This is a genomic window from Microbacterium sp. CR_7 (genome assembly GCF_041954755.1).
Taxonomy (GTDB): Bacteria; Actinomycetota; Actinomycetes; order Actinomycetales; family Microbacteriaceae; genus Microbacterium.
Window position 1 is genome coordinate 226,794 of the sequence record NZ_JAVAYF010000001.1, and the last position, 111,013, is coordinate 337,806.

Consider the following 111,013-nt stretch of genomic DNA (forward strand, 5'->3'; position numbering starts at 1 on the left):
CGCCTGGAAGACCGAGTGGAACACCGCCTGGCTCACGAGGACGGTCGCCGTGAGCCGTGTCAGCGACGGACGGATGCCCACCAGCAATGCGGCCGGGGGCATCAGCAGGGCGGCGACGGCGAGGATCAGCAGCGGATGCGGTGCCGCGCCGCCGGCCACGGTGTGCGAGACGGCCGCCAGGAGCGTCGCGACCGAGGTCGCGGAGGCAGCGCGCAGGAGTCGCAGCTGCCGGGTGGTCACGGAACAACCCTAGCCGGATACCGCGCCTTCGCTGTCGGCACGGTCGGAAGGTATGTGGGCGGATTCCTAGGCGGGCGGCAGTAGCGTGGGGGAGTGGAAGCACTGCTCTATCTGGCCGGCATCGTGTTCATGCTGATCGGCCTCGGGCTGTCGATCGGCCTGCACGAGATCGGACACCTCGTTCCGGCGAAGCTGTTCGGTGTGCGCGTCGGCCAGTACATGATCGGCTTCGGCCCGCGGCTGTGGTCCAAGCGGATCGGCGAGACCGAGTACGGCTTCAAGCTGCTGCCGCTCGGCGGGTTCATCTCGATGTCGGGCATGTATCCGGCATCCAGCACCGCCGGTCCGGCCAGGGGCGTCTTCCGCGCGCTCGTGCAGGACGCCCGCTCGGCCAACGACGAGACCATTGCCGAGGGCGCGGAGGACCGCGTGTTCTACCGGCTGCCGGTGTGGAAGCGCGTGATCGTCATGCTCGGCGGTCCGCTCATGAACCTCCTGCTCGCGGTCGTCATCTTCACGGTCCTCGTCGCCGGCATCGGCGTGCAGCAGGGCACGACGACCATCGCCTCGGTCAACGAGTGCGTCCTCCCCGCGGGATCCACCGCGACGGAGTGCGCGCCCGATGACCCGGCGACCCCGGCAGCCGAGGCGGGCATCAAGCCGGGTGATGTGCTCGTCTCCATCGACGGCCGGCCCGTCTCGACGTTCGCCGAGGCGACCGCGATCGTGCAGGCGGCTCCGGGTAAGACCCTCGAGCTCGTCGTGCGCCGCGGCGGCGCGGACAAGACGCTCAGCATCACGCCCGTCGAAGCGGAGCGCACGCTCACCGACGCGAGTGGGCAGCCTCTGCTCGACGACGACGGGCAGCCGGTGATCAAGGAGGTCGGCTACGTCGGCATGGCCGCGCAGATGGGGTTCGTGCAGCAGCCGCTCCTCGCCGGTCCCGAGATGGCGGGCGACACCGTCGCGCGCGTCGGGTCGATGATCCTCACCCTGCCCGTCAGGCTGTGGGACGTCGGCGTCTCGCTGGTCACCGGTGGCGAACGCGATCCCAACGGCCCTCTCAGCGTCGTCGGGGTGGGCCGTATCGCCGGCGAGGTGGCGGCGACGGACGCACCGGTCCTGAACCGCTTCTCGGTGCTGCTCGGTCTGCTGGGCTCGCTGAACGTGGCGCTGTTCGTCTTCAACCTGATCCCGCTGCTCCCGCTCGACGGCGGTCACATCGTCGTCGCGCTGTGGGACGGCATCCGTCGGGCCTGGGCCCGCCTCTTCCGCCGACCCCCGCCGGCCCCCGTGGACGCGACACGCCTCGTGCCACTCACGGTGGTCGTGGCGACGCTGCTGATCGCGATGGGTGCGCTGCTGCTCGTGGCCGATCTGTTCAACCCGGTGAAACTGCTCGGCGGCTGAGCACAGACCGACGGTCGTCAGGCGATGGCGTGCTCGACCAGACGGTGCAGCGTGCGGATGCCGTCACGCGACAGGATCGACTCGAGGTGACCCTGCACCGAGGCGAAGCCGTCGCCGCGCAGCGCGTAGACGTCGCCGCTCTGCGGATCGGCGGAGACCTCGGCATCCGCCACGGTCGTCGTGCCGGGCTGCACGCGCGCCGTGAAGGTGTTGTAGAACCCGATCGACGCATCCTCCCCGAAGACGGGGACGGACTTCTGCAGTCCCTGATGCGGCGCGGCGAGCGGGGCGAGGTCGATGCCCAGCCGATCGGCGAGGATCTGGTGGCTCAGGCACACCGCCAGCAGCGGACGGCGCGCGTCGAGTCGACGCGCGACGACCTCACGCATCCGGGCGATGCGCGGGCTGTCGCCGTCGCGGGGGTCGCCCGGTCCCGGACCGGCGACGACGAGGTCGGCGGCGTCGACGGCAGCATCCTCGACCGAACTCCACGACGCGATCGACACCTCCAGCCCGAGGTGCCGCAGCTGGTGGGCGAGCATGGTCGTGAACCGGTCCTCGGCATCGACGACCAGCGCGCTGCGTCCGCTGAACGGACCGGTGAAGTCCTCGCCCTGCGGATTCATCCAGAAGTCCGCAAGCCGCGCGTTTCGAGACGACAGCAGGGCGGCGATCGTCGGGTCGTCGGCGAGTGCACGTCTCTCGCCCGGTTCGTCGGCGTCCTCGCGGGCCTCGGCGGCTGTGTCGCGGTCGATCGCCCCGATCGCGCCGAGCACGCCCGCGGCCTTCCCGTGCGTCTCCGAGACCTCGCCGTGCGGGTCGGAGTGGCGCACCAGCGTCGCGCCGACCGGCACGCTGAGCGCGCCGTCCTGCACGTACACGGTCCGGATCAGGATGGGCGCGTCGAGGTCGTGGCCGCCGTCGGCGTTCGGGGTGAAGAGAGCTGCGACGCCCGAGTAGTAGCCGCGCGGCTTGGTCTCGTGCCGACGGATCACGGCGCAGGCGTTCTGCATCGGCGAACCGGTGACCGTGGGCGCGAACATCGTCTCGCGCAGGATGTCGCGGGGATCGAGGCGGCTGCGCCCGCGCAGCATGTACTCGGTGTGCGTGAGCCGCGACATCTCCTTGAGGTGCGGGCCGGTGATGCGGCCGCCGTCGGAGCAGACCGCGCTCATCATCTTGAGCTCTTCGTCGACCACCATGAACAGCTCCTCCGTCTCCTTCGTCGACGAGAGGAAGTCGGTGAGCGTCTCGCGGGTGGCGCCACCGGCGGGGTGGCGGAACGTGCCCGAGATCGGATTCATGGTGACGATGCCCTCGCGGGCGACCACGTGCGCCTCGGGGCTGGCCCCGACCGCGATGCGGCCGGGTGTCACGACGGCGAACGTCCAGTAGGCGCCGCGCTCGTGGGCGAGAAGGGCGCGGAACCATGTGAGCGCAGCGGTGCGGTCGTCGACGTCGATCTCGGCGGTGTAGTCACGGCGGATGACGAAGTTCGCGCCCTCGCCGCGGCCGATCTCCTCGGCGATCACCGTCTTCACGATTTCGGCGTAGCGCTCGTCGCTGATGTCGAAGCCGCCGTCGCGCAGGGGTACGGCCTCGTCCGGCAGGGCCGACAGCACCTCTGCCGTGGGCAGGTGCACGTGCTCGTCGACGACGATGCAGCGCAGCGGGGCTCCGTCGTCCTGTGCCACGAAGCCGCGCTCCCGCACCTGTCGGTAGGGAACGAGGGAGAAGATCTCGCGGGGGACGCCGTCGATCGTGAGCGGGATGTCGGCCAGCAGGTCGACGTCGACGACCTGGCCGGTGAGCAGCTCGACGGTCTCGGCGCCGTCGCGCGCGATCAGCACGAACGACGCCTCCGGGTCGGCGGTGAGCTCGGAGAGGCGGGTGAGGGTCATCGGGGTCTCCTGTGCGTGGCTCCGGCTCGGCTCAACGAAAAGACCGCCCCGGAGGCGGTCTGGATTCGTGGGAACGCGAACACACCGCCTAGGAGGCGGGCCACCAGGTGATGTTCGCGAGCATAGGGGCGAAACTACCACACCGGTGGGTTCGAGATCGGGCGCATGACGTGCGTGCGGCATCCAGCCCGCGTGCATCCAGGCGGCGTAGGCTGGGAGCGTGCCAGCAGTCAATCTCGGGATGCCGAAGGTCCCTGAAGTCCTCGCCCCTCGTCGCAAGTCGCGCCAGATCAAGGTGGGCAAGGTGCTCGTCGGCGGCGACGCCCCCGTGAGCGTCCAGTCGATGACCACGACGAAGACCACGGACATCAACGGGACGCTGCAGCAGATCGCCGAGCTCACCGCATCCGGCTGCGAGATCGTGCGCGTGGCCGTGCCGTCGCAGGACGACGCAGACGTGCTGCACATCATCGCCAAGAAGAGCCAGATCCCCGTCATCGCCGACATCCACTTCCAGCCGAAGTACGTGTTCCAGGCGATCGACGCCGGGTGTGCGGCGGTGCGCGTGAACCCCGGCAACATCCGCAAGTTCGACGACCAGGTCGGTGAGATCGCCAAGGCTGCGAAGGATGCCGGCGTCTCGCTGCGCATCGGGGTCAATGCCGGATCGCTCGACCGCCGCCTGCTCGAGAAGTACGGCAAGGCCACCCCCGAGGCGCTCGTCGAGAGCGCCGTCTGGGAGGCGTCGCTCTTCGAGGAGCACGACTTCCACGACTTCAAGATCTCGGTCAAGCACAACGACCCGATCGTCATGGTGAAGGCCTACCGCCAGCTCGCCGAACGGGGCGACTGGCCGCTCCACCTCGGCGTCACCGAGGCGGGGCCCGCGTTCCAGGGCACGATCAAGAGCGCCACGGCCTTCGGCATCCTGCTGGGCGAAGGCATCGGCGACACGATCCGCGTCTCCCTGTCGGCCCCGCCGGCCGAAGAGGTCAAGGTCGGGCACCAGATCCTGCAGTCCCTGAACCTGCGCGAGCGCAAGCTCGAGATCGTGTCGTGCCCCTCCTGCGGTCGTGCCCAGGTCGACGTGTACACGCTCGCCGAAGACGTGACGGAGGGTCTCAAGGAGATGACCGTGCCGCTGCGCGTCGCCGTGATGGGCTGCGTCGTGAACGGACCGGGCGAAGCGCGCGAGGCCGACCTCGGCGTCGCATCGGGCAACGGCAAGGGGCAGATCTTCGTCAAGGGCGAGGTCATCAAGACCGTCCCGGAGGCCGACATCGTCGCGACCCTCATCGAGGAGGCGAACCGCATCGCCGCCGAGATGGGTCCCGACGCACCGCTCGGCACGGCGCAGGTCGTGACCGCGTGACAGCTGCCGTAGCCGCCACGCGAGTCACCTTCGCGGGCGGTGCGGTCGAGGGTGCCGGAACGGTCCAGCGCATCGAAGCCTCATCCGGCGGCGCTGTGGTGGTCGTCGATGAGACGCCGTTCCACCCGGTCGACCACACGTGGCCCGATCAGCCCGGAGACAGCGGCGAGATCAGGCTCGACGGCCGCGGCGTGCGCGTCGTCGAGGCGGTCATGGCGGCCCTGTCCGCCGACGGCGAGTTCGCCGTCGGCGCCGACATCCCGGTGAAGCGCGGCGGTGAGGGCTGGACGTGGCTCGTCGGGCACCGCCTCGAGGGCGACGCCCCTGAGTGGCTCGTCGAGGGAGCGCGCGTCGAGCTCGCCGTCGATGAGGCTCGCCGCGCAAGGTTGAGCCGCGGTCACACCGCCTGCCATCTCGCGTCGCTCGCCCTCGATCTCGCGCTCGCCGATCTCTGGCGGAAGGAGCCGGGGACGGATGCTCTCGGCAACCCCGATTTCGAGGGCAGGGCCAACCAGACGAGCCGCATCGGAGAAGACGGCGCGGTCGACGAGTACCGACTCGGCAAGAGCCTGCGCCGCGCAGGCTTCGACACCGAGACGTTCTCCGCGACGCTCGGCGACCGGGAGGCCGCGATCAACGCTCGCCTCGCCCAGTGGGTCGCGTCGGGCGCTGTGAGCCGTGTCGTCCCCGAGGGTCCGACCATCGTCGATCGGCGCACCTGGCACAGCGAGCTGCCCGAGGGCACGGCCGACATCCTCTGCGGAGGCACGCACGCAGGATCGCTCGACGAGTTCGCGAGCATCTCGGTCTCACTCGACCTGTCCGACCCGCAGCTCCTCGTGATGACGACCACCGCCGTCGCCGCCTGAGCCTCAGCGCACGAAGCCGTCCTGCACGCGTCGCCTCGATGGTCGCGACGTCAGAGCGCGAACTCGACCGAGCCGGTCGCGATGTCGGCGCTGACCACGCGGAGCCGAACACCGGCGCCGGCCACCGTGCCGGGTGGGATCGGGGCGGATGCCGTGACAGCCGGGGCCGCGATCTGCACCGTGCCGCGCTCGCCGCGCGCCTCGATCACGGTCGCATCTACGGTCGTGCCGACGAGCGGTGTCAGCAGCGCCGCCTCGACGCAGTTCACAGTCTGGGAGTCGAGCGTCGACGCCCGCTGCCCCGATTCCTGCATCAGGTCCGGGATCTCGGGCAAAGACTCTCTGACCCACGCGGGCACCTCCGCGCCCTCCGAGATCGCCAGACAGGTGACGAGCGACCAGCGGTCGACGAGCCGACGCAGGGGAGCGGTGGCATGCGCGTAGGGGGCGGCGATCGCGGCCTGCTCTGTCTGGGCGGGCACCGCGCCGTCGAATGTCACGTAGTCCGCACCGCGGAACAGCGTCGCCGCCGCCTGGAGGACGGGCAGCGTGAGGGGGTCGGCACGATCCAGTTCGCGCAGGTAGTCGCCGTAGCGACCGGTCGTCCACGGTCGCCCGAGTGCCTCCGTCTGCAGGCGGAACGTCGCGAACGCCTGTTCGTCTGGCTGCGGCATCGTGCGCAGGATGCCGATCTTCGCGTCGAGCATGAGGGATGCCGCGGCCATGCCTGTCATGAGTGAGAGCTGCGCGTTCCACTCCTCGACGGCGAGCGGATGTCGGCGCTCGATCGCGTAGCCGCCGTCGGGTGTGCGGACGACCTCCTCGTCGGGGAGGTTGAGGCTCGCGCCCCCGCGCAGCCGCTCCTGCTCGCTCCGCAGCGCGCCGATCTCAGGCAGGAGCTCGGCGGGCCCGCCCTCGCCGCGGTCGATCGCGGCCTCGGTCGTGACGTAGTCGAGCTGCACGCGGGAGCGGATCAGCGCGCGCTCCAGTCGGAAGCGCTCGACGAGCCCCGCCGAATCGAGGTCGAAGGTCCACACGAGTGCGGGTCTGTCCACGCCGGGGAGGAGTGACGCGCGGTCCTCGCTCAGCACCCGCGGATGCAGCGGGATCGATCCGTCCGCCGCGTACAGCGTCTGACCGCGGCGCCGTGCCTCCGCGTCCACCGCGCCGCCCGGCTTCACGAAACCCGGGACATCGGCGATCGCGTATCGCACCGCGTAGCCGGAGCCGCGACGCTCGAGATGGAACGCCTGATCCAGGTCGCGGGAACCCTCGGGGTCGAGCGTCGCGAAGGGGACGTCACGCAGATCGAGTGCGGGCGTCGGCGCGCTCGCCGCTTCCGCCTCGGCGAGGACCTCGTCGGGGAACTCCGCGGGAGCGTCGAGCGATTCGCGCAGGGCCGCCAGCGCCGATGCGAGCTCGGTCTGCGCGGCGGACGGGGCGACATGAGAGCGGCGCTGAGGCATGCCCCCACCCTAGGCGGAGGAGGTGATGCGGGCCTCTCGACTGTGCCGAAGCAGCGCGGTCAGAACGGCGGGTCGGCGTCCCTCGGAACCGGTGCCGCGTTCGTCTCCGGGGGAGCATCGACGTACACGCGCCCGGCGGGGCTCGTCCACGCATGGAAGCCACCGCCCAGATTCTCCACGTGCCACGGGCTGTGATGCTTCAGCACGTGGTGGCGTCGGCACAGCGCCGACAGATTGTCGGACGAGGTATCCCCGCCCAGCGCATGGTCCCGGATGTGATCGAGATCGCAGTCTCGGGCGGGGAAGCCGCAGCAGGGGAAACGGCATCGCTGATCTCGAGCGCGCACGAGGCGCTTCAGGTCGGCTGAGGGACGGTAGTGATCGACGGCCACCACGGCGTCCGTCACGAGGTGCGTGAGCACGCGATCCCACCCGGGTGCGGAGCCCGCGAGCTGCCGGGCGGTGCGCGTCGATCGGAGCGTGACCGTCGATCTCGGCGGGGGTCGTGGTGACGCCCATCAGCGTCAGGACCGGCACGGTGATGGACACGGATCCCCTGATCGCGGCCACGGCGCCGTCGGGGTCGCCGTGTCCGGACGGCGCTCCAGAAAGAAGAAGGTCCAGCGCCAGATCGCATCGGGCCTGCGCGAGCGTCCTCGTATCGGGAGTGACCTCGGGGATCCGTTCCTCCGAGGCGCCAGCCGCGCTCGGAACCGCCTCATGCTCGCCCGTGACCGGGATCCCATCGCGCACGGTCTTCGTGATGCTCGTGAGCCGATCGAACGCTCCGTGCACCAGCGCCGCCGGTCCGTGGAGCCCGAGTTCCGCCATCCCATCGCCGAGATCCTTCACCCATACGGCCCGGTCGGCGCGCGCTGCGCGGTGTCGCTCGTCGATCGTGCGCCGCTGATGGCGCTCCGCGATCCGTCGTGCGTGGCGTCGCACCCGGTTGGGTGATTCCTCTGCCGCGTACTCCAGGATCTCGGCCGTGTACGCGTCTCGTTCCGCATCCCCTTCCAGGTGCATCCCGGCGTCGACGATCGCGCGGGCGTGCGCGGGGGAGATGTCGCCCGCTCCCTGCGCTCGCCACACAGCGGGGAAGAGGGTGACGAGGAGGTCTGCATCCGCCATGCGCCGCTGCACCGTGCGATCGCTCACGCGCAACGCTGCGCCGAACTCCGCCGCCACTGCGCGCACCGCGAGGTCCGCACCGTCGTGGCCGAGGTAGGGCGAACCGTCATCGGTCCGCGCTGCCGCCGCGGTCTCGAGAGCGATCCGGTTGCCCAGCGCGAGCAATCCGTCACGGGCGGCGAGCAGCGAGGAGATCGTCCGCTCGACCGAGACGAGCGTGTCGGTGACGGCGCCGAGCGCGTCGATCTGCTCGCGGGTCGCGTCGAGGAGGGCTGCCATGAGTCGATCCCATCATGCGCCACCGACATTCGAGGCCCAGATCACACCGAAAATCTCGGCGCCGGGAGTCGTCTATCGGAGTATCGGTATCCACCGATCACAGCGCCTGTTCGAGGCGCCTGCGACCGCGCATCGCGCCCCGCACCGCCGGAGCACCGTTAGCGTGGAGGCATGACCACTGCTGACAAGGCCAGAACCCTCATCGGACTCTACGAAGCCCCCGAGATCCTCCGCGTCGTGAATGTGTGGGACGTGGTGTCGGCGCGCGCCGTCGCCGCTCTGCCCGAGACGAAGGCGATCGCGACCGCCGGTCACGGGATCGCCGCGTCCTTCGGCTACGAAGACGGCACCACGCCGCGCGACGTCATGATCGACATGGTCGGGCGCATCGCGGCATCCGTCTCCGTCCCCGTCACAGCCGACCTGGACGACGGATACGAGGACGCGGGGGAGACCACCCGACTCGCGATCCAGGCGGGCGTCGTCGGCGCGAACGTCGAGGACCGTCTCAAGCCGTTCGACGAGTCCGTCGCGGTCGTCGAGTCGATCGTCAAGGCGGCGGAGGCCGAGGGCGTGCCGTTCGCTCTCAACGCCCGCACCGACGCCTTCGTGCGTGCAGGGCACCGTCCGGTCGCGGAGAGCGTGGCCGACGCCATCCAGCGCGGACGCGCGTTCATCGACGCGGGTGCGACCGCGGTGTTCGTCCCCGGGATGCTCGACGCGGCGGTCACCCGTCAGCTCGTCGAGGGCATCGGCGAGGGCAAGGTGAGCGTGATCGGCCTTCCCGGAGCGCTCGCCGCGTCGGAGTACGAGAAGCTCGGGGTCGCCCGTATCTCCTACGGACCCCTGCCGCAGCGCGTCGCACTGACCGCCGTGCAGGAGCTGGCCGCGAGCCTCTATGCGGGCGGTGTGATCCCGCAGGGCCTTCCCGCCCTCAACTGACGCTCGGGAGGACGGGTGGCCACCGGTCACTAGACTTGGCCCGTGGTCACTCGTCTCTCGAATTTCTTCCTCCGTACGCTCCGTGAAGACCCTGCCGGTGCAGAGGTCGCGAGCCACAAGCTCCTGATCCGCGCCGGGTACATCCGCCCGCAGGCGGCGGGCATCTTCGCGTGGCTGCCGCTCGGCCTCCGGGTGAAGGCCCGGATCGAGAAGGTCGTCCGCGAGGAGATGGCCGCGGCCGGTGCGCAGGAGGTCCACTTCCCGGCGCTCATGCCGCGCGAGGCCTACGAGGCGACCGGTCGCTGGGAGGAGTACGGGGATCTGCTCTTCCGTCTCCAGGACCGCAAGGGCGGCGACTACCTGCTCGCACCCACGCACGAGGAGGCCTTCACCCTTCTGGTGAAGGACCTGTACTCGTCGTACAAGGACCTGCCGCTCACGATCTACCAGATCCAGGACAAGTACCGCGACGAGGCGCGCCCCCGCGCGGGACTGCTGCGCGGACGCGAGTTCACGATGAAGGACGCCTACTCCTTCGACTCCTCGGATGCCGGGCTCGACGCGAGCTACCAGGCGCAGCGCGACGCCTACGAGCGCATCTTCCAGCGCCTCGGTCTCGAGTACGCCATCGTGCAGGCGGATGCCGGAGCCATGGGCGGGTCGCGCAGCGAGGAGTTCCTGCACCCGACGCCGGTGGGCGAGGACACATTCGTGCGCAGCGCCGGCGGGTACGCCGCCAACGTCGAGGCGTTCACGACGCCCGTCCCCGAAGCCGTCCCGTTCGACGCCGATGCGGCGCCGGTGATCTTCGACTCGCCCGACACGCCGACGATCGAGACCCTCGTCGCCCATGCGAACGCCCATCTCGACGGCGAGTACACCGCGGCCGACACGCTCAAGAACGTCGTGCTCGCGCTCGCCCACCTCGACGGCACCCGCGAGCTCGTCGTCGTCGGCATCCCCGGCGACCGGGAGGTCGACGAGAAGCGCGCCGAGGTGGCGTTCGCTCCGGCGGAGGTCGAGACGGCGACGGCGGACGACTTCGAGAACAACCCGCTGCTCGTCAAGGGGTACATCGGACCCTGGTCCGAGACCGGTGCCGTGCTCGGCGAGGAATCCGCCACCGGCATCCGCTACCTCGTCGACCCGCGCGTGAGCGAGGGCACCAGCTGGATCACCGGTGCGAACATCGACCAGAAGCACGCGCACTCCGTCGTCGCCGGCCGCGACTTCGAGGCCGACGGCATCGTCGAGATCGCGAACGTGCGCGCCGGGGACCCCGCGCCCGACGGGTCGGGTCCTGTCGAACTCGCGCGCGGCATGGAGATCGGACACGTGTTCCAGCTCGGCCGCAAGTACGCCGAGGCGCTGGGCCTCAAGGTGCTCGACGAGAACGGCAAACTCGTGACGGTCACGATGGGGTCGTACGGCATCGGCGTCACCCGCATCCTCGCGATCCTCGCCGAGCTGAACAACGACGACAAGGGCCTCATCTGGCCTGCTTCCGTCGCGCCGTTCGACGTGCAGGTCGTCGCCGCGGGCCGGGACCAGGTCGCGTTCGACGTCGCCGCCGACATCTCGGCCCAGCTCGAGTCCGCGGGCCTCGACGTGCTCTACGACGACCGCCCCAAGGTGTCGCCCGGCGTGAAGTTCGGCGATGCCGAGCTCGTCGGCGTCCCCAAGATCGTGATCGTCGGACGCGGTGCAGCCGACGGCCAGGTCGAGCTCTGGGACCGCCGTTCGGGCGAGCGTGACTCCGTCTCGGTCGCCGAGGCACTCGCCCGGTTGACCACCGTCTGACAGCCGATGCCATGACCGACGACCAGCTGCCCGACGCGCTGAGCGCCGAGATCAACGCGGTGCTCGATGATGCGGGCGTGCTCACCGACCGTCGGCTCGTGATGCGGATGCTGCGCACGGCCATCCAGCTGGGCGAGGACGACACCGAGCGACTGGACCTCAAGATCGCGTCCGCGGCACTCGCGGAGATGCGCGACGCGTTCCGTCTGTTCGCCCCGTTCCGGGGGGTGCCGAAGGTCACCGTGTTCGGGTCGGCGCGCACACGGCACGACGACCCGCTGTACGTGCAGGCCCGTGACGTCGCGGCCGCTCTGGCGGCGGACGGCTGGATGGTCGTCACCGGCGCGGGGCCCGGCATCATGCAGGCGGCAGCGGAGGGCGCGGGCCCCGCGCTCTCGCTGGGGGTGTCGATCCGGCTGCCCTTCGAAGAGAAGGCGAACAGCCTCGTGGCCGGGAGCGACCACGTCGTGGCCATGAAGTACTTCTTCACGCGCAAGCTCATGCTCATCAAGGAGTCCAGCGGGTTCATCTGCCTGCCCGGCGGTTTCGGCACGCTGGACGAGATGTTCGAGCTCCTGACCCTGCAGCAGACCGGGAAGGCGGAGCCGACCCCGATCGTGCTGCTCGACGAGAAGGGCGGCACGTTCTGGGACGGCCTGCGCCGTTTCATCGACGACACCCTGGAGCCGACCGGGGTCATCTCGGAGGGCGACTTCGACCGGGTCGTCGTCACCGACTCCGTCGATGCCGCCGTCGCCGAGATCGCCGGGTTCTGGCGCAACTACGACTCGCTGCGGTGGATCGGCGACACTCTCGTGCTGAGACTCCGCGCCGAACCGACGGATGCCGAGATCGACGACCTCAACGATCGCTTCGGAGGGATGCTGTCGCGCGGGCGCATCGAACGGACGTCACCGCGCTCGCCGGAGGTCAGCGACGACGATGTGCTGCAGCTGCCGCGACTCGCCCTGCACCTCGATCAGCGCCAGGTCGGCAACCTGTTCCGCCTGATCGGGGCGATCAACTCGCTGTCGACCGCTCCCGCGCTCTGATCCGCTCGGCGAAGTCAGCGAGGTCGACCGCTGTTCCCAGGATCCGCTCGGCTGCGCGGTGCCCGGAGTAGAACGCAGCGCCGACGGTCGCCGGCTCGTCCCCCCAGGTCGCCTCGCCGGCGAAGTGCAGCACGCCGTCCACCGGACCGGCGAGTCGGTCGTGGTCGTGGTGAGACGACCCCACTGCGAGGTGCGAGTACGACCCGACCGAGTAGGCATCCTGACCCCACCGGGTGATCCACTGCGCGGTGGGCTCCGCGGCGTCCGGGTACAGGCGTCGCAGGGCGCCGAGGGCGTCGGCCGCGATCTCGTCGTCGGAGAGGTCCTGCATGCGCCTGCCGAACGGCCCCGCCGCGAACGTGAGCAGAGTCGGGATGCCGCTCACGGCCGAGACGTCGTACCAGGAGTGCCAGTGCTCACCGGCTTCGCCGAGAGCCCGCAGCGCGTAGCTGTCCTCGCCCCAGAACCTCTCGGGGAACTGCAGGAAGATCTTGTTGAACACGCCCATGCCGAGGCGGTCGATCGGTCCGGCGATCTCGTCGGGGAGGGCAGGGACGAACTCGATCGCGCCCGCCTTGAGCACGCCGAGAGGAACGGTCACGACCACCGAGTCTGCGTCGTACTCCTCGCCGTCCGCGGTCGTCACCACGGCCCGGTCGGGTGTACGGGAGACGCGCGTCACCGCGGTGTCGAGCCGCACGTCGAGCCCGGCGGCGACGCGGCGGGGGAGCTCGTCGTACCCGCGAGGGAAGATGACCTCGTCGCCGTCGATCGCGTCTTCGTCGAGACCGTGCGCGTCGAGATCGCCGATCCAGGCGCCGCACTGCTCCTCGACGCGGTGCCGGAAGAACTCGCGCACCTCGTCGATGCGCTGCGGGGTGAAGCCCGAGCGATCCAGCGCCCGCTCCGTGACGTCGAGGTAGGTGTCGCCCGGGGAAGAGGCCGAGATCTCCTGGACGAGAAGCCGGTCTGCCTCTTCGACGTCGGCGATCCACTGCGCGGTCGCCGCAGCATCCATCGGCGCGCCGTCATCGGCGAAGTTCTCGATCGGCCGCCCGCCGACCTGGAAGCTTCCCACGGTGTACTCGATGGTGGGGATGCCGAGGGCCTCGACCAGGTCCCAGAGAGGCGAGTCGTCGATGCCGTGGATCCAGGAGGCGCCGAGGTCGACGGGGAAGCCCGCGGATCGATCGGTGTTCATCCGCCCGCCGATGCGGTCCCGTGCCTCGAGCACGAGCACCCGCCGCCCCTCGTCGGCGAGCATGCGCGCGGCCGTCACGCCGGACATCCCGGCCCCGATCACGATGGTGTCGTACGTGCTCACTGATCCTCCTGCGCATCGTGCACCGCGCCGGCGCGGTCGCCGCCGTGGCATGGGGCGGTGGGGTCAGGGTATCGTGGTACGGATGTCGCGCGTGTGAACCGGCGCGACGAGAGCTGAATAGGGAGTCGTCATGGATATCGAACTGAGCCTGCTGCGTGGGATCGAGAAGGAGAAGGCGATCCCCTTCGACGAACTCGTCGCGATCATCGAACAGGCCATCCTGACCGCCTACGCCAAGCATGTCTCCGCTGACGGGGCGACGCCCGAGGGCGTGCGGGTCGAACTCGACCGCCGCACGGGCCACGTCGCCGTGCTGCAGGTCGTCAAGGACGACGAGGGAGCGGTCATCGGCGAGGAGGACGCAACTCCGGACGACTTCGGCCGCATCGCCGCCTTCGCCGCCAAGCAGGTCATCAGCCAGCGCCTCCGCGACATCGCCGACGACGCCGTCCTCGGCGAGTTCCGCGGCAAGGAGGGCGACATCGTCGCCGGCGTCATCCAGCAGGGGCCGAACCCCCGTATGATCCACGTCGACCTCGGCTCGGTCGAGGCCATCCTTCCGCCCGAGGAGCAGGTGCCCGGCGAGGAGTACACGCACGGTTCGCGTCTGCGCGTCTACGTCACCAGCGTCGCGAAGGGCCTCAAGGGGCCGCAGATCACGGTCTCGCGCACCCACCCGGGTCTCGTCCGCAAGCTCTTCGCGCTCGAGGTTCCGGAGATCGCCGCAGGCCTCGTCGAGATCGTCTCGCTCGCCCGTGAAGCGGGCCACCGCACGAAGATCGCCGTCAAGGCGAACGACCCGTCCATCAACGCGAAGGGCGCCTGCATCGGCGAGCTCGGACGCCGCGTCCGCGCCGTCACGGAGGAGCTGGCGGGGGAGAAGATCGACATCGTCGACTACAACCCCGAGCTCGCCGCCTTCGTCGCGAACGCGCTGTCGCCGGCCAAGGTGACGAGCTCGTTCATCCTCGACGCGGGGACGAAGGCCGTCCGCGCACTCGTGCCCGACTACCAGCTGTCGCTCGCGATCGGCAAGGAGGGGCAGAACGCCCGACTCGCCGCCAAGCTGACCGGTGCGAAGATCGACATCCAGCCGGACAGCGTCCTGGATTGACCCCGGCCGCACGCCCGACTCGCGCCTCCGGCGCGATCAGGGCGGGAACTCAGGTGTAAGATGGAACCCGTACGAACGTGCGTCGGTTGCCGCACGCGTGCTCCCCGCTCCGCCCTTCTCAGGGTGGTGTCCCAGAACGACACCCTCGTCATCGATGAGCGTGCTGTGCTGCCGGGGCGAGGCGCGTGGGTGCATCCGACGCAGGAATGCATGGATGCCGCACTGCGGCGACGTGCTTTCGGACGAGCACTGCGCGTGTCCGGCCATCTGGACACGCAGACCATCGAGAAACAAAGGCTGAACAGCTATGGAAACAAAGTGAACGGCTCGAAATGAGACCCGTCCGCGACTAGTGGTCTGCCCTGTCTGGGCAGACCGACCCCAGACAGGAGAATTGTGGCTGGTAAACCACGCGTACATGAGATCGCCGCTGAGTTCGGCGTCGACAGCAAGGTCGCACTTGCGAAGCTCAAGGAACTCGGGGAGTTCGTCAAGAGCCCCTCTTCGACCATCGAACCGCCGGTGGCGCGCAAGCTGCGCGCGGCGATCGAGGCCGACCCCTCGCTGAAGCCCTCGGCCGAGGCGGCGCCCGCCGCCAAGCCTGCGGCGAAGCCGGCTGCGGCGAAGTCCGCCGCGCCGACCCCCGGCCCGAAGCCCGGTCCCAAGCCGGCTCCGGCCCCTGAGGCTCCGGCCGCTGCGGCACCCCCCGCACCGGCCGACGCTCCCGCGGCGACCCCGGCCCCGGCTGCCAAGCCGGGCCCTGCCGCGCCGAAGCCGTCCGACGGAGCGCCCAAGCCGGGCGCACCCCGCCCCGGCAACAACCCGTTCTCGTCCGCGCAGGGCATGGGCCAGCGTCCCGCCGGCCCCCGCCCCGGCAACAACCCCTTCGCCTCGGCGCAGGGCATGGGCCAGCGCCCGACGCCCGGAAACATCCCGCGTCCGCAGGCCCCGCGCCCCGGGGCACCCCGTCCCGGCGCCCCGCGTCCCGGTTCGCCGCGTCCCGGCGCTCCCCGCGGCGGTCAGGGCGGTCGTCCCGGCGCTCCGTTCCAGCAGCGTCCGGGCGGTCCCGGTCGTCCCGGCGGTGCCGGCGGCCCCGGTGGTCCCGGCGCACGTCCCGGTGGCGGCGGTTTCGCCGGTCGTCCCGGTGGTGGCGGTCGCGGCCGTGGCCCCGGCGGTGGCACGGCCGGTGCCTTCGGCAAGGGCGGCGGCAAGAGCAAGCAGCGCAAGTCGCGGCGGGCGAAGCGGCAGGAATTCGAGATGCGGAGCGCTCCGGTCGTCGGTGGCGTCAACGTCACCCGCGGCAACGGGGAGACCATCCGCATGCGTCGCGGCGCGTCCATCGCGGACTTCGCCGACAAGATCGAGACGCTGACCGGCTACACGGTGCAGCCCGGCACGCTCGTGACGATCCTCTTCAACCTCGGCGAGATGGCCACGGCCACCGAGTCGCTGGACGAGGCGACGTTCGAGGTGCTCGGCGAGGAGCTCGGCTACAAGATCCAGATGGTCTCTCCTGAGGACGAGGACAAGGAGCTCCTCGAGGGCTTCGGTCTCGACCTGGAGGCCGAGCTGGAGGCGGAGAGCGAGGACGACCTCGAGATCCGTCCCCCGGTCGTCACCGTCATGGGTCACGTCGACCACGGTAAGACCCGACTGCTCGATGCCATCCGTCAGACCAACGTCATCGAGGGCGAGGCCGGCGGCATCACGCAGCACATCGGTGCGTACCAGGTGTGGACCGAGCACGAGGGCATCGAGCGTGCGATCACCTTCATCGACACCCCGGGTCACGAGGCGTTCACCGCCATGCGTGCCCGCGGTGCGCAGGTGACCGACCTCGCGATCCTCGTGGTCGCCGCCGACGACGGCATCATGCCGCAGACGGTGGAGGCCCTGAACCACGCCCAGGCGGCGAACGTGCCGATCGTGGTCGCGGTGAACAAGGTCGACAAGCCCGAAGCCAACCCGGCCAAGGTGCGCCAGCAGCTCACCGAGTACGGCCTGGTCGCCGAGGAGTACGGCGGCGACGTCATGTTCGTCGACGTCTCGGCCCGCGCCGGCACCGGCATCCAGGAGCTCCTGGACGCCGTGCTGCTCACGGCCGATGCCGGTCTCGACCTGACCGCCAACCCGAACAAGGCCGCTCGCGGTGTCGCCATCGAGGCGAAGCTCGACAAGGGCCGTGGCTCGGTCGCGACCGTGCTCATCCAGTCCGGAACGCTCCGCGTCGGTGACGCGATCGTCGCCGGCACCGCGTACGGACGTGTGCGGGCGATGGCCGACGAGAACGGCGAGCAGGTCCTCGAGGCCTACCCGTCGCGTCCGGTGCAGGTGCAGGGTCTGAACTCCGTGCCTCGCGCCGGCGACGTCTTCATCGTCACCGAGGAGGACCGCACGGCTCGCCAGATCGCCGAGAAGCGTGAGGCCGTCGAGCGCAACGCCCAGCTGGCCAAGGCTCGCAAGCGCATCTCGCTCGAGGACTTCACCCGCGCGCTCGAAGAGGGCAAGGTCGAGTCGCTCAACCTCATCATCAAGGGCGACGTGTCCGGTGCCGTCGAGGCGCTGGAGGAGTCGCTCCTCAAGATCGAGGTCGACGACTCCGTGCAGCTGCGGATCATCCACCGCGGCGTCGGCGCCATCACCGAGTCGGATGTGAACCTCGCGACGATCGACAACGCGATCATCGTGGGCTTCAACGTCCGCCCCGACACGAAGGCGCGCGAGCGCGCTCAGCGCGAGGGTGTGGACATCCGCTTCTACTCGGTGATCTACAACGCGATCGACGAGATCGAGAGCTCCCTCAAGGGCATGCTCAAGCCGGAGTACGAAGAGGTCCAGTCGGGCGTCGCCGAGATCCGTGAGGTGTTCCGCTCCTCGAAGTTCGGCAACATCGCCGGTGTCATCGTGCGGTCGGGAACGATCACGCGCAACGCCAAGGCGCGCGTCATCCGCGACGGCGTCGTCATCGCCGATGGTCTCGCCATCGAGTCGCTGCGTCGCTTCAAGGACGACGTCACCGAGGTGCGTACCGACTACGAGGCCGGTATCGGCCTCGGCAAGTACAACGACATCCAGATCGGCGACGAGATCGAGACCACGGAGATGGTCGAGAAGCCTCGCGGCTGATCGGGTTCGATATCTTCGGGCGAGGGTGCGCACGCATCCTCGCCCGAAGACTTCCCAGGAGGAGAAGGAACACATGGCTGGTGAACGACAGGCCCGACTCGCGGATCGCATCCGCGTCATCCTCGCCGAGCGTCTGGAGAAGGGGCTGCGCGACCCGCGCCTCGGATTCGTCACGATCACCGACGTGCGTGTGAGCGGCGATCTGCAGCACGCGTCGGTGTTCTACACGGTGCTCGGCACCGAGGAGGAGCGCGTCGCGAGCGGCGCCGCCCTCACGTCGGCGACCGGGATGCTGCGCAGTGAGGTCGGACGGCAGCTCAGCACCCGGTTGGTGCCGACCCTCGAGTTCATCCCGGATGCCCTGCCGGAGAGCGCGGATCACATCTCCGCACTCCTCCGTGAGGCTCAGGAGCGTGACGCCGAGGTGGCGAAGCTCGCCTCGTCCGCGTCGCATGCGGGCGACGCGGACCCCTACGTGCGTGAGGACGACGACACGCGGTCGTGATGTATCAGCATCTCGCTTGAGACCGGAAAACCGGTTGCTACCGTCGGCTTGACGAGCGCGAGCTCGTCCGGACCGGGGGGACGAAGAGCGGTGCACAGTGCGCGTGGCAGGGCGGAGTCACAGGTCTCCGACGTGATCCCCGTCCTCGAGCGCTTGCTCGCACTCGACCTCGGATGCGCCCCTCACGTCGTGGCGGCCCTCCTCCGACGACTCGACGGCGATCGGGAGTCCGTCGAGCAGGTGGCGGGTGCTCTCGACGCCGCTCAACGCCGCGGTCTCCGGCCCCTGCCGTCGCCACTGCCGCTGGTCCCTGCGATCGAAACGGTCTTCGCCGGCTTCGCACCGTCGCGGGAGGAGAAGCACGCTCTCCTCGAGCAGGCACTCGGCGCGGAATCACCGTTGCCCTCCCATCCTTGCGACGCCCCGGCACTGCGCGAGGGAGCCCCGCAGCGCATGGTGGTGTGGGTTGTCGGCACGAGCACGGCCGATGAGATCCGCGACGCGCACCAGAAGCTCGTCCGGCGATGCGCAGAACGCCGGGATGCGACAGCCTCGGCGTGGCATGAGGCATCCGGGGCGGCGCCTCCCGAGGGGGCAGCCGCCGCCGAACTGCTTCGTGCTGCGGTCCGGTCGCGCGAGGAGGGCGACTCGGAGCGCTCCATGCGACTCGCCGCCCTCGCAGCGCAGCGCTCGAGCGGAGCGATTCGCGATCAAGCCCTCCTCACCGCCGGCGTCGCGGCGATGGCATGCGGGTACGCCGCAGAAGCCGCCGCCTGGCTGACGGAGCCGTTCCGTCACGGTTCGGATCATTCGGCGCTGTTCGGTGCGGCGGCGCTGCTGGCCGCCGAGTCCCATCTGCGCGGCGTGGTGCCTGCTCTCGACCCCGCCTCTCTTCGTTCCAGAGTGACACGGGCGGAGGACGGGTACGCCTATGCCAGGGCTGCCGCCTTCGCAGCCGCTCTGTGCGCAGAGCGGGGTGATCGTGCACGGGCTCGCGTGTGGCTCGACGCCCTGCGCACCGCGACCTCCGCGGCGGGTGCCGAGCGGGAGCTTCGTGATCCGGTGGTCTCCATGACGTGGTTGCTCCTCGGCGAGGGCCACGCCGACGACGCCGGGGGATCGGGCCCACTCACCGGATTGGTCTACGGCGCCCTGCGCGAGGCCGCCGGGGGCGATGTCGAGGCGGGGCTGCGCATGCTCGCCGCCGGCGATTATCGGGGGGTCGACGAACGCGATCCGTTCATCGCGGGGTTCGAGCGAAGCCCGCTCGTCGAGGCGTATCGAGCTGTCGCCGAGGTCCTTCTGCTCACCTGGCGCGGCGATATCCTCACCGCCAGAGAACGCCTCGCTGTGGCGGCGGCGAAGCTTCCGGTCTCCATACCGTTCGCCGGGCTCGGCGTGGTCCTCGCCCGGCGTCTCGACCTCGCTGTGACCGGCGGACTCGGTCCTGTCGCACTCTCGCTGACGGCCGCACTTCCGTCCCCCGCGCGAATCGATCATCTCGTCGATCGTGCCGTACAGGCACACCTCGTTGGCCGGACCGATGAGGCGATGGCGTTCCTGCGTCTGTGGGTAGATCGAGGCGCTCCGCAGCCCGTGCTCGCCGTGCCTGGGATCGACGAGGTCGCTCCGGTCGGTTTCGACCTGGAGGCGATCCCGAGACATCGTGTCGAGCTCCCGGAGATGACGCTCGCGCGGCTTCTGCGGCTTCGGGCGTCGACGGTCCCTCAGACGGCGTGGGCGTCCGAGGCGCCGCAGCTGGAGGAGGAGGCCCGCGGCATCCGCTCGCCCTTCGAGCGCGCACGGGTGTCGGCCGCGTTCGGGCTCCGAGCCGTGATCCACGACGACGCCCGTGGAGGCAGACGTCACCTGCGAGCCGCGCTGGCGTTGTTCGAGGAGTCGGGCGCTCTGGCGTGGGCGAAGCTCGTCGCGGAGAGGCTGCGAATGCTCGATCAGTCCGTGGAGCGCGGAGACGAGCTCGGTGACGCGGTCGCCGCGATCCGCCGGCGATGGGAGCCCATGCTCACCCGGCGCGAACTCGAGCTCGCCTTGGCGGTGGTGGGCGGAGCCTCCAACCGAGAGATCGCCTCGTCGTTCTCCGTCTCCGTGCGAACGGTCGAGGTGCACCTGGGACGGATCTTCGCGAAGCTCGGTGTGCGCACCCGCGTGGAGCTCATGCTGCTCGCTCTGCGCAGCGCCCGTCACGGCTGAGGGTCAACGGGGGAGGCAGAGCACCTCGCCGTCGGCCTCGGCCAGACCGTCGGCGATGAGAGAGTCGATCGCACGGTCCCGCTGCTGCGCGTCCGGCCAGTCGATCAGGAGAGCTGCGAGGGGCACGCCGCGCGGTGCGGCGTCGCGCAGTGCGCGCAGGACCTTCCCGCGTGCCTGCCGGTCGGACCCCTCGAAGGCCGCCTGACGCCGCCTCGTGTCGCCCGTGTCCGGGCGCCCCGCGGCGACCCAGGCGCAGGAGCCCAGCAGGGGGCAGAGCTCGCATCGAGGGCTCCGAGCGACGCACACGGTCGCGCCGAGTTCCATGGCTGCGGCGTTAAACACGGCGGCGTCCGCGTCCGATCGGGGTAGCAGCGCCTCCATGGCCTCCAGATCGCGCCGGGAAGGGGGCCCGGGTTGCGCCTGCCCCCGCACCGCGCGGGCGATCACGCGACGCGTGTTCGTGTCGACCACCGGGTGGCGGTCGCCGTAGGAGAAGACTGCGACGGCGCGAGCCGTGTAGTCGCCGATGCCCGAAAGGGCGAGCAGCGCCTCGATGTCGCGGGGCACGACCCCGTCGTGTCGCTCCGTGATCTCGATGGCGGCGCGATGCAGCCAGAGCGCTCGACGCGGATAGCCGAGGTTCGACCACTGCTGCAGCACCTCCGCAGGGGTCGCCGCAGCGAGGGCACGGGGGGTGGGCCATTTCGCCAGCCACGCGTCCAGGTGCGGGATCACTCTGGTCACGGGCGTCTGTTGGAGCATGAACTCGCTCACGAGCGTGCCCCAGGCGCCGAAACCGTCGTGGAAGGCCGCGCGTCGCCACGGCAGGTCGCGCGCCGACTCTCGATACCATTCGATCAACCGCTGCGTCTCCATGGGGGTGGAGCGCGGAGTCGAGGACACCTCGACAGCCTATGCGACCACGCGCTCCGAGCCGTCCTACGAGGTGTGCGGCTGACGACAGCGCGCATCGTAGGCTGGGGGGATGGTCTCGCCCGGCATCCTTCTCGTCGACAAGCCCTCCGGGCTGACCAGTCACGACGTGGTCGCGCGCGTCCGCCGCGCTTTCGGCACCCGCAAGGTGGGCCACGCCGGGACGCTCGACCCGATGGCGACCGGACTGCTCGTGATCGGCGTCGAAGGGGCGACCCGTCTGCTCACCTACATCGTCGGGGCCGACAAGACGTACGAGGCGACGATCCGGCTGGGCTCGACGACGACGACGGACGACGCGGAGGGCGACGTGCTCACCGAGGCGGGTGCCGCCGCCGTGAGTGCGCTGACGGATTCGCGGCTCGCAGACGGCATCGCCGCTCTGACGGGCACGATCTCGCAGGTGCCCAGTTCGGTGTCGGCTATCAAGGTCGACGGACGCCGTGCGTACGACCGCGTCCGCGCGGGAGAGGACGTGGTCCTGGCAGCCCGCGAGGTGACCGTGTCGCGGTTCGACGAGATCGGCCGCCGTGCGGGCGAGGGATTCCTCGAGCTCGACGTGGTCGTCGACTGCTCCTCCGGCACGTACATCCGCTCGCTCGCCCGCGACCTCGGCGCGGCGCTGGGCGTCGGCGGCCACCTCACGGCTCTGCGACGCACCAGGGTCGGCGACTTCGACGTGCGGGATGCCGTGAACATCGACGAGCTCGCCGACGCCGTGCCGCTGACGCCGGCCGCGGCGGCCGCACGCGTGGTGACTCCGCTCGCGGTCTCTGCCGACGAAGCTCGCGACCTCCGCCATGGCAAGCGACTCGTCGGGCAGGCGTCGCGCCTGACCGCCTCCATCGCCGCCGCCATCGATGCGGAGGGCGTGCTCGTCGGCATCGTGAGCGCGCGCGGGGCGGACCTCAAGAGCGAGATGAACATGCCCGAGGTGACCCGATGACCCTGTGGCTGACCATCGTCCAGATCGTGGCGGCCGCCGCAGCCGGCGTCTTCTGCGTCGCGCTCGGTCTCGCCGGTCGACGGCCCAGCGACTACTCCGTCGGCAGCCTCGCGCTCGTCGAGCTGCTGCTCCTCGTGCAGGTGGTCGTCGCGATCGTGGCGCCGTTCGTCGGCAACCCTCCGACCGGGGACCTGCTCGAGTACTGGGTATACCTCGTGTCCGCCGTGCTGCTCCCGATCGGCGCGGTGCTGTGGGCGCTGATGGAGCGCAGTCGGTGGAGCACCGTCATCCTCGGTGTGGCCGGGATCGCCGTCGCGATCATGGTCTGGCGCATGTACGCGATCTGGACCATTCAAGTGGCCTGAGCGCGCGTACGGGCGACATCCGGGGTCGGACGACCGCGCCTAGAATGGAGGAAGCTATGAGCACCTCCGTCCCCTCCACTCGCATGACCGGCATCGGCCGTGTCCTCGTGATCGTCTACGCCGTGATGGCGCTGGCCGCGACCGGTCGCAGCTTCGTGCAGATCGTCCGGCAGTTCGACGACGCCCCCCTGGCGTACTCGCTCTCGGCTCTGGCCGCGGTGGTCTACGTCCTCGCGACGCTCGCCCTCGTCTTCGCCCGTCGGCCCGGCTGGTACACGGTGGCGTGGGTGGCGATCGTGTTCGAGCTGACCGGGGTGCTGGTGGTCGGGGCGCTCAGCGTCTTCCTGCCCGATCTGTTCCCGCACGACACCGTGTGGTCGATGTTCGGACGCGGCTACCTGTTCATCCCGCTGGTGCTTCCGGTCTTCGGCATCTGGTGGTTGCGCACCCACCGCCCCGCGCCGGTCGTGACGGAGCCCGCGTCGACCGGGGCCGTCGCGTGATCGTCTTCCGTGATCCTCGCGACGTGCCGCGGGGATTCGGTCCGTCGGCGGTCGCGATCGGCAAGTTCGACGGCGTGCACGCCGGTCATCGCGCGGTCATCCGTCGGCTGAAGGAGGTCGCCGGGGCATCCGGCGCGGACGCCGTGGCCGTGACCTTCGATCGCAACCCCCTGGCTGTCCTGCGTCCGGATCGCTGCCCTGAGAACGTCGTCACGGTGGAGCGCAAGCTCGAACTGCTCGCGGAACTCGATCTCGACGCGACGCTCGTCCTGACGTTCGACGAGGAGCTCGCCGCGCGCACGGCCGAGGAGTTCGTCGCCGACATCCTCGTCGGAGCGCTGCACGTCTCGACCGTGCTGGTCGGCGAGGACTTCCGCTTCGGGCGCGGTGGAGCGGGCACCCCGGCTCTGCTGCGACAGCTCGCGCCGCAGTACGGATTCAGTGTCGAGGTGGTCGACGATGTCTACCTGGACGGATCGGAGCGGCGGGTGTCGTCGACCTGGATCCGCGAGCTGCTGATCGCGGGCGATGTCTCGACCGCGGCCCGCGTGCTCGATCGCAACGTCGACGTCCGTGGCGAGGTCGTGCACGGGCTGAAGCGGGGTCGCGAACTGGGCTATCCCACGGCGAACCTGTCGGCGACGGTCGATTCGTTCGTCCCGGCGGATGGCGTGTACGCAGGTTGGCTCATCGACCACGACACCGGGATCCGCCACCGTGCCGCGATCTCGGTCGGCACCAACCCCACCTTCGACGACGTCCTGCAGCGTCAGGTCGAGGCGCACGTGATCGGCGAGACCGACCTCGACCTCTACGGCCATGACGTCACGGTCGAGTTCGTGGAGCGACTGCGCGGGATGGTCGCGTTCGAGGGAATCGAGAAGCTCAAGGAGCAGATGGCCGGCGACGTCGTCGAGGCCGAGCGGGTTCTCGGCCCGGGACGCGACTGACCCGCCGGGCCGGTCCGCGTGGCGCGCACTGCGCCGAGGCAGTCGGATGGCATAGACTGATCGCAGTCGTCACCGATCCTCGCGCGGCATTCGCGCATCGGTCTCGATCGGAAACACTGTTCGTACGGTCCTGGCTCACGCCACACGCGGACATCGAGAACGGCCGTCGCATCACGAGGATGCAGCGGCCTTCACGCTCAGGAGGAGCATGCCGACCACGGCAACCGCCGCCCCGCGGCGCAAGAAGACATCCCGACGCGATGATGAGGCGCCCCTCATCCCGATCCTGGCGCGCAAGGTGCGCGAGATCGAGGCGAAGTCGCAGCGAGGGAAGCTCGGTCCGACGAATCGGGTGAAGTTCCAGGTCATCGCGTTCCTGGTGCGCGAGGAACGCGCCCGCGTCAAGGCCGACGGCGAGATCACCGACGCGACGCGCGCCGAACTGCTGAAGCGCCTCGACGGCGTCGCGACGATCCTCGCCAAGACCGCGGCGCGGGACACCTCGCTCATCCAGCTGCTCGAGGCGGATCAGGCCACGTCGCCCGTCGCCAAACGCATGCGTCGCGACTGGCTGCTGGAGTCGGGCGCCGAGCTCGCTCCCGAGGAGCTGATCATCGCCGACATCGCGCCCGTGCAGATGCCGGTCGTTCCCGCGGCGATCGCCGAGCGCCAGGTCACACCGCCGTCGGTCGAGGCCCGCCAGCTCGCCAACCCGTTCCTCGCCCCCGACCTCACGCCTCGTGCGACCACGACCCCTCGACGGCGTCTGGACGGCTGGGAGCTGATGGGCCCGCTCTACAAGGCCTTCGAGACGGGGGCCGGCGGCTCCGCCGCCAGCATGGACCTGCCGCCCGCGCCGGAGTTCGATCACATCTCGCCCAAGGGACTCGAGGTGATGGTGCACCAGTCGCGCTTCCTCGAAGCCGTGCGGGCCGGCCACCGCAGCTTCCTGCTCGCCGACGAGCCGGGCCTCGGCAAGACCGCGCAGTCGGTGCTCGCAGCATCCGTGGCGAATGCGTACCCCCTGCTCGTCGTCGTCCCGAACGTCGTGAAGATGAACTGGGCCCGGGAGGTCGAGCGGTGGACGCCGCAGCGCCGTGCCACCGTGATCCAGGGCGACGGCGACGACATCGACGCCTTCGCCGACGTGTTCATCGTCAACTACGAGATCCTCGACCGGCACATGTCGTGGCTGGCGTCGATCGGTCTGCGCGGCATGGTGGTCGACGAGGCGCACTTCATCAAGAACCTCTCCTCGCAGCGGTCGCAGAACGTGCTGTCGCTCGCGTCGAGAGTGCGGGAGCGGACTCCCGGCGGAAAGCCCCTGCTGCTCGCGCTCACCGGTACCCCGCTCATCAACGACGTCGAGGACTTCGACGCGATCTGGCGGTTCCTGGGCTGGACCACGGGCGAGAAGCCCGGACCTGAGCTGATGGAGAAACTCGACGCCACCGGGTTCACGCCCGCCGACAAGGCGTTCTATCCGGAGGCGCGGGATGCCGTGATCTCGATGGGGATCGTGCGCCGCAAGAAGAAGGACGTCGCGGCCGACCTCCCCGACAAGCTGATCGCCGATCTGCCGGTGCAGCTCGACGACGAGTTCGGACGCAGCATCCGCCAGGCCGAGCGCGAGCTGGGGGAGCGGCTCGCCGCTCGCTACCGCCGCATCATCGAGGCTCGCGGCGACCGCGGCCTCGCGCCGGGAGAGATCGACGACGACATCGTGCGCCTGGTCGCGCAGAACGAGCTCGAGGAGTCGAAGGCGGCAGGCACGGGCGGAGACAACGTCTTCACCATGGTGCGGCGCATCGGTCAGGCCAAGGCGCAGCTCGCCGCCGACTACGCCGCCCAGCTGCAGCGCTCGGTCGGCAAGGTCGTCTTCTTCGCCAAGCACATCGACGTCATGGATCAGGCGGAGGCGCACTTCGCCGCTGCCGGCATCCGCTCGGTGTCGATCCGCGGCGATCAGACCACGACGACCCGCCAGCAGGCGATCGACGACTTCAACGGCGACCCCGAGGTCGGCATCGCCGTCTGCTCGCTCACCGCGGCCGGTGTGGGTCTGAACCTGCAGGCGGCATCCAACGTCGTGCTCGCCGAACTGTCGTGGACGGCGGCAGAGCAGACGCAGGCGATCGACCGCGTCCACCGCATCGGTCAGGGCGAGCCGGTCACGGCATGGCGCATCATCGCGGCGCACACCGTCGACACGAAGATCGCCGAGCTCATCGACCAGAAGCAGGGGCTCGCGGCGCGGGCGCTCGACGGCGAGGCGACCGATGAGGCCGCAGCGGAGCCCGTGCAGCTCGGGGCCCTCATGCACCTCCTGCGTCAGGCGCTCGGCGGAGCCTGACGACATCTCGGGATCGGCGTCAAGAATCATGATTCTTGACGCCGATTTCTCGTCTGTGGAGGGTGATCGGCGAATATCTCGCGAATCGTCTCGATTCGGCGGCAAGATCGCCGGTTTTCGGCGGTCGGAATGGCGCGCGGTCGCCCCGTGCCGCTAGTGTCGATCGCAGGCAGCGTCGCCTTTCCCCCTTTCCCGAACCCGTCTGAGGCAAGCATGAAGATCGGCATCCTGACGAGCGGCGGCGACTGCCCCGGACTCAACGCGGTCATCCGCGGCATCGTGCTCAAGGGCACCACCACCTACGACCTCGAGTTCGTCGGCATCCGCGACGGGTGGCGCGGCGTGGTCGACGGGGACTTCTTCCCGCTCACCCGTCACGAGGTGAAGGGTCTGTCGAAGGTCGGCGGCACGATCCTCGGCACGAGCCGCACCAACCCCTACGAGGGCGAGCGCGGGGGCGCCGAGAACATCGCCAAGACGCTCTACGGCCACAAGATCGACGGCATCATCGCGATCGGCGGCGAAGGGACCCTCGCCGCGGCCGACCGTCTCGCGAAGGACGGCATCAACGTCATCGGCGTGCCGAAGACGATCGACAACGACCTGCGAGCCACCGACTACTCGTTCGGCTTCGACACCGCCGTCAACATCGCCACGGATGCGATGGACCGCCTCCGCACGACCGGCGACTCGCATCAGCGCTGCATGGTCGCCGAGGTCATGGGGCGGCACGTCGGGTGGATCGCCCTGCACGCCGGCATGGCGGCGGGTGCGCACGCGATCCTCATCCCGGAGGTGCCGCAGACGCTCGAGGAGATCACGGCCCTCGTCACGAGCGCCCACGACCGTGGACGCGCTCCGCTCGTCGTCGTCTCCGAGGGATTCAAGCTGCAGGGCATGGACGAGGCCTACAGCGACAAGGGCCTCGACGCCTTCAACCGCCCTCGCCTCGGCGGCATCGGCGATCAGCTCGCCCCGGAGATCGAGCGCATCACCGGCATCGAGACACGAGCTACGATCCTCGGCCACATCCAGCGCGGCGGTTCGCCGTCGGCCTTCGACCGCGTACTCGCGACTCGCCTCGGTCTGCATGCCGCCGACGCGATCGTCGACGGCGCCTGGGGGCAGATGGTCGCCATGCAGGGCACCGACATCGTGCGCGTCCCCTTCGCGGAGGCGCTCGGCGAGCTCAACACGGTCCCGCGCAGCCGCTACGACGAGGCCGCAGCGCTCTTCGGCTGAGCCGTCGTTCCGAGATCAGGAGGATCGCCCGAGATCAGGACGGTGCCGGTGAGTCGCTCCTGATCTGTGGTGAACCTCCTGATCTCAGGCAGGCTGCGCGGCGCCATGCAGGCCCTGGGCCATCGCCATGAGAACGACGTCGGCGACCTCTCCCGGGTGGAACAGTATCTGCACGTAGTCGAACCGCAGCACGGTGTAGCCGCGCAGTCGCAAGCGTGCGTCCGCCTCGATGTCGCGGCGTCGATCGACCGCTGAGCTGTGGTGGGCGAAGCCGTCGAGCTGCACGATGAGGCACTCGCCGATCAGACCGTCGACGCGACGACCGTCGATCACGACCTGCTGCCGCACGCGGACGCCGTGGCCGCGCATGAGGTCGACGAAGTGCGTCTCGAGTCCCGAATCCGACAGACTCGAAGAGACCGACGCCAGCTCCGTGGCGGGGGTGCTCCGCCAACGCACACGCGCGAGTTCTGCGGAATCGGCGAGGCCTTTCCTGATGGCGGACTCCCAGATCGCCAGAGCGTCGACCCTCTCCTGGCAGTGCGCCACGTGCCTCAGTACGGTCACGAGAGGATCGACGAGCGCGCGCGGGGACGTCGGCACCGGACCGCGCGTCCAGTGCACCCGAAGGCCGGAGGCGTCGAACCGCGCCGCGGTCGGTGACACGGCGATGTGCACCGCGCCGTCGGACGGCGGCACCCAGAGCCCCATGTGGCGTGCGGCGCTCACGCACGTCAGTCTGCCGCCTGCGCTGATTGCGGCCAGGACGGCGGGATCCGCGTCGGGCAAGGCGATCCAGGAGCGGCGCCGGCGCAGCATCCGTCCCGATCGCACCGCCTCGGCGATCGCCTTCTTGCCGAATCCGGCGGCATAGAGCTCGGAGGTGTGGGCGGCGCCGCCATGTGCACGGAGCCAGGTCGCCAGTGTCATCCGTCCACCCTGGAGCACGGGTGAGACCAGTGGATGCCGGAGACGCACGTCCTGTGAGCAGAGCGTCCGAACGGCCGTCCGTGCAGAAGGGGTGGACTGCGACCGAGATCAGGACGTCCGCTCGAGTTCAGGAGCTTGCGAGCGCGAGGTTCCTGTTCTCGGGGGAGTCTCCTGATCTCAGGCAGGACCGGGCGGAGACGCAGTCGCTACGCGAGGCCCACCGTATCGAGGATCCATGCGAGCTCGAAGGCGCGCTCCTTCCAGGAGTTGTAGCGTCCGCTGACTCCGCCGTGCCCGGCGACCATCTCGCACTTGAGCAGCACATCGCGGGCGCCTGCTGCGCGCAGCGCGGCGACCCACTTGGCGGGCTCGACGTACGCCACGCGGGAGTCGTTGAGCGAAGTGACGGCCAGGATGCGGGGGTAGGTCGATCCGTCGCCGATGTTCTCGTAGGGCGTGTACGACTTCATGTACGCGTAGACGTCGGCATCGTGCAGCGGGTCGCCCCATTCGTCCCACTCGATGACCGTGAGGGGGAGCGACGGGTCGAGGATGGTCGTCAGCGCGTCCACGAACGGCACCGCCGCGAGGACGCCAGCGAACAGTTCCGGCGCGAGATTGGTGATCGCGCCCATGAGCAGACCGCCCGCGCTGCCGCCCTCCGCGACGAGGAGCTCCGGGGTGGTGACGCCGTCGGCCACGAGCTGCTCGGCGCACGTGACGAAGTCCGTGAACGTGTTCCGCTTCTGCAGCAGCTTGCCGTCTTCGTACCACTGCCGGCCCATCTCGCCGCCCCCGCGCACGTGCGCGACCGCGAACACGATGCCGCGGTCGAGTTCCGAGAGCCGCGCGACCGAGAAACCGGGGTCGATCGAGTGCTCGTACGACCCGTATCCGTACAGGTGCACCGGGCGGGGAGCATCGCCCGGCTCGCCGAACGAGCGTTTCCAGACGAGGGAGATCGGCACTCGGGTGCCGTCGGATGCCGTCGCCCAGGCGCGGCGCTGATCGTAGTCCTGCGGGTCGTACCCGCCCAGCACCGCGACCTGCTTGCGCAGCACCAGCTCGCGTGTCACCAGGTCCAGCTCGTAGACCGTCCCCGGCGTGACGAACGAGGTGTATCCCAGTCGCAGGAAGGGCGAGTGCCACTCCGGGTTCCCGCTCACGCCCGCCGAGTACAGCGGCTCGTCGAAGGTCACGTCCTCGATCGCGTCGGTGGCGTAGTCGAGCAGCCCGACGCGCTCGAGCCCCTCGCTGCGGTACTCGACCGTGGCGAAGTCGCGGAAGGCGTCCATGCCGAGCAGCCGCCGACCGGGCTCGTGCGGCACGACCACGCGTCGCTCGCCCTGCGGGTCGGCAGCGTCGACGGAGACGAGCTCGAAGTCCAGCGCGCCGTCGTTGTGCAGGATGTACAGCCGGTCCTCGCCGTCGACGACGGCGTGCTCGAGCGAGTACTCGACGCCCTCCTGCCGCGGCCACACCAGCTGCGGGGCCGCCGTGAGATCGCCCGTGAGGTCGACGAGGCGCTCCTCGCTGGTGATGCTCGACCCCACGGCGATCACGAGGTAGCGGCGGCTGCGGGTGATGCCCGCACCGAGCCAGAACTTCTCGTCGGGCTCGTGGAAGAGCTGCACGTCGTCTGCGAGCGGGGTGCCGAGGCGGTGCAGCCACAGGGTGTCGGGCCGCCACGCGTCGTCGCGCGTCGTGTAGACGACACCGGTGCCGTCGGGGGTGAAGAACGCGCTGCCGGTGTTCGGGATCTCGTCCGGCAGCGCCTCGCCGGTCCGGAGGTCGCGGACGTGCACCGTGTACAGCTCGTCGCCCTCGAAGTCGGTCGACCAGAGCAGCAGCGTCGCATCGTCCGAGGTGTCGAACGCGCCGAGCGAGAAGAACTCGTGCCCCTCGGCCTCGACGTTGCCGTCGAGCAGCACGACTTCACCGGGCACGGGGACGCCGGGCTCGAGCACCGGGGGAGTCCAGTCGCCCGCGACGGCGGCGGTGCGGCAGTGGATGCCGTACTGGGCGCCCTCCTCACTGCGGCTGTAGTACCACCAGTCGCCGCGGCGGGTCGGTACGGAGAGGTCGGTCTCCTGCACACGCCCCTTGATCTCCTGGAACAGCGTCTCGCGGAGGTCGGCGAGGTGCGTCAGCTGCTCCTGCGTGTACTTGTTCTCGCTCTCCAGATGCGCGATCACCTCGGGGGAATCCTTGTCGCGCAGCCACTCGTACGGATCGTCGAACGTGTCGCCGTGATGCGTGCGGAGGGTGGAACGGCGGGCGGCGATCGGAGCGTCAGTCACCCTCTCCACGCTAGTCCAGGTCGAGTTGACCGGCACCCGAGTGGGTGGGAGGATCTACCGGGGCCGGTTAACGGAAGTCAAACCCACGGTGAACTCTTCGTTCATCACGTCGATCCCGTCGACACTCCCTCTTCCCGACGACCGAAAGAGAACGGTGGAAACCGCAGTCCTCATCGTCGTGCTGGTGATCGCGCTGGCACTCTTCTTCGACTTCACCAACGGCTTCCACGACACCGCGAACGCGATGGCAACGCCGATCGCCACGGGTGCTCTGAAGCCCAAGACCGCCGTGCTGCTCGCCGCGGTACTGAACCTCGTCGGCGCGTTCCTGTCGACCGAGGTGTCCAAGACCGTGTCGCACGGGATCATCCGCGAAGACAGCATGCAGGGCGAGCTGTTCCTGCCGATGATCTTCGCCGGGTTGATCGGCGCCATCACCTGGAACATGCTGACCTGGCTGCTCGGCCTTCCCTCCAGCTCGTCGCACGCCCTGTTCGGCGGACTGATCGGTGCGACGCTCGTCGGTGTCGGCGTCGCCGGCATCGACTTCGGCATGGTCCTGTCGAAGATCATCCTGCCCGCCCTGATCGCGCCGCTCACCGCGGGCATCATCGCGTTCGCCGCGACGAAGATCGCCTATTCGATCACCCGCCGGTACGACGGCAAGCCCGACGGACGCGACGGATTCCGCTGGGGTCAGATCTTCACGTCGTCGCTCGTCGCACTCGCACACGGGACGAACGACGCGCAGAAGACGATGGGTGTCATCACGCTGGCCCTCATCGCCGTCGGGTGGCAGAACAGCGAGCAGGCCGACCCGTATCTCTGGGTCATCATCGCCTGCGCCGTGACGATCGCCCTCGGAACCTACCTCGGCGGATGGCGCATCATCCGCACGCTCGGAAAGGGCCTCACCGAGGTCAAGCCGGCGCAGGGATTCTCCGCCGAGAGCTCGACCGCCGCGACCATCCTCGCCTCGAGCGCCTTCGGCTTCGCGCTGTCGACCACGCAGGTCGCCTCCGGGTCGGTGATCGGCTCGGGGCTTGGTCGCCGCGGCTCCACCGTGCGCTGGAGGACAGCCGGACGCATCGCCATCGGCTGGCTGCTCACGCTCCCGGCGGCGGGCGCCGTCGGCGCCGTCGCCGCGTTGCTCGTGAACTGGCTCGGCACCTGGGGCATCGCGATCGACGCCGTACTCGCACTCGCCGTCATCGTCGGTCTCTTCCTGCGCTCGCGTCGCGACGCGGTGACCTCTGCGAACGCGATGAGCGACGTCGCCGAGTCGGGCCTCGCGGTCGAGCTCCCCGACACGCCGCCGCCCACCCGCAGGCAGCAGCGCATCGCCCAGGCGAAGGCCGAGGCCAAGGCCCGCGCGGATGCCCGCGAGAAGGCGAAGGCGAAGTCCAAGGCGGATGCCAAGGCGAAGGCGGATGCGAAGGCAGGCGCCAAGAGCAAGCGCAGTGCGGGGGAGACCTCTGAGAAGGCGCCGGTGATCGCCGAGCGAGCGGATGACACGACCGGGGAGGAGTCGCGATGAGCGTCGACATCGACTGGAGCGCGTTCCTGCAGGTCTTCGCCGCCGCGCTCCTGGGTGCGTGCGCCGTCGTCACGTTCTACGCGCTCGGCCTCCGCCTGCTGGTGCGCAGCGGTCATGCCCCCGTGGTGAGTCCCGCCGAGTTCACCGACGCGATCACCGTCGTCACCGAGAAGGAGCTCAAGCGCGCGGCGAAGCAGGCGGCGAAGGCTGCGCGGAAGAGCCCCCTCACGGACGGGCAGAAGCGGGTCTCCCTGGTCGGCGCCTACGCCTGCTTCGCGCTGTGCGCGGCGGCGGTCGTCGTCGGCATCCTCATCATCGTCGTCGGTCACTGACGCCGTCCCGGCAGCCGTCCGCCGCGATCAGCGCAGCAGCCCGGTGACGAGGTCGTCGATGATGTCGTCGGTCGAGGTGTCGGGATCGATGGGGGTCGTGAGGCGATCGAGCAGCAGTCCGTCGATCGCGTAGTGGAACAGGGCGATCTCGCGGCGGCCACCCGGCAACCCCGCAGCGCTGTTGAACGCGACATCGCCGTCGAACCCGGCCCGCTGCCATGCCGCGAGCACGGCTGCGAGCTCGGGGCGACGGCTGCTCTCGAGCCGCAGCTCGAACAGGGCCAGAGTGACCTCGCGGTCGTCGCTCAGGCGGCGGACGATGTCTCGCAGATAGTCAGCGAAGAGCGCGGGGCTCGGGCTGCCGGCGGCGCGGCGCGCGAGATCGTCATCGGCCGGAGCCAGCCGTTCGCCGATGCGCTCGACCAGACCCTCGATCAGCGACTCGCGGTTGCGGAAGTAGTTCGACGTCGTCCCGACCGGGATGCCCGCCTCCTGGTCGACCGCGCGGTGCGTGAGGCCGCGCGAGCCCTGCGCCGCGAGTATGCGCAGTCCGGCATCCGCGATCGCCCGACGTCTGGTCTCGTTCTTCGCCATGACAGCACTCTACCGAGATCACTACAGCTGACGTGGTGTGGGCACTGTCCTCGCGTCGTGGGCTCCGCCTAGGCTGGACGCATGTCAGCGCCCTCCGCGAGCGAATACGTCTTCGGCAGGCACCGCCCCGCCTCCCACGTGATCGTCCACGTCAGTGACCCGCACTTCCTTGCGGGCGGACGGCGATTGGGCGGACGGTACGACGTCGAGGCCTCGTTCGCGCGCACGCTCGAGGCGATCAAGGCCGTGCACCCGCATCCCTCCGCGATCGTGGTCACGGGTGACCTCGCAGACCTGGGGGAGCCGGACGCCTACCGCCGGCTGCGCGCCGCGGTCGAGCCGGTCGCGGCGGAACTCGAAACGGTCGTCGTCTGGGTCGCGGGCAACCACGACGAGCGTCCCGCCCTCCGCGAGGGACTGCTCGACCTGCCGCCGACTCAGGAGCCGGTGACCGGAGTCTGGGACCTCGACGGTCTTCGGCTCGTGGCCCTCGACTCGACCGTTCCAGGCTGGCACCATGGCGATCTCGACGACGCGCAGCTGGAGTGGCTGGCGGACGTCCTCCGTGAACCGGCACCGCACGGCACCCTGCTCGCTATGCACCATCCGCCGCTTCCCAGCCACCTGCCCCTCTTCGACATCCTGGAGCTGCGCCGCCAGGACGAACTCGCCGAGGTGGTCCGCGGCACGGACGTGCGCGGCATCCTCGCCGGCCACCTGCACTATTCGTCGCACGGGATGTTCGCGGGGGTGCCGGTGAGCGTGTCGTCGGCCACCTGCTACACCATGAACGTCGCGAAGCCCGCCCCCGACGTGAACGGAATGGATGCCGCGCAGGCGTTCCAGCTGGTCCACGTCCGTCCCGAGACGATCACCCATACGGTGGTGCCGGTGACGGATGCCGCGACCGGCGACTACTTCTCGGAGGCGTGGCTGGAGGAGATGGCGGCGCTGACCCCGGAGCAGCGTCTCGAGGCGTTCTCGCGCAAGCGCTGACGCGCCGTCGTATCCCTGGCGGCGCATGCGCGCGGGCGTAGACTTGGGGCATCCCCCGCTTCCACACTCGCCACTACCCACAAGGATGTGACATGGCTTCTGCCGCGCCCGCTCTGACCCGCACCGAGACCGATTCTCTGGGAAGCATGGAGATCCCCGTCGACGCGTACTGGGGGATCCACACGGCCCGCGCCGACGCGAACTTCCCGATCACCAAGCGCCCGATCTCGGTGTACCCCGACCTCGTCGTCGCTCTCGCGATGGTGAAGCAGGCGAGCGCCAGGGCGAACCGTGAGATCGGGGTCCTCGACGCCGAGCGCGCCGATCTGATCGACCGGGCGGCGCAGCGGGTGATCGACGGCGAGTTCCACGACCAGTTCACGGTCGGCGTCATCCAGGGCGGCGCCGGCACCTCGACGAACATGAACGCGAACGAGGTCATCACCAACATCGCGCTCGAGATGGCCGGTCGCGAGAAGGGCGACTACTCGTACCTCTCGCCGATCGACCACACCAACCGCAGCCAGTCGACCAACGACGTGTACCCGACCGCGGTGAAGATCGGCCTGTCGCTCACCCTCCGCTCCCTCCTCGAGGAACTCGACCTGCTGCGGGTGTCGTTCCTGCACAAGTCGCAGGAGTTCCACGACGTGCTCAAGGTGGGCCGCACCCAGCTGCAGGATGCCGTGCCGATGACGCTCGGCCAGGAGTTCCACGGCTTCGCCAGCACCCTCGGGTACGACCACACACGCCTGACCGAGAACGCCTCGCTCATGTTCGAGATCAACATGGGTGCCACGGCGATCGGCACCGGCATCACGACCCACGTCGACTACGCGCCAGCCGTGCTCAAGCACCTGCGCGAGATCACCGAGCTCGACCTCGTGACCGCCGGCGACCTCGTCGAGGCCACGAGCGACACGGGCTCGTTCATGTCGTTCTCGTCGACGCTCAAGCGCAACGCGATGAAGCTGTCGAAGATCTGCAACGACCTCCGTCTGCTCTCGTCTGGCCCGCAGGCGGGGCTGGGCGAGATCAACCTCCCCGCGATGCAGGCGGGTTCCAGCATCATGCCCGGCAAGGTCAACCCCGTCATCCCCGAAGTCGTGAACCAGGTCGCGTTCGCGGTCGCCGGCGCCGACATGACGGTCACGATGGCGGCGGAGGCCGGACAGCTGCAGCTGAACGCCTTCGAGCCCGTGATCGCGCACTCGATCTTCCAGTCCATCACCTGGATGCGCCAGGCCATGTGGACCCTGCGGGTGAACTGCGTCGACGGCATCACCGCCAACCGCGACCGCCTGGGCGCGATGGTCGGCGCGTCGGTGGGGGTCATCACGGCTCTCACGCCGTTCATCGGCTACGCGGCGGCCGCGGCGCTCGCGAAGACGGCTCTGCTGACCAACCGCAACGTCGCGGACCTCGTGGTCGAGGCCGGGCTGATGTCGCGCGACGAGGTGACGAAGCAGCTGTCACCCGCGCGCCTCTCGGGGCTGGAAGCCGTGACCGCCGCGATCCCCGTGATCACGCCCGACGACCTCGTCGAGATCTGACCCGACACAGACGACGGCCCCGGCGTTCGCGCCGGGGCCGTCGTCGGTGTCGTCGGGCGCGGGTCAGTCGATCACGCGGCAGTGCGTCGTGAGCTCGCCGAGTCCGTCGATGCCGACCGTCACCGTGGAGCGGTCGCGCAGGAAGATCTGCGGGTCGCGCGAGTATCCCGCTCCGCCAGGGCTGCCGGTCGAGATGAGCGTGCCGGGCAGCAGGGTGAGCGACTGCGAGAGGTGGGCGATCAGCTTCGCGACCGAACGGACCATCTGTCCCGTGCTCGCGTCCTGCACCGTCTCGCCGTCGACGACCGCCCAGATGTGGAGGTCCTGCGGGTCGGTGACCTCGTCCGCCGTCACGGCGAAGGGGCCGGTGGGCGTGAATCCGTCGAAGGACTTGCAGCGCGACCACTGCGCCTCGGAGAACTGGATGTTCCGCGCGGTGATGTCGTTGACGACGGTGTACCCCCACACGTGCGAGAGCGCCTCCGCTTCGGAGACGTCCTTGGCGGGCGTGGCGATCAGCACGCCGAGCTCGGCCTCGTAGTCGACGGCCTCGCTGAGCGAGCGCGGCCAGGACGTGGTCTGCCCGTGACCCGTCAGCGAGTTCGGCCAGAGGGTGAACACCGTCGGCGCCGTGTCGGTCTTGAGACCGAGCTCGCTCGAGTGGGCGGCGTAGTTGAGACCCACGGCGAGAACCGCGGGGGGCGCGATGACTGCGGACGCGAACTCCCAGTCGCCGAGCGGATGCCGCGGGGCGGCGCCGTCCGCGAGGGCCGATCCGAGCGCGTCGAGCAGGGCGGTTCCGCCCTCGATCAGCTGCTGCAGGGTCGCCGGTGCATCGGCGAGGAGGTCGGAGACGAGGATGGCGTCGGTGCCGTCGACCACCGCGAGATTCGCGGTGGGGGAGTCGGCACGGCGCAGATGAGCGAACCGCATGCCTCTACGGTATCCGGTGACGCCCGTCGGTCGCTGGAGGAAGTCGCCAGACCGGACCGCGGTTGCTTGTTGCCAATATGCTGTGGGCATGAGTTCCGGAGGACCCTCTCAGCCGTCGCCGTACACGCCGCCGCCCGCGCAGGGGTATCCGCAGCAGCAGCCGCCGGCTCCCCAGGGGTATCCCCAGCAGTACGGCGCTCAGCAGTACGCCCAGTCGAACTACGCGCCGCCCGCGTTCGGTCAGCGTCCCGTTTACGCCTCCGTGCTCGCTCAGCCGACGCCCTACTCGCCGCCCGCTCCCGTCGCGCCGTCGCCCGCTCAGGGGCTGCCCGCACTGCCGGGCCGACGTCGCGCCAGCGGGGTGGCCCTCGGCATCCTCTTCGGGTTCCTCGGTCTGCTGCTGCTCGGACTCATCGCGTACTTCGGTCTGTTCCTCGGTCCGCTCGCCTCCGTGGTCGGGCTGGTGCTCGCCCTGGTGCCGCTGGCGGTGGTGTTCTTCGTCGTGCGGATGATCGACCGGTGGGAGCCGGAGCCCAAGACGCTCGTCTTCCTCGCGGTCGCGTGGGGGGCTGTCGCGGCGGTCGGTCTGACGCTCCTCGTCGACCTCGGGCTCTCGGTCGTGCTCGGACCGCGCGGCGAGGTGGCGAGCGCGGTGATCCAGGCGCCGATCGTCGAGGAGCTGTGGAAGGGCGTCGGGGTCTTCCTCATCTTCCTCATCGCGCGCCGGTCGTTCGACGGCCCTGTGGACGGGGTCGTCTACGGCGCGCTCGTCGGCGCCGGGTTCGCGTTCACCGAGAACATCCAGTACTTCGCCATCAGCCTCATCGAAGGCGGCAGCGGTCAGCTGACGGTCACCTTCATCATGCGCGCGATCATGTCGCCGTTCGCCCACGCCATGTTCACCTCGCTCACCGGCCTCGCGATCGGCCTCGCGGCGCGACGGCACGCGTCGGCCGGTGCCGCGGTGGGCTTCGGTCTGCTCGGGATGCTCGGGGCGATCTTCCTCCACGGCCTCTGGAACGGCTCGTCGTTCGCCAACTTCTTCCTGCTGTACTTCGTGCTGCAGGTGCCGCTGTTCGTCGGCTTCATCCTTGGCATCGTCGCTCTGCGCCGAGAGGAGGCGCGTCTGACCAAGGCGCGTCTGAGCGACTACGCGGCGGCGGGATGGTTCACGCCGGAGGAGGTCACGATGCTGGCGACCCCCGCGGGTCGCAAGACCGGACTCCGCTGGGCGGCGCAACTGCGCGGCGACCGTCGACCGCTCATGCGCGAGTTCATCAAGGATGCGACGATGCTGGCCGCCGTGCGCCAGCGGGCGATCACCGGTCGCGATCCGATGGCTCCCGCCGATGAGCAGGCGCTGCTGGTGCGCACCCGCGCGGCGAGGGCAGCGCTGCTGGCCTACTGACCGGAGAGGGAGCCATGACCCGATTCGTCCTGCTGCACGGCGGGGGAGACGTGGGTTGGTCGTGGCATCTCGTCGCTGCGCAACTGCGGAGGGCCGGGCACGAGGTCTTCGCTCCGGACCTTCCCGCCGACGACGAGTCGGCCACTCTCGACGACTATGCCGACGCGGTGGTGACCGAGCTCGACGGACCCGGCGGCGTGGTCGTCGGTCACTCGTTCGGCGCCTTCACCGCGCCGCTCGTCGCCGACCGCATACGCGCCGACGTGCTCGTGCTGCTGGCCGGCATGATCCCGGCACCGGGCGAACCGCCGGAGCAGTGGTGGGAGGCGACCGGCTACGTCGACGCGGTCGCCGCGCAGGCGGCGATCGACGGAGGTCTGACCGGAAACGACGACCCGTACGTGAGCTTCTATCACGATGTGCCGCGCGAGCTCGCGGCCGACGCGATCGCCCGGGAGCGCGCGCACCCGTCCGCCGCCGCGATGGAGGAGCCCTGGCCGCTCGCCGCCTGGCCCGACGTGCGCACGGAGTTCATCGTGTGCACCGAGGACCGCTTCTTCCCGCCGGCGTTCCTCCGAGCCCTCGCGGCGGAGAGGTTGGGCGTCGTCGCCGACGAGATCGCCGGCAGCCACTGCGTGGCATTGAGCCGTCCGGCGGAACTGGCCGGGATGCTGGTGGACTATTCGACCGGCGACCGCCGCGCGAGCGGTTGACCCGGTCCCCGGACAGACTCAACGCCCGGTGCTGCGGCGATGCCTGCATGTCTCCCGGGCGTTGAGTTGGTCTACAAACAGGGTGCACCCGGCGTCCGCGGCTGTCAAGAGCTTCCGCCGAGTCGATTCGTGACGTGTTCGCTGTGAGCAGGTGTGTGCTCGTTGACCCCCGCGCGAGAGCTCGGGTTGGATGGAGGCATGACTGATCGCACAAAGCCTGAGTTCGACGCCCCGACCGGACCCGCCCCGTCCGAGCTCGTCGTCCGCGACCTCATCGAGGGCGACGGAGCCGAGGCCAAGCCCGGCGACACCGTGACCGTCCACTACGCCGGCGTGGAGTTCGAGTCCGGCGAGGAGTTCGACTCCTCCTGGGGTCGCGGCGAGACCATCCAGTTCCCGCTGCGTGGGCTCATCCAGGGCTGGCAGGACGGCATCCCCGGCATGAAGGTCGGTGGCCGACGCGAGCTCGTCATCCCGCCGCACCTCGCCTACGGCCCTGCGGGCGGCGGGCACTTCCTGTCCGGCAAGACCCTGATCTTCATCATCGATCTCGTCGCCGTCGGCTGATCCGACCCGCGAGTGCGGAAGGCGTCGTCCCCACCCGGGGGCGGCGCCTTCCGTCGTTCCGGAGAATCTTCGTCATTCGGGGAATACATGCAACTGCATGTAAGTTGTGACACGTGATGCCGCGCGAGCGGTCCACGATCACGGTCGCAGATGCGGCTGACGTCTTCAGAGGAGCACCACATGACCATCGACATCCCCGGATACCGTCCCGGCACCTACGTCCTCGACCCCGCTCACAGCGAGGTCACGTTCAGCGTCCGCCACATGATGATCTCGAAGGTGCGCGGCACCTTCGGTGTGAAGAGCGCCACGCTCGTCGCACCCGAGAACCCCCTCGAGACCACCGTGCAGGCGAGCGTCGACGTCACGTCCGTCGACACCAAGGACGAGGGTCGTGACCAGCACCTCCGCTCGGCCGACTTCTTCGACACCGAGAACTTCCCGACCATGGACTTCGTCTCGACCGGCGCCCGCGCCGAGAACGGCGACCTTTTCGTCGACGGCGACCTCACGATCCGCGGCATCACCAAGCCCGTCACCTTCGAGGTCGACTTCGGCGGCTTCGGCTCCGACCCGTGGGGCAACTACAAGGCCGGCGCGTCGGCCAAGGCCGTCATCAACCGCGAGGACTTCGGCCTGACGTGGAACGCCGCTCTCGAGACCGGCGGCGTGCTCGTCGGCAAGGACGTCACCATCAACCTCGACCTGCAGGCCGCTCTGCAGCAGGACTGATCGCAGCTCCCGAGAGCCCCGCATCCTTCAGGGTGCGGGGCTCTCCGCGTCGTAGGCGTGGAATCGCCGATTGCGTCCGGCGAGGATCGCGACGAGTGCGATGACGAGGAAGCCGCCCAGCAGCGGCGGGAACCAGAGCGTGGTCAGCGAGGCAAGCACGCCCGCGTAGAGGGCCCCGAGCCGGGGGCCGCCGGCGACCACGACGATGAAGACGCCCTGCAGGCGTCCGCGCATGGTGTCGGGGACGGCGGCCTGCATCATCGTGTTGCGGTAGATCGAGCTCACGTTGTCAGAGGCTCCCGAGAGGGCCAGGGCCGCGCAGGCCGCCACGATCAGGGCGATCGCGGGCGTGCTCTCGGTCGCGCTGCCCGAGAGGGCGCCGATCAGCAGCACGACTCCGAAGAGGAGTATCGCCGCGCCGTACACCTCGACGGCCCTCGTGATGCCGCGACCGTGCCACCGGTACTGCACGACCCGGCCCGAGAACAGACTCGACGCGAAGGTGCCGACCGCCACGGACGCGGTCAGGATGCCGGTGGTCACCGCTCCGCCGCCGAGGATGACCGTGCCGAGAGCCGGGAACAGCGCCAGCGGCTGACCGAACGTCATGGCGATGATGTCGACGATGTACTGCATGCGGATGTTGCCGGCGCGGCGCAGGAAGCGCCATCCGTCGACGAGCGAGGCGAGCCCGGGGCGCAGGACCTCGCCCTCGGGGCGCAGTGCGGGGAGAGTCCACAGGCCGAGGAACATCGAGAGCATCAGCACGACGTCGATCGTGTACGTCCACCCGTAGCCGGTGAGGGCGACGAGCAGTCCGGCGAGGGCGGGACCGGCCATGACCGTCAGGCCGAAGGCCACGCCGTTGAGGGCGGATGCCGCGGCCAGCGACTCCCGGGGGATGAGGCGCGGCACGATGGCCGTGCGCGTCGCCATGCCGACCGAGTTCGCGGCCGAGTTGACGATGCTGAGCACGTACAGCCACCAGATGGTCTCCGCGCCCGTCCAGGTGAGGGCCGCCAGGAGTGCCGTGGAGAGGAAGGTCACGGTCGCCGCGATCAGCGCGACCCTGCGCCGATCGAAGGCATCGGCGAGCATTCCGCCGTACAGGCCGGCGAGCACCATCGGCACGAGGCCGGCGACGGCGATCATCGACACTGCGAACGTGCTCTCGGTCAGCGCGAACACGTGCAGCATGACCGTGACGATCGTGAGCTGCCCGCCGATGCCCGCGAGCGAGGAGCCGATCCACATGCGGGCGAACGCCGGGCTCGCCTTCAGCGGGCTGAGGTCGATCAGATGGCTGCGAGCCCCGCTCACGCCGCGTGCCTGTCATGCATCCTTCGAGCGTATCCGCTCGGCGTGACGACGGACGGGCGCATGGTCACCTCGCGGCTGCGCGCCTGGTAGACTCGTCAGGTTGCCGTTCGATCGGCCGCGGATAAAGAGAGCTCGCGCATCAGGCGTCGGGCGCCGCGCAACAAGCAGAGAGGGGATCGAATCTATGGCACTGGAAGCAGACGTCAAGAAGGCGATCATCGAAGAGTACGCGACGCACCCCGGTGACACCGGATCCCCCGAGGTGCAGGCCGCGATGCTGACACAGCGCATCAAGGACCTCACCGAGCACCTGAAGGAGCACAAGCACGACCACCACTCGCGTCGTGGTCTGTTCCTGCTCGTGGGTCAGCGCCGTCGTCTGCTCGGCTACCTCCAGAGCGTCGACATCGAGCGTTACCGCTCGCTGATCGCACGCCTTGGTCTTCGCCGATAAGGCACCACGGACCCAGCGTTCAATCGCGCAGAACATTCTTGAGAAGGCCGCCCCACGGTGTGGGGCGGCCTTCGTCATGTCGGGAGCGTTTCGCACCCCTCGACTTTCCTTCAGGAAAGTCTTACGCTTTCCATAAGGAAAGCGAGGACGCTATGTCGAGCATCCCCCAGAGGCCAGTCGACGGTCACACGCCGTTGAGCCCTCCCGACGCCGCCACGGCGCAGCGTTATCTCGACCACATGGGCGAGGTCACGGCGCGCCGCGACGGTGCGATCGACCGTCGCGCCCAGGCCTGGCTGCAGATCGCCAACGCCGTCGCGACGGCGGCATACCTCCTCGTGTTCTCGGTCGTCCTGCGCACAGATGCGAACGTCGAGATCCAGGCCCTGGTGTTCCTCTTCCTCGTCTGGACGCAGATCGCGACGGGGATCACTCAACGGCACGGAATGCAGCGCAGGCTCGGACGCGCGCAGTGGCCGCTCATCGCGGGGGTGATCGTGCTGATGGTCGCGACGATCGCGTTCCTGCTCCTGGCCGGGTTCACGCCGGGGTTCCCGGTCATCGGCATGTTCGTGCCATCCGCGATCGCTCTTCTCGCCTTCGGCGGATACGGAGTGTGGCTGCTGCGGCGCGCCTCGGGCGACCCGCGGCCGACGCGGGCGCTTCGCGCTCCTCTCGACCGCGTCGCCCGCGCCGCGACCATCCTGATCGGCACCGGCATCGGCGCGATCACCGCTCTCATGGGGGCGCCTTCGGGGGCGCTGCGCTCGATCCTGCTGCTGATGGTCGTGCTGGGAGCCGTCGTGTGGATGTGCGCGATGAACTCCGCGTTCGGTCTGCCTGCGATCGGAGAGGCCTGGAGATGGCCGCACCTCGTGGCATTCGCCTTCGGAGGGATCGCGCTCGCCAGCGTGATCCTCCCCGGCTCTCCGCTCACGGAGTCATCGTTCGGACCCGCGCTGCTCGGACTCGGTGTCCTCGTGGCCTTCATCGGCGCCTCTTTCGTGCCGGGATACGCTCGCCGTGGCTGAGTCGCCGCGCTCACCGCATCCGCGAATCCGTCTCGACGACAACTTCGCGTCGCCGATCCGGTTCTCGCTGCTCGCCTCGCTGGGTGAGGGAATCGAGCTCGATTTCGCCACGCTGCGTGACGTCCTGCAGTGCGGGGACTCGGCACTGAGCAAGGCCATCGCCCACCTGCAGGCCGCTGGCTACGTCGCGGCCCGGCGCGGCGTCGTCGGAGGGCGGCAGCGGACCTGGGTGAGATCCACCGCCGCCGGGAGGGACGCCTTCGCCGCCCATCTCAACGCTCTCCGCGAGATCGTCGCCCTCGGCAGGGGAGGCGAACCGCTCTGACGCGAATTCGTCAGGCCTGCGCCTGCACGAGGTCGGGGTGGTGGATCGCCGCCACGGCGGGGTGTGCTCGCAGCCGCGACTTCATCGCGTTCTCGCCGTAGGTCGCATGGATCGGGTTGCTCGGGTCCTCGGTGATGCCGGTCGCCTCGGCGGCGAGGTCGGCGGGCAGCTCGAGGAGCGGCAGCTGCTGGTCCAGGGCCGGGTTGAAGAAGAACGGGATCGAGATGCGCTCCTCGGGCGCCCTGGGCGAGATCACGCGGTGGTTGGTGGCCTTGAGGTATCCGCCGGTCGCGTACTCCAGCAGCTCGCCGATGTTGACGACGAAGGCGCCGGGCACGGGCGGCGCCGACACCCACTCGCCGTCGCGCTCGACCTGGAGCCCGCCCTTGCCCGGTTCGACCCAGAGCAGCGTGAGCACGCCGGAGTCCTTGTGCGCGCCGACGCCCTGCTGGGGCTCCGGCTCGTTCGTGCCCGGGTACCGGACGATCTTGATCAGGGTCGACGGGTCGCGGAACGACTCGTCGAAGTACGTCTCCTCGGCGCCGAGGGTGAGCGCCCACGCGCGCAGGAGCTTGCGGGCGATCTCCGTCAGGGTGTCGTGCCACTCCGTGACGACCTCCTTCAGCTCCGGCTGCGCTGCCGGCCAGAGGTTCGGACCCGTGAGGCGGTTGAACGCCGGGCCGCCCTCGACGGGCTCGCGCTCGGGGCCGATGTCGATCTGCTCGCGCCAGTCGACCTTGCCCTGTGTGCGCTCACCGCCGATGCGCGTGTAGCCGCGGAAGTGCGGGCTCTTGACGTTCTCGATCGCGAGCTTGTCTTCCTCGGGCAGGGCGAAGAAGTCGAGCGCGGCCTTGTGCAGGCGCGCCTCGAGCTCGGGGGAGATGCCCGTTCCCGTCAGGTAGAAGAACCCGACGTCGTGGGTGGCGGCGCGCAGCTCGTCGCGGAACCGCGCCGCGGCCTCGGGGCCGGCGTCGAGCTGGGAGAGATCGAGGATGGGGAGCGAGAGATCAGCCATTCCCCGAGCGTAAGTCGCTGTGGCGGGGTGCGGACGAGTGTTGCGTCGCGTTACCCGGCGCCCGCCGATCAGCGGCTCGTCGAAACAATCGCCGACGTGGTGCTACGGTCTCCTTCGGGGTAAGGGATGCCTTACCTTTGTTTCGTCAGAGAGTTCCCGTACCGTGCTCGCCACCTTCCTCATCGGCCTCCGCGAAGGCCTCGAGGCCGCGCTCGTCGTCGGCATCCTCGTCGCCTACCTCCGCAGGCTCGGTCGCACGGACGCCCTGCCGCGGATGTGGGCGGGCATCGGCCTCGCGATCGCCCTCGCTCTCGGGATCGGCGCCATCCTCACCTTCGGCGCGTACTCGTTGACGTTCGAGGCCCAGGAGCTCATCGGCGGTCTCATGTCGCTGCTCGCCGTGGGCATGGTCACCTGGATGATCTTCTGGATGCAGAAGGCCGGGCGCACGATGAAGGCCACCCTCGAAGGCGGGCTCGACCGGGCGCTCACCCAGGGCGGTGTCTGGGCTCTCGTCGCGATCGGCTTCGTCTCCGTCGCCCGTGAGGGTATCGAGACGACGCTGCTGCTCTGGTCGATGGTGCAGTCCTTCGGCGATGCTCCCACCGCTCTGCTCGGTGCCGTGCTCGGGCTCGCGGCCGCCGTGGTGATCGGCTGGCTGCTGGCTCGCGGCGCCGTGCGTCTCGACCTGCGCCGGTTCTTCACCTGGACGAGCGGCTTCCTCGTGATCGTCGCCGCCGGCGTGCTGGCCTACGCGATCATGGACCTGCAGGAGGCCGGAGCGCTGCCGGGCCCCTTCACGGCGCTGGCGCCCGTCGACACGGTCACCGGTGCTGTCGCGACCGGCTGGGCGGCGTTCCCCTTCGGATGGGCCTTCGACGTGAGCGCAGCCATCGCGCCCGGCGGCACGCTCGCCACGATCCTCCAGGCCACGGTCGGGTTCATGCCGCGTATGACCTGGCTCCAGGTCGCGGCGTGGGTCGTCTACCTCGCCGTCGTCGGCTTCCTCTTCGTCCGCGGGCTGCGCTCCCGCCGGTCCTCCACCCCTCGTTCGACGCCGTCGTCCGCCGCCGCGGACGCACCGGTCGAGTCCCTCACCGATCAAGGAGCAGTATGACCACCTCCCGCCGAGTCCTGGCATCCGTCGCGGCCGCCGGTGCGGCCGTCCTCGTGCTGAGCGGATGCGTCGCGAAGAGCGACGCCGCCGCCGGAGCCGCGTTCGACGTCGCGTCGACCGACTCCGGATGCGCCGTGTCCGGCTCGACTGCGAAGAGCGGAACACTCACGTTCGACGTCAAGAACGACAGCGGGCAGACGTCCGAGTTCTACCTGCTCGCCGAGGACGGCCTGCGCATCGTCGGCGAGGTCGAGAACATCGCCCCCGCCGCGTCCCGTACCCTGACCGTGGTCGCCCAGCCGGGAAAGTACTACACGCTCTGCAAGCCCGGCATGATCGGCGACGGCGTCGGGAAGGCCGAGTTCACGGTCACGGGAGACCGGGTGGCAGTCGCCGGCGAGGACTCCGAGCAGAAGCAGCAGGCCGTCGACCTGTACGCCGCGTTCGTGAAGGATCAGGTCGGCCAGCTCGTGCCCGCCGTCGAGGAGCTCGTCGCCGCCTACGAGTCGGGCGACGACGAGACGGCCCGCACCGAGTTCCCGCAGACGCGCGCCTTCTACGAGCGCATCGAGCCGGTTGCCGAGGCGCTCGGCACGCTCGACCCCCGCATCGACTACCGAGAGGTGGATGCCGTCGCCGAGGGCCTCGACTGGACGGGCTTCCACCGCATCGAAAAGGACCTCTGGGTCCCGGCGCAGGACGCGCTGAACGCCGACGGCGAGACGCCGGCCTGGCAGGACTGGGCGCCGTCGACCCCGGAGGAGCGCGCCGGCTACGGCGACCAGCTTCTCGCCGACGTGCAGGAGCTGTACGACTACGTCCACTCCGACGACTTCACGACCGCTCTCGAGGACCAGGGCATCGGCGGCATCTCGAACGGGGCGATCGCGCTGCTCGACGAGGTGGCGACCGGCAAGATCTCCGGCGAGGAGGACTGGTGGTCGGGGACCGATCTCTACGACTTCGCCGCCAACGTCGAGGGGTCGAAGATGGCGTTCTCGCTCGTGCAGGACTTCGCCGCGGCGCAGGGTGACGAGGGCGAAGCTCTCGTCGGCGAGATCGAAGACGGCTACGCCGCTCTCGAGGCATCGCTCGCCGCGCACGGGTCGCTCGCCGACGGCTTCGTCGGATACTCCGAGCTCACCGACGACGACAAGCGCGAGTTCACCGACCTGATCAACGCCCTGGCCGAGCCGCTCTCGCAGCTCACCGGCACGGTCCTCGACTGACCGACCGGTACGATCACGCAGGTGGACGACAGCACTGACGAGGTCGCCGCGGACGCCGGGAACGCGTCTGCGGCGGCATCCGTCCCCGCGGGGCTGAGCCGCCGGGGACTCCTCGGACTCGCACTCGGCGGAGGGGCCGCGTCGCTCGCGGTCGGACTCGGCGCCGGCCTCGCAGGCGGCGTGGGTCTCGGGCGCGCCCGGGCCGCGGAGGACGCCGAGCACGCCTACTCGTTCTTCGGCGCGCATCAGGCCGGCATCACGACGCCGGTGCAGGAGCACCTGCACTTCGCGGCGTTCGACATGATGCCGCGCACCGACCGCGACGACCTCGTGACGCTGCTGCAGGACTGGAGCTATGCGGCGTCGCGCCTGACGCAGGGCCTCGAGGTGAGCGCGACGGGGGCGGTCGGCGGCGACGCCGAGGTGCCGCCGGACGACACGGGGGAGGCGCTCGGGCTCCCTGCTGCCGGTCTGACGATCACGATCGGCTTCGGGCCCAGCCTGTTCGAGAACGAGGACGGCGACCGCTACGGCATCGCCGCACAGCGTCCCGCCTCGCTGGAACGGCTTCCCGCGTTCCTGGGTGACGACCTCGTGCCGCAGCTGTCGAACGGTGATCTCTGCATCCAGGCGTGCGCCGACGACCCGCAGGTCGCGGTGCACGCGATCCGCAACCTGAGCCGCATCGCGTTCGGCCGGGCGAAGCTGCGGTGGTCGCAACTGGGCTTCGGCAAGACGTCGCGCACGACGGCCGACCAGGCGACGCCGCGCAACCTCTTCGGCTTCAAAGACGGCACCGCGAACATCCTCGCCGACGATGAGAAGGCGCTTGCGAAGAGCGTCTGGGTCGCGGCATCCGACGAGCCGGCATGGATGGCCGGCGGGTCCTACCTCGTGGCCAGGAAGATCGCGATGCTCATCGAGACCTGGGATCGGGTGCGCCTGTCGGAGCAGGACACGATCATCGGGCGTGACAAGGGACGCGGCGCGCCGCTGTCCGGCGGCGACGAGTTCTCCGCCCCCGACTTCTCCTCGGCGCGCATCGACGCGAACGCGCACGTCCGGCTCGCGCATCCGCAGCAGAACGACGGGATCCGCATCCTCCGACGCGGCTTCAACTACGTCGACGGCAACAACGATCTCGGACGCCTCGACGCCGGCCTCTTCTTCCTGTCGTATCAGCGCGACCCTGCGCAGTTCATCGCTCTGCAGCGCTCACTGTCGACAGACCGCATGAACGAGTACATCCGACACGTCGGTTCCGGGATCTGGGCGATCCCGGCGGGCGCGGAGCAGGGATCCTACGTCGGAGCGCCGCTGTTCGCCTGACGGCGGGAATCAGCCCTCGACGAGGCGCACGGCGGCCGCGGCGAAGGCGTCGGCGCCGAAGTGGTCATCGGCCGAGACCGTGACGACCGTGTCTTCGAGGACGATCACGAGCTGGCCGTAGGCGCCGTGCAGCCGCCACGCAGCGCCGGGGCCGTCCCACGCTCCGAGGCCGTAGCGCTCGTACCCCTCGTTCGTGCCGGCAGGTACCCAGTCCGAGTGCATGGCGTCGACGACGGTTGCCGGCACGATGCGCTCCCCGTTCCAGACGCCCCGATCGAGGAGCAGGCGGCCGATGCGCGACATCTCCTCGGTGCGGAGCGCGAGGCCCTCGCCGGCGAGCACGTGCCCGAGCGGGCATCGCCGCCAGGCGACGTCGTCGAGCCCGAGCGGTGCGAGGAGTCGAGGCCGCACGTACTCCTCGACGTCGCCGACGACGCGCTCGAGCAGGCGCATCGCGGTATACGTGCTGGCATTGGAGTACTGGAACAGGCGGCCGCGCGAGTCGCGGCTCAGGAACTCGGTGGCGAGATCGGGCCAATCCGTCATCAGGGTCGGCGACCAGGGGAGGTCGATGCCGCTCGACATCGAGAGCAGGCGGCGGAGCGTGAGACGGGCGACGTCGCGTCCGAGCGTCCTTTCGCCTGCCAATCGGGAGATCGGCTCGTCGAGGGAGAGCAGACCCTCGGCATCCGCCATTCCCGCCGCGAGCACGCTCACGCCCTTCGCGACCGAGTGGATCTCCTCGCGCACGTCGGCAGTCCAGCGGTGCTCCGCTGCGCTCTCGCCGACGCGCACGTGAAGACCGTGGGCTCCGAATCCGCTCGCCTCGACCTCGTCGACGAGGCGGTCCCTCAGCGACGCCGCGCGGCTCACCGGGGAGCGCCGGAGATCGGACGCGGTCGTCGCGAACCCGTGGGATCGCTCCGGTGTCCCTGCCTGCCGGCGAGTTCCGGATCGGCGAACAGCCACTTCGGTCGGGGCTCGACGAGCGGGCGGAACAGCCACCGCACCGGCTTCGTCGCGAGCGCGAGAGCGAGTGCGACCGACAGAAGGGTGACCAGGGGCAGCCAGAGCCAGGTCGGGTCGAGGTCGCGCAGCACGCCGGTCTCACGGAAGGGGTACAGCGCGAACGAGTGCAGCAGATAGACGTACATCGTGTACTGCCCGAAGGGGGTCCACCAGTAGGTGCCCCGCGGGACCAGCACGAAGAACGCGGCGCTGAGCACGAGCGCAAGGATCATGAGGGCGAGGCGGACACCGCCGGCCCACCACTGTTCGCCACCGAGGTCGGCGTAGGCGTCCTCGTAGAACAGCCAGTGCCGCAGGTCGATCTTCTCCCAGAGATCGACCCAGTGCCAAGCGGTGAATCCTGCGGCGACGAGCACTCCGACGGCGCCGACGCGGAGCCACCACGGGCGCGCATCCAGCAACCGAAGCCGGGCGACGACGTCGCGTTCGCGCAACCACCACCCGAGCGTGAAGAACGGCAGCAGCCCGAGCGTCCGCGACAGCGAGAACGTGCTGTCGACGTTGGGAAGATAGCCGACGCCCAGGGATATCACGACGGTCCACGCGAGCGGCCACCGGAGGAGCGCGAGGTAGGGCAGCACGAGGCGGAAGATGCCGAGCGCGAGGAGGAACCAGAGCGTCCACGACGGCTTGGTGAAGTTCGGCTCCGCCTGGCCCTCTACGAGCCATTTCGTCAGCGTCCAGAGCAGCTCGAAGATCACGTACGGCACGAGGATGTCGGTGATCACCCGAGCCATCTGCACCCTCGTGGGCGAGCCCGATTTCGAGAAGTAGCCGGAGATGATCGCGAACGCGGGCATGTGGAAGGCGTACAGCGCGAGGTAGGCGGCCAGCGCGATGTCGGAGTCGTAGGTGAGGCGCTGCACGGCATGCCCGAGCACGACCAGCACGATGCACGCGTAGCGCGCATTGTCCCAGAACGGGACGCGACGGCGGGGCTTCGGTGCGGTCGAGGTGACGGGGTTCGGGTGGGCTCCGGCACTGTTCATGCTCCGAGGCTACCGCCGGGAATAAAGTTGGTCCGATCGCGTTGTCTCAGATACATTCAAATGAATAGAACCGGATGCAGGGCACCCGATTCGGAGAAGACGGAGCAATCATGAGCGAGCAGACAGGCACGCAGATGCAGTTCGGCATCATGTCGGTCAGCGACATCACCCGCGACCCGACGACCGGCGTCACGCCCAGCGAGCAGGAGCGCATCAAGGCGACCCTCGCGATCGCCAAGCACAGCGAAGAGGTCGGCCTCGACGTCTTCGCCATCGGCGAGCACCACAACCCGCCGTTCTGGTCCTCGAGCCCGACCACGTTCCTCGCGGCGCTCGCCGCGCAGACCGAGCGACTGATCGTGTCGACCTCGACGACGCTGATCACCACGAACGACCCCGTGCGCATCGCCGAGGAGTACGCGATGCTGCAGCACGTCTCCGACGGACGCATGGATCTCATGCTCGGCCGCGGCAACACCGGTCCGGTGTACCCCTGGTTCGGCAAGGACATCCGCCAGGGGCTGCCCCTGGCGATCGAGAACTACGCGCTGCTGCACAAGCTGTGGCGAGAGGACGTGGTGGACTGGGAGGGCAAGTTCCGCACCCCGCTGCAGGGCTTCACCTCGACGCCGCGCCCGCTCGACGGCATCGCCCCGTTCGTGTGGCACGGCTCGATCCGCACGCCCGAGATCGCCGAGCAGGCCGCCTACTACGGCGACGGCTTCTTCGCGAACAACATCTTCTGGCCGAAGGAGCACTACCAGCGCCTCATCGAGCTCTACCGTCAGCGCTACGCCCACTACGGGCACGGCACTCCCGAGCAGGCGATCGTCGGACTCGGCGGGCAGGTGTTCATGGCCGCGAAGTCGCAGGATGCGGTGTCTCAGTTCCGCCCGTACTTCGACAACGCCCCGGTCTACGGTCACGGCCCGAGCATGGAGGACTTCACCGAGATGACCCCGCTGACCGTGGGGTCGCCGCAGCAGGTGATCGACCGCTACGCCGGCATGCGCGAGCACTTCGGCGACTACCAGCGCCAGCTGTTCCTCATCGATCACGCTGGTCTGCCGCTGAAGACGGTTCTCGAGCAGCTCGACATTCTCGGCTCGGAGGTCGTGCCGGTGCTCCGCAAGGAGCTCGCGAAGGATCGCCCGGAGACGGTTCCCGACGCCCCGACCCACGCCGCACGCGTGAAGGCCGTATACGGCGACGGTCCGACCCGTCAGGCGCGCCCCGGCGCGAACCGCGGCGACAACCTGACCGGCGACTCGCCCTACGAGGACACTCCGGCGCCCGCCGGCTCCGCGTTCGGCCTGACCCGCAAGGGGGCCTGACATGACCACTCGCCGCATCGCCGTGGTCTCGGCGGGGCTGTCGAACCCGTCGTCGACGCGCATGCTCGCCGACCGTCTGGCCGCCGAGACGGTCAAGGCGCTCGCCGCGCGCGACATCGCCGCCACGGTCGACGTGATCGAACTGCGCGACTACGCCCACGACATCACGAACAACCTGCTGACGGGCTTCGCCCCGCCCGCGCTCGAGACGGCGATCAACACGGTCGTCTCTGCCGACGCGCTCATCGCGGTCACGCCGATCTTCTCGACGAGCTACTCGGGGCTGTTCAAGTCGTTCATCGACGTGCTCGATCCTGATTCGCTCACCGGGAAGCCCGTGCTGATCGGTGCGAACGCCGGGACGGCCCGTCACTCGCTCGCGATCGACTACGCGATCCGCCCGCTCTTCGCCTACCTGCACGCGGATGCCGTATCGACCGGCGTCTTCGCGGCATCGAGCGACTGGGGAGGGGCCGGAGACGACGTCGCCCCGCTCGCGCGCCGCGTGGAGAAGGGCGCGAAGGAGCTCGCCGATGCGATCGCACAGCGCGACGCGGCCACGGTCGCCGACCCCTTCGACCCGGCGACCTACCTCGGCGAGGGGCGTTCGTTCGGGCACATGCTCGGCGGCCTCGCGGGGGAGTGAATCGGAGACGTCGACAGGACGTCAGGCAGAGGGCCATGAGGCCATCGACAATGTCCGAGGGGCATCGTACGGTGACCCCATGGCCCTTTCCTCTGCATGGGAATCCGCGCGCGTATCACTGCGCGGACAGCTGATCCTGCCCGACGACGACGCGTACGCATCGGCGCGACTGCCGTGGAACCTCGCGGTCGAGCAGCGTCCCGCCGCGGTCGCGATCCCCGACGACGTCGACGACCTCCGGCGGCTCGTCGCTCTCGCGCGCGACACCGGGTCGCCCCTCGCCGTGCAGCCCAGCGGTCACGGAGCATCGGGCGATCTCGCCGGCGCCGTCATCGTGCGGATGTCCGCATTCGACTCGCTCGCCGTCGACCTCGACGCGGGCATCGTGCGGGTCGGCAGCGGTGTGCGCTGGGGAGCGGTCGTCGCTGCCCTCGAGGGCACGGGGTGGGCGGCTCCCGCCGGTACGAGCCCGGTGGTCAGCGTCGCGGGCTACACGCTGGGCGGAGGTCACTCATGGTTCAGCCGTACCGCCGGGCTCGGGTCCGACAACCTCCGCGCCGCGTGGATCCTGCGGACCGACGGCACCCACGAACGCGTCGACGATGAATCGGATGCCGAGACGATGTGGGCTCTGCGTGGCGCGGGCGGCATCGCCGGGATCGTCACCGATCTCGAGATCGACCTCGTGCGCACGCCGGCGATCTGGGGAGCGGGGCTCACGTTCGACGCCTCCGACGCCGCAGCGGTTCTGCGTGCCGTGCGCGACCTGTCAGCCGCCGCGCCGCCGTCGCTGAACGTCTTCGTCGATTCGATGCGAATGCCCGACGCGCCGCAGCTCCCGGAGGCGATCCGCGGGCGCAGCTTCGTGACAGTGCAGGCGCTCTCCGCCGACGGGGCAGCGGATGACCTGCTCGACGGTGTGCGCCGTGCCGGGAAGGTTCGTCAGGACATCACCGGCCCGACATCCCCGGCCACCCTCGCGGCCTCCTCGGGCGAACCGACCGATCCGACGCCGGGGCGCGGCGCCTCGGCAGCTCTGCGCTCGCTCGACGACGCCCTGATCGACGAGCTCATCCGCTTCCGGGATCTGCCGGAGAGCTGGCCGGTCGTCGGGATCGGCGCGCGCATGCTCGGCGGAGCCCTGGATGCGCCGCGTCGGGATGGATTCGCCTCGCTGCAGGGCGCCGCGTGGCTGCTGCACGCGCTGATCCCGGTGTTCCCGGGCGCACCGCGCGGACCGGGCGATGCGAGCATCGCGGGGATCGAGCAGGTGCTCGCGCCGGCGCTCGCTCCGCAGACGGTCCCGACGTTCCTCGGACCCGGCCAGACGCTCGACCTCTGCGGACCTCACGCGGCGGTCGATCGGCTCCGAGCCGTTCGGACGCGCCTCGATCCCGGTGGCGTGCTGCATGAGGGGCGTCTGCCGCGCTGACAGGAGCGCTGTGCCGAAGAGACAGGGCTCATCGGCCCGGGCTCGGGCGCTGCCAGGAGTACTCGGTCTCGGGTCTGCCGCGCGTACCGTAACGGGCTGCTCTCATGACGACGCCCTCCGTGGCCAGATGCTCGAGGTAGCGGCGTACAGACACGCGTGACATGCCCAACCGGTCGGCTGCCTCGCTGGCCGAGAGCGGTCCTGCCGCGCGCACCTCGTGCGTGACGGCCTCCAGGGTCGCGGCCGACAGCCCCTTCGGCAGGGAGATAGTTCCGGTCGCTCGTCCGAGCAGCGCGTCGATCTCGGCCTGCGTGGTCTCCCCGTCGGTCTCGGCCGCTCGCGCCCGATGCTCCCGGTAGGCCGTGAGGCGTTCGCGGAAGACCGCGAACGGGAACGGCTTGACGAGGTACTGGTACACGCCGAGGGCGGCCATCTGCCGCACGGTCTCGGCGTCGCGCACACCGGTGATCGCGATGACGTCGATCGCGGCGGCCCGGGCGCGCAGGGTGCGGAGCACGTCGATGCCGGATCCATCGGGCATGGTCACATCGAGCAGCACGAGGTCGAAGCGCTCGGATCCCTCGCCCCCGAGGACGGCGGTCAGGGCCGCTCGCGCCCCCGTGCATTCGGCGCCCACCACGAAGCCGTCGAGGCGCTCGAGGTACGTGCGGTGCAGCTCGAGCGTCAGGGCGTCGTCGTCGACGATCAGGGTGCGGATCACCGGGTCCTCCGTCTCTTCGGCGGCAGGGTGACGCGGAACGTGGTCGGGTCGGGTCGCAGCTCGACGGTGCCGCCGGCGTCGACGACCACGGCTCGCACCAGCGCGAGTCCGACGCCGCGTCCCTCGGCGCCGGCCGGCTTGGTGGAGAACCCCTGGTCGAAGACACGGTCGCGGAGATCGTCGGGGACCCCGGGGCCGCTGTCCGACACCTCCAGCACGATCCCGCCGTCCTCGGAGGGCTGCAGCACCACCTCGACCCAGCGCTCCTCGGCGTCGGCCACGGCATCCATCGCGTTGTCGACGAGGTTGCCGAGTACGGCGACGCTGTCGACGGCCGAGAGCGGAGACGCCGGGGTGTCCGGTTCGATGCGGATCCGCCAGTCGATTCCCCGCTCTTTCGCCTGCGACGCCTTACCCAGCAGCAGGGCGCCGACGGCCGGGTCGCCGGCGCGGCGTGCGGTGACCTGGTCGACGAGCGACTGGCTCTGGCGGGAGGTCTCCGTGAGGATCTCGATCGCCTCGTCGCTGCGCCCGAGTTCGAGGAGTGCGACCGCGGTGTGCATGCGGTTGCCGTGCTCGTGGGTCTGCGCGCGGAGCGCGTCTCCGAGCGTCCGCAGCGACTCGTACGACGAGACCGCGTCACGCAGCTGCCCCGGAGGGAGGTCGCCGGCGATGCGCCGTGTCGTCCTCCGAGCGATCCAGGCGCCCAGGGCCCCCAGCGCGACAAGCCCGATCGTGATGACGAGGGAGAGCGGGAGCCGCCGGAGGAGGGTGTCGGAGATCGACTCGATCGTCACACCGGCCGACACCCAGCCGATGAGCTCGTCGTCGGCGGAGAGAACGGGCACGATCGTGCGAACCGACGGACCGAGCGTGCCCGTGAACACCTCGGTCAACTGCGAGGGGGCGGCGGGGATGGTGCCGAGGTAGCGCTCGCCGAGCTGGTCGACGTCGGGGTGGGTCACCCGCACGCCGTCCGGCGTCATGATCGTCACGAAGTCGAGGTCCGCCGCGGCGATCACGTCGAGTGCGTACGGCTCGAGGGCGCGTGTCGCGGCATCCGTGTCGCCCGTCGCGAGTGCTTCGGCGACGACGGGCGACGTCGCGAGGGTCACCGCGGTCGCCGCCGTCACCCGGTCTGCCTCGGCATGCGTGGCGCGCTGCGCCTCGACCACGAGGAACACGGCGACGAGGGCGCCGATCACCACGGCCGCCGCGAGGACGACGAGGAACACCGCCGAGGCGGTGCTGCGGCTGCCGCGGGCGTGTCGCATCTGGTCCTTCCGATCGTCGGCGATCGCGGTGACGGGATCAGTCGTGACCAATACGACCACAAATATCCGTGGCGCGCGAAGTCGGGGGAGTGTGAACACACCGCGGGCGATGACGCCGGCGCAGACGGACGACGACGTTCATGATCAAGGAGGATGCCATGGCCATCACGACGGGATTCACCCTTCCCGGATTCCATTGGCGGCGAGGCAAGCAGTCGTGGGACAGGCACACCTGGCTGTACGTGTCGGTGATCATCGCCGTCGTGCTCGGAGCCGCGGTCGGCCTCATCTGGCCCGAGGTCGGTCAGAGCCTCGAGCCGATCGGCAAGGGCTTCGTGTCGCTGATCAAGATGATGATCGCGCCGATCATCTTCTGCACGATCGTGGTCGGCGTCGGATCCATCGCGAAGGCGGCGACCGTCGGCAAGATCGGCGGCCTCGCGCTGCTGTACTTCATGGTGATGTCCACCTTCGCCCTCGCGATCGGGCTGGTCGTCGGCAACATCATCCACCCGGGTGCGGGCCTCGACATGGCGTCGGCGACCTACGACGCGACCGAGACCGAGGCGAAGACGACCACGGAGTTCGTGCTCGGCATCATCCCGGCCACCTTCTTCTCCGCGTTCACCGGGGAGAGCGTGCTGCAGGTCCTGTTCATCGCGCTCCTCGTCGGGTTCGCCCTGCAGGGACTGGGGGAGAAGGGCGCCCCGATCATGGACGCCGTCAAGAACCTGCAGAAGCTCGTCTTCCGCATCCTCGGCATGATCCTGTGGCTCGCGCCGCTCGGCGCGTTCGGAGCCATCGCCGCCGTCGTGGGCAAGACCGGCATCGCGGCCATCTGGAGCCTCGGGGTGCTCATGATCGCCTTCTACATCACCTGCGTCGTGTTTATCGTCGTGGTGCTGGGCGTGCTGCTGTTCGCGGTGACGCGGGTCAACATCTTCAGTCTCATCAAGTACCTGGCCCGCGAGTACCTGCTGATCGTCGGGACGTCATCGTCGGAGTCGGCGCTGCCTCGACTGATCGCCAAGATGGAGCACGTCGGCGTCTCGAAGCCGGTCGTCGGCATCACGGTCCCGACCGGGTACTCGTTCAACCTGGACGGCACCGCGATCTACCTGACCATGGCGTCGCTCTTCATCGCGACCGGGATGGGGCAGCCGATGTCGATCGGCGAGCAGATCGGTCTGCTGGTCTTCATGATCATCGCCAGCAAGGGAGCCGCCGGGGTCACGGGTGCCGGACTCGCGACGCTCGCGGGCGGTCTGCAGGCCTACCGCCCCGATCTCGTCGACGGAGTCGGCGTGATCGTCGGCATCGACCGGTTCATGTCCGAGGGACGTGCGCTGACGAACTTCACCGGCAACGCCGTCGCGACGCTGCTCATCGGCACGTGGACCCGCGAGATCGACCGAGAGCGTGTGCGCCGGGTCCTCAGTGGCGAGCTGCCGTTCGACGAGTCGGTTCTCGACGGCGTGGACGACCACGGCATGGCCGACGAGCGCACCGCCGTCGACGCACAGGGACTCAAGGACTCCGCACTCGACGAGATGTCGGCGAAGCAGGAGCGCGCACGCGCCAGGGCCACGCAGAACTGACGCCAGGACCCGAAGGGGATGCGGGAGTCGACGTCAGTCGGCTCCCGCGTCCGTGCGATCAGCCGCTCTTGCGTCGGAACTCGCGCCGAGTCTGCGGGGCGTGCGTGCCGTGGACGGCGGAGTCGCCGTCCAGATGCGCCTGGCCCTCGCGGTGGTGCGCGTTCTTCTTCTCGAGCGCTTCCTTGAACTTGCGCTTCATGTCCTCGGTCGAGGACGCGCCTTCTTCGGTGCTCATGCCCGCCAGCCTAGGGCACGGCTCATCCACCCGGTCCGTCACCTGCGGACCCGCGTCGTGACGACGTCGATCACGGCACCCAACGCCAGGGCCACCGCGACCGAGACGATCACGCCCACGACCGGACCCCCGGGTACGAGGAGTGCGACGATCGCCCCGACCGACGCCTGGTAGGCGCCCCAGCCGAGCGCCGCGAGCGCCGCCAGGCACAGATACCGCAGGGGATGGATCCGCGACGCCCCGGCGACGAGGTTGACGGCGAGTCGCGCGAACGGCACGAATCGTGCGGTGAACAGCACGCTCGCCGTCCCGGAGTCGAGCCGGCGACGCGCCCAGGCGAGCGCCCGCTGCACCCGGGGTCCCCGCATCCACCGCCATCGTTGCGTCCCCGCCGTGCGACCGACCAGGTAGCAGGCCGCATCGCCGAGGAACGCCGCCGCGCCCGCGCAGACGATCACGGACCACAGCGCCGGCGACCCTGCCGTCGATGCGATGGCACCGAGGGCGGTGACCGCGATCTCGCCGGGGATCACCACGAAGAAGGAGTCGCCGAGCACGAGCAGACTCATGATCGCGAGAGCCCAGGGGCCGGTGAGCAGGTCGGTCGGCACGGCTCCACCCTGCGCGGCGGAGGTGAACGGGAACCAAAGCGCGGATAGCCGGTGACCAGCGATCCAGCATCCGGTGAACTTCTGGTGCCCGGCGTCGGATCGGGGTTCAGGCAGGCCCCCGCGGCGGCATCCTGAGGATGTGAGAGTCGCGATCGTGACAGAGTCCTTCCTTCCGCACATGAACGGTGTCACCGGGTCCGTGCTGCAGATCCTGAAGCACCTCGAGCGCACGGGGCACGAGGCACGCGTCCTCGCACCGGATGCCATCGGCATCCCCACCGAGATCTCCGGCGCCCCGGTGCAGGCCATCCCCAGCCTCCCGCTCCCCGGCTACCGCAACGTGCGGGTGGGAACCTCGTCGGCGCACCGTGTCGCGGCATCCCTGCGACGCTTCCAGCCCGACGTCGTGCACCTCGCCTCGCCGTTCGCGCTCGGATGGCGGGGAGCGCTCGCCGCAGAGCGCCTCGACATCGCAGCGGTCGCTGCATATCAGACCGACGTCGCGGCCTACACCGAGCGCTACGGCATCCCCGCGACGACGGGGATCGTGCAGACGCACATCGCCCGACTGCACCGCAGGGCGACGCTCACGCTCGCGCCGTCGGCGGATTCCGCCAGGCAGTTGGCCGACCTCGGCATCGACAGGGTGCGGCGGTGGGGTCGCGGTGTCGATGCGGAGCGCTTCCACCCGTTGCGGCGGTCCGAGCACCTGCGCGCCACCTGGGGAGCGGACGTCGTGATCGGCTACGTCGGCCGACTCGCGCCCGAGAAGCAGGTCGAAGACCTGGCCGTGCTCGACGGCATCCCCGGCACCAGGGTCGTCATCGTCGGCGACGGCCCGAGCCGCGCGAGGCTCGAAGCTCTGATGCCGCGAGCGCTCTTCCTCGGCCACCTGAGCGGCGACGCGCTCGCCGCAGCGATGGCCTCGTTCGACGTCTTCGTCCACCCGGGTGAGAGCGAGACCTTCGGCCAGACCCTCCAGGAGGCGCACGCGAGCGGAGTGCCCGTCGTCGCCACCGGACGCGGAGGCCCGCTCGACCTCGTGCGCATGGGCATCGACGGGTGGCTCTACCGCCCGGGAGACCTCGACGACCTCACCATGCGCGTGCAGGATCTCGTCGGTGATCAGCGCAAGCGTCGCGCGCTCGGCGAGGCCGGATGGCAGGCGGTGCAGGCGCGCAGCTGGGGGAGTGTCTGCGACCAGCTGCTGGGGCACTTCGACGATGCGATCGGTCTGCGGACGGTCGACACCGCCCTGCGCGCTCGCCGCGTCTCCCGTCCCGAACCGTCGGTCGCCGTCCCGAGCAAGCGCTGGAACCGCTACGTGGCACTGGGGGATTCGCTGACCGAGGGGCTGTGCGATCCCGCCCCTGACGGCTCCCTCCGCGGCTGGGCCGACCGACTCGCCCTCCTGCTGGCGGCTCGGGGAGGCCTCCACTACGCCAACCTCGCCATCCGGTCGAAGCGCGTGCACGACGTCTGCGGCGCGCAGCTCGATCGGGCACTGGCGCTGCGTCCCGACCTGGTGTCGATCCTCGTCGGGGCGAACGATCTCGTCGGTCGCACCGTCGACGTGCCGCGGATCGCCGCCCAGCTCGAACAGGCCGTGGTGCGAGTGCGCGACAGCGGGGCGGATGTGCTCCTCGTCACTCCGTTCCTCCCGCGTCGGCGGGCCGCACAGATCTACGCCAGACGGTTCTCGGCCTTCGCCACGGCGCTCGCGGGGATCGCCGCGCGCACCGGAGCGATCCTCATCGACACCGACATGCACCCGACGCTGCCCGATCGACCGAACTGGGGCGAGGACCTCGTGCATCTCAGCAGCCGAGGGCATCGCTTCCTCGCGTACCGGGCCGGCGAGGTGCTCGGCGTCCCGCACGCGGACGCGCTCGGCGCTCTCGACGCGTCGCTCCACGAGAACGAGTCGATCGGCGCCGGTCTGTGGTGGCGCAGGCACGCGCTGCCCTGGGTCTGGCGCCGCCTGCACGGGCGCGCGGCAGGGGACGGCCGCGTCGCGAAGCACGACGACTACGTGTACCTCGGCCGCTCCGCCGCGCAGCGCGGTGTCCCGATCGTCTGACCGCCCGGCGGAGTGGCCGGGTCAGCGGCGGCCCATGCCGTGGTGCACCCAGCCCGCTGCCCGCCAGGCCGCGGCATCCAGGCAGTTGCGACCGTCGACGATCACGCGACCCGCGACGAGCGAGCCCGCGTGCTCCGGCGTGAGCTCGCGGCGGCGGAGGTCCCATTCCGTGACGACGACGACCGCGTCAGCGTCGCGGAGCGCGTCGTCGCGCTCCGCCGCATATCCGAGCTGCGGGTGCGCGGCCGCGGCGTTGTCGAGCGCGGCGGGGCTTGGAGGCTGCGCCGAGCACGGCGATGCGGCGTCCGAACACGAGACCGCCGAGGGCGTCGACCACCATCCGCACGGCGCGGTCCCTCCGCCGCATGTTGATGCCGTCCACCTCGCGGAGGAATCCCGCGGCTTCGCCTCGGCCTGATGCGCTTCCCTGCTGCAGCAGCTCGTCGAGCTGCGGCTCGAAGAACGGCGCCGATCCGCGGCGCAGTGCATCGATCTTTCCCTCATCGACGTCGATGCCGATCACGTCGTGTCCGATCGAGGCCATGGCTGCGGCGTGCACGGCACCGAGGTACCCGCAACCGATGACTGACATGCGCATCCACACACCACAGCCCACGCGCCCCACGGCCCGGCGTCCGGTGCGTGAACAGGGGATGACCGGCGGGTGGCCGGTCGACGGCGGGCGCACGGTGGGTCGTTGTTCGCAGGCGATCACGGGGTGCGCTGATAGGCTGTGAGAGGTCGACGTCTATCGTCGGCACAATTTCATATCGACTCATGGAGCGATCGGCGGAGAAGCTGGTCCCCTGTGGTGGGTTCCTCGGCGGGCGTCGTCGGGTGGCTTTCTACTGGTGGCCAGCGCAGGCGATGTTCGCGGGAGTGCCCGCGCGCCCGAACCCCGACGATTCCGCTCCTTCATGAACACGCTCGCGCATCACACGGGTCCGCGAGTCTAAACAAAGAAGGAGAGACCTCTTGGAAGGTCCTGAAATCACCGCCACCGAGGCCGTTCTCGACAACGGCCGCTTCGGCACCCGCACCGTCCGCTTCGAGACCGGCCGCCTCGCGCAGCAGGCGCAGGGCGCTGTCGCCGCCTACCTCGACGGCGAGACCATGCTCCTCTCGGCCACCAGCGCCGGCAAGCACCCGCGTGAAGGCTTCGACTTCTTCCCGCTGACCGTCGACGTCGAGGAGCGCTCCTACGCCGCAGGCAAGATCCCCGGCTCGTTCTTCCGCCGTGAGGGCCGTCCCTCCACCGAGGCGATCCTCGTCTGCCGTCTGATCGACCGTCCGCTGCGTCCGTCGTTCGTCGACGGCCTGCGCAACGAGGTCCAGATCGTCATCACCGTGCTCTCGATCGCACCGGGCGAGTTCTACGACGCCCTCGCGATCAACGCGGCCTCCGCGTCGACCCAGATCTCCGGCCTGCCGTTCTCCGGCCCGGTCGCCGGTGTCCGCCTCGCGTTCATCCCCGGTCACGGCGAGCACGCCGACCAGTGGGTCGCGTTCCCGACCGCCGCGCAGGTCGACGAGGCCGTGTTCGACCTCGTCGTCGCGGGTCGCGTCGTCACGAAGGCCGACGGCACCGAAGACGTCGCGATCATGATGGTCGAGGCCGAGGCCACCGAGAACAGCTGGAACCTCATCAAGGCCGGCGCCACCAAGCCGAGCGAGGACGTCGTCGCCGAGGGCCTCGAGGCCGCGAAGCCGTTCATCGCGCAGCTGGTCAAGGCTCAGGCCGAGCTCGCCGCCACGGCGTCGAAGGAGCCGGGCGTCTACCCGGTCTTCCCGGCCTACAGCCAGGAGGTCTACGACTTCGTCGCCGGCCGTTCGTACGACGAGCTGGTCGGTGTGTACCAGATCGCCGACAAGACCGAGCGCCAGACCGCCGACGACGCTATCAAGGATCGGGTCAAGGCCGAGCTCATCGAGGCGACCGAGGCCGGCGACCTGCCTGCCGCTGCTCCGCTCGAGTTCTCCGCTGCGTACAAGTCCGTCACCAAGAAGATCGTGCGCGGCCGCATCCTCACCGAGGGTTCGCGCATCGACGGTCGCGGCCTCGCCGACATCCGTCCGCTCGACGCCGAGGTGCAGGTCATCCCGCGCGTCCACGGTTCGGCGATCTTCCAGCGCGGAGAGACCCAGATCCTGGGCATCACCACGCTGAACATGCTCAAGATGGAGCAGCAGATCGACTCGCTGTCGCCCACGACGAGCAAGCGGTACATGCACCACTACAACTTCCCGCCCTACTCGACCGGTGAGACCGGCCGCGTCGGTTCGCCGAAGCGTCGCGAGATCGGCCACGGCTTCCTGGCCGAGCGCGCGCTCGTGCCGGTGCTGCCGAGCCGCGAGGAGTTCCCGTACGCGATCCGTCAGGTGTCCGAGGCGCTGAGCTCGAACGGCTCCACGTCGATGGGCTCGGTCTGCGCGTCGACCCTGTCGCTGCTGAACGCGGGTGTGCCGCTGCGCGCTCCCGTCGCCGGTATCGCGATGGGTCTCGTGTCCGACGAGGTCGACGGTGAGACCCGCTACGCGGCGCTCACCGACATCCTGGGTGCGGAGGACGCGCTCGGCGACATGGACTTCAAGGTCGCCGGTACCAGCGAGTTCGTCACGGCCATCCAGCTCGACACGAAGCTCGACGGCATCCCGTCGTCGGTGCTCGCCGGCGCGCTGACCCAGGCCCGCGACGCACGTCTGACGATCCTCAACGTCCTGAACGCCGCGATCGACGCCCCCGACGAGATGGCGCCCACCGCGCCTCGCGTCATCAGCGTGCAGATTCCGGTCGACAAGATCGGTGAGCTGATCGGCCCGAAGGGCAAGACGATCAACGCCATCCAGGACGAGACCGGCGCGCAGATCTCCATCGAGGAGGACGGCACCGTCTACATCGGCGCGACCGACGGCCCTTCGGCCGAGGCCGCCCGTGCCCAGGTCAACGCGATCGCCAACCCGACCAACCCCGAGGTCGGCGAGCAGTTCCTCGGAACCGTCGTGAAGATCGCCACGTTCGGCGCCTTCGTCTCGCTGCTTCCCGGCAAGGACGGCCTGCTGCACGTCACCGAGGTGCGCAAGCTCGCCGGTGGCAAGCGTGTCGAGAACGTCGAGGACGTCCTCTCCGTCGGCCAGAAGATCCTCGTGAAGATCACGAAGATCGACGACCGCGGCAAGCTCTCGCTCGAGCCCGTGCTCGACGACGCCCCTGCCGAGGGTGCAGCTCCCGCCGAGGAGGCCGCGGCCGAGTAAGCATCGCCGCTGCGACATCGAACCCGGGTCCGTCTTGATGACGGGCCCGGGTTCCGTCGTGCAGAGGCGTGACCAAACCGTTATGGGAAGTTCCCTCGCCGTTCCCCGTATTGGCCGGCGGGGTCGCGGTCATCGCATACCCTCGAAGTACGCACCGGGGGGTGCAGACCAGGCAGTGACGGAGATCGGAAGCTTCGATCGACGCGGGGGTGAGGAAGATGCGGTTGTTCAGCGTAGGCGCAGGCGCCTCCGCAGAGCGCGCCCCGCACGACGCGGAACATCCCTCCGCTCCCATCCCGATCGTGGGCCCCGGAATCGGCGAGTCGATCCGGGTGCCGCTCGGTGAGACCGGTTTCGACACCTTCCCGCTGATGCTCGGCGCGGCGGAGTTCGGCTGGAACGTCGACCTCGAGACCAGCCATGGCATCCTCGACCGCTACGTGGAGTTCGGCGGCAACGCCATACACACCGCCGACGGGTTCTCCGGCGGGCGCAGCGAGCACATCATCGGACAGTGGCTGCGTTCGCGCGGCCGCCGCGACCGCACTCTGCTCAGCGTGCGGATCGGTGCGCACGCCGACAACCCGGGGCTCGGGTCGGTCAATCTGGTCCGCGCCGTCGAGGGGTCGCTCACACGACTGGGCGTCGAGCGCATCGACGTGCTCTACCTCGATGCGACGCTCGACCGCACGACCAACCTCGAAGACACGCTCGCCACGGTGGAGTGGCTGACCGAGGCGGGCAAGATCGGTGCGCTCGGTGCCTTCGGACTCGCACCGGAGCGTCTCGTCGAGGCGCGCATCCTCGCCTCAGCGGGCTACCCCCGAATTCAGGTCATCGACTCGCCGTACAACCTCGTGCGTCGCCAGCCGTTCGAGGGCGACCTGCGACTCGTGGCCGGCGCCCAGAACCTCGCCGTCACGCCCTCGCACGCGCTCGAGCACGGTTTCCTCTCCGGTCGTCACCGCAGCAAGGCGCTGACCTCGAGGGGCGTGCGCGGCGAGCAGCTGCGCGGGCACCTTAACCGCCGCGGCACCAAGATCCTCAAGGCCCTCGACCAGGTCGCCGCTGAGCTCGACGTGCCGGTCGCCGCCGTGTCCGTCGCCTGGCTGCTCGCGCAGCGCACTGTCGCCGCTCCCATCGTCAACACGTTCGCGACCGAGCACGTCGATGAGCTCATGCAGGGTGCCGGTGTGAGTCTGTCTCGCGTGCAGGTCGCCGACCTGACTCGCGCGGGCAACTGAGCGTCCTCCCGCCTCTCTCACAGACCTGACATAGGCTGGGGGAGATCCCGACGGATGCTGTCGATGAAGCGAGCGAGTTTGTGACGCACTACATTTACCTGGTCAGGCACGGCGAACATCAGGATGCCGAGCACGGTCTCGCCGACGGTCCGCTCTCTCCGCGCGGAGCCCGTCAGGCCGAGCTCATCGCCGACCGCCTGTCGGGTCTTCCGCTCGACGCCGTGTGGCATTCACCGCTGCTGCGGGCCAACGAGACGGCGCGGGCCATCGCCGCCCGTCTCCCGTCGGTCGACCCGGAGCCGACCGCCCTGCTCTTCGACTGCGTGCCGACCGGGATGACGGAAGAGACCCCTGCGGTCTTCGAGCCGTTCTTCGGCTCGATCACGGATGCCGAGATCGAGGCCGGCCGCGCGCAGATGGCGGATGCCGTCAACGAATTCCTCGTGCGCAAACCCGGTGACGTGCACGAGGTCTTGATCACTCACAACTTCGTGATCTCCTGGTTCGTCAGGGAGGTGCTCGGGGCTCCCGAGTGGCGGTGGATGACGCTGAACCAATCGCACTGCGGCCTGACCGTGATCGCGCAGAAGCAGGGACGCCCCTGGACGCTGCTCACCCACAACGACACGGGGCATCTTCCGGTCGAGCTGCGCACCGGCATCCCCGACACGATGCCGGTCTGATACGACGTTGCACGGCCAGCCGCCGGGCAGGCGTCCGCCCGCGAAATAGACTCGACCCATGACCACGCAGGTAGCTCTCGTCGGCGGAACCGGGAAGCTGGGTTCGATCATCCACGCGGTGATCGACGGGCTGGAGGGATTCGAGGTGAGCCGCGTGCTCACGTCGTCGAGCGACCTCGCCGAGATCGACGGTGCGGACCTCGTCGTCGACGCGACGACCCCGCAGGTGAGCATCGATGTCGTGCGGGCGGCGGTCGAGCGCGGCATCAACGTGCTGGTCGCGACGTCGGGGTGGTCGGCCGAGCGGATCGCGCTGGTGCGTCCGCTCGTGGACGACGCCGGGAACGGCGTCGTGTTCATCCCGAACTTCTCGCTCGGCTCGGTCCTCGGTTCGGCTCTCGCGGCGGCAGCGGCTCCGTTCTTCCCTTCGGCCGAGATCGTCGAGGCGCATCACGAGCGCAAGGTCGATTCGCCCAGCGGCACCGCCGTGCGCACGGCCGAACTCATCGCTGCGGCGCGCGCCGACAGAGGACCTGTCAGCGCCCCGCACGCCGACCAGCGAGCGCGTGGCCAGCAGGTCGCGACGGTCCCCGTGCATTCGCTGCGACGACCCGGGGTGATCGCCAAGCAGGAGGTCGTCCTGTCGGGCCCGGGGGAGTCGCTCTCGTTCGTGCACGACACCGTCGAGCCCGCTCTGGCCTACGCGCCGGGCATCCGCCTCGCTGTGCCGTACGCGGCGCAGGCCACCGGCGTGGTGATCGGACTCGAGAGCATGATCGACATCGGCATCCGCTCGTGATGTCGCGCATCGGAGTCGGCCTCATGGCCGCATCGCTGCTGGTCTATCTCGCCGTGTCCGTGTGGCTCGCAGTCATGTTCTTCGCCGTCGGCACCGGCGTGTCGATCGGCATGGGGATCGCGCTGCTCGTGCTCGCACCGCTCGGCGCCTGGGCGCTCGTGCGCGAGATGCAGTTCGGCTTTGCGGCGGACCGTCTCGGGCGGACGCTGGACGCTGAGGGAGGGATGCCGGAGGCCGAGACCGAGCTGACTCCGAGCGGCCGGCTCCGCGCCGAGGATGCCGCTCCGCTGATCGCCCGCTACGAGGCGGAGGCGGATGCCGCGCCCGACGACTGGCGGGCACGGTACCGGCTCGGCGTCGTGCAGGACGCGTCGGGGCACCGGAAGGATGCGCGCGCGAGCATCCGGTCGGCGATCAGGCTCGCCCGCCGCTGAGACCCGGGGTCAGGCCAGCGTCGCCTCGAGGGTGATGTCGATGCCGGCGAGAGCCTGTGAGACCGGGCAGCCGGTCTTCGCCCCCTCCGCGATCTCCTGGAAGGCCTCTGGAGACAGTCCGGGCACGACGGCATTGACGTTGAGGTGACTGCCGGTGATGCCGACGCCGGGCTTGAAGGTCACGGATGCGCTCGTGTTCACGCGCTCGGGCGGGGTGCCGTTCTCCGAGAGGGCGTGCGAGAGAGCCATGCTGAAGCACGAGGCGTGAGCGGCGGCGATGAGCTCCTCGGGCGTGGTGGTCGTGTCGCTGCCCTCGCTGCGGGCCTTCCAGTCGATGGGGAAGGTGCCGAGGTTCGACGACGAGAAGGCGACGGTGCCCGAGCCCTCCGCGAGGGATCCGGTCCAGGTGGTGGTGGCTTCGCTGGTGACGGGCATGATTCCTCCGGTTCTCGCGATGCGCGGTGTGCGGGTCGCGTGTCCGGTCAGCCTACCGAGCGGGCAGGCGGGAGGGAACCGGCTCAGGCTGTGGTCGCCGAGCGTCCGAGGAGACCGGCTCGCTGGAGCAGCAGGTAGAGCTGGCAGCCGAGGCACAGTGAGAAGACGGCGTTGAGGAACGCGGCGATGAAGGCCGCCGCCGTGGCGATGGGCAGGGCCCATGCGACCCCGAGCAGGTGGAGGACGAGGCCGACCGTGACCACGAACAGGCCGACGCCCTGGGCGAAGCGCGGAGGCCGAGGGTCCTCGAGCTCCGACGGCGGGCTCAGTCGCGGCCTCACGAATCGGCGGAAGATCGCGCCCCAGGGGGCGGTCGAGGGCGAGACGACGCTCCACAGGAACAGCGCGGCGATGACGACCGTCAGCAGGAAGGCGGGGTCGAGGGCGCGCTGCCCCAGCGTCGACGCAGCGGCGTCGGGCGAGGTGCCGACGAGGCCGAGGAAGGTCGCCACGAGCAGCAGCGCGGTCGTGATGGTGGCGGCGAAGCGCGGTCCGCGGGGGTCGATGCCGGCGGGAGTGCTCATCTCTGCTCCTGTCTGCCGCGTCAGAGGGCGGCGAGTGCCTCGGTCAGGGCCGCGGGGCGCGGCACGCCGTGGAACCGGGCGCGGACGGCGCCCGATCGGTCGACGACGAAGGTCGTGGGGGTCTGCAGGACCCGGTATCGCGTTGACAGGTCCGGGCGATGCGTCAGGTCGACCTCGACGTGGACGACGGAGTCGTCCTGATCGGCGTAGGAGGTCAGCAGACGCCGCACCTGCGGGCAGCGGGTGCAGAACTCGGTGCTGAACTGCACGAGCGTGGCACGCTCCGCGAGCGGGGTGCCTCCGTCGGAGGGGTTGAACCGGAGGCCGCCGGCTGCGCTGCGGCGGCCGTCTCGCGCACGGACCACCAACCCCGCGACGATCGCGAGGATGACGAGTGCTCCCGCGATGGCGAGCGCGAGTCCGGGTGACATGGGTCGAGCGTAAACCCGCTGCGGGCGGGGCGGACGCGATGTTTCCGACCGTGACGGACGGGTCCGATGTCGCCCGCGGCGGGTAGTCTGACTGTCATGAGCGCAGCCGTCCCGACGCCGTATGAAGACCTGCTCCGCGACGTGCTGGAGCACGGCACGCACAAGTCCGATCGCACGGGGACGGGCACCACGAGCGTCTTCGGTCGACAGATCCGCTTCGACCTCTCTCAGGGGTTCCCGCTCATCACCACGAAGCGCGTGCACTTCAAGTCCATCGCGTACGAGCTGCTGTGGTTCCTCCGCGGTGACTCGAACGTGCGGTGGCTGCAGGAGCACGGCGTGACCATCTGGGACGAATGGGCAGATGCCGAGGGTGACCTCGGGCCTGTCTACGGCGTGCAGTGGCGCTCGTGGCCCACGCCCGACGGCGAGAGCATCGATCAGCTGTCCCAGGTGATCGAGCAGATCCGTCAGACGCCAGACTCCCGCCGTCTGATCGTGTCGGCCTGGAATCCGGCCGACATCCCCGACATGGCGCTGGCGCCGTGCCATGCGCTGTTCCAGTTCTACGTGGCCGACGGACGCCTGTCCTGCCAGTTGTACCAGCGCAGCGCCGACCTGTTCCTCGGCGTTCCGTTCAACATCGCCTCCTACGCGCTGCTGACGATGATGATCGCGCAGCAGGTCGGTCTCGAGCCGGGGGACTTCGTCTGGACCGGCGGCGACTGCCACATCTACGACAACCACCTCGAGCAGGTGCGCGAGCAGTTGACCCGCGAGCCCTTCCCGTATCCGACGCTGCGGTTCGCGCGCACTCCGGACTCGGTGCTCGAGTACGAGTACGACGACTTCGTCGTCGAGGACTACCAGCACCACGCTCCGATCCGCGCGGCGGTGGCGGTATGACCTGGGTCGGGCTGGTCTGGGCGCAGGCGGCGGGCGGTGTCATCGGCGCCGAGGGCGGCATGCCGTGGAACGTCCCCGAGGATCTCGCTCACTTCAAGGATGTGACGATGGGCGCCCCGGTGATCATGGGGCGCAAGACGTGGGACTCGCTTCCTGAGCGCTTCCGCCCTCTGCCGGGCCGCGAGAACGTCGTCATCACCCGCCAGCAGGACTGGTCGGCAGAGGGTGCGCATCGCGCGGCGACGGTGACGGATGCCGTGCGCGGCCACGACCGCGTCTGGATCATCGGAGGTGCCGAGATCTTCCGCCAGGTGATCGGCGACGCCGACCGCCTCGAGGTGACGGAGCTCGATCTCGAGGTCGACGGCGACGCGTTCGCGCCGTCGACCGCGGGCTGGCGCGTCGTCGACGAAGGGGAGTGGCAGACCTCCCGCACCGGTATCCGCTACCGCTTCCTGGGGTACGAGCGCTGATGCCCACCGCGCTGATCACCGGTGCCAGTGCCGGCCTGGGCCAGGAGTTCGCCCGTCAGCTCGCGCGTCGCCGTGCCGATCTCGTGCTCGTGGCGCGCTCGGCCGACGCTCTCGAGGAACTCGCGGCCGATCTGCGCAGCGAGCACGGCGTCGCGGTCGAGGTGCTCGTCGCCGATCTGGCGGATGAGGCGGGGGTCGAGAGCGTCGCGGCGCGACTGCGCGATGCCGACGACCCGGTCGACCTGCTCGTGAACAACGCCGGATTCGGCTTGCCTCTGCAGTTCGCCGAGAACGACATCGACGACGAGGTGCGGCATCTGCGAGTCCACGTCGAGGCGTCGATGCGACTCATGCATGCCGCCCTCCAGACGATGCGGGGCCGCGGCGGACGCATCGTCAACGTCGCCTCCGTGGCCGGATTCATCTCCCGCTCCACGTACTCCGCATGCAAGAGCTGGCTCATCGGCTTCAGCCGCTGGGCGAACACCGAGTACGCCGCCGACGGCGTGAGTGTGACCGCAGTGTGCCCGGGGTTCACGCACACCTCTTTCCACGAGCGCATGGGGCTTCCCCCGGGGCAGGAGGGCGTGCCGGCGTTCATGTGGCTCGACGCGCGGAACGTCGTGCGCGAGGGTCTTCGCGACGCGGCACGAGGGAGGGCGGTGTCGATCCCGTCGTTGCGCTACAAGGCGCTGGTCGCGTTGACGCGCGTGCTGCCGAGTTCCCTCACGTCCCGCATCGCCCGGCGAGGACGCGTCTGACGTCCGGCCCGGCTCAGCGGAATCGACCGAGCCGGATTCCGGCCATGGCGATCGCGGCGACGGTCTCGCCGTCCGTGATGCGCCCGTCGGCGATCATGGCCAGCACGTCCGCGAACGGGACCCAGGCGACCGCGTCGATTCCCTCCTCGTCCTGCGCGCGGGCGTCGGCGCCCGTGATCGGGCGAAGATCGCGGGCGAGGAAGACGTGCTCCGGGGCGTCCGCGATGCCGTTGAGGGCGTTCATCGCGCCGATCCGCGTCCAGTCGGCCGCCTCGAAACCGGTCTCCTCCGCCAACTCCCGCTGCGCGGCGACGAGCGGCTCCTCGCCGTCGCTGCCGCCGGCCGGTACCTCGATCGACCGCCCCGTCGTGTAGCGCTCGAGCGTGACGAGGCACACGCGGTCCTGGTCATCGACCGCGACGACGAACACCGCCGGATTGCGCATCGTCACGACGCCGTAGATCCCCTCTCCGGCCGGCCCCGTCACGCGATCCTCGCGTACCGAGATCCAGGCGTTCTCGTACACCGTCGACGAATCGTGCGTGATCCAGCTCATGAGTCAGAGCCTATGCGTCTCCGTAGGATCGGAGTCATGGGATGGCTGTTCGGCAGGAAACGCGAGGCGCAGGACGCGAACGAGATGCTGCGGCACTACAACGAGGCGGAGGCTGCGCGTCTCGCAGCGATGACGGCCGACGGAGCCGCCGTGCGCCCCGCCGGCGACCTCTCGACGGCCGTGAGCGCCACGGAGTTCGAGGTGGAGGATGTGTTCACCATCACGGGGCGTGGTCGGATCGCGACGGGAAAGGTGCGCAGCGGCATCCTCCGGGTCGACGACGTCATCGACGTCGTGCGTGAGGGAGCGGTCGCGGGAACGACGAGCATCAAGGGCATCGAGATGTTCCGGAAGCGCGCGAGCGAGGCCACGGTAGGCGAACTCGCCGGCATCCTGCTGAGCGATCCGCTCGACGTGCGTCGAGGCGACGTCATCCGACCCGCAGCGTCGGCGTGAACCCCGGCCGACCGATACGCTGGGATCATGACGCACTCGGGCAACCCCTTCGGACAGGTTCTCGTCGCGCTGGTCACCCCCATGACCGCCGACGGCGAAGTCGACTGGCCCGCCGTCGAGAAGCACATCGATGACGTGATCACCGCTGGGGCGGACGGCATCGTGGTGACCGGAACGACCGGCGAGACCTCGACCCTGACGGACCCCGAGAAGCTCAAGCTCGTCGAGGTCGGCAAGTCCGTCTCGGCCGGTCGCGCGAAGATCATCACCGGTGGCGGCTCGAACGAGACCGCCCATGCGATCGAGCTCTACAAGGCGAGCGAGAAGGCCGGCGCCGACGGCATCATGATCGTCACGCCCTACTACAACAAGCCGACCCAGGCCGGCATCCTCACGCACTTCCGGCTCGTCGCAGACGCCACCGATCTCCCGGTGATCCTGTACGACATCCCCGGCCGCACGGGCGTGCCCATCAAGTACGAGACGATCCTGCGTCTCGCGAAGCACCCGAACATCCTCGCGGTGAAGGACGCCAAGGGCGACTTCTCCGAGGTGAGCCGCGTGCTCAACCAGACCGACCTCATGTACTTCTCCGGCGACGACGCGAACGTGCTGCCGCACCTCGCGATCGGCGCGACGGGCATGATCGGCGTCACCGCGAACATCGCCGCGACGCCCTACCGGACCATCGTGGATGCCGTGAACCGCGGCGACCTCGCGGCCGCGACCGCCGAGCACAAGCGCCTCGAGCCGCTCGTCCGCGCGGTCATGACCCACGTACCGGGCACGGTCGCGGCGAAGTACATCCTGCACGGGCTCGGTCGCATCTCGAGCCCGCGCGTGCGTCTGCCGCTCGTCGGGCCGGAGGAGTGGGAGGCCGCCCTGATCGAGGACGAGCTCGACCTCGTCAAGGACGTCCCCGGTGCAGACTTCTCGAACTTCCGCCCCGACCGCAACGCGGCTGCGGGCGGCGCCCTGCCGAAGGTGCACGGCACGACACGCTGACATCGGTCGCGGTGCGCCGCGACACCATGAACGACCGGACGTGGGAAGCGTCCGACTGAGGAGAGCGCATGTCCATCCCGATCGCAGATCCCACCGACCTCGAACGGGGTACGCTGCGCGTCACCCCGCTCGGCGGACTCGGCGAGGTCGGCCGCAACATGACCATCTTCGAGTTCGACGGCAAGATCCTGATCGTCGACTGCGGAGTGCTGTTCCCCGAGGAGCACCAGCCGGGCGTCGACCTGATCCTGCCCGACTTCGAGCCGATCAAGGACAGGCTCGACGACATCGTCGGCGTCGTGCTCACGCACGGTCATGAAGACCACATCGGCGCCGTGCCGTACCTCCTGCGTCTCAAGAGCGACATCCCGCTGATCGGGTCCGGCCTCACCCTGGCGCTGGTCGAGGCGAAGCTCAAGGAGCACCGCATCAAGGCCTTCACGCTCACGGTCACCGAGGGCCAGCGCGAGCAGGTCGGTCCGTTCGACCTCGAGTTCGTCGCCGTGAACCACTCGATCCCGGATGCTCTCGCGGTCGCGATCCGCACGCCGGCCGGCATGGTGCTCGCCACCGGCGACTTCAAGATGGACCAGCTGCCTCTCGACGGTCGCATCACGGACCTCCGTGCGTTCTCGCGCCTCGGGGAGGAGGGCGTCGACCTGTTCCTCGTCGACTCCACGAACGCCGACGTGCCCGGCTTCACCCCGACCGAGCGGTCGATCGGCCCGGTGCTCGACCAGGTGATCGCGAAGGCGCCTCGTCGCGTGATCGTCGCGAGCTTCTCCAGCCACGTGCACCGTGTGCAGCAGGTCATCGACGCGGCTCACGCCCACGGCCGCCGCGTCGCGTTCCTCGGACGCAGCATGGTGCGGAACATGACGATCGCCGAACAGCTCGGATACCTCAAGGTGCCGGACGGCGTGCTCATCGACTTCAAGAAGGCGCGCGATCTTCCGGACGACCGCATCGTCTACATGTCTACCGGGTCGCAGGGCGAGCCGATGGCCGTGCTCAGCCGCATGGCGAACCTCGACCACGCGATCGAGATCAGCGAGGGCGACACCGTCATCCTCGCCTCCAGCCTCATCCCGGGCAACGAGAACGCCGTGTACCGCGTGATCGACGGACTCACGAAGCTCGGCGCGAACGTCGTGCACAAGGCCAACGCCCGCGTGCACGTGTCCGGCCACGCGGCCGCCGGCGAACTCCTCTACTGCTACAACATCCTGAAGCCCAGGAACGTCCTCCCCGTGCACGGCGAGTACCGGCACCTCATGGCGAACGCGAAGCTCGCGCAGGACACCGGGATCCCCGGCGAGCGGACGATCATCGCGTCGAACGGCACGGTGATCGACCTGAAGGACGGCGACGCGCGCGTCGCGGGACAGCTCGACCTCGGCTTCGTCTACGTCGACGGCTCGACCGTGGGCGAGATCACAGACGCCGACCTCAAGGACCGCCGCATCCTCGGCGAGGAGGGCTTCGTCTCGGTCATCGTCGTCGTGGATGCCGCGACCGGGCGCATCATCTCCGGGCCGGAGATCCACGCGCGAGGCATCGCCGAGGACGACTCGGTCTTCGAGGACGTCTCGCCGAAGATCGTCGCCGCTCTCAAGGAGGCATCGGGCAACGGCGTCCGCGACACGCACGCGTTGTCGCAGGTGGTGCGTCGCACGATCGGCCGGTGGGTCAACCAGAAGCTGCGCCGTCGTCCGATGATCGTACCGCTCGTCATCGAGGCGTGACGGCGGTCCGCTCGCACTCACGGGTCGCCGACATCCCGGCGTAACACGCGCGCCCTATGCTCCGGACATGTACAGGGCCTTCACGTCCCGCAGAGCCGTCCAGACGGATGCGAAGTTCCTCGGCGACATGCTCGTCGAGGCCGCGAACTGGCGCGCGGGCGGGCTGCGGCCTCGACACGAGGTGCTCGCCTCCGCTGAGCATCGTCGCTACCTGGCCGGCTGGAAGCGGACGGCCGACGACGGGCTCGTGGCGATCGATCCCGACGACGTGCCGATCGGAGCCGCCTGGTACCGCATGCTCCCGCAGAACGAGCCGGGGCTCGGTTTCGTCGGCGTCGCAGTGCCGGAGCTCATCATCGGCGTGCACCCGCTCTGGCGGGCGCGCGGGGTGGGCCGGTCCCTGCTGCGCGGAGTCGTGGAGCTCGCGGGATCACAGGGGCATGCGCGGATCTGAGCGTGGAACGCGACAACTTCGCCCGCAACCTCTACCGCGCCGAGGGGTTCTCCGTCGTCGGGTCGACCGGATCCCGCGAGACGATGGTCAGGGCGACGGTCTGACGGGTGCGTCGCGGATGCCGCGAGTGCCGCGTCATTACGCGGCATCGTCGGAGGTTGGTCGTACCGTGGAAGCATGGCCAGGAGTACCACCAAGACTGAGCGCGCTTCGAGCGGCGCGTCGTCGCGCCCGAAGCGCCAGGCCGCTCCGAAGGCTCAGGCCGCACCGAAGAAGTACATCGACGACATGGACAAGCCTCCGGTGATCGTGCGTGCGTGGGGCGGTCTCGCCCACGGCGTCGGCGGTCTCTTCCGCGCTTTCGGACCCGAGACCCTCGAGAAGGACGACCGCCGCGACGGCTTCCCGTTCCTGCTCGTGCTGCTCGCGATCGCCGGCGCGGTGAACGAGTGGTTCTTCATCGGCAACGAGGTCGCCGCGAACATCAGCGCGTACTCCGTCGGCCTGTTCGTCGGGCGGGTGGCATTCATCATGCCGGTTCTGCTCCTGCTGCTGGCCGGATGGCTCTTCCGGCATCCTTCCTCGGTGCACGACAACGGACGCATCGGCATCGGCTTCGGGATGTTCGTGCTCGCGCTGTCCGGCATCTTCCACGTGGCGGGTCCTCGACCGCATCCGAACCAGGGCATGCCGGCTCTCAGCGAGTCCGGCGGCCTGCTCGGGTGGCTGGTCGGGCAGCCCCTGACGTACCTGACCGACATCCCGGCGTACCTCGTGCTGTCGCTCCTCGTGGTGCTCAGCATCCTGATCCTCACGAAGACGCCGCCGAACCGCATCGGACAGCGCCTCGGCGATCTCTACGCCTGGATGTTCGACGCCGAGCGCACCGAGAAGCCGGTGAAGGATGCCGCAGCGATCGACGACGCCGACAAGGTCGACGACCCCGACGTGTTGCCGTGGTGGCGGCGCAACAAGACCGGTCGCGAGGAGGATCCCGATGAAGGGACCCTGGGCTCCGACGACATCACGGCGCTCCTCGGAACCCAGGAGGCCACTCCCGCCTACGACCAGGCCGTGACGGTCGCGAACCCCTACGATGCGGCGACGGAGGTCCTGTCCGACGTGCGCTCGGTGACCGACGCCCTCGCGGAGCAGCAGACCACGGCGCTCCTCGACGACGAGTCGGACACCGGCGAGATGCCCGAGCTCCCCGGTCTCGACGGGTTCGGCACCGACGGCCCGGGCGATGGCGGACCGCAGGCTCCGGTCGCGCCGTACATCCTCCCGTCGCCCGGCGTGCTCGCGGAGGGTCCGCCCTCGGTCGCCCGTTCTGAGGCGAACGACCGTATCGTCGAGCAGATCACGAGCGTGCTCTCGCAGTTCAACGTGGATGCCAAGGTCACGGGCTTCTCGAGGGGTCCGACGGTCACCCAGTACGAGGTCGAGGTCGGGCACGGCGTCAAAGTCGAGAAGATCCTGCAGCTCAGCAACAACTTCGCGTACGCCGTGGCATCCAACGACGTGCGCATCCTCTCGCCGATCCCGGGCAAGAGCGCCATCGGGATCGAGATCCCCAACACCGACCGTGAGACGGTCGCGCTGGGAGACGTGCTCCGCTCGCAGGCAGCACACAAGAGCACGCACCCGTTGACGATCGGCGTCGGCAAAGACGTCGGCGGCAACTTCGTGGTCGCGAACCTCGCGAAGATGCCGCACCTCCTCGTCGCCGGTTCGACCGGTTCCGGTAAGTCCAGCTTCGTGAACTCGATGATCACGAGCCTGCTCATGCGCGCGCGTCCCTCGGACGTGCGAATGGTCCTGATCGACCCGAAGCGCGTCGAGCTCACCAGCTACGCAGGCGTTCCGCACCTCATCACGCCGATCATCACGAACCCGAAGAAGGCCGCCGAGGCGCTGCAGTGGGTCGTGAAGGAGATGGACATGCGGTACGACGATCTCGCGTCGTTCGGGTTCCGCCACATCGACGACTTCAATAGGGCCGTCCGCGCCGGGGAGGTCGAGGTGCCGGTCGGCAGCGAACGCGTGCTCAAGCCGTACCCGTACCTGCTGGTGGTCGTCGACGAGCTGGCCGACCTCATGATGGTCGCTCCGCGTGACGTCGAGGACTCGATCGTCCGCATCACCCAACTCGCCCGTGCGTCAGGTATCCACCTGGTCCTCGCCACGCAGCGCCCGAGCGTCGACGTCGTGACGGGTCTGATCAAGGCCAACGTCCCATCCCGTCTCGCCTTCGCCGTCACCAGCGTCACCGACAGCCGCGTGATCCTCGACAGCCCCGGCGCCGACAAGCTCATCGGTCAGGGTGACGCCCTGTTCTCGCCCATGGGGTCGTCCAAGCCCTTCCGCCTGCAGGGTGCGTGGGTCGACGAGAAGGAGATCGACGCGGTCGTCAAGCACGTCACGCGGCAGGCTCGTCCCGAGTACCGGCCGGACGTGCAGGAGGCCATGGAGCCGAGCAAGAAGAAGGAGGTCGACGAGGACATCGGAGACGACCTCGAACTCCTCCTCGCCGCGGCCGAGCTCATCGTGTCGTCGCAGTTCGGTTCCACGTCGATGCTGCAGCGCAAGCTGCGCGTCGGCTTCGCCAAGGCAGGACGCCTGATGGATCTGCTCGAATCGAGGGAGATCGTCGGCCCGTCGGAGGGATCGAAGGCTCGGGATGTGCTCGCGACCCCTGAGCAGCTTCCGCAGGTCATGGCGAAGCTCCGCGGCGAAGACGTGCCGGCGCCCTCTGGCGCGGCCCCTGCAGCGCCGGCCGCTGCGGGAACCGCTGCGGGAACCTCTGTCCAGCGCGACCCCGTGGAGGCGCAGTTCGAAGGACTGCCCGTCGTCGAGGCCGAGGGGGACGAAGACGCCTGGGGCTTGACGGGACGCGACTGATGGCGATTCCTCGGCAGCTGCCCAACGCGATCACGGTCGCCCGCATCCCGCTCGCGATCCTGTTCTTCGTTCTGCTCCTGCTCGGCGGCACGTACGGCCTGGCCGATCTGACCGTGCGCTGGATCGCGGCGATCCTCTTCATCGTGGCCATCTCCACCGACTGGGTCGACGGCTACCTGGCCCGGCGCTACGACATCGTCAGCGACTTCGGCAAGCTCTGGGATCCGATCGCCGACAAGCTCCTCACGGGGGCCGGCTTCATCGGCCTGGCGATCCTCGCCGAACTCAACTGGTGGGTCGTGGTCGTCATCCTCGTGCGTGAGTGGGGGATCACCATCCACCGCCTGATGGTCGCGAGGGAGCACGTGGTCGCAGCGGCGTGGATGGGCAAGCTCAAAACTGCCGTGCAGGGTGTCGCTCTCGGGTGGGCGCTGCTGCCCTTGCACGTGGTGGTCGGCCTCTGGCCATGGGTGCTCGTCACGGCCGTGCTCATGATCATCGTTCTGATCCTCACGGTTGCGAGCGGGATCGACTACATCGTCGCCCAGGTCAGAGGGTCCAGGCGGTCGGCGTGACGATCGCCTCCGACGTCGTCGAGGCCCTCTCCGCCCGCGGATGGACGCTGGGCGTGGCCGAGTCGTTGACGGGCGGCGCCGTCGCGGCGGAGCTCGTGAGTGTCCCCGGCGCCTCGGCAGCGCTCTGGGGGGCCGTCGTGGCCTACGCGACTCCGGTCAAGCACTCTCTGCTCGGAGTCGACGAGGCGCTGCTGGCGGCGCACGGGCCCGTTCACCCGCGCGTGGCGCTGCAGATGGCCGATGGTGTGCGGCACGCCGTCGGCGTCGGGCGACCAGCCGATGTCGGGATCGCGACGACCGGCATCGCCGGACCGGGCTCGCCCGACGGTCAGCCCGTCGGCACCGTGCACGTCGCGGTCGTGACCCCGGAGAGCTCGGCGAGCGAGTCGTTCCGATTCGACGGCGACCGCGCGAGGATCCGCGCCGAATCGGTGGATGCCGTGCTCTCGCTGCTCCGACGGATGACGCGGGAATAGCGAGACGGACGTGCCCGTTGTCATAAATGTGCTCACACCGAAAGCACAGCGTGCAAGGGTAGATTCTGTGACAGTCGATACGACTAGACTGACGATTCCATCGGGGGAGACCTCGAGTTGGCGATCTGGGAGGAGGTTCCGATGATTCTCGTACGGCAGGAAATCGGCGATGTTCTGAGGGACTTCCGTCTTCAGAAGGGGCGGACGCTCCGACAGGTCGCGAGCAAGGCGTCCGTCGCCCTCGGATACCTCAGCGAGGTCGAGCGCGGTCAGAAGGAGGCGTCCAGCGAGATCCTCGCATCGGTCGCGGACGCCCTCGATGTGCCCATCTCGACGATCATGCGCGAGGTCGGCGACCGCATCTCGGTTCTCGAGGGCATCCAGGTGTTCCCCGACGTCGTCCCCGACGACCTTGTGGCCGCCGTCGAACCCGAGCTCTCGCTCCACTGACGCCGGGTTCTTCGACCCTCCATGCGTCGCAGTGAGTTCCTCCGCGCTGTGGAGGCAGAATTCGGTGGGCGTGCGTCGTCACTGGTGAGTGATCTCGTGCTGACGCAGCTGTCCGGTCGCACGGCCGAGGATGCTTTGGACGCGGGGATTCCTCCGCGCGACATCTGGCTCGCGCTGTGCGCCGAGACGGATGTGCCTCTCGAGCGCCGCCACGGCGCCGGCCGGCTCGAGCCGCGCAAGCGCTGAGCCGCGACGGCGGAACGGAGCGGCTTCGAGATTCGCGACGTCTTCATCGGCGTGTCGTCGAAGATGTGTTCGATATGGGCGTAACGTTCTGCACAAGTGGTTCGGAGATCTCGTTCTCCCCGTTCACTGGCCCACGCGATGCAATGTCGGTGGCCCCTCGTACGGTGAGAACAGGCCGAAGAGCCATACGCCTTGTCGGAGAGTTCGTCCCGATCCCGGGACGACCGCGACAGCCTACAGGCGGCACCACGCGAGCATAAGGAGCACGTCATGCCATCACCCGCAGACCGCGAGAAGTCCCTCGAGACCGCACTCGCTCAGATCGACCGGCAGTTCGGAAAGGGCTCGGTCATGCGGCTCGGCAGTGACGAGCGCGCACCCGTCGCCGTGATTCCGACCGGATCGATCGCTCTCGACGTCGCTCTCGGCGTCGGCGGACTCCCGCGCGGCCGCATCGTGGAGATCTACGGACCCGAGTCCTCGGGTAAGACCACGCTCACGCTGCACGCGATCGCCAACGCCCAGCGCTCCGGCGGCATCGCGGCATTCATCGACGCGGAGCACGCGCTCGACCCCGACTACGCCGCCAAGCTCGGCGTCGACATCGACGCGCTGCTCGTCTCGCAGCCCGACACAGGTGAGCAGGCGCTCGAGATCGCCGACATGCTCGTGCGCTCCGGCGCGATCGACCTGATCGTGATCGACTCCGTCGCGGCCCTCGTGCCCCGCGCCGAGATCGAGGGCGAGATGGGAGACTCGCACGTCGGTCTCCAGGCCCGCCTGATGTCGCAGGCGCTCCGCAAGCTGACCGGTGGTCTCAACCAGACCAACACGACGATGATCTTCATCAACCAGCTGCGCGAGAAGATCGGTGTGTTCTTCGGATCGCCGGAGACCACCGCCGGTGGAAAGGCGCTGAAGTTCTACGCGTCTGTGCGCATGGACATCCGGCGCATCGAGACCCTCAAGGACGGCACCGACGCTGTCGGAAACCGCACCAGGGTCAAGGTCGTCAAGAACAAGATGGCCCCTCCCTTCAAGCAGGCGGAGTTCGACATCCTCTACGGCGTCGGCATCTCCCGCGAGGGCAGTCTCATCGACTTCGGCGTCGACCACGGGATCGTGAAGAAGTCGGGATCGTGGTACACCTACGACGGCGATCAGCTCGGACAGGGCAAGGAGAACGCCCGCACGTTCCTGATCAAGAACCCCGACATCGCTCTCACGATCGAGACGCAGATCAAGCAGAAGCTCGGGATCGGCGGACCGGCTGCTGCCGCTCCCGGCGACGAGCTCGCTGAGCGCCGCCCCGCGTAATAGCCATGCGGAGGCAGTTCGACGGCCGAGGAACCGAGGGCTCTGATGAGAACCGAGTGCTCTGATGACCGGAGTGGGCGATGACTGACCATGGGGGCGAGTCCGAGCGGCTCGCTCCCGTGACCCCGCTTTTCGGCGGCCGGCGCGGGACTTCGGGCTCGGATTCAGCGGGCGACCAGAACCACCGCACGGACGATCACAGGCCGTCTCGAAGCACTACGGCCACCGACCGTTCCGATGAGAAGCGGCGCGCAGCGGAATCCGTCGTGCCCCGGCGCACGGGGGACGCGGGACTCTGGCGGTCGACGTGGGATGGCAACGATCGCACGCACTCCGCGGGTGAAGAGGAATCAGGTGGCTCTCCGAGCGACCGTCATCCTGCGCGGGGTGCGGCAGGACGGACTCCCCGTCTGCGTCCGCTCAACGCCGTGCTCGATTTTTCGAGCGACGCATCCGAAGCGGGTGCAGCGGGTGCCCGGTCTCATCAGAGCGATGAGGAGACGCGCGCGGCAGCGGAGGAGCTGCTCGTGCGCAAGCTGCGATCACGATCACTGTCGGTATCCGAAGCTCGTCTCGTGCTGCGCGGTTTCGAGAGCGACGGACGACGTCTCGACGCGCATCAGATCGACGATGTCGTCTCGGAGTTCGAGCGACGCGGCTACCTCGACGATGCGCTTCTCGCCGAGCAACTCGTCACCGGGGGAGTGCAACGCAAGGGGCAGGGGCGCGTGGCTCTCACTCGCGCGCTCGCGCAGCGCGGGATCCCCCGCGAGGTCATCGACGCCGCTCTGGAAGAGCTGCCGGATGACGACGCGGAGCGCGCCCTCGAGTTCGCGCGGACCAAGGCGAGATCCCTGGCCAGGCTCGATGCCGACACGGCGCTCCGCCGACTCGTCGGGCAGCTTGCGCGACGCGGCTACAGCGGCGGGGTCGCCATGGTTGCGGCGAAGACCGCGCTGACGGAGGTCTCTGGTCGCGGCTCCGGCGGTGTGCGTTTCGTCGACTCGGACTGACTCACCGCGATCACGTGCTCGATGTCCGCGCGCGCTCACTCGAGCGCCGCGTGGTTCCTCTCGACACGCTCGTAGAATGGGTTCATCATGACTATCCCGCGCAGCGAGCCGACGATCATCTCCTCGTCGTCGGCGGCGATCGACCACGACGGCAGGCAGCGCTCCTACGAGGTGCGCACCTTCGGCTGTCAGATGAACGTGCACGACTCGGAGCGTCTCTCCGGTTCGCTCGAGAGCGCCGGTTATGTCCGGGCAGAGGCCGGCGGCGAAGCCGACGTCGTCATCATCAACACCTGCGCGGTGCGCGACAACGCAGCGGGCAAGCTGTACGGCACACTCGGACAGCTCGCTGCCGTGAAGCGGCGCAAGGAAGGCATGCAGATCGCCGTCGGCGGATGCCTCGCCCAGATGGACAAGCAGGCCGTGCTCGACAAGGCCCCCTGGGTCGACGTCGTCTTCGGCACGCACAACATGGGCTCGCTCCCCGGACTGCTGGAACGCGCGCGTCACAACGGAGAGGCGGAGCTGGAGATCCTCGAGTCACTCGAGATCTTCCCGTCCACGCTCCCGACCAAGCGCGACTCCGCGCACAGCGGGTGGGTGTCGATCTCCGTCGGCTGCAACAACACCTGCACGTTCTGCATCGTGCCCAGCCTGCGCGGCAAGGAGAAGGACCGCCGCCCCGGCGACATCCTGAACGAGATCCGACTGCTCGTCGAAGACGGCGCGATCGAGGTCACGCTGCTCGGACAGAACGTGAACTCCTACGGTGTCGAGTTCGGAGATCGACAGGCCTTCGGCAAACTGCTCCGTGCGACGGGCGAGATCGAGGGGCTCGAGCGCGTGCGCTTCACGAGCCCCCACCCCGCGGCCTTCACCGACGACGTGATCGACGCCATGGCGGAGACCCCGAACGTGATGCCCCAACTGCACATGCCCCTGCAGTCAGGCAGCGACCGCATCCTCAAGGCCATGCGGCGGTCCTACCGGAGCGAGAAGTTCCTCGGGATCCTCGAGCGCGTTCGCAACAGGATTCCGCACGCGGCGATCACCACCGACATCATCGTCGGATTCCCGGGCGAGACCGACGAGGACTTCGAAGACACCATGCGGGTGGTGGAGCAGTCGCGCTTCGCGAGTGCCTTCACCTTCCAGTACTCGATCCGCGAGGGCACCCCGGCCGCCACGATGGAAGACCAGGTTCCCAAGGCCGTCGTCCAGGAGCGCTACAACCGCCTGATCGCGCTGCAGGAGCGCATCTCCCTCGAGGAGAATCAGAAGCAGGTCGGCCGAGAGGTCGAGGTGCTGGTCTCGACGGGCGAGGGCAAGAAGGATGCCGAGACCCACCGCCTCACCGGTCGCGGGCAGGACAACCGCCTCGTGCACTTCGAGGTGACCCCCGGCTCCGATCTGCCGCGTCCGGGTGACGTCGTGACCGTGACCATCAGCCACGCCGCGCCGTTCCACCTGCTCGCCGACGATCCGACCGGCGCGCCCCTGCGCATCCGCCGAACGCGCGGAGGTGACGCGTGGGATCGCGCCCAGGCGGAGTCCTGCGCCGTACCGGCTCCGGCGGCGTCCGGCGGAGCACGAGCGGTATCGCTCGGCTTCCCCACGCTTCGCGTCGGCGTGTGACCCAAGACAACGACACCACGAGCCCGGGTGCTCCGAAGCTGTGGGCAATCGTCGGCGCGACAGGCACGGGGAAGAGCGATCTCGCCCTCGACCTCGCCGAGACTCTGCGTGCGCGAGGTAACCACGCGGAGATCATCAACGCCGATGCGATGCAGCTCTACCGAGGAATGGACATCGGCACGGCGAAGCTGACGGTCGACGAGCGTCGCGGCATCCCGCACCATCTCCTCGACGTGTGCGACGTTGACGAGGAAGCAGCCGTGGCCCGGTACCAGCCGCTGGCACGCGCTGCGGCGGTTGACATCCACTCCCGTGGCGGCGACGCGATCCTCGTCGGTGGATCCGGTCTGTACGTCTCGAGCGTCGTCTTCGACTTCGCGTTCCCGCCCCGTGACACCGCGGTCCGCGAGCGACTCCAACGAGAACTCGACGACAGCGGACTCGACGCGCTGCTCGCTCGGCTGCGGCGACTCGACCCCGCCACGGCGGATCGCATCGACGCCAAGAACGCGCGACGAGTGATGCGAGCCCTCGAGGTGCTCGAGCAGGGGAGTGAGACCCATGGGGCCGCACTCCCGTCGGAGCCTGCGCTCTGGCATCCCGACACCCGTATCGTCGGCTTGCACGTCGACAGGTCGCGCCTGGTCGAGCGCCTCGACGAGCGCGTGGAGCGGATGTGGCGAGCGGGTCTCGTCGAGGAAGTCGCCGGCCTCCGCTCGCGCGGGCTGGAGCGCGGCGTGACCGCTCGCCGAGCGATCGGGTATGCCCAAGCCCTCGCGCAACTCGACGGGCAGCTCTCCGAACGCGAGGCGATCGAGCAGACACAGGCGCTCACGCGTCGATACGCACGTCGACAGGTCTCCTGGTTCAAGCGGTACGCCGATCTCGAATGGCACCATGCGCCCATCGAGGCGCGATCGCTCCTCTCGGACTGACGGTGCCTGGCCTCGGAAGACGAATGTCCGACGCCCATGCGATCCTGTCGCTATGACCACCCACTTCTACACCGCGTCGAGCCTCGACGGCTTCATCGCGACCGACGATCACTCCCTCGACTGGCTGCTCTCGCAGGACATCGACCAGGACGGCCCGATGGCGTACCAGGAGTTCGAGCGGGGGATGGGCGCTCTCGCGATGGGCGCGTCGACCTATGAATGGGTGATGCGGCATGAGCAGGGCACGTGGGGGTATGCACAGCCGACGTGGGTGTTCACGCACCGCGACCTCGACCGGCCGGAGCAGGGCGACATCCGCTTCACTCAGGGCGACGTCGCGGCCGCGCACGCGGAGATGGTCGAGGCCGCCGGCGGGAAGGACGTCTGGGTGGTCGGCGGGGGAGACCTCGCGGGGCAGTTCGCCGACGCCGGGCTCCTCGACGAGGTGTGGGTGCAGTACGCCCCGGTGACACTCGGATCGGGCGCTCCGCTGCTTCCCCGTGCGCTCACCCTCGAGCTGATGGAGGTCGCCCGCAACCGCGCCTTCCTGTGCGGTCGCTACCGCGTGGTCAAGAACTGAGATCGCGCGATCCTAGACTCGGAGCATGGGCTGGAGCATCCGCGCGTTCGACCACCGAGACACCGAAGCGGTCGTCGCGCTCTGGGAGGAGGCCGGCCTCACCAGGCCCTGGAACGACCCGCGCCGAGACATCCAACGGAAGCTCCAGGTGCAGCCCGAGCTCTTCCTCGTCGCCGTCGACGACAGCGACAGCACTGATGGCACCGAGCCGCGCATCGTCGGCACGGTGATGGCGGGATACGACGGACACCGCGGATGGCTGTACTACCTCGCGACGGCGCTGAGCCACCGCAAGCGCGGCGTCGCCCGCGCCGTCGTCGATGAAGCCGAGCGGCTGCTCCTCGCCATGGGGTGCCCGAAGATCCAGCTCATGGTCCGCGAGGGCAACGAGTCTGTGCTGGCCTTCTACGACAGCCTCGGATACGAACGGTTCTCGGTGAGCACCACCGGCAAACGACTGATCGTCGACGCATAGGCGCGCTCCTTAGACTGGTGGCATGGTCGCATTCACCAAGGGGCACGGCACGGGCAACGACTTCGTCATCATCGCCGACCCCGACGGCACGCTCGATCTGAGCGCCGAGCAGGTCGCCGCGCTCTGCGACCGTCACTTCGGCATCGGTGCGGACGGCATCCTTCGCGTCGTGCGCACAGCGGCGATCCCGGAGGGGCGTGCCTCCCTCGACGAGGAACCGGCCGCCGAGTGGTTCATGGACTACCGCAACGCCGATGGCTCCCTCGCGGAGATGTGCGGGAACGGCATCCGCGTCTTCGCCCACTACCTGCTGCGGTCCGGCCTCGCGTCGCTCGAGCCCGGATCGACCCTTCCGATCGGCACCCGTGCGGGAGTCCGTGACATCACCCGCAGTGACACCGGATACCAGGTCGACCTGGGCGCGTGGCGACTCTCGGGCGACGACCCGCTCGTGAAAGCCGACGGCCTCGCCGTGACGCGTCCGGGACTCGGCATCGACGTCGGCAACCCTCATGTCGTCGTCGCTCTGGCGGAAGACGCCGAGCTCGCCTCCCTCGAACTTCACCGCGCGCCCGAACTCGACCCCGCGCCGCCGCACGGTGCGAACGTCGAGTTCGTCGTCCCCGCCGAGCCACTCGTGCGCGACGGGGTGGGTCACGTACGAATGCGCGTATCGGAGCGCGGTGTCGGCGAGACGCTGAGCTGCGGCACGGGGGTCGCGGCGACCGCGCTGGCGGTCCGGCATTGGGCAGGCGCACAGGCGCCGGATCACTGGCGGGTCGAGGTGCCCGGTGGCGTCCTGGGGGTGCGGATGTTCCCCGCCGAAGACGGCGAGCACGTCGGTCTGTCCGGACCGGCGCAGCTCGTGTTCAGCGGCGAGGTCGAGCTGATCTGACCCGCCGCGTGCGTCGTGGGCGGATCAGTCCTCGGCGAGGGGTAGGGCGATGGGCTCCGTGGGCGGAGTCCCGTGCTTGCGCACCTTGAGCACTCGATACCCCTTCGCCGTGGCGGTGCGGTACACACTGAACCCGGGGTAGAAGGTGGCCCCGATCCAGCGCTGGAGCGAGTCCGCGCCCAGGTTGCGCTGCACGACGAGCCACGCGTCGCTGCGCTCGTCGAGGCGTGGGATCCACTTCTCCAGCAGCCCGTGCAGCTCGTTCTTCCCCACGCGGATCGGCGGGTTCGACCGGATGGAGCGGAACATCACGTCGCCGGGAACATCTTCAGGGCGGCGGGCGTTGACATTGGTGAGGCCGAGAGCCGCTGCGTTGCGGCGGACCAGGTCGAGGGCACGTTCGTTGACGTCGACCGCCCAGACGGTCGCGTGAGGCGAGGCGAGCGCCATCGACAGGGAGATCGGACCCCAGCCGCTGCCGAGGTCGAGAAGGTGACCTCCCGGCGGCACCGGGGGCATGTTGGCGAGCAGGACCGCAGTTCCGGCGTCCAGCCGATCCGGGCTGAAGACGCCACCCGCTGTGGTGACGTCCAGCTCGCGGCCTGCGAGCGATACACGGATCGTGCGCAGGTTCTCGGGACTCGCCGGGGCCGCAGTGAAGTAATGGTCGGACCCCATACCGTGAGCGTAGCGGACAGCGCGGGCTAAGGTTAAGGCTCGCAATCAAACCCAGAGAACAGGGACGGATGACGGATACCACGACACACTCGACCGGCGACGACGCGCTCGACCGCGTGCTCACGAACGCCGAACGGCGTACTGAGCCGCGGGTCTTCGGAGCAGCGCAGGCGCTGCAGGACCGTGAGACGGCCGCGCACGCGACGTCGGACGGCGATCAGTGGGATCTCGAGGACCGCCACGCGCTTCGTCGCGTCGCCGGACTCTCCACGGAGCTCGAGGACGTCACCGAGGTCGAGTACCGTCAGCTCCGGCTCGAGAACGTCGTCCTCGCAGGCGTGTACCCGCAGGGCGCACAGGAGGATGCCGAGAACTCGCTGCGCGAACTCGCGGCACTCGCAGAGACCGCCGGCGCCGTCGTGCTCGACGGTGTGCTGCAGCGTCGCCCGCATCCCGACGCCGCCACCTATCTCGGGCGTGGCAAGGCACAGGAGCTCAAGGACATCGTCGCCGCGGTCGGCGCCGACACCGTCATCGCCGACACGGAACTCGCGCCCAGCCAGCGTCGCGCGCTCGAGGACGTCGTGAAGGTCAAGGTCATCGACCGCACGACCGTCATTCTCGACATCTTCAGCCAGCACGCGAAGAGCCGCGAGGGCAAGGCTCAGGTCGAGCTCGCCCAGCTCGAGTACCTGCTCCCGCGGCTCCGCGGATGGGGTGAGTCCATGAGCCGTCAGGCCGGTGGACAGGTCGGCGCCGGCGGCGCGGGCATGGGCTCCCGCGGACCGGGTGAGACGAAGATCGAGCTCGACCGCCGCCGCATCCGCACCAAGATGGCTCTGCTGCGCCGCCAGATCCGCGACTTCGGTCCCGCTCGTGAGGCCAAGCGCGCCGAGCGCAAGCGCAACACGATCCCGTCCGTCGCGATCGCCGGGTACACGAACGCCGGCAAGTCGAGCCTCCTGAACGCGCTCACGAGCGCGGGCGTGCTCGTCGAGAATGCACTGTTCGCGACCCTCGACGCGACGGTGCGCCGGTCCGAGACGTCCGACGGTCGCGTGTACACGCTGACCGACACCGTCGGCTTCGTGCGCAACCTGCCGCACCAGCTGGTCGAGGCCTTCCGGTCGACGCTGGAGGAGGTGGGCGACGCCGACGTCGTGCTGCACGTGGTCGACGGTTCGCACCCCGATCCCGCGGGTCAGCTGCAGACGGTGCGAGACGTGATGGGCGATGTCGGGGTCAGGGACCTGCCCGAGCTGGTCGTCTTCAACAAGGCGGACCTCATCGCGCCGGACGAGCGCCTCGTGCTGCGGGGACTCGAGCCGAAGGCGCACTTCGTGTCGTCGCGGTCGGGCGAGGGCATCGACGAACTGCGCGCGGCCATCGAAGAGGCTCTGCCGAAGCCCGCGGTCGAGGTGCACGCGGTCGTCCCGTACGACCGCGGTGACCTCGTCGCTGCGATCCACGAGACGGGAATGCTGCTCTCGGTCGAGCACCGAGAGGACGGAACCCTCGTGCACGCGCGGGTGTCGGAGCGGCTCGCGGCCGACCTGGAGCCCTTCGCGGTCGACGTCTGACCATCAGGCAGGCCAGGGCAGAGGGTCAGCGTGCCAGGAATCGCGCCTCGACCGTCGCCGAGATGACGATGTCCTCGGGCTCGTACTCCATCGTCGGCGTGGCGTCGGCGGCGAAGGCGGCGCCTCGGGCAGCTTTCATCATCATCGGGGGCGTCGGCGAGGCCTGCCCGCTCGAGATGAGGCCGACGTCGGCGATCTCACGGGGCGTGACCTCGACCAGCCCCAGTGCGCCGGCGTAGGCCTCCGCGCGCGTCACAGCGACGCTGACGGCCTCGGCGGCAACGGTGCGCTCAGTCTCCGCGCGGGTCCCGGGCGTGAGGTGCCAGTCCACCCAACCGAGCTCGACACCGTCCCAGGGTGAGACCTCGGAGACCCATTCCGACAGGTCAGACGCCTCTGTGAACGTGGCGGTGAGGTCGACGCTCGCGTAGTACACCGGAGCGAGGCGCTTGCCCTCCGTGTTCCAGGGGCGCTCGGCCCGCACGGAGAGCCGCTTGCTCGTCCAGTCGACCACCGCTCCGGCATCCGCCCGGCTCGTGATCGAGTCGCGCACGGGGTCGGTGAGCCGCATCACACGGTCGACGACGGCTGCGCGATCCGGGCCATCTGCGCGCACGCTGACCTGGATGGTCGCTCGTTCGGGTGCGATGCGCGTCTCGTGTTCTCCGCGGACCGTGATGGTGACTTCGCTCATGACCGCGACTCTACGCCAGCGGTCGGAGAGGGGTGGAATGGCAGAGACCGCTTCGACGTTGTAGTCTGTGATGCTAGGGGACTTCGCTTCCCGAGATGAAAAATCCACAGAGTGACAGCGGCTCCTTCGAGAGAAGGACCACGGGGCTGATCGGTTTCGACAGCGCCTGTGAATCCACGAGAAGCGGGCCGAGGATGCAGAGTTATCTCGTAAACGCTCTCTGCAAAACAATAGTTGCCGAAACCAAGCGCAACGACTTCGCCCTCGCTGCCTAAGCGAGCCCGATAGTCCGTCAGACCATGTGTGATTCCGGCATGGATTCTGGCGTCATCTAGGAATCTTGCTGCGTGACGGCGTCTGGACGTCACGTGGGACTCTTCCCAGGCTGGGCTCGTCGACTTGGGTGTCTGTGACAAAGGTCGGAGCCGAGCAGAACGCTTCCACAGACTGCGCCCGGAGAAGGCGTGGAGACTCAGCGTTGGACGGGGGTTCGATTCCCCCCAGCTCCACCAGGTCGCTGTCACAGACGAAGCCCCGTCACCGCATCCGCGGCGGCGGGGCTTCGTCGTATCCGGAGGCTGCGCAGCGTGCCCCGGGGTCAGCGGGAGCCGTCGAGGGCGTCGAGAGCGCTGCGCGCCGCTACGACGGCATCCTCGGCCCGGTCCGCGGCCTGCGACGCCTCTGCGCGCCGCTCGCTCGCGTCTGCGGCATCAGTCTCGGCGTGTTTCGCCTCCCTGCGGGCGCGGTCGAGTTCTTTCTCGACCTCGGCCACTCGCGAGATGAGGTCGTCGAGTCGGCCAGCGGCTTCCTCCGCGACGCGTTCGGCCTTGGCGGCATCGCGCGCAGCCCGCTCGTGGGCCTGCTCCGCCTCGCGCAGCGCGCGCTCAGCGTCACGCCGTGCGCGGCGGGCTTTCAACTCGTCGGGCGGCGCCGGCGGTTCGACCGGCGCGGATGGGGCGCTGCCGCCGACGATCGTGTCCATGGCGTCGGCGAACGTCCCGGTGGGCTCGAGCTCCCGCACCAGCCGCCCCGACGCCACAGCGGCCGCGGCATCCGGGTCGAAGAACGCCGCGGAGATCGTCTGCTGCACGGCATCCCTCGTCGACGGCGTGACCCGCTCGCCTCTCGACTCCGCGAGATCCGCCGCGGCCGCGGCCAGCCGAGCGGTGAGCGCGCGGCGATCGCGTCCGAGCTGTGCGAGCGCTTTCGCGTCGAGGTCCTCCTGCGCCTCGCGCAGCTCCGCCGCGAGCTGCAGGGCTTCGCCGAGCTGGGACGCGCGCTCGCGCGCGAAGACGTTGACGACCCAGGCCGCGACCGACGGCTTTCGCAGCGCGCGGATGCCGGCCGCCAGCGCCTTGTCCGACGTATCGGCGGCTCGGGCGTTGCGTGCGGCGATGAAGTCGCCGAGCGGCCGGGTGTAGAGCTCGGCGGCGATCTCGGAGAGGGAGGATGCCGCGCTCATGCGAGCGAGGTTACACCGCAGCGCCCGCCGCGGACTCGCCCACCTTCTCGATGGCCGCGGTCTCGGCCGGCTCGGGAACGAGGTACATCCCGGTCGGAGTGTTCGCCGTGTAGGCGAGAGCCTCTACCCAGGCACGGTTCACGGCGGGGGACCGGCTGCCGAAGTACTTGAAGACGATCGAGCTGCCGGAGTGGATCCAGACCGTCGTTCGGCCGCCGCCGACGCTGGAGTCCTCCCGCCACGAGAAGGGGAACGGCTCGCCACGGCGGAGCTTCGCGGTCATCACCAGCTGGATGTGGGTGAGGGCGCGATCCTCGATCTCGACCTTCGGGCCGCCTTCGTAGATGAACTTGCCCATCGCCGCTCCTTCTGCTCGGTCACCACGGGAGCCCGCGTCACAAGGCGCGATCGGGTGATCGCTGAGTGGAGATGCTCTCACTCTCACACGCCGAGGAGCCGCTGGTATACCCGCGGCGGGGAAGGCGCGCTTCCTCTTCGCCCGGTGTAATCACCGGTGCGCGGAATGTGCTCTTCAGCCGGCCCAGTCGATGAGGATGAGTCCCTGGCGGGTATCGGCGAACTTCACCCATCCGTCACCGAACAGGTACGTCATGCCGTAGCCGTCTTCGTCCGTGCCCATCGAGAACTGCGGGTTCTCGGTCAGATAGATGCCGTCCGCGCCGTCTTCTCGGGTCCACCCCTCACCGAGCAGCGCGGTCTGCGCGCGCGACGCATCGTCGGGAGTGATCTCGGACCATCCGTACAGCTGGCCGTGGTCGGATGCGACGCTGTAGTCCGCCCAGAAGCACAGCAGACCGTCGGGGAGCGGCACGTCGCCGATCACGAACTCCTTCTCCTCGAACGTCCACCCCTGCGAGGTGAGGGCGTCGACGGTGCCCGGCGAGATGATCGTGTCGCAGGCCGGTTCCGCAGCGTCAGCGGTCGGGGTCGGCGACGACGCGGGCTCGGGCGTCGCACTCGGCGTCGGCTTCGGCGCGTCGGGCGTCGGTGAGGCCTGCGAGTCGGGCGTCGCTCCGCAAGCAGTGAGGGCGAGGGCGAGGACGAGAGTGCCGAACGCGGCGGCGGGGGTGCGGGGCTTCATCGCTGGCTTCCGGATCAGTCGTGAAAGAGCTCGAGGAACGCGTCGTGGAGGACGCCGTTGGTGGCGAGTGTCGACAGGTCCGAGATCGTCTCCGCGCCGTCGAAGCCGGTCATGCGTCCGCCGGCTTCGCGCACGATCGGCACGGCCGCCGCGATGTCGTACTCCTTCACGTCGAACTCGGCGACCATGTCGATGCGGCCCTCGGCGAGGAGCATGTAGGCGTAGATGTCGCCGTAAGCGCGGTCGCGCCACACACGGTCGGCGAGGCGGAGGAGCTGGTCACGGTGGCCCGAGCGCGTCCACTGGGCGATGCTCTGGAAGCTCACGCTCGCGTCATCGAGCGAGTCGACCGTCGACACCTCGATGCGCCGGGGGTCGTGATCGGTCGCGGTCCACGCGCCGAGGCCCGCAGCGCCCCACCAGCGTCGTCCGAGTGCCGGCATGCTCACCACTCCGACCTGCGGCACGCCGTCGATCGCGAGGGCGATCATGGTGCCCCAGAGCGGGACGCCCCGGAGGAAGTTCGCGGTGCCGTCGATCGGGTCGATGATCCACTGGCGGTGGGTGTCGCCCTCGGCGCCGAACTCCTCGCCGAAGACCCCGTCGTCCGGACGCTCGGCGGAGAGGACGTCGCGGATGGCCCGCTCGGTGGCGAGATCGGCATCCGTCACGTGCGAGCTGTCCGCCTTCCTCGACACCTGCAGGTCGGCGGAGTCGAAGCGGGGCAAGGACTGCGCGTCGGCGGCGTCGGCCAACCGGAGTGCGAGCTCGAGGTCGCGGGACAGGTCGGCGGCAGCGGGGGAGGCGGTCACGCCTCAAGGATAACCGGCGACGTTTCCGGGCGAGCGGCAGCGCCGACATGCGGCGACACGCGCGGGGTCGATGCGCCCCGGCTTCGATTTCGCCCAGCGCTCGTCGGCTGGTAATGTAATTCCTCGGCCGGGGAATCACCCGGGCCACGCACCTCTAGCTCAATCGGCAGAGCAACTGACTCTTAATCAGTGGGTTCAGGGTTCAAGTCCCTGGGGGTGCACCATTCCAGCCCCTCGATCATCCGGTCGAGGGGCTGTTTCGTTGCTGCAGCCCAGAGCGCGAACTGCGTCACGCTCGGCTCGCCCTCGCCGTTCTCCCAGCGCGAGATGGTCGCGGAGCCGACTCCGATCATCGGCGCGATCGCGCGGACGCTGAGCCCCGCCATGCGTCGCGTCTCGATGAGGCGTCCCCGGACTGTGGTCGTGTTCGACTGCAGCATTGTCATGTTTGCACTATACCGGCGCGTGCGACCCGAATTCGAGACACGCCGGTAGGAATGCGGATCATCTGCCTCGCTGCCCCCTTGCATGGGTGTCGTGTCCCGAATACGGGACGAATGACCCGAATCAAGGAGCAGGGCAATGGCTGGCAGCTGGCACCAGATGGTACTCGATGAGGCGAAGCGGGAGGCACAGGCGCTCGCTGACCAGGCGCGTCGCGCTGTGGCAGAGCATCGGGAGAACGGCGACACGCAGGTGTATCAGGACGCGCTGATCGCCCTCACGGCCCGCATCCGGGCGCTGCCGACCGAGCTCGCCCCGTACGTCATCGCCGATCTGTGCGGCATCATCGCCTGGCGGCAGTCGTGACCGAGGCGGGCACGCTCGTCCGCGAGCGCATGGCCTGGGAGCGTGACTTCACCCAGATCCCGAACCTCTACGCGCGCGACAAGGATCTCAGCTGGGTCGCTCGCGGCATCCTGATCTGGCTCATGACGCACGACGCTGGCTATCAGGTGACCATGGGTGCGATCGAGGCCGCCAGCTGGAAGGAAGGCCGCGAGGCGGTGCGCTCAGCGGTCGCCGAGCTCGAAAAGGCCGGCTACCTCCACCGCCAGCAGAAGCGCGGCAAGGGCGGCCGTCTGGCGGGCTACGTGTTCCACCTGCGCGACCCGTTCCAGCTGCCCGTCGTGGGTGCCCCTCAGCTGCCGATCCCCGGCCTGCAGGCTGTGGATAACGCCCGCTCCACCGGCGACGGGTTCCCGTCATCTGGTGCTGTGGATAACTCCACCGGCAGACGGGTTGCCGTCGACGGTAAGCCGTCCACCAAGAAGAACACCAAGTTAAGAACATCAAAAGACCCAGCAGCACCACAGCAGGCGCAGGGAGCGCCTGTGGACAACTTCGGCACCGTCCGATGGGCGGATGACGAGTGCCCTGCAGCGTGGCGCTCACCGGCCCTGCACGAGCTCGGACCCAAGTCGCATGCGTGCATCCACTGCGGCGCACGCCCGATCGTCAGGAGCGTCGGCTGATGTTCGACCACATCGACCCTGCAGTCGCGATCCCGCTCGCGATCGTGCTCTGGATCTCCGCTGGCATCCTCTGGGATCGCGATCGGAGGCGAGCACGATGAGCGCCGGCATCCCCGTCCTGATCCACCTGGACGCGCACACCTTCCGCGTCATCGAGGCCACCGCGAAGGCGAAGGGCGTGAGCATGCGCACGCTCATCGAGGTCGGCTTGCAGCGCAGCATCCAGCACCGCCCGCAGCACCCCGCCCGTGGTCACGTCCACGCAGCGGCGCGCCAAGACGGTACTCGCGGCTACCACCGGCTGAATGACGCCGACTGGACGGAGCTCAAGCGACTGCGGGCGCTCGGCTGGACTGTGGCTGAGCTCGCCACCCGCTACGGCTGCTCGTCGAGCTCGATCTACAGCAGGGCACGGAACGAGCGATGAACCTCCCGCAGGGTCCCGGCACGTACGCCGACCCCGACGCCAAGCCCGAGCGCTGGGGCGGACGCAAGGCGCAGCAGTTCACCGAGCTCACGCTGCTCACGTACGGCGACCTGTGCATCAACTGCGGCCTGCCCGGCTCCACGTCAGCCGACCACATCATCCCCCGAGCGAACGGGGGAGCGGTCTACGACATCGACAACCTCGGCCCATCCCACGGCCGCTGCAACTACTCGCGAGGCAAGAAGCCCCTGCGACCCGTCGACGTGCCGGTCGAGTCCGGCCTGTCGCACTTCACCCACTGAGAGGAACCACCATGACCGCACGCAACGTCAGCATGAGCACCGCCCGCATCGCATCGGAGATCTGGCAGCGGCGGTGCGAGGCGCACGAGAAACACGGCGAGAACAGCATCGAGGCCATTGACTCGACCGACCCGCGCTGGCGGCGCAGCAGTGACCTGGACCGGCTTCACCTACGCGACGCAGCGCGACCCGTCGCGGCCGACGCGCGGCGCGAAGATCGCCGAGCTCGCGCGCATGCTCGGCTGGGAACCGATGCCGTGGCAGCAGCACGTCTGGGACGTCGCCACCGAGCTCGACGACCGCGGCAACTACGTCTACGAGAAGGTGTTCGTCACCGTGCCGCGCCAGTCCGGCAAGACCACGCTGTTCGGCCCCGTCGAACTCCAGCGCGCCGTCGAGTTCCCCGGCAGCAAGGTCTACTTCACCGCGCAGACCGGCGACGACGCCCGCACGCTGCTCAAGACGCTGATCTCGCGCGTCGAGCAGAGCCCGCTCAAGCGATTCTTCGACGGCAAGCGCAGCGCCGCGCAGACCGGCATGGTCACGCCGCGGGGCTCGGAGATCTGGGCGTTCCCGCCGAAGCCCGAGAAGATCCACGGCAAGACTCCCGTGCTCGTCGGAATCGACGAGATCTGGACCCTCGACGACGTCCAGAGCAAGGGGCTCATCACGGACGGCATCGAGCCGGCGCAGCGCACGCTGTTCGGCAAGCGGCAGCTGTGGTACCTCTCGACCGCCGGCACCGCCGAATCGACGTTCATGAAACGACAGGTCGAGCGCGGCCGGCGCAGCGTCCTCAACCCCGGCACCGATCCCCGGTTCGCGTACTTCGAGGCCAGCCTGCCCGACGACGCCGACCCGTACGACCGCGAGGCCTTCGCCGCGTTCCACCCCGCGATCGGCTACACCCAAGACGTCGATGATCTGTTCGCGCTCGTCGACGGCTCCGCCCCGCCAGAGGAACAGGTCGACCACTCGACCTGGCTTCGCGCCTACTGCAACCGCTGGACTGAGAGCAAGACGGTCCTGATCCCCGACTTCGCCGAGCTCGCCGACGACACGATCGGCGCTGCCTGGTCCGACGTCGCTATCGCCTGGGAGGTCTGGGTCGACGACGACACGAAGGCTGCAGCCGGCGCGATCGTCGCATCGTGGCGCGACGCGCTCGACAACCCCGTCACCCGCGTCGTGCATGCCGCGCCCGGCACACAGTGGATGGTCGACTTGCTCGTGAAGATCCACGGCTACAAGCCGGCCGCGTTCGGTGCCGACAACGGCGGATCGACGCGACGGATCACAGACGAGGTGCTCCGCCGGCTCACCGGCGACGACCTCGACCCCGACGAGCTCGAGCCGAAGCTGCGCACGCTCAACGGCATCGAGCGCAGCGTCGCCGACGAGACCTGGCTGACCGCCGCGCGCGACGAGCAGACGCTGATCCACGACGGCTCGAAGACTCTCAGCAACGGCGTCGCGCACCTGGTCTACAAGCGCACCGGCGAGATCCACAAGTTCTCGCGCTCGCACTCCACCGGCCCCGTCGCCGGCCCCATCGCCTCAGCCGTCGCGCTGTGGCTCTACGACCACCGCGACGCCGCCACACGGGCACCCGTCACGAGCTACTGAGGAACCGCCATGACGATCTCACTCGACTCCACGCCACACAGCACCGTCGTGATCTGCTCGCTCTGTGGGTGCCAGGATCTCGCCGACAGTCCGCGCGAGGGTTGGCTGAAAGGCGCATCGCACGAGCGCGTCGCTCACCCCGAGCTCCACCAGGCGCGAGAAGCGGAGCGCATGTCTCGAAAGTGAGACACGCCGATAGGCATTCACGGATCTCTTCGAAGTCGGCCACAGATTTCATGACGTGGATAAGCCGAGCATCTGGAAGCGCGCGTGGGACTGGCTCAATGAGCCCCTGGACCTGACGATCAAGTCCCCCGAGGACTGGGCCGACAGCAGCCACCTGATCCCCGTCGACCTGCAGATGCTGTTCGGCCTCGCCGACGCATCCGGCATCCAGATCACCCGCCGGACTGCGATGGGCCTCGACGTCGTCGCCAAGGGGCGGCGCGTCCTCGCCACCAACATCGGTCGCATGACGCTGGTCAACAAGAAGGCCGGCCAGCCGGCACCGCTGCAGATGCCCTACCTGCAGCAGCCCGAGGAAGATCGCGGTCTCGCACAGTCGCTCATCTGGACCGCTGACGCGCTGTACTTCTATCCGCGCACCTGGTGGATCGTCAAGAAGCGCGACGCCTACGGCTGGCCGGCGCGCGGCGGCTGCAAGCTGCTCGACCGCGCCGATGCCGAGTTCGACGACGACGGCACGCTCGTGAAGGCGTGGGGGACCAACATCAAGGATGCTGGCTGGGGCGTGATCCAGTTCGACGCGCCGGACGGCGGCCTGCTGCACGACGGACTCAAGACCCTTCGTCGCGCCGTCGTCCTGGACCGCTCGGCCTCGCTCGCCGAAGAGAACCCGGTCCCGTCCGTCGACATCCACAACACCGGCGAGAAGCTGGAAGCCGACCAGATCCAGGCGCTGCTCAAGTCGTGGCAGGCAGCTCGCGCCAAGTATGGCGCCGGCTACTCCGACAAGTCGCTCGAAGTGAACACCCTCGGGCTCGACAAGGAGCAGCTGCTGCTCGACGCGCAGAACCGCATGGACGTCAAGCTCGCCCGTCAGGTCGGCATCCCCGCCTGGGCTGCAGACGTCGCACTCGAAGGGTCGACGCTCAACTACCAGAACCGCCAGTCGCGCGCATGGGAGCTCATCGACCTCTACCTCGCGACCTACACAACGGTCATCGCCGACCGCCTCACGATGAACGACTGCACGCCGATCGGCTGGAAGACCGAGTTCGACACCGAGATCCTGACACGCCCCGACCTCAAGACCCGCTTCGAGACCTACAAGGTCGGTCTGGACGGCGGGTTCATCGATCAGGCATGGATCGACGCCCAGGAAGGGCAGTCCCTCAAGGCACAGGAGGCCACCGCATGAAGCTGAACATCGACGAGCTCCGCGCCCGTCTCCGATTCGCGGAAGCAGCCAACGCGCTCCCGCCGCGCTGGAACGTCGAGGACGCCGGCGGCGTCGCCTCGCTGCACCTGTACGGCGCTATCGGTGGCTTCTGGGGCGACATCATCGCCGGCGACGTCGTCCGCGAGATCCGCGACCTCGACGTCGCGACGCTTAACGTCTACATCAACAGCCCCGGCGGCGACGTGTACGACGGCATCGCGATCCGCAACGCCCTCCGCCAGTCGCCCGCGCACATCATCGTGCACGTCGACGGCATCGCCGCATCCGCCGCGAGCTACATCGCGTGCGCCGGCGACGAGGTTGTGATGGGCGAGAACGCCGAGATCATGATCCACGACGCCTGGACCATCGTTCTCGGCAACGCCGAAGAACTCCGCGTCGCCGCCGGCGACCTCGACCGCATCAGCGACAACATCGCCGCCATGTACGCAGAGAAGGCCGGCGGCATCGCCGCTGACTGGCGCGAGCTCATGAAAGCCGAGACCTGGTACACGGCTGAGGAAGCCGTCGCCGCCGGCCTCGCCGACCGCCTCGATAGCGACACCGCGACAGACACCGCTGCCGCCGCGCAGTTCGACCTCTCCATGTTCGCCCACGCCGGCCGCGCCGCGGCACCGGCACCCGTCCCCGTTGCCGCCCTGGCATCACCCCGAAAGGAACCCCGCATGAACCGCGCCCAGCTGGCGGCAGCACTCGCTGCCGGACAGATCACCCAGGAGCAGCACGACGCCGCCCTGGCCGCCCTCAACGTCGTCGCCCCGGCCACGGACGCTGCGCCCGCAGCGCCGGCCGCTCTCGCGCCGGCGATTGCCGCCCCCGGCGAGCCCGTCGCCGCCGAGTACGCGAACGGCCCGCAGGGCGCACCTGCGCCCGTCGCCCGTGTGCTTGAGCGTCCGCAGTCGCTCATGCAGGTCGCGCGCAGCGTCGCCGACCAGATCCACAACGACGCCCCTACGCACGTCTGGGTCGCCGAGATCAACAACGCGCTCGCGCCCGTCCTGGAGAGCGACGACGTCGGCGGAGGCTTCACCGCCCCGGACCGCATCGGCGAAGTCTGGCAGGCACGCCCCGAAGGCCGCCCGCACATCGACTCGCTCGGAGGCTCCAAGGCGCTGACCGCGACGAAGATCGAAGGCTGGAAGTGGGTCGAGCCCACGCCCGAGCCCGAGCCCTACGCTGGCAACCTGACGGAGATCCCCTCCGAAGAGTGGGAGACGGCTCCGGTCTCCGAGACCCCCGGCCGCTGGGCCAAGGGCAACAAGATCGACCGCATCCACAAGGATCTCGGCAGCGCCGACCTGATCGCGTCGCTGTTCGCGATCCTCGGCCGCAACTACGACGGCGTCTCTGACCGCGCCGTTGCCGCCGACCTCATCGCCGGAGCGACCTCGATCACCGGCGGAGCTACCACGCTCGTCGGCGCGATCAGCAAGGCGTACCTGCAGCTGAAGCGCATCGGCGCAGCGCCCTCGAAGTTCTGGATGGCGGAGGACGTCTTCACCGCCTTCGCCGAGCTCAAGGTCGCCGACCTGCCGGCGTGGATCGCCAACGCCACCGGGTTCGTCAAGCTCGACGGCAACACGTCGCTCGCCGGCGTGTTCGACGTCGACGTCGACTTCCAGCTGGCCGCTGGAGGGTTCCTCGCCTACGACCGCCGCGCGGCCACCGTCTACGAATCCCCGCAGATCAAGCTCGAGGCGCAGGACATCGCGCACGGCGGCATCGACATCGGATTCTTCGCCTACGGCGGCACCCTCATCAACGACGCACGCGCCGTCGTGAAGACCACCATCACCCCGGCCCCGTAAGGAGACAGATCATGGCCGACAACAACGACGCCTATCTCAAGGTGAAGATCGACCAGCTCGACGCCGAGATCAAGCGCCTCGGCAAGCAGGCGTCCGCCCTCCGCGAGCGCAAGAAGGGCTACCAGGCTCAGCTGTCGAAGCAGCCGAGCCAGCCCACCGAATAAACCCCCCCCCCAGGTGCCGGGCGGACCCCCACCGCCCGGCACCACCCTCCCCGAAGGACGCAGCATGGCTCTTGCCTGGTACACCCCCAGCACCGCCACGACCGAGATGAACGTCAAGGTCACACAGAAGGGTCTCGACGCCGCTCGCGAGCAGTGCCTGCGCTTCAAGGGGCTCGCGCTCGACACCGGCGCACCGCCCTCCGAGTCGTTCGCGCAGGGCGTCGTCATGCAAGCTCTGGCGAATAAGCAGGCCGCGCAGGCATCCGGCGGCGACGCCGACGAGATGGGCGGCGAGACGAACCGCGTCCGCGTGTTCCCCATGGACAAGAAGATCCAGGCGCTGCTCATCATCCCGTCGCCCGACCCCGACAACCCCGGCCACGACACCGGCCGCGTCGACTCCCTGGTCGGCTGACCATGAGCGCCCGCGCCAGTCTCCGCGACTTCATCACCGCCAGCGCTCCCGAAGCCTGGGAGATCTACGGCTACCCGACGCAGCTGGGTCCATTCGAGGACGCGAGCAAGCCCGTCGCGATCGTCATCGAGCAGCGGACCATGACCGCCGGTCGCACCTCGCCCGACGAGAACGGCATCCCCATCGACATCGAGCTCACAGTCTGGGTGATCGTCGACGCCACCCGCGGCGACAACCGCGAGCAGGTCGAGAACCAGCTGGAAGACGCCGCCGAGCAGATGATCCTCATCCTCGAAGCGATCCCGGATCAGTGGTGGGACGGCGTCGCCACCCGCAACCAGTACGACCCTCAGAAACCCGCCTACGACTTCACCATCCGCGCCGCCGGCGCGCTCACCCAGGAGGAACAGGAATGACCGTCCAGCCCAACACCGCGAAGGCCACCAAGCGCTGGAAGGCGCAGATCGGCGAAGACGAGTACCAGGGGCACACGTCCGCAATCGACTACAACCCCAACCAGAGCGGCACCGTCTGGAAGGGCGGCAACGACAACACGATCGCCGACGTCGTCCCCGGCGACCCCTCGATCGCCATCACCATGGCGCAGGACACCGAGAACGCTGACTCGCTCTGGCGGCTGTTCCACGACGCCCCGACGGGCACCCCGCTCACGCTGATCTGGTACCCGCACTACGAAGGCACGTTCGCGCTGTCCGTCCAGCTCCGGACCATGAAGCCACAGCTCGTCACCAACCGCGCCGGCGGCGTGCCCGAGGTCACGCTGCAGCTGCCGTGCAGCGAGGCAGTCACCTACACCCCCGGCGGCTGATCGAGAATGCTCGACGCCCGCGGCTCCCGTGAGATCCAGGCATCGATCTTCGCTCTGCGCCAGGCGCGGCGAGACATCCGCCTGGGGATCAACAAGAATGCGCGATCGCGCATCCGGCCGCTGTGGCAGTCCGAGCTCAACGCCCGCGCCCGCGACGAAATGACACGCCGTGTCATCGTCGCGGGCGCGAGGGCCAACGCCTCAGACCGAGGCGTCACCGTCCACGCAGCGACCTCCCGCCGGCCACTCAGCGGCGGCCTCGTGCCGTCGGTCGAATGGGCCGGCAACGAGTTCGGAGCTCGCTCCCGGCGCATCGAGGTCACGCAGCGCTCGCGAAGCGGCCGCAGTTACCGCCGGCCCCTCACCATCAACCGCCAATTCCCCGGAAGGCAGCAACACGGCATGGTCGCATTCGACGCCGCCAGCGAGGTAGGCACAAAGCTAGTCGCGATCTGGGTCCACACCGTCGTCGACGACCTGGCACAAATCCCCGCAGTCGAGGTGGTCGGCTGATGCCTATCAAGATCGACTTCATCTCCAACACCCGCGACCTGATCCGCGGCACGGACGACGCCGAGAAAGCTCTGGACGACGTCGCCGACAGTCTCGACGACATGACCCGCGATGCCAAGGACGGCAGCCGCGACGCAGAGCGCGCGGTCGAGCGCCTCGAAGACAGCTTCCGTGACGCCGCTCGTCGGGCGAAGGATCTCGGCGACGCCGGTGACGACGCCGGCGACAAGGTTCGCCGCGGCATGCGCGACGCCGACGACGACGTGCGACGGTTCGGTCGCACGTCTGAGGAGGTCGGGGACGAGCTCAAGCAGAACCTGGGCGAGACTTTCTCGTCGTTCCGCGGCGACCTCGAAGACCTCCCGCAGATCGCTCAGGACACCCTCGGCGGTCTGGCCGGCAGCGGCGCATTGGGCGGCATCCCCGGACTGGTCGCAACCGCCGCCGGCGCGGCGGGCATCGGTATGCTCATCGGCGCGTTCGAGAGCATGGACGAAGCAGCCAAGGAGTCGGCCCAGCGTGCGAACGATTGGGCGGATGCCTACATCGAGGCAGGCGGTCGGCTGCTCAGCTTCGAGCAGCAAATGGCGAAGGTGCGCGACATCACCACGAACCAGTATGACGTCGCGTCGAAGAACGCCGAGCTCTGGGGAGTAAGCGTCGAGACTGCGATCGCGGCCATGGCCGGCTCCCAGTCGGCTCTCGACGACGTCTCGGACTCGGTCAACAAGCAATCCGACGCGGCAGCGCGGGCAGCCGTCGAGGCGCAGAAAATGGCCGAGGCGAGCGGCGGCACGCTTGGAGTGCTCACCCAGGAGGAACAGAAAGCCGCTGCGGCTGCGGACGCCCTCAATCTGCTCACCGGTGAGATGGACCGCGGCGCGCAGCAAGCCGACGTATACAGCCGGCTGCTCGCCGACACTGCGCGCTCCACCGAGGGAGCGACGGAAGCCGTCGACGATTTCGGCGACTCGATCGTGACGCTGCCGGGAGGCAAGCAGGTCTACATCGATGCGGAGACCGGTCAGGCGACGGCTGATGTCGACGCGATCTCCAACAAGATCTACAGCGTTCCGGACGGCCACGCCACAGTGCGAGTGACCGGTGACACGACCGACATCGACCGGAAATTGCGCGTGCTCTCCGGCACCACACTCAAGATCGGCGCGCGAATCGTGACGTCGGGACCGGGGTGGGACCAATGACCACCATCAGCCGCAGCACGGATGCGCAGACCATCGTCCCGGACCTCGTGCTCAACGAATGGGAGACGGAGAACGAGGCGCAGAGCATCGTGCATCCCATCCTCGGCAGCGCCGACGTCGCAGTCACTCTCCGCCCCGCTCGCGATGCGACCGGCGTGATGCGTCTGTTCTTCCTCACCCACGCCGCGGCCGAGCAAGCGCGGCTGTTCCACACCGCAGCGGCGACGTTCGCGACGTCGTCCGACGACGTCAGGCTCCCGGCGCTGTACGTGCCCCAGGGAGGCATCCGCAAGGCGCAGCAGGCGAACGACGCGCGCTGGATCATTCAGATTCAGTACCAGGAGATCCGCCCGTGACCGCGATCTCGAAACATGTCTACTCCGCCCGTGTCCCGAGCGCGAGCGGGGATCTCGTGCTCTCGCCGGTAGGGGATGACCCCGGCACGATCTCGCTCGACGCGAGCCGGCTGCCGCACGGTGAAGCGTCGCTGACATTCGCCGTCGAGGACGCGATGATGCTGGAGAACCTCGACCCCCGGCGCTCAAAGCGGGTCGTGGTCGACGTCGCGGCGACGTTCCTCAGTGAGGAGGGAGTCACGCGCACCCGCTCCTTCGATCTCGGCATCCGGCGGGCAACTCCCAACCGGGGCGAGGGGACGGTCACCCTCGACCTCGCGACCGACGAGATGCTGCTGAGCGACTACGCGGTCCTGGAGGACGACCCGCTTCCTCGTAACTACGAGAGCAGCTTGCGGGCAGTGTGCGAGTACGTGCTCAGCCGCGTCCCCGGAGTCGTCCGCAACCTCGAACCGAACTCCCGCGCACTCTCGGCGGGCACCATGGCACCGTACGCACCGCGGAACTCGTGGGTGCGATCGTTCGTCACGACCGCGACGCCCGCACCGGGCGCTCCTGCGACCGTGGTCCGGTTCACGTCACCCGAGGCAGGTTCGTTCACGTTCCGCGGCGTCGACTCCTACGGAGCCACCGGCGCGACGAATCCCGGAACCACGGGAGTGTGGATGGAGGGACCGGCGGTGACGCCTGGCGACACGATCACCGTCTCCAGGTTCATGCGCATGTTCCAGTCCACGGTGTGGCGCGTCGGCGTGCGCTTCCACGACGGCGCGGGCAACTGGATCGGCGGACGCATGGACGGCCCCGGCGTGTCGACGTTCCCGGGCAGTGGATGGGCGCGGCCCTACTGGACTGGAGTCGTCCCGGCGGGTGCCAAGCGCGTGGCGATCCTCGTGATGTGGCACGTCGCGCAGACAGTCCAGGTCGGAACGGTCATGGACATGACGGGGCCGATGACCGAGGTCACGAACCGCGTGACCCCGTGGCGGGAGCAGGCTCTGGAACCGGGGCCGGACGCCGACGTGACCGCCCATTGGCCGGTCGCGAACCTCGTTTCCAATCCCTCCTTCGAAACGAACCTCGACGGATGGGCGGTCGGCACGAATGCGACCGCGCTCGGTCGATTCAACGACACCACTCAGGGCGCCGTTTCCGGCAACTGGGCCGCCCGCTGGGTATCGGGCGCTTCGGGCTCCTCGTATATCGACTACCAGGACATCTCGATTCGCGCCGGCGAGTCCTACGTGCTCTCCGCGTACATGTACTCCGAGGGTGCACCTCGCACGGGCCGCGTGATGATGCGCTTCAAGGGCGGAAACGGTGCGATCCTCCGCGACGCGTACGGACTCTCGACCCCGCTCCAGAGCAATGCGTGGAACCGGCTCGACATCGCCGCGGTCGCCCCACCCGGTGCGGAGAAGGCAACCCTGCACCTGGAGCTCATCGCGACGGGCGCAGGCCAGGCGGTGCGCGCGGACGCGGTGATGTTCCACCAGGGCACCGAGGTCATCCCGTACTACGACGGCTCCACCCCGGAGAGCGCCGCCTACTACTACGGCTGGACGGACAGCGCGCACGCATCGAACTCGCTCCGCACCCCCAAAGTCGAGCGCGTCCCCGAGGCGTTCCGCTGGTATGCCGGCACCACAGCCCTGGACTTCCTGCACCCGCTGCTCATGGCCACCGGACTGCGCATCGTGTGCGACGAGAACCGCCGATGGTCACTCCGAGACGCGCTCTACCGAAACCCCGGCGACCAGTCCTATCGGCACGCGGTCAACATCGAAACCGCCGACGAAACCCTCTCGCGCGAGGCCGACGAATGGTTCGACGCGGCCGTGTACGACTACCGCTGGCGAGACGCCACCGGCATCGAGCAACGGCGCGTCGATGCCTTCGCGCTGACCACCCGGCCGACGAAGACCGCGCATTTCCAGCTGGACACACCGTATCCCGGCCCCGGCCGCGCGGAGGTCGCCGTGCGGCGCGCTCAGAGCCGTGGACGCACCGTCAGCGTCTCCGCCGTGCCGACATGGACGGAAGCGACCGACCAGACGCTCTCCGTGCTCCTGGAAGGCACCGCCATTCAGACGGGCATCATCGGCGCGGTTCGTTTCAATCTCGCCGACGACACGGTCACGGTCACGAGCCGCACCGCCGACACTCCCGCATCGGCCTGGGTGCTCATCCCGGCCGGCCAACGATGGATCGACTCGCCCGCGGGCGGGACATGGAAGAACGAGGTGATCTGAGATGCCCGAAAGCTACACCGGCTCTGAGGGGACGCTGGCCGCCCAGAACGGCATTGCCGTGATGGACGGGAACGAGGACCGCCGCAACGGCTGGCTCGCGATCAACAAGACCCGTGACTGGATCGTTACGAAGGCCAACGCGGCCCTCGCGGCCGCGAAGACCTACACCGATCAGAAGGTCGGAGCGATCAGCCTCGCGTGGACGAACATCACCGGCAAGCCGACGCACTTCTCGTCACGATCAGACATCGTCACCCGTCCACCCGGGACCGGAGGCACGGTCGAGGACGCTCTGAACTCGACCTTCAACCTCGCCGCATCCAAGATCGGCAGCGACGGCGGCACGATCACAGGGCAACTGAACATGCCGAACCTCGGACCCGTGTCGAACAGCTACGTCGCGATGTACCGCAACGGCGACGGCCGCGTCGGCATCAGCCCCTCCGCGCGAAAGTTCAAGAAGGACATCGCCGATCGCACCTACACGCTCGACGATCTCCGCCGCATCCGCGTCGTCGAGTACCGACTGCGCTCCTGGGTCTTCGGAGACGCCGACGCGCCGCTTGACGTCGGTGTCATCGCCGAGGAACTCATCGACGCCGGCCTGTCCGAGTTCGTCGTGTTCGACGCGGACGACAAGCCCCTCTCCGTCCACTACGAACGCCTCGCGCTCGTCACCATCGGCGCGCTCCAGGACCTCGCTGACGGCGTCGATCTCCTGACCCAGCGCATCGAAGCCCTGGAGGCACGATGAGCCCGCTCGACATCATCCCCATCCCGAACCACCCCGGCATGTACGCCCGCCGCGTGCTCGTCGAGGCATGGCAGGCCGCCGGCGCGCCACCGATCAACAGCGCGGGCCGGCTCTACGACAAGCAGAAGTATTTCTACGACGGCTGGGTGAACCGGCTCCCCGGGTTCAACCCCGCTGACAACCCCGACGACGAGAGCCAGGCGCTCGCTCACGTCCGGTTCGTGGCGCTTGACATCGATCCCACGCCCGAGCGGGTGCAGCGGCTCGCAGCGGCCGGGCTTCGCCGCCCGTACCGGTATGAGCCGTGGCACTGGGAGCTTCCCAACGTCCGGTCCTACGCGATCGTCCGATCCATCCCCACTACCGCCGGGGGAGCGACCCCGGCACCCATCCAGTCCGAGGAGGACGACATGCGAATCATCACCTGGAACGGGCGCGTGTGGCTCGTCAAGCACGAGACGTGCGCCTACGTCCGCAACGAGCCCGCACTGTGGGCGGCCAAGAAGCTCACCGGGCAGGGTACAGCGATCGAACTCAGCAACGACATGCTGACCGAAACGCTCTTCATGCTCGGCATTCCGTGGGCCGCGCTCGACGCGACCTTCCGAGGGCAGGCGTTCGACAACGAGTCCACCTGGGGTAAGGGCACGTTCTGGTCCCGTCAGATGGCCGAGGGCCGCGAAGACAAGCTCCGTTCCCAGAGCCTCGCGTCGTCGATCGCCGCACTCGCTGTATCCGTCACTACCCACCCCGGCGCATAGCCACCACCGAGAGAGACACCATGAACAAGCAAGTGATCTTTATCATCATCGCGTGCATCGCCGCGCTCGGCACGATCGGCGTATTCGTGCTGCAGCTGCTCCGCCCGGACGCGACGGCCACGCTCGTCAACTTTCTGTTTCAGCTGCTCGCGCTGCTCGGCGGGTTCGGCGGCCTCGCCTACATGCAGGGTCAGCAGAACAAGGAGATTCAGACGATCAAGACGAACACCAACGGCACCCTATCTCGCAAGGACGAGGAGATCGCGGAGCTCCGTGCGCAGCTTGCCAAGCACGCACCGCAGGCGCTGGTCGAATCTGCCGAGACAGGACCGATCGACGTGAGCGGGAAACTCCGCCGCGACTTCAGCTAGCGCTCGGCGTCGCGGCGGTGCCGCTGTAGGTCGACCTCGTAGCTGCCGTCAGCACGCCAGAGGGCGTGGTGACGGAGCGCGGAGACGATCGCAGCGCGCACCGTCGCGTAGAGCACCACAGCGCCGACCACGAAGCCGGCGAGAACGATCATGAGCGTGACGAGTGTGTCATCCATGGGTGCATCCTCTCAGAAGCCCGCTGCCGCCGTTGCAGCGCGGCGGAGCGCGTCGTCCTCGACCCCGACGTAGATCTGCGTCGTCGTAGCGTATGCGTGCCCCAGGAGCTCTTGCACGGCGCGAAGATCCTTGCCGCCCAGGTTGTACGCCCGCGTGCCGTAGCGGTGCCGCAGCATGTGCGCGGTGATCCCTGGCGGCAGCGCCTCGCTGATGAGCTCGGAGACGCGCGCCGGCGACAGGTGCCCGTCGATCCTGCCCGGAAACAGGTAGCCGGCCTCACTATCGCGGATGTCGAGCGCGACGTCGTCCGGCAGGGGCACGAGGCGCTGCCGGTCGCCCTTGCCCTGCACGACGAGCGACCATCCGACGAGATCGCGGCGCAGGTGATCGGTGTGCACTTGGCAGATCTCGCGGCAGCGCATGCCGGCGGCGACGGCGAGCCGGATCATCATGCGCGTGCGCAGATCCTTCGTCGACAGCCCGACCTTCACGCTGTGCTCAGGAGCCGGTCGAGCGACGCCGCGCGGTGCCTTGATCGTCGGTAGATGCCGTGCGGGGTTGTCCCAGCCGCGCACGAGCTCGGCCCACGCGTAGAAGCCACGGATCGCCTGTCGAGCGGATCGCCTCGCTGACGCCCCCAGAGCGTCGAGCGAGGCCATGTAGTCCGTCAGCTGCTCCAACGTGACCGGCGCCGGCTCATTGCCGGTCGCGCGCGCGTAGCGTCGCAGCTGATAGCTGTGCTGGTAGATCGTCCCCTCCGATTTGCGCGCGCTTCGCATCCATGCGAGGTACGCGCTGAGAGGATCGAGCCAGCCCTGGGGTACTGGTATCTCGGTCTTCACACCTGACGGTAGCGCCCGGAGAGTCGGCCGGCTCAACGGGGTTGATCTTCGCCGAGCGCCGCGCGGGCAGGTGTGCCCGAGAGCTTCGCGACGAGTGCTTCGATCTGTAAGCGCGTCACCCGGACGGAGACGGGCGGATCGATCCGCCAGGCGGAGGTCGCGTCGTAGTGATCGACGGGAACGCCGTCGAAAGTGTCGGCGCGCACGGGGTTGTGATTTGTCTCTATCCACGAGATCTCGACGTCTCTGCCGGCGTCGTGTAGAGCGGGCACTAGGAAGGCGATCACCAGGGCGTGGAGTACGTTCCGTTCGTTGAACGGAGCGTCCTCGCCGAAGCTGTCCCACCACCAGTCGCTAAGGGCGTCACCGTCCCCGAAACCCCACTTGCTTAGCAGGCTCTCCGCATCGAGCTCGAAAGTAGGTTCAGACATCGATGCGATCCTTCCATGTCCGGAAGCCTGCACGCTCGACGATCGCCCAAAACTCTGAATCAGTGGGTTCAGGGTTCAAGTCCCTGGGGGTGCACGGATCAGCCTCGGAATCTCTCGCCAGATTCCGAGGCTTTTTCGCGTTCACGGCGGCGCAGCGCCGGCGAGCGCTCACACCACGCCGACGACGGTGCCGCCTGTCAGGTGCACCAGGGTGTCGAACGTCAACGGCATCACGGTGTGCGGGTGACCGGCCGCCGCCCAGATGATCTCGTGGTCGCGCAGCGCCTCGTCGACGAATGTGCGCAGGGGAGACGGATGACCGACGGGCGCGACGCCGCCGATCGCCTGTCCGGTGGCCTCGCGCACGACGGCGGGCGGAGCCATGGACACGTCGACCGCCTCGATCGAGCGGGCGAGCACGTCGAGGTCGACGCGATGGCCGCCACTCGTCATCACGAGGATCGTGGCGCCGTCGGCCTCCAGCACCAGGCTGTTCGCGATCGCCGCGACCTCGCAGCCGATGGTGTCGGCTGCCTCCCGAGCCGTCCGAGCGGAGTCCGGCAGCACCCGGATCTCCGCCTCGACGCCCGCGCGGGCGAGGTGCTGCTGGACGAGGATGCTGCGCTCGGGCAGAACGGTCATGGCCCCACCGTACCGAGACGGTGGGGCCCTTCGATCACGCGGCGTCGCCGATGAGGATCGCCGCGGCATCCTCGGTCTCAGTGTCGACCGGTTCGTCGTCGATGTGCGCGAGGGCCTTGCGTCCGAGGAACACGGTGAGGGCGGCGATCAGGACCGCGGCGGCCGCGACGAGATACGGCACGGTCGCGTTGAGCGCGTGCCACAGGGCTGCGGCGAGCGGCGGCGCCATGGCTCCGCCGAGGAACCGCACGGCCGAGTACGCGGAGGAGGCGACGGAGCGGGGCAGATCGGTGGCCTCCATGACCGCCTCGGTGAGCACGGTGTTCATGATGCCGAGCAGCAGACCGCCGATGACGATGCACGTCACGAGCGCGGCTGCGGACGACACCAGGAGCCCTGCGACGACGAGGTCGACGGCGAGGAGCGGGAGCACCAGGAGGATGACGCGGGTACGCGGCATCCTGCGCATGAGGAACGGGGCGACCCAGACGCTCGTCACCGCCAGGGCGACGCCCCAGCCGAAGAAGGTGAATCCGATCCCCATCGCACCGAAGCCGAGGGGGAACGGCGAGAACGCGAGCAGGATGAAGAAGCCGATGTTGTAGAACAGTGCGGCCACCGCGAGGATCGCCAGGGCCGGACGCCGCAGTGCCGTGAACGGGGCAGAGAACGGCACGGGTGTGCGCTTCTCCTGCGGGCCGCGCAGCAGCACGAGGACCGCCACGAAGGCGATGGCCATGAGCACCACCACACCGAAGAACGGGGCGCGCCAGCTCTGCTCGCCGAGGATGCCGCCCAGCAGCGGACCGATGGCGATGCCCAGACCGAGCGCGGCCTCGTAGAGCACGATCGCCGCGGCACTGCCTCCGGATGCGGCGCCCACGATCGTCGCGAGTGCGGTGGAGATGAACAGCGCGTTGCCGAGTCCCCATCCCGCGCGGAAGCCGATCACGGCGTCGACGCTGCCGCTCAGTGCGCAGAGCAGCGCGAACACCACGATCAGGGCGAGGCCGATGAGCAGAGTGCGCTTGGCGCCGATGCGGCTCGAGATCCAGCTGGTGACGAGCATCGCGACGCCCGTCACAGCGAGGTAGCTCGTGAAGAGCAGCTCGGTCTCGAACGGGCTCGCCTGCAGGGACTCCGCGATAGCCGGAAGGATCGGATCGACGAGTCCGATCCCCATGAAGGCGACGACGCAGGCGAAGGCGACTGCCCAGACCTGTGCCGGCTGCTTCCACACGGAGGTGGTGGTACTGCTGCTCACTGCGGTGCTCCTGTCGAGTCGGTGGTGGTGTGCGCGGCGAGGATCTCGGCGGCCCTGGTCAGGGCGTGCCAGTCGTCATCGTCGAGATCGGTGAATCGCGGTGCCAGCGTGTCGCGGAACTCCTCCCGCCACGCGTGCAGGGCGCGGGATCCCTCCGGCGTGATCGCGACAGCGGTCGCCCGGGAGTCCTCGGGAACGGGGGAGCGAAGCACGAGGCCTTCCCGTTCCAGAGTGCCGAGCAGCCGCGTCATGCCGGGCTGCGTGGTCCGCGCGGCCACGGCCAGCTCTCCGACCCGCTTCGGTCCGTTCTGCTCGAGCAGGCTCAGGACCCGCCATTGCGCGGCCGGTGCTTCGTTCCCGGCGTCCTGAGCGGCGATCCGTGCGAGTGCGTAGGAGGAGAGGACGAGTGAGGGGATGACGTCCTGGCGATTCATACCATTAAGTATATACCCACTGGTATATAAAGAGGGTCAGCGACGAGCGCCGGCGATCCGGGCTGACAGCTGATGGGCGTGCGCGAGCAGGATCCGTCCG

The 111,013-nt window shown here is 69.1% G+C and carries 115 protein-coding genes, 1 tRNA gene, 1 other RNA gene and 2 pseudogenes (2 of these 119 only partly in view); 82 read left to right on the forward strand and 37 right to left on the reverse strand.

What is annotated here, in order from left to right; translation table 11 throughout:
• Window positions 1–240, reverse strand: the 5' portion of a protein-coding gene (locus RAC81_RS01020) for a hypothetical protein (RefSeq protein ID WP_375080585.1). The gene continues 333 nt to the left of window position 1, outside the view; only the first 240 of its 573 coding nucleotides appear in the window; its start codon is at window positions 238–240; its stop codon lies beyond the left edge, outside the window.
• 93 nt (window positions 241–333) lie between these two features.
• Between RAC81_RS01020 and RAC81_RS01025 the strand changes: the two genes are divergently transcribed.
• Complete coding sequence (locus tag RAC81_RS01025) at window positions 334–1,650, forward strand: RIP metalloprotease (RefSeq protein ID WP_375080586.1); 1,317 nt, start codon at window positions 334–336, stop codon at window positions 1,648–1,650.
• A gap of 17 nt (window positions 1,651–1,667) precedes the next feature.
• Here the strand turns inward: RAC81_RS01025 and RAC81_RS01030 are convergent, their stop codons facing one another.
• Entirely contained in the window at window positions 1,668–3,551 is a 1,884-nt protein-coding gene (locus RAC81_RS01030) for a chorismate-binding protein (RefSeq protein ID WP_375080587.1), read from the reverse strand.
• A 241-nt stretch (window positions 3,552–3,792) separates the two neighbouring features.
• On the opposite strand from RAC81_RS01030, the gene ispG reads away from it, so the two are divergent.
• Both ispG and RAC81_RS01040 read left to right on the forward strand, forming a co-directional pair.
• On the forward strand, window positions 3,793–4,923 hold the full coding sequence (ispG, locus tag RAC81_RS01035) for a flavodoxin-dependent (E)-4-hydroxy-3-methylbut-2-enyl-diphosphate synthase (RefSeq protein ID WP_096714651.1): 1,131 nt from the start codon (window positions 3,793–3,795) through the stop codon (window positions 4,921–4,923).
• Window positions 4,920–5,792: a hypothetical protein gene (locus RAC81_RS01040; RefSeq protein WP_375080588.1), complete on the forward strand. Its 873-nt coding sequence runs from the start codon at window positions 4,920–4,922 to the stop codon at window positions 5,790–5,792. The genes ispG and RAC81_RS01040 overlap by 4 nt, the downstream gene beginning before the upstream one ends.
• Window positions 5,793–5,842: 50 nt before the next feature.
• Here RAC81_RS01040 and RAC81_RS01045 read toward each other — a convergent pair whose 3' ends face one another.
• On the reverse strand, window positions 5,843–7,258 hold the full coding sequence (locus RAC81_RS01045) for an RNB domain-containing ribonuclease (protein WP_375080590.1): 1,416 nt from the start codon (window positions 7,256–7,258) through the stop codon (window positions 5,843–5,845).
• A gap of 152 nt (window positions 7,259–7,410) precedes the next feature.
• Between RAC81_RS01045 and RAC81_RS01050 the strand changes: the two genes are divergently transcribed.
• On the forward strand, window positions 7,411–7,626 hold the full coding sequence (locus tag RAC81_RS01050; RefSeq protein ID WP_375080998.1) for a hypothetical protein: 216 nt from the start codon (window positions 7,411–7,413) through the stop codon (window positions 7,624–7,626).
• 193 nt (window positions 7,627–7,819) lie between these two features.
• On the opposite strand, the pseudogene RAC81_RS01055 reads toward RAC81_RS01050, so the two are convergent.
• Window positions 7,820–8,668: pseudogene (locus RAC81_RS01055) on the reverse strand (DUF222 domain-containing protein); the annotation flags it as partial.
• 171 nt (window positions 8,669–8,839) lie between these two features.
• Here RAC81_RS01055 and RAC81_RS01060 point away from each other — a divergent pair.
• From RAC81_RS01060 to RAC81_RS01070, 3 genes are read left to right on the forward strand one after another with little or no spacing between them, the layout of a single operon-like run.
• A complete protein-coding gene (locus RAC81_RS01060; protein ID WP_375080591.1) occupies window positions 8,840–9,610 on the forward strand; it encodes an isocitrate lyase/phosphoenolpyruvate mutase family protein in 771 nt (256 codons plus the stop codon).
• A gap of 42 nt (window positions 9,611–9,652) precedes the next feature.
• Entirely contained in the window at window positions 9,653–11,410 is a 1,758-nt protein-coding gene (locus tag RAC81_RS01065; RefSeq protein ID WP_375080592.1) for a proline--tRNA ligase, read from the forward strand.
• Window positions 11,411–11,421: 11 nt separating this feature from the next.
• On the forward strand, window positions 11,422–12,462 hold the full coding sequence (locus tag RAC81_RS01070; protein WP_375080593.1) for a TIGR00730 family Rossman fold protein: 1,041 nt from the start codon (window positions 11,422–11,424) through the stop codon (window positions 12,460–12,462).
• Here the strand turns inward: RAC81_RS01070 and RAC81_RS01075 are convergent.
• Window positions 12,431–13,786, reverse strand: a complete 1,356-nt coding sequence (locus RAC81_RS01075) for a flavin monoamine oxidase family protein (protein ID WP_375080594.1) — start codon at window positions 13,784–13,786, stop codon at window positions 12,431–12,433. The two genes, RAC81_RS01070 and RAC81_RS01075, sit on opposite strands and share 32 nt — an antisense overlap.
• A gap of 130 nt (window positions 13,787–13,916) precedes the next feature.
• On the opposite strand from RAC81_RS01075, the gene nusA reads away from it, so the two are divergent.
• From nusA to RAC81_RS01100, 5 genes are all read left to right on the forward strand, one after another.
• A complete protein-coding gene (gene nusA / locus RAC81_RS01080; RefSeq protein WP_375080595.1) occupies window positions 13,917–14,900 on the forward strand; it encodes a transcription termination factor NusA in 984 nt (327 codons plus the stop codon).
• 60 nt (window positions 14,901–14,960) lie between these two features.
• Window positions 14,961–15,236 carry a YlxR family protein gene (locus RAC81_RS01085; RefSeq protein WP_096714642.1) on the forward strand — a complete coding sequence of 92 codons (276 nt, stop codon included), beginning with the start codon at window positions 14,961–14,963 and terminating at the stop codon, window positions 15,234–15,236.
• Window positions 15,237–15,296: 60 nt separating this feature from the next.
• Complete coding sequence (infB, locus tag RAC81_RS01090) at window positions 15,297–18,026, forward strand: translation initiation factor IF-2 (RefSeq protein ID WP_375080597.1); 2,730 nt, start codon at window positions 15,297–15,299, stop codon at window positions 18,024–18,026.
• A 73-nt stretch (window positions 18,027–18,099) separates the two neighbouring features.
• Window positions 18,100–18,531: a 30S ribosome-binding factor RbfA gene (rbfA, locus tag RAC81_RS01095; protein WP_096714972.1), complete on the forward strand. Its 432-nt coding sequence runs from the start codon at window positions 18,100–18,102 to the stop codon at window positions 18,529–18,531.
• A 132-nt stretch (window positions 18,532–18,663) separates the two neighbouring features.
• Entirely contained in the window at window positions 18,664–20,742 is a 2,079-nt protein-coding gene (locus RAC81_RS01100) for a LuxR C-terminal-related transcriptional regulator (RefSeq protein WP_375080598.1), read from the forward strand.
• Between the two features lie 3 nt (window positions 20,743–20,745).
• On the opposite strand, the gene RAC81_RS01105 is transcribed toward RAC81_RS01100, so the two are convergent.
• On the reverse strand, window positions 20,746–21,618 hold the full coding sequence (locus RAC81_RS01105; protein ID WP_375080983.1) for an A/G-specific adenine glycosylase: 873 nt from the start codon (window positions 21,616–21,618) through the stop codon (window positions 20,746–20,748).
• A 109-nt stretch (window positions 21,619–21,727) separates the two neighbouring features.
• Here RAC81_RS01105 and truB point away from each other — a divergent pair, with 109 nt between their 5' ends.
• The 6 genes from truB to RAC81_RS01135 all read left to right on the forward strand — a co-directional run bounded on the left by truB (window position 21,728) and on the right by RAC81_RS01135 (window position 28,034).
• The gene (gene truB, locus RAC81_RS01110; protein ID WP_375080599.1) at window positions 21,728–22,621 is read left to right on the forward strand and encodes a tRNA pseudouridine(55) synthase TruB; all 894 of its coding nucleotides are present in this window, start codon (window positions 21,728–21,730) and stop codon (window positions 22,619–22,621) included.
• Window positions 22,618–22,986 (forward strand): hypothetical protein, encoded by a 369-nt coding sequence (locus RAC81_RS01115; RefSeq protein ID WP_375080600.1) that lies wholly within the window; start codon window positions 22,618–22,620, stop codon window positions 22,984–22,986. Before truB ends, RAC81_RS01115 begins: the two co-directional genes overlap by 4 nt.
• A gap of 56 nt (window positions 22,987–23,042) precedes the next feature.
• Window positions 23,043–23,489, forward strand: coding sequence for a hypothetical protein (locus RAC81_RS01120; protein ID WP_375080601.1), 447 nt, complete (start codon window positions 23,043–23,045; stop codon window positions 23,487–23,489).
• Entirely contained in the window at window positions 23,486–24,439 is a 954-nt protein-coding gene (locus RAC81_RS01125) for a bifunctional riboflavin kinase/FAD synthetase (RefSeq protein ID WP_375080602.1), read from the forward strand. The genes RAC81_RS01120 and RAC81_RS01125 overlap by 4 nt, the downstream gene beginning before the upstream one ends.
• 208 nt (window positions 24,440–24,647) lie before the next feature.
• Complete coding sequence (locus RAC81_RS01130; RefSeq protein ID WP_375080603.1) at window positions 24,648–26,792, forward strand: DEAD/DEAH box helicase; 2,145 nt, start codon at window positions 24,648–24,650, stop codon at window positions 26,790–26,792.
• A 213-nt stretch (window positions 26,793–27,005) separates the two neighbouring features.
• On the forward strand, window positions 27,006–28,034 hold the full coding sequence (locus RAC81_RS01135) for an ATP-dependent 6-phosphofructokinase (RefSeq protein WP_096714963.1): 1,029 nt from the start codon (window positions 27,006–27,008) through the stop codon (window positions 28,032–28,034).
• Window positions 28,035–28,118: 84 nt separating this feature from the next.
• Here RAC81_RS01135 and RAC81_RS01140 read toward each other — a convergent pair whose 3' ends face one another.
• Together RAC81_RS01140 and RAC81_RS01145 are read right to left on the reverse strand one after the other, a co-directional pair.
• Window positions 28,119–28,964: an endonuclease domain-containing protein gene (locus tag RAC81_RS01140; RefSeq protein WP_375080604.1), complete on the reverse strand. Its 846-nt coding sequence runs from the start codon at window positions 28,962–28,964 to the stop codon at window positions 28,119–28,121.
• A gap of 206 nt (window positions 28,965–29,170) precedes the next feature.
• The gene (locus RAC81_RS01145; RefSeq protein WP_375080605.1) at window positions 29,171–31,264 is read right to left on the reverse strand and encodes a S9 family peptidase; all 2,094 of its coding nucleotides are present in this window, start codon (window positions 31,262–31,264) and stop codon (window positions 29,171–29,173) included.
• Window positions 31,265–31,418: 154 nt separating this feature from the next.
• On the opposite strand from RAC81_RS01145, the gene RAC81_RS01150 reads away from it, so the two are divergent.
• Window positions 31,419–32,801: an anion permease gene (locus tag RAC81_RS01150; RefSeq protein ID WP_375080606.1), complete on the forward strand. Its 1,383-nt coding sequence runs from the start codon at window positions 31,419–31,421 to the stop codon at window positions 32,799–32,801.
• Window positions 32,798–33,133: a peptidase gene (locus RAC81_RS01155; RefSeq protein ID WP_375080607.1), complete on the forward strand. Its 336-nt coding sequence runs from the start codon at window positions 32,798–32,800 to the stop codon at window positions 33,131–33,133. Before RAC81_RS01150 ends, RAC81_RS01155 begins: the two co-directional genes overlap by 4 nt.
• Window positions 33,134–33,160: 27 nt before the next feature.
• On the opposite strand, the gene RAC81_RS01160 is transcribed toward RAC81_RS01155, so the two are convergent.
• Window positions 33,161–33,727, reverse strand: coding sequence for a TetR/AcrR family transcriptional regulator (locus RAC81_RS01160; protein WP_375080608.1), 567 nt, complete (start codon window positions 33,725–33,727; stop codon window positions 33,161–33,163).
• Between the two features lie 81 nt (window positions 33,728–33,808).
• Here RAC81_RS01160 and RAC81_RS01165 point away from each other — a divergent pair, with 81 nt between their 5' ends.
• Together RAC81_RS01165 and RAC81_RS01170 are read left to right on the forward strand one after the other, a co-directional pair.
• Window positions 33,809–34,723, forward strand: coding sequence for a phosphodiesterase (locus tag RAC81_RS01165; protein WP_375080609.1), 915 nt, complete (start codon window positions 33,809–33,811; stop codon window positions 34,721–34,723).
• Window positions 34,724–34,815: 92 nt separating this feature from the next.
• Window positions 34,816–36,276 carry an aspartate ammonia-lyase gene (locus tag RAC81_RS01170; protein ID WP_375080610.1) on the forward strand — a complete coding sequence of 487 codons (1,461 nt, stop codon included), beginning with the start codon at window positions 34,816–34,818 and terminating at the stop codon, window positions 36,274–36,276.
• Window positions 36,277–36,339: 63 nt separating this feature from the next.
• On the opposite strand, the gene RAC81_RS01175 is transcribed toward RAC81_RS01170, so the two are convergent.
• Window positions 36,340–37,209, reverse strand: coding sequence for a fumarylacetoacetate hydrolase family protein (locus RAC81_RS01175; RefSeq protein WP_375080611.1), 870 nt, complete (start codon window positions 37,207–37,209; stop codon window positions 36,340–36,342).
• 88 nt (window positions 37,210–37,297) lie between these two features.
• Here RAC81_RS01175 and RAC81_RS01180 point away from each other — a divergent pair, with 88 nt between their 5' ends.
• The 4 genes from RAC81_RS01180 (at window position 37,298) to RAC81_RS01195 (ending at window position 40,629) form a co-directional block, all read left to right on the forward strand.
• Window positions 37,298–38,617 carry a PrsW family intramembrane metalloprotease gene (locus RAC81_RS01180; RefSeq protein ID WP_375080612.1) on the forward strand — a complete coding sequence of 440 codons (1,320 nt, stop codon included), beginning with the start codon at window positions 37,298–37,300 and terminating at the stop codon, window positions 38,615–38,617.
• A gap of 14 nt (window positions 38,618–38,631) precedes the next feature.
• Window positions 38,632–39,330, forward strand: a complete 699-nt coding sequence (locus tag RAC81_RS01185) for an alpha/beta fold hydrolase (protein WP_375080613.1) — start codon at window positions 38,632–38,634, stop codon at window positions 39,328–39,330.
• Window positions 39,331–39,528: 198 nt separating this feature from the next.
• Window positions 39,529–39,897, forward strand: a complete 369-nt coding sequence (locus RAC81_RS01190) for an FKBP-type peptidyl-prolyl cis-trans isomerase (protein WP_375080614.1) — start codon at window positions 39,529–39,531, stop codon at window positions 39,895–39,897.
• A 180-nt stretch (window positions 39,898–40,077) separates the two neighbouring features.
• The gene (locus RAC81_RS01195; protein ID WP_375080615.1) at window positions 40,078–40,629 is read left to right on the forward strand and encodes a YceI family protein; all 552 of its coding nucleotides are present in this window, start codon (window positions 40,078–40,080) and stop codon (window positions 40,627–40,629) included.
• A gap of 27 nt (window positions 40,630–40,656) precedes the next feature.
• Here the strand turns inward: RAC81_RS01195 and RAC81_RS01200 are convergent, their stop codons facing one another.
• Window positions 40,657–41,949 carry an MFS transporter gene (locus RAC81_RS01200; protein ID WP_375080616.1) on the reverse strand — a complete coding sequence of 431 codons (1,293 nt, stop codon included), beginning with the start codon at window positions 41,947–41,949 and terminating at the stop codon, window positions 40,657–40,659.
• A 184-nt stretch (window positions 41,950–42,133) separates the two neighbouring features.
• Between RAC81_RS01200 and rpsO the strand changes: the two genes are divergently transcribed.
• From rpsO to RAC81_RS01215, 3 genes are all read left to right on the forward strand, one after another.
• The gene (gene rpsO, locus RAC81_RS01205) at window positions 42,134–42,403 is read left to right on the forward strand and encodes a 30S ribosomal protein S15 (RefSeq protein ID WP_017203073.1); all 270 of its coding nucleotides are present in this window, start codon (window positions 42,134–42,136) and stop codon (window positions 42,401–42,403) included.
• A gap of 152 nt (window positions 42,404–42,555) precedes the next feature.
• On the forward strand, window positions 42,556–43,434 hold the full coding sequence (locus RAC81_RS01210; RefSeq protein WP_375080617.1) for a hypothetical protein: 879 nt from the start codon (window positions 42,556–42,558) through the stop codon (window positions 43,432–43,434).
• Window positions 43,427–43,759, forward strand: coding sequence for a transcriptional regulator (locus tag RAC81_RS01215; protein ID WP_375080618.1), 333 nt, complete (start codon window positions 43,427–43,429; stop codon window positions 43,757–43,759). Before RAC81_RS01210 ends, RAC81_RS01215 begins: the two co-directional genes overlap by 8 nt.
• A 10-nt stretch (window positions 43,760–43,769) precedes the next feature.
• On the opposite strand, the gene RAC81_RS01220 is transcribed toward RAC81_RS01215, so the two are convergent.
• Entirely contained in the window at window positions 43,770–44,774 is a 1,005-nt protein-coding gene (locus tag RAC81_RS01220) for an isopenicillin N synthase family dioxygenase (protein ID WP_375080620.1), read from the reverse strand.
• A 163-nt stretch (window positions 44,775–44,937) separates the two neighbouring features.
• Between RAC81_RS01220 and efeU the strand changes: the two genes are divergently transcribed.
• From efeU to efeB, 3 genes are read left to right on the forward strand one after another with little or no spacing between them, the layout of a single operon-like run.
• Window positions 44,938–45,891, forward strand: a complete 954-nt coding sequence (gene efeU / locus RAC81_RS01225; protein WP_375080622.1) for an iron uptake transporter permease EfeU — start codon at window positions 44,938–44,940, stop codon at window positions 45,889–45,891.
• Window positions 45,888–47,120, forward strand: a complete 1,233-nt coding sequence (efeO, locus tag RAC81_RS01230; protein WP_375080623.1) for an iron uptake system protein EfeO — start codon at window positions 45,888–45,890, stop codon at window positions 47,118–47,120. The genes efeU and efeO overlap by 4 nt, the downstream gene beginning before the upstream one ends.
• Window positions 47,121–47,141: 21 nt before the next feature.
• Complete coding sequence (efeB, locus tag RAC81_RS01235; RefSeq protein ID WP_375080624.1) at window positions 47,142–48,449, forward strand: iron uptake transporter deferrochelatase/peroxidase subunit; 1,308 nt, start codon at window positions 47,142–47,144, stop codon at window positions 48,447–48,449.
• Window positions 48,450–48,458: 9 nt separating this feature from the next.
• On the opposite strand, the gene RAC81_RS01240 is transcribed toward efeB, so the two are convergent.
• Window positions 48,459–49,322 carry a serine hydrolase domain-containing protein gene (locus tag RAC81_RS01240; RefSeq protein ID WP_375080625.1) on the reverse strand — a complete coding sequence of 288 codons (864 nt, stop codon included), beginning with the start codon at window positions 49,320–49,322 and terminating at the stop codon, window positions 48,459–48,461.
• Window positions 49,319–50,467 carry an acyltransferase family protein gene (locus RAC81_RS01245; RefSeq protein WP_375080626.1) on the reverse strand — a complete coding sequence of 383 codons (1,149 nt, stop codon included), beginning with the start codon at window positions 50,465–50,467 and terminating at the stop codon, window positions 49,319–49,321. The genes RAC81_RS01240 and RAC81_RS01245 overlap by 4 nt, the downstream gene beginning before the upstream one ends.
• 110 nt (window positions 50,468–50,577) lie before the next feature.
• Here RAC81_RS01245 and RAC81_RS01250 point away from each other — a divergent pair, with 110 nt between their 5' ends.
• From RAC81_RS01250 to RAC81_RS01260, 3 genes are all read left to right on the forward strand, one after another.
• Window positions 50,578–51,801: an LLM class flavin-dependent oxidoreductase gene (locus tag RAC81_RS01250; RefSeq protein WP_375080627.1), complete on the forward strand. Its 1,224-nt coding sequence runs from the start codon at window positions 50,578–50,580 to the stop codon at window positions 51,799–51,801.
• A 1-nt stretch (window position 51,802) separates the two neighbouring features.
• Window positions 51,803–52,447, forward strand: a complete 645-nt coding sequence (locus RAC81_RS01255; protein WP_375080628.1) for an FMN reductase — start codon at window positions 51,803–51,805, stop codon at window positions 52,445–52,447.
• Between the two features lie 79 nt (window positions 52,448–52,526).
• A complete protein-coding gene (locus tag RAC81_RS01260) occupies window positions 52,527–53,879 on the forward strand; it encodes an FAD-binding oxidoreductase (RefSeq protein WP_375080629.1) in 1,353 nt (450 codons plus the stop codon).
• Between the two features lie 28 nt (window positions 53,880–53,907).
• Here RAC81_RS01260 and RAC81_RS01265 read toward each other — a convergent pair whose 3' ends face one another.
• Together RAC81_RS01265 and RAC81_RS01270 are read right to left on the reverse strand one after the other, a co-directional pair.
• A complete protein-coding gene (locus tag RAC81_RS01265; protein WP_375080630.1) occupies window positions 53,908–54,600 on the reverse strand; it encodes a response regulator in 693 nt (230 codons plus the stop codon).
• The gene (locus tag RAC81_RS01270; RefSeq protein ID WP_375080631.1) at window positions 54,597–55,874 is read right to left on the reverse strand and encodes an ATP-binding protein; all 1,278 of its coding nucleotides are present in this window, start codon (window positions 55,872–55,874) and stop codon (window positions 54,597–54,599) included. Before RAC81_RS01270 ends, RAC81_RS01265 begins: the two co-directional genes overlap by 4 nt.
• Window positions 55,875–56,032: 158 nt before the next feature.
• Here RAC81_RS01270 and RAC81_RS01275 point away from each other — a divergent pair, with 158 nt between their 5' ends.
• Window positions 56,033–57,472 (forward strand): cation:dicarboxylate symporter family transporter, encoded by a 1,440-nt coding sequence (locus tag RAC81_RS01275; protein ID WP_375080632.1) that lies wholly within the window; start codon window positions 56,033–56,035, stop codon window positions 57,470–57,472.
• A 58-nt stretch (window positions 57,473–57,530) separates the two neighbouring features.
• Here the strand turns inward: RAC81_RS01275 and RAC81_RS01280 are convergent, their stop codons facing one another.
• Window positions 57,531–57,707, reverse strand: coding sequence for a DUF5302 domain-containing protein (locus tag RAC81_RS01280; RefSeq protein ID WP_341934764.1), 177 nt, complete (start codon window positions 57,705–57,707; stop codon window positions 57,531–57,533).
• Window positions 57,708–57,745: 38 nt separating this feature from the next.
• The gene (locus tag RAC81_RS01285; protein WP_375080633.1) at window positions 57,746–58,318 is read right to left on the reverse strand and encodes a DedA family protein; all 573 of its coding nucleotides are present in this window, start codon (window positions 58,316–58,318) and stop codon (window positions 57,746–57,748) included.
• Between the two features lie 154 nt (window positions 58,319–58,472).
• Here RAC81_RS01285 and RAC81_RS01290 point away from each other — a divergent pair, with 154 nt between their 5' ends.
• Window positions 58,473–60,398, forward strand: coding sequence for a GDSL-type esterase/lipase family protein (locus tag RAC81_RS01290; protein WP_375080635.1), 1,926 nt, complete (start codon window positions 58,473–58,475; stop codon window positions 60,396–60,398).
• A gap of 21 nt (window positions 60,399–60,419) precedes the next feature.
• Here RAC81_RS01290 and RAC81_RS01295 read toward each other — a convergent pair.
• Window positions 60,420–60,996, reverse strand: a pseudogene (locus RAC81_RS01295) (UDP binding domain-containing protein).
• A gap of 377 nt (window positions 60,997–61,373) precedes the next feature.
• Here RAC81_RS01295 and RAC81_RS01300 point away from each other — a divergent pair.
• From RAC81_RS01300 to RAC81_RS01320, 5 genes are all read left to right on the forward strand, one after another.
• Entirely contained in the window at window positions 61,374–63,650 is a 2,277-nt protein-coding gene (locus RAC81_RS01300) for a polyribonucleotide nucleotidyltransferase (RefSeq protein WP_375080636.1), read from the forward strand.
• A gap of 218 nt (window positions 63,651–63,868) precedes the next feature.
• Entirely contained in the window at window positions 63,869–64,894 is a 1,026-nt protein-coding gene (locus RAC81_RS01305) for an aldo/keto reductase (RefSeq protein WP_251585530.1), read from the forward strand.
• An 80-nt stretch (window positions 64,895–64,974) separates the two neighbouring features.
• Window positions 64,975–65,577 (forward strand): histidine phosphatase family protein, encoded by a 603-nt coding sequence (locus tag RAC81_RS01310; protein ID WP_375080637.1) that lies wholly within the window; start codon window positions 64,975–64,977, stop codon window positions 65,575–65,577.
• Between the two features lie 58 nt (window positions 65,578–65,635).
• Entirely contained in the window at window positions 65,636–66,376 is a 741-nt protein-coding gene (dapB, locus tag RAC81_RS01315) for a 4-hydroxy-tetrahydrodipicolinate reductase (protein WP_375080638.1), read from the forward strand.
• Window positions 66,376–66,810: a hypothetical protein gene (locus tag RAC81_RS01320; RefSeq protein ID WP_375080639.1), complete on the forward strand. Its 435-nt coding sequence runs from the start codon at window positions 66,376–66,378 to the stop codon at window positions 66,808–66,810. The genes dapB and RAC81_RS01320 overlap by 1 nt, the downstream gene beginning before the upstream one ends.
• Before the next feature lie 9 nt (window positions 66,811–66,819).
• Here RAC81_RS01320 and RAC81_RS01325 read toward each other — a convergent pair whose 3' ends face one another.
• From RAC81_RS01325 to RAC81_RS01335, 3 genes are all read right to left on the reverse strand, one after another.
• Complete coding sequence (locus RAC81_RS01325) at window positions 66,820–67,245, reverse strand: OsmC family peroxiredoxin (RefSeq protein ID WP_096715840.1); 426 nt, start codon at window positions 67,243–67,245, stop codon at window positions 66,820–66,822.
• Between the two features lie 83 nt (window positions 67,246–67,328).
• Window positions 67,329–67,829, reverse strand: coding sequence for a DUF4395 domain-containing protein (locus RAC81_RS01330; protein WP_375080641.1), 501 nt, complete (start codon window positions 67,827–67,829; stop codon window positions 67,329–67,331).
• Between the two features lie 20 nt (window positions 67,830–67,849).
• On the reverse strand, window positions 67,850–68,260 hold the full coding sequence (locus tag RAC81_RS01335; protein WP_375080642.1) for a thioredoxin family protein: 411 nt from the start codon (window positions 68,258–68,260) through the stop codon (window positions 67,850–67,852).
• A gap of 96 nt (window positions 68,261–68,356) precedes the next feature.
• Here RAC81_RS01335 and RAC81_RS01340 point away from each other — a divergent pair, with 96 nt between their 5' ends.
• From RAC81_RS01340 to RAC81_RS01350, 3 genes are read left to right on the forward strand one after another with little or no spacing between them, the layout of a single operon-like run.
• A complete protein-coding gene (locus RAC81_RS01340) occupies window positions 68,357–69,166 on the forward strand; it encodes a thymidylate synthase (protein ID WP_375080643.1) in 810 nt (269 codons plus the stop codon).
• Complete coding sequence (locus RAC81_RS01345; RefSeq protein WP_375080644.1) at window positions 69,163–69,639, forward strand: dihydrofolate reductase; 477 nt, start codon at window positions 69,163–69,165, stop codon at window positions 69,637–69,639. The genes RAC81_RS01340 and RAC81_RS01345 overlap by 4 nt, the downstream gene beginning before the upstream one ends.
• On the forward strand, window positions 69,639–70,400 hold the full coding sequence (locus RAC81_RS01350; RefSeq protein ID WP_375080645.1) for an SDR family NAD(P)-dependent oxidoreductase: 762 nt from the start codon (window positions 69,639–69,641) through the stop codon (window positions 70,398–70,400). The genes RAC81_RS01345 and RAC81_RS01350 overlap by 1 nt, the downstream gene beginning before the upstream one ends.
• Before the next feature lie 13 nt (window positions 70,401–70,413).
• On the opposite strand, the gene RAC81_RS01355 is transcribed toward RAC81_RS01350, so the two are convergent.
• Window positions 70,414–70,956 (reverse strand): NUDIX domain-containing protein, encoded by a 543-nt coding sequence (locus RAC81_RS01355; protein ID WP_375080646.1) that lies wholly within the window; start codon window positions 70,954–70,956, stop codon window positions 70,414–70,416.
• Between the two features lie 36 nt (window positions 70,957–70,992).
• Between RAC81_RS01355 and RAC81_RS01360 the strand changes: the two genes are divergently transcribed.
• The 16 genes from RAC81_RS01360 (at window position 70,993) to dapF (ending at window position 86,114) form a co-directional block, all read left to right on the forward strand.
• Window positions 70,993–71,412 (forward strand): EF-Tu/IF-2/RF-3 family GTPase, encoded by a 420-nt coding sequence (locus RAC81_RS01360; RefSeq protein ID WP_375080647.1) that lies wholly within the window; start codon window positions 70,993–70,995, stop codon window positions 71,410–71,412.
• A gap of 27 nt (window positions 71,413–71,439) precedes the next feature.
• Window positions 71,440–72,417, forward strand: coding sequence for a 4-hydroxy-tetrahydrodipicolinate synthase (gene dapA, locus RAC81_RS01365; protein ID WP_251585518.1), 978 nt, complete (start codon window positions 71,440–71,442; stop codon window positions 72,415–72,417).
• Window positions 72,418–72,485: 68 nt separating this feature from the next.
• Complete coding sequence (locus RAC81_RS01370) at window positions 72,486–74,162, forward strand: ribonuclease J (RefSeq protein WP_375080648.1); 1,677 nt, start codon at window positions 72,486–72,488, stop codon at window positions 74,160–74,162.
• A gap of 67 nt (window positions 74,163–74,229) precedes the next feature.
• The gene (locus RAC81_RS01375) at window positions 74,230–74,616 is read left to right on the forward strand and encodes a GNAT family N-acetyltransferase (protein WP_375080650.1); all 387 of its coding nucleotides are present in this window, start codon (window positions 74,230–74,232) and stop codon (window positions 74,614–74,616) included.
• A 177-nt stretch (window positions 74,617–74,793) separates the two neighbouring features.
• Complete coding sequence (locus RAC81_RS01380) at window positions 74,794–77,517, forward strand: DNA translocase FtsK 4TM domain-containing protein (protein ID WP_375080651.1); 2,724 nt, start codon at window positions 74,794–74,796, stop codon at window positions 77,515–77,517.
• Complete coding sequence (gene pgsA, locus RAC81_RS01385; protein WP_375080652.1) at window positions 77,517–78,092, forward strand: CDP-diacylglycerol--glycerol-3-phosphate 3-phosphatidyltransferase; 576 nt, start codon at window positions 77,517–77,519, stop codon at window positions 78,090–78,092. Before RAC81_RS01380 ends, pgsA begins: the two co-directional genes overlap by 1 nt.
• Window positions 78,089–78,568 (forward strand): CinA family protein, encoded by a 480-nt coding sequence (locus tag RAC81_RS01390; protein WP_375080653.1) that lies wholly within the window; start codon window positions 78,089–78,091, stop codon window positions 78,566–78,568. The genes pgsA and RAC81_RS01390 overlap by 4 nt, the downstream gene beginning before the upstream one ends.
• Before the next feature lie 141 nt (window positions 78,569–78,709).
• Entirely contained in the window at window positions 78,710–79,018 is a 309-nt protein-coding gene (locus tag RAC81_RS01395; protein ID WP_144877397.1) for a helix-turn-helix domain-containing protein, read from the forward strand.
• Between the two features lie 21 nt (window positions 79,019–79,039).
• On the forward strand, window positions 79,040–79,264 hold the full coding sequence (locus RAC81_RS01400; RefSeq protein WP_375080654.1) for a DUF3046 domain-containing protein: 225 nt from the start codon (window positions 79,040–79,042) through the stop codon (window positions 79,262–79,264).
• Between the two features lie 270 nt (window positions 79,265–79,534).
• Window positions 79,535–80,581 carry a recombinase RecA gene (recA, locus tag RAC81_RS01405; protein ID WP_096715854.1) on the forward strand — a complete coding sequence of 349 codons (1,047 nt, stop codon included), beginning with the start codon at window positions 79,535–79,537 and terminating at the stop codon, window positions 80,579–80,581.
• Window positions 80,582–81,009: 428 nt separating this feature from the next.
• On the forward strand, window positions 81,010–81,594 hold the full coding sequence (locus RAC81_RS01410) for a regulatory protein RecX (protein ID WP_375080655.1): 585 nt from the start codon (window positions 81,010–81,012) through the stop codon (window positions 81,592–81,594).
• Between the two features lie 87 nt (window positions 81,595–81,681).
• Window positions 81,682–83,229, forward strand: a complete 1,548-nt coding sequence (gene miaB, locus RAC81_RS01415; RefSeq protein ID WP_375080656.1) for a tRNA (N6-isopentenyl adenosine(37)-C2)-methylthiotransferase MiaB — start codon at window positions 81,682–81,684, stop codon at window positions 83,227–83,229.
• A complete protein-coding gene (miaA, locus tag RAC81_RS01420) occupies window positions 83,226–84,164 on the forward strand; it encodes a tRNA (adenosine(37)-N6)-dimethylallyltransferase MiaA (protein WP_375080657.1) in 939 nt (312 codons plus the stop codon). Before miaB ends, miaA begins: the two co-directional genes overlap by 4 nt.
• Before the next feature lie 52 nt (window positions 84,165–84,216).
• Window positions 84,217–84,744, forward strand: coding sequence for a dihydrofolate reductase family protein (locus RAC81_RS01425; protein WP_375080658.1), 528 nt, complete (start codon window positions 84,217–84,219; stop codon window positions 84,742–84,744).
• A gap of 25 nt (window positions 84,745–84,769) precedes the next feature.
• Window positions 84,770–85,219, forward strand: coding sequence for a GNAT family acetyltransferase (locus RAC81_RS01430; protein ID WP_375080660.1), 450 nt, complete (start codon window positions 84,770–84,772; stop codon window positions 85,217–85,219).
• 22 nt (window positions 85,220–85,241) lie between these two features.
• On the forward strand, window positions 85,242–86,114 hold the full coding sequence (dapF, locus tag RAC81_RS01435; RefSeq protein WP_375080661.1) for a diaminopimelate epimerase: 873 nt from the start codon (window positions 85,242–85,244) through the stop codon (window positions 86,112–86,114).
• Between the two features lie 24 nt (window positions 86,115–86,138).
• Here the strand turns inward: dapF and RAC81_RS01440 are convergent, their stop codons facing one another.
• Window positions 86,139–86,792, reverse strand: a complete 654-nt coding sequence (locus RAC81_RS01440) for a class I SAM-dependent methyltransferase (RefSeq protein ID WP_375080662.1) — start codon at window positions 86,790–86,792, stop codon at window positions 86,139–86,141.
• A 68-nt stretch (window positions 86,793–86,860) separates the two neighbouring features.
• On the opposite strand from RAC81_RS01440, the gene hflX reads away from it, so the two are divergent.
• Entirely contained in the window at window positions 86,861–88,372 is a 1,512-nt protein-coding gene (gene hflX / locus RAC81_RS01445; protein ID WP_375080663.1) for a GTPase HflX, read from the forward strand.
• A gap of 25 nt (window positions 88,373–88,397) precedes the next feature.
• Here the strand turns inward: hflX and RAC81_RS01450 are convergent, their stop codons facing one another.
• Window positions 88,398–89,066 carry an SIMPL domain-containing protein gene (locus tag RAC81_RS01450; protein ID WP_375080664.1) on the reverse strand — a complete coding sequence of 223 codons (669 nt, stop codon included), beginning with the start codon at window positions 89,064–89,066 and terminating at the stop codon, window positions 88,398–88,400.
• Between the two features lie 142 nt (window positions 89,067–89,208).
• On the opposite strand from RAC81_RS01450, the gene ssrA reads away from it, so the two are divergent.
• Window positions 89,209–89,578, forward strand: a transfer-messenger RNA (tmRNA) gene (gene ssrA, locus RAC81_RS01455).
• A gap of 86 nt (window positions 89,579–89,664) precedes the next feature.
• On the opposite strand, the gene RAC81_RS01460 is transcribed toward ssrA, so the two are convergent.
• From RAC81_RS01460 to hisN, 4 genes are all read right to left on the reverse strand, one after another.
• Window positions 89,665–90,528: a transposase gene (locus tag RAC81_RS01460; RefSeq protein ID WP_375080666.1), complete on the reverse strand. Its 864-nt coding sequence runs from the start codon at window positions 90,526–90,528 to the stop codon at window positions 89,665–89,667.
• A gap of 10 nt (window positions 90,529–90,538) precedes the next feature.
• Window positions 90,539–90,886: an ATP-dependent DNA ligase gene (locus RAC81_RS01465; protein ID WP_375080667.1), complete on the reverse strand. Its 348-nt coding sequence runs from the start codon at window positions 90,884–90,886 to the stop codon at window positions 90,539–90,541.
• A 174-nt stretch (window positions 90,887–91,060) separates the two neighbouring features.
• Window positions 91,061–91,630, reverse strand: coding sequence for a hypothetical protein (locus RAC81_RS01470; RefSeq protein WP_375080668.1), 570 nt, complete (start codon window positions 91,628–91,630; stop codon window positions 91,061–91,063).
• A 14-nt stretch (window positions 91,631–91,644) separates the two neighbouring features.
• Window positions 91,645–92,442: a histidinol-phosphatase gene (gene hisN, locus RAC81_RS01475; protein WP_375080669.1), complete on the reverse strand. Its 798-nt coding sequence runs from the start codon at window positions 92,440–92,442 to the stop codon at window positions 91,645–91,647.
• A gap of 148 nt (window positions 92,443–92,590) precedes the next feature.
• On the opposite strand from hisN, the gene RAC81_RS01480 reads away from it, so the two are divergent.
• Window positions 92,591–92,666, forward strand: a tRNA-Lys gene (locus RAC81_RS01480).
• Here the strand turns inward: RAC81_RS01480 and RAC81_RS01485 are convergent.
• Window positions 92,625–92,972 carry a helix-turn-helix domain-containing protein gene (locus tag RAC81_RS01485; protein ID WP_375080984.1) on the reverse strand — a complete coding sequence of 116 codons (348 nt, stop codon included), beginning with the start codon at window positions 92,970–92,972 and terminating at the stop codon, window positions 92,625–92,627. The genes RAC81_RS01480 and RAC81_RS01485 overlap by 42 nt on opposite strands.
• 52 nt (window positions 92,973–93,024) lie before the next feature.
• On the opposite strand from RAC81_RS01485, the gene RAC81_RS01490 reads away from it, so the two are divergent.
• The 18 genes from RAC81_RS01490 to RAC81_RS01575 all read left to right on the forward strand — a co-directional run bounded on the left by RAC81_RS01490 (window position 93,025) and on the right by RAC81_RS01575 (window position 107,123).
• Entirely contained in the window at window positions 93,025–93,252 is a 228-nt protein-coding gene (locus RAC81_RS01490) for a hypothetical protein (RefSeq protein ID WP_375080670.1), read from the forward strand.
• Window positions 93,249–93,917 (forward strand): hypothetical protein, encoded by a 669-nt coding sequence (locus RAC81_RS01495; RefSeq protein WP_375080672.1) that lies wholly within the window; start codon window positions 93,249–93,251, stop codon window positions 93,915–93,917. Before RAC81_RS01490 ends, RAC81_RS01495 begins: the two co-directional genes overlap by 4 nt.
• Window positions 93,918–94,014: 97 nt before the next feature.
• The gene (locus RAC81_RS01500; protein WP_375080674.1) at window positions 94,015–94,344 is read left to right on the forward strand and encodes a hypothetical protein; all 330 of its coding nucleotides are present in this window, start codon (window positions 94,015–94,017) and stop codon (window positions 94,342–94,344) included.
• Window positions 94,341–94,646, forward strand: coding sequence for an HNH endonuclease (locus tag RAC81_RS01505; RefSeq protein WP_375080675.1), 306 nt, complete (start codon window positions 94,341–94,343; stop codon window positions 94,644–94,646). The genes RAC81_RS01500 and RAC81_RS01505 overlap by 4 nt, the downstream gene beginning before the upstream one ends.
• Before the next feature lie 150 nt (window positions 94,647–94,796).
• Window positions 94,797–96,272 (forward strand): terminase large subunit domain-containing protein, encoded by a 1,476-nt coding sequence (locus RAC81_RS01510; protein ID WP_375080676.1) that lies wholly within the window; start codon window positions 94,797–94,799, stop codon window positions 96,270–96,272.
• 241 nt (window positions 96,273–96,513) lie between these two features.
• Window positions 96,514–97,653 (forward strand): hypothetical protein, encoded by a 1,140-nt coding sequence (locus RAC81_RS01515; protein WP_375080677.1) that lies wholly within the window; start codon window positions 96,514–96,516, stop codon window positions 97,651–97,653.
• Entirely contained in the window at window positions 97,650–99,503 is a 1,854-nt protein-coding gene (locus tag RAC81_RS01520; RefSeq protein ID WP_375080678.1) for a head maturation protease, ClpP-related, read from the forward strand. Before RAC81_RS01515 ends, RAC81_RS01520 begins: the two co-directional genes overlap by 4 nt.
• 11 nt (window positions 99,504–99,514) lie before the next feature.
• On the forward strand, window positions 99,515–99,667 hold the full coding sequence (locus RAC81_RS01525) for a hypothetical protein (protein WP_375080680.1): 153 nt from the start codon (window positions 99,515–99,517) through the stop codon (window positions 99,665–99,667).
• Window positions 99,668–99,731: 64 nt separating this feature from the next.
• Window positions 99,732–100,082: a hypothetical protein gene (locus RAC81_RS01530; RefSeq protein WP_375080681.1), complete on the forward strand. Its 351-nt coding sequence runs from the start codon at window positions 99,732–99,734 to the stop codon at window positions 100,080–100,082.
• Between the two features lie 2 nt (window positions 100,083–100,084).
• Window positions 100,085–100,498: a hypothetical protein gene (locus RAC81_RS01535; RefSeq protein ID WP_375080683.1), complete on the forward strand. Its 414-nt coding sequence runs from the start codon at window positions 100,085–100,087 to the stop codon at window positions 100,496–100,498.
• A complete protein-coding gene (locus RAC81_RS01540) occupies window positions 100,495–100,911 on the forward strand; it encodes a hypothetical protein (protein ID WP_375080684.1) in 417 nt (138 codons plus the stop codon). Before RAC81_RS01535 ends, RAC81_RS01540 begins: the two co-directional genes overlap by 4 nt.
• Window positions 100,912–100,917: 6 nt before the next feature.
• A complete protein-coding gene (locus tag RAC81_RS01545) occupies window positions 100,918–101,424 on the forward strand; it encodes a hypothetical protein (protein WP_375080685.1) in 507 nt (168 codons plus the stop codon).
• Window positions 101,424–102,629 carry a hypothetical protein gene (locus tag RAC81_RS01550; protein WP_375080686.1) on the forward strand — a complete coding sequence of 402 codons (1,206 nt, stop codon included), beginning with the start codon at window positions 101,424–101,426 and terminating at the stop codon, window positions 102,627–102,629. Before RAC81_RS01545 ends, RAC81_RS01550 begins: the two co-directional genes overlap by 1 nt.
• On the forward strand, window positions 102,626–102,985 hold the full coding sequence (locus RAC81_RS01555) for a hypothetical protein (protein ID WP_375080687.1): 360 nt from the start codon (window positions 102,626–102,628) through the stop codon (window positions 102,983–102,985). The genes RAC81_RS01550 and RAC81_RS01555 overlap by 4 nt, the downstream gene beginning before the upstream one ends.
• Window positions 102,982–105,237: a hypothetical protein gene (locus tag RAC81_RS01560; protein WP_375080688.1), complete on the forward strand. Its 2,256-nt coding sequence runs from the start codon at window positions 102,982–102,984 to the stop codon at window positions 105,235–105,237. The genes RAC81_RS01555 and RAC81_RS01560 overlap by 4 nt, the downstream gene beginning before the upstream one ends.
• A gap of 1 nt (window position 105,238) precedes the next feature.
• Window positions 105,239–105,991 carry a tail fiber domain-containing protein gene (locus RAC81_RS01565; protein WP_375080689.1) on the forward strand — a complete coding sequence of 251 codons (753 nt, stop codon included), beginning with the start codon at window positions 105,239–105,241 and terminating at the stop codon, window positions 105,989–105,991.
• Window positions 105,988–106,752, forward strand: a complete 765-nt coding sequence (locus RAC81_RS01570; RefSeq protein WP_375080690.1) for a hypothetical protein — start codon at window positions 105,988–105,990, stop codon at window positions 106,750–106,752. Before RAC81_RS01565 ends, RAC81_RS01570 begins: the two co-directional genes overlap by 4 nt.
• A 20-nt stretch (window positions 106,753–106,772) precedes the next feature.
• Window positions 106,773–107,123 (forward strand): hypothetical protein, encoded by a 351-nt coding sequence (locus RAC81_RS01575; RefSeq protein WP_375080691.1) that lies wholly within the window; start codon window positions 106,773–106,775, stop codon window positions 107,121–107,123.
• Here the strand turns inward: RAC81_RS01575 and RAC81_RS01580 are convergent.
• From RAC81_RS01580 to RAC81_RS01610, 7 genes are all read right to left on the reverse strand, one after another.
• On the reverse strand, window positions 107,120–107,299 hold the full coding sequence (locus tag RAC81_RS01580; RefSeq protein ID WP_375080692.1) for a hypothetical protein: 180 nt from the start codon (window positions 107,297–107,299) through the stop codon (window positions 107,120–107,122). The two genes, RAC81_RS01575 and RAC81_RS01580, sit on opposite strands and share 4 nt — an antisense overlap.
• 12 nt (window positions 107,300–107,311) lie before the next feature.
• Complete coding sequence (locus RAC81_RS01585) at window positions 107,312–108,142, reverse strand: tyrosine-type recombinase/integrase (RefSeq protein WP_375080693.1); 831 nt, start codon at window positions 108,140–108,142, stop codon at window positions 107,312–107,314.
• Between the two features lie 32 nt (window positions 108,143–108,174).
• On the reverse strand, window positions 108,175–108,573 hold the full coding sequence (locus RAC81_RS01590) for a hypothetical protein (protein WP_375080694.1): 399 nt from the start codon (window positions 108,571–108,573) through the stop codon (window positions 108,175–108,177).
• 168 nt (window positions 108,574–108,741) lie between these two features.
• Window positions 108,742–109,215, reverse strand: a complete 474-nt coding sequence (locus RAC81_RS01595) for a YbaK/EbsC family protein (protein ID WP_375080695.1) — start codon at window positions 109,213–109,215, stop codon at window positions 108,742–108,744.
• A 34-nt stretch (window positions 109,216–109,249) separates the two neighbouring features.
• Window positions 109,250–110,479 (reverse strand): MFS transporter, encoded by a 1,230-nt coding sequence (locus RAC81_RS01600; RefSeq protein WP_375080696.1) that lies wholly within the window; start codon window positions 110,477–110,479, stop codon window positions 109,250–109,252.
• Window positions 110,476–110,913 carry a MarR family winged helix-turn-helix transcriptional regulator gene (locus RAC81_RS01605; protein ID WP_375080697.1) on the reverse strand — a complete coding sequence of 146 codons (438 nt, stop codon included), beginning with the start codon at window positions 110,911–110,913 and terminating at the stop codon, window positions 110,476–110,478. The genes RAC81_RS01600 and RAC81_RS01605 overlap by 4 nt, the downstream gene beginning before the upstream one ends.
• A gap of 36 nt (window positions 110,914–110,949) precedes the next feature.
• On the reverse strand, window positions 110,950–111,013 hold the end of the coding sequence (locus RAC81_RS01610) for an IclR family transcriptional regulator (protein WP_375080698.1). 725 nt of this gene lie beyond the right edge of the window; 64 of the gene's 789 nt are visible here — the last part of the coding sequence; the start codon falls outside the window, past its right edge — the gene reads right to left on this strand; its stop codon occupies window positions 110,950–110,952.

Excerpts from the sequence above, each read along its gene's own strand:
- RAC81_RS01370 (WP_375080648.1), top strand. The coding sequence starts at position 72,486 with ATGTCCATCCCGATCGCAGATCCCACCGACCTCGAACGGGGTACGCTG.
- RAC81_RS01250 (WP_375080627.1), top strand. The coding sequence starts at position 50,578 with ATGAGCGAGCAGACAGGCACGCAGATGCAGTTCGGCATCATGTCGGTC.
- RAC81_RS01030 (WP_375080587.1), bottom strand. The coding sequence starts at position 3,551 with ATGACCCTCACCCGCCTCTCCGAGCTCACCGCCGACCCGGAGGCGTCG.
- efeO (WP_375080623.1), top strand. The coding sequence starts at position 45,888 with ATGACCACCTCCCGCCGAGTCCTGGCATCCGTCGCGGCCGCCGGTGCG.
- RAC81_RS01350 (WP_375080645.1), top strand. The coding sequence starts at position 69,639 with ATGCCCACCGCGCTGATCACCGGTGCCAGTGCCGGCCTGGGCCAGGAG.
- hflX (WP_375080663.1), top strand. The coding sequence starts at position 86,861 with ATGACGGATACCACGACACACTCGACCGGCGACGACGCGCTCGACCGC.
- RAC81_RS01260 (WP_375080629.1), top strand. The coding sequence starts at position 52,527 with ATGGCCCTTTCCTCTGCATGGGAATCCGCGCGCGTATCACTGCGCGGA.
- RAC81_RS01460 (WP_375080666.1), bottom strand. The coding sequence starts at position 90,528 with ATGAGCGCGGCATCCTCCCTCTCCGAGATCGCCGCCGAGCTCTACACC.
- RAC81_RS01335 (WP_375080642.1), bottom strand. The coding sequence starts at position 68,260 with ATGTCACCCGGACTCGCGCTCGCCATCGCGGGAGCACTCGTCATCCTC.
- RAC81_RS01180 (WP_375080612.1), top strand. The coding sequence starts at position 37,298 with ATGAGTTCCGGAGGACCCTCTCAGCCGTCGCCGTACACGCCGCCGCCC.
- RAC81_RS01155 (WP_375080607.1), top strand. The coding sequence starts at position 32,798 with ATGAGCGTCGACATCGACTGGAGCGCGTTCCTGCAGGTCTTCGCCGCC.
- RAC81_RS01375 (WP_375080650.1), top strand. The coding sequence starts at position 74,230 with ATGTACAGGGCCTTCACGTCCCGCAGAGCCGTCCAGACGGATGCGAAG.
- RAC81_RS01535 (WP_375080683.1), top strand. The coding sequence starts at position 100,085 with ATGAGCGCCCGCGCCAGTCTCCGCGACTTCATCACCGCCAGCGCTCCC.
- RAC81_RS01305 (WP_251585530.1), top strand. The coding sequence starts at position 63,869 with ATGCGGTTGTTCAGCGTAGGCGCAGGCGCCTCCGCAGAGCGCGCCCCG.
- RAC81_RS01530 (WP_375080681.1), top strand. The coding sequence starts at position 99,732 with ATGGCTCTTGCCTGGTACACCCCCAGCACCGCCACGACCGAGATGAAC.
- RAC81_RS01195 (WP_375080615.1), top strand. The coding sequence starts at position 40,078 with ATGACCATCGACATCCCCGGATACCGTCCCGGCACCTACGTCCTCGAC.
- nusA (WP_375080595.1), top strand. The coding sequence starts at position 13,917 with ATGGATATCGAACTGAGCCTGCTGCGTGGGATCGAGAAGGAGAAGGCG.
- RAC81_RS01395 (WP_144877397.1), top strand. The coding sequence starts at position 78,710 with ATGATTCTCGTACGGCAGGAAATCGGCGATGTTCTGAGGGACTTCCGT.
- RAC81_RS01135 (WP_096714963.1), top strand. The coding sequence starts at position 27,006 with ATGAAGATCGGCATCCTGACGAGCGGCGGCGACTGCCCCGGACTCAAC.
- RAC81_RS01360 (WP_375080647.1), top strand. The coding sequence starts at position 70,993 with ATGGGATGGCTGTTCGGCAGGAAACGCGAGGCGCAGGACGCGAACGAG.
- RAC81_RS01565 (WP_375080689.1), top strand. The coding sequence starts at position 105,239 with ATGCCCGAAAGCTACACCGGCTCTGAGGGGACGCTGGCCGCCCAGAAC.
- RAC81_RS01605 (WP_375080697.1), bottom strand. The coding sequence starts at position 110,913 with ATGAATCGCCAGGACGTCATCCCCTCACTCGTCCTCTCCTCCTACGCA.
- RAC81_RS01430 (WP_375080660.1), top strand. The coding sequence starts at position 84,770 with ATGGGCTGGAGCATCCGCGCGTTCGACCACCGAGACACCGAAGCGGTC.
- RAC81_RS01275 (WP_375080632.1), top strand. The coding sequence starts at position 56,033 with ATGGCCATCACGACGGGATTCACCCTTCCCGGATTCCATTGGCGGCGA.
- RAC81_RS01520 (WP_375080678.1), top strand. The coding sequence starts at position 97,650 with ATGAAGCTGAACATCGACGAGCTCCGCGCCCGTCTCCGATTCGCGGAA.
- RAC81_RS01355 (WP_375080646.1), bottom strand. The coding sequence starts at position 70,956 with ATGAGCTGGATCACGCACGATTCGTCGACGGTGTACGAGAACGCCTGG.
- RAC81_RS01505 (WP_375080675.1), top strand. The coding sequence starts at position 94,341 with ATGAACCTCCCGCAGGGTCCCGGCACGTACGCCGACCCCGACGCCAAG.
- RAC81_RS01340 (WP_375080643.1), top strand. The coding sequence starts at position 68,357 with ATGAGCGCAGCCGTCCCGACGCCGTATGAAGACCTGCTCCGCGACGTG.
- dapF (WP_375080661.1), top strand. The coding sequence starts at position 85,242 with ATGGTCGCATTCACCAAGGGGCACGGCACGGGCAACGACTTCGTCATC.
- RAC81_RS01070 (WP_375080593.1), top strand. The coding sequence starts at position 11,422 with ATGACCGACGACCAGCTGCCCGACGCGCTGAGCGCCGAGATCAACGCG.
- RAC81_RS01595 (WP_375080695.1), bottom strand. The coding sequence starts at position 109,215 with ATGACCGTTCTGCCCGAGCGCAGCATCCTCGTCCAGCAGCACCTCGCC.
- RAC81_RS01345 (WP_375080644.1), top strand. The coding sequence starts at position 69,163 with ATGACCTGGGTCGGGCTGGTCTGGGCGCAGGCGGCGGGCGGTGTCATC.
- RAC81_RS01485 (WP_375080984.1), bottom strand. The coding sequence starts at position 92,972 with ATGCAAGGGGGCAGCGAGGCAGATGATCCGCATTCCTACCGGCGTGTC.
- RAC81_RS01280 (WP_341934764.1), bottom strand. The coding sequence starts at position 57,707 with ATGAGCACCGAAGAAGGCGCGTCCTCGACCGAGGACATGAAGCGCAAG.
- RAC81_RS01570 (WP_375080690.1), top strand. The coding sequence starts at position 105,988 with ATGAGCCCGCTCGACATCATCCCCATCCCGAACCACCCCGGCATGTAC.
- RAC81_RS01325 (WP_096715840.1), bottom strand. The coding sequence starts at position 67,245 with ATGCCCGTCACCAGCGAAGCCACCACCACCTGGACCGGATCCCTCGCG.
- truB (WP_375080599.1), top strand. The coding sequence starts at position 21,728 with ATGGTCTCGCCCGGCATCCTTCTCGTCGACAAGCCCTCCGGGCTGACC.
- rpsO (WP_017203073.1), top strand. The coding sequence starts at position 42,134 with ATGGCACTGGAAGCAGACGTCAAGAAGGCGATCATCGAAGAGTACGCG.
- RAC81_RS01120 (WP_375080601.1), top strand. The coding sequence starts at position 23,043 with ATGAGCACCTCCGTCCCCTCCACTCGCATGACCGGCATCGGCCGTGTC.
- RAC81_RS01050 (WP_375080998.1), top strand. The coding sequence starts at position 7,411 with ATGGAAGCCACCGCCCAGATTCTCCACGTGCCACGGGCTGTGATGCTT.
- pgsA (WP_375080652.1), top strand. The coding sequence starts at position 77,517 with ATGGCGATTCCTCGGCAGCTGCCCAACGCGATCACGGTCGCCCGCATC.
- RAC81_RS01545 (WP_375080685.1), top strand. The coding sequence starts at position 100,918 with ATGCTCGACGCCCGCGGCTCCCGTGAGATCCAGGCATCGATCTTCGCT.
- RAC81_RS01575 (WP_375080691.1), top strand. The coding sequence starts at position 106,773 with ATGAACAAGCAAGTGATCTTTATCATCATCGCGTGCATCGCCGCGCTC.
- dapA (WP_251585518.1), top strand. The coding sequence starts at position 71,440 with ATGACGCACTCGGGCAACCCCTTCGGACAGGTTCTCGTCGCGCTGGTC.
- RAC81_RS01540 (WP_375080684.1), top strand. The coding sequence starts at position 100,495 with ATGACCGTCCAGCCCAACACCGCGAAGGCCACCAAGCGCTGGAAGGCG.
- dapB (WP_375080638.1), top strand. The coding sequence starts at position 65,636 with ATGACCACGCAGGTAGCTCTCGTCGGCGGAACCGGGAAGCTGGGTTCG.
- recA (WP_096715854.1), top strand. The coding sequence starts at position 79,535 with ATGCCATCACCCGCAGACCGCGAGAAGTCCCTCGAGACCGCACTCGCT.
- RAC81_RS01320 (WP_375080639.1), top strand. The coding sequence starts at position 66,376 with ATGTCGCGCATCGGAGTCGGCCTCATGGCCGCATCGCTGCTGGTCTAT.
- RAC81_RS01115 (WP_375080600.1), top strand. The coding sequence starts at position 22,618 with ATGACCCTGTGGCTGACCATCGTCCAGATCGTGGCGGCCGCCGCAGCC.
- RAC81_RS01060 (WP_375080591.1), top strand. The coding sequence starts at position 8,840 with ATGACCACTGCTGACAAGGCCAGAACCCTCATCGGACTCTACGAAGCC.
- RAC81_RS01440 (WP_375080662.1), bottom strand. The coding sequence starts at position 86,792 with ATGGGGTCCGACCATTACTTCACTGCGGCCCCGGCGAGTCCCGAGAAC.
- RAC81_RS01175 (WP_375080611.1), bottom strand. The coding sequence starts at position 37,209 with ATGCGGTTCGCTCATCTGCGCCGTGCCGACTCCCCCACCGCGAATCTC.
- ispG (WP_096714651.1), top strand. The coding sequence starts at position 3,793 with ATGCCGAAGGTCCCTGAAGTCCTCGCCCCTCGTCGCAAGTCGCGCCAG.
- RAC81_RS01255 (WP_375080628.1), top strand. The coding sequence starts at position 51,803 with ATGACCACTCGCCGCATCGCCGTGGTCTCGGCGGGGCTGTCGAACCCG.
- RAC81_RS01245 (WP_375080626.1), bottom strand. The coding sequence starts at position 50,467 with ATGAACAGTGCCGGAGCCCACCCGAACCCCGTCACCTCGACCGCACCG.
- RAC81_RS01165 (WP_375080609.1), top strand. The coding sequence starts at position 33,809 with ATGTCAGCGCCCTCCGCGAGCGAATACGTCTTCGGCAGGCACCGCCCC.
- RAC81_RS01330 (WP_375080641.1), bottom strand. The coding sequence starts at position 67,829 with ATGAGCACTCCCGCCGGCATCGACCCCCGCGGACCGCGCTTCGCCGCC.
- RAC81_RS01045 (WP_375080590.1), bottom strand. The coding sequence starts at position 7,258 with ATGCCTCAGCGCCGCTCTCATGTCGCCCCGTCCGCCGCGCAGACCGAG.
- RAC81_RS01170 (WP_375080610.1), top strand. The coding sequence starts at position 34,816 with ATGGCTTCTGCCGCGCCCGCTCTGACCCGCACCGAGACCGATTCTCTG.
- RAC81_RS01160 (WP_375080608.1), bottom strand. The coding sequence starts at position 33,727 with ATGGCGAAGAACGAGACCAGACGTCGGGCGATCGCGGATGCCGGACTG.
- RAC81_RS01140 (WP_375080604.1), bottom strand. The coding sequence starts at position 28,964 with ATGACACTGGCGACCTGGCTCCGTGCACATGGCGGCGCCGCCCACACC.
- RAC81_RS01550 (WP_375080686.1), top strand. The coding sequence starts at position 101,424 with ATGCCTATCAAGATCGACTTCATCTCCAACACCCGCGACCTGATCCGC.
- RAC81_RS01130 (WP_375080603.1), top strand. The coding sequence starts at position 24,648 with ATGCCGACCACGGCAACCGCCGCCCCGCGGCGCAAGAAGACATCCCGA.
- RAC81_RS01580 (WP_375080692.1), bottom strand. The coding sequence starts at position 107,299 with ATGGATGACACACTCGTCACGCTCATGATCGTTCTCGCCGGCTTCGTG.
- RAC81_RS01210 (WP_375080617.1), top strand. The coding sequence starts at position 42,556 with ATGTCGAGCATCCCCCAGAGGCCAGTCGACGGTCACACGCCGTTGAGC.
- RAC81_RS01470 (WP_375080668.1), bottom strand. The coding sequence starts at position 91,630 with ATGAAGCCCCGCACCCCCGCCGCCGCGTTCGGCACTCTCGTCCTCGCC.
- RAC81_RS01105 (WP_375080983.1), bottom strand. The coding sequence starts at position 21,618 with ATGGAGACGCAGCGGTTGATCGAATGGTATCGAGAGTCGGCGCGCGAC.
- RAC81_RS01425 (WP_375080658.1), top strand. The coding sequence starts at position 84,217 with ATGACCACCCACTTCTACACCGCGTCGAGCCTCGACGGCTTCATCGCG.
- RAC81_RS01400 (WP_375080654.1), top strand. The coding sequence starts at position 79,040 with ATGCGTCGCAGTGAGTTCCTCCGCGCTGTGGAGGCAGAATTCGGTGGG.
- RAC81_RS01085 (WP_096714642.1), top strand. The coding sequence starts at position 14,961 with ATGGAACCCGTACGAACGTGCGTCGGTTGCCGCACGCGTGCTCCCCGC.
- RAC81_RS01555 (WP_375080687.1), top strand. The coding sequence starts at position 102,626 with ATGACCACCATCAGCCGCAGCACGGATGCGCAGACCATCGTCCCGGAC.
- RAC81_RS01190 (WP_375080614.1), top strand. The coding sequence starts at position 39,529 with ATGACTGATCGCACAAAGCCTGAGTTCGACGCCCCGACCGGACCCGCC.
- RAC81_RS01490 (WP_375080670.1), top strand. The coding sequence starts at position 93,025 with ATGGCTGGCAGCTGGCACCAGATGGTACTCGATGAGGCGAAGCGGGAG.
- RAC81_RS01590 (WP_375080694.1), bottom strand. The coding sequence starts at position 108,573 with ATGTCTGAACCTACTTTCGAGCTCGATGCGGAGAGCCTGCTAAGCAAG.
- RAC81_RS01500 (WP_375080674.1), top strand. The coding sequence starts at position 94,015 with ATGAGCGCCGGCATCCCCGTCCTGATCCACCTGGACGCGCACACCTTC.
- RAC81_RS01525 (WP_375080680.1), top strand. The coding sequence starts at position 99,515 with ATGGCCGACAACAACGACGCCTATCTCAAGGTGAAGATCGACCAGCTC.
- RAC81_RS01270 (WP_375080631.1), bottom strand. The coding sequence starts at position 55,874 with ATGCGACACGCCCGCGGCAGCCGCAGCACCGCCTCGGCGGTGTTCCTC.
- RAC81_RS01380 (WP_375080651.1), top strand. The coding sequence starts at position 74,794 with ATGGCCAGGAGTACCACCAAGACTGAGCGCGCTTCGAGCGGCGCGTCG.
- RAC81_RS01185 (WP_375080613.1), top strand. The coding sequence starts at position 38,632 with ATGACCCGATTCGTCCTGCTGCACGGCGGGGGAGACGTGGGTTGGTCG.
- RAC81_RS01450 (WP_375080664.1), bottom strand. The coding sequence starts at position 89,066 with ATGAGCGAAGTCACCATCACGGTCCGCGGAGAACACGAGACGCGCATC.
- rbfA (WP_096714972.1), top strand. The coding sequence starts at position 18,100 with ATGGCTGGTGAACGACAGGCCCGACTCGCGGATCGCATCCGCGTCATC.
- RAC81_RS01465 (WP_375080667.1), bottom strand. The coding sequence starts at position 90,886 with ATGGGCAAGTTCATCTACGAAGGCGGCCCGAAGGTCGAGATCGAGGAT.
- miaB (WP_375080656.1), top strand. The coding sequence starts at position 81,682 with ATGACTATCCCGCGCAGCGAGCCGACGATCATCTCCTCGTCGTCGGCG.
- RAC81_RS01220 (WP_375080620.1), bottom strand. The coding sequence starts at position 44,774 with ATGGCTGATCTCTCGCTCCCCATCCTCGATCTCTCCCAGCTCGACGCC.